General features: G+C 71.7%; 107 protein-coding genes, 4 tRNA genes and 1 other RNA gene (1 of these 112 only partly in view). 53 read left to right on the top strand and 59 right to left on the bottom strand.

Annotated elements, in window-relative coordinates; genetic code table 11:
• The first annotated feature begins 13 nt into the window (after nt 1-13).
• The 3 genes from H576_RS0104235 to H576_RS17260 all read left to right on the top strand — a co-directional run bounded on the left by H576_RS0104235 (nt 14) and on the right by H576_RS17260 (nt 2,792).
• Nucleotides 14-796, top strand: a complete 783-nt coding sequence (locus H576_RS0104235; protein ID WP_029149906.1) for an SGNH/GDSL hydrolase family protein — start codon at nt 14-16, stop codon at nt 794-796.
• Nucleotides 793-1,818, top strand: coding sequence for an LLM class flavin-dependent oxidoreductase (locus H576_RS0104230; protein WP_029149905.1), 1,026 nt, complete (start codon nt 793-795; stop codon nt 1,816-1,818). Before H576_RS0104235 ends, H576_RS0104230 begins: the two co-directional genes overlap by 4 nt.
• A gap of 224 nt (nt 1,819-2,042) precedes the next feature.
• A complete protein-coding gene (locus tag H576_RS17260) occupies nt 2,043-2,792 on the top strand; it encodes a LysM peptidoglycan-binding domain-containing protein (protein WP_281167302.1) in 750 nt (249 codons plus the stop codon).
• A 374-nt stretch (nt 2,793-3,166) separates the two neighbouring features.
• Here H576_RS17260 and H576_RS0104215 read toward each other — a convergent pair whose 3' ends face one another.
• From H576_RS0104215 to hrpB, 4 genes are all read right to left on the bottom strand, one after another.
• The gene (locus tag H576_RS0104215; RefSeq protein WP_029149904.1) at nt 3,167-4,660 is read right to left on the bottom strand and encodes a deoxyguanosinetriphosphate triphosphohydrolase family protein; all 1,494 of its coding nucleotides are present in this window, start codon (nt 4,658-4,660) and stop codon (nt 3,167-3,169) included.
• A 649-nt stretch (nt 4,661-5,309) separates the two neighbouring features.
• Complete coding sequence (locus H576_RS0104210; RefSeq protein ID WP_169564294.1) at nt 5,310-5,984, bottom strand: HAD family hydrolase; 675 nt, start codon at nt 5,982-5,984, stop codon at nt 5,310-5,312.
• The gene (locus tag H576_RS0104205; RefSeq protein WP_036319143.1) at nt 5,981-7,162 is read right to left on the bottom strand and encodes an MFS transporter; all 1,182 of its coding nucleotides are present in this window, start codon (nt 7,160-7,162) and stop codon (nt 5,981-5,983) included. Before H576_RS0104205 ends, H576_RS0104210 begins: the two co-directional genes overlap by 4 nt.
• Nucleotides 7,163-7,172: 10 nt before the next feature.
• On the bottom strand, nt 7,173-9,647 hold the full coding sequence (hrpB, locus tag H576_RS14255; protein ID WP_036319140.1) for an ATP-dependent helicase HrpB: 2,475 nt from the start codon (nt 9,645-9,647) through the stop codon (nt 7,173-7,175).
• 52 nt (nt 9,648-9,699) lie between these two features.
• Here hrpB and H576_RS0104195 point away from each other — a divergent pair, with 52 nt between their 5' ends.
• Both H576_RS0104195 and H576_RS0104190 read left to right on the top strand, forming a co-directional pair.
• Complete coding sequence (locus H576_RS0104195) at nt 9,700-10,197, top strand: GNAT family N-acetyltransferase (RefSeq protein WP_029149901.1); 498 nt, start codon at nt 9,700-9,702, stop codon at nt 10,195-10,197.
• A gap of 26 nt (nt 10,198-10,223) precedes the next feature.
• Nucleotides 10,224-10,727, top strand: coding sequence for a GNAT family N-acetyltransferase (locus tag H576_RS0104190; RefSeq protein WP_029149900.1), 504 nt, complete (start codon nt 10,224-10,226; stop codon nt 10,725-10,727).
• A 3-nt stretch (nt 10,728-10,730) separates the two neighbouring features.
• Here H576_RS0104190 and H576_RS0104185 read toward each other — a convergent pair whose 3' ends face one another.
• The 3 genes from H576_RS0104185 to H576_RS0104175 form a co-directional block, all read right to left on the bottom strand.
• Complete coding sequence (locus H576_RS0104185) at nt 10,731-11,105, bottom strand: hypothetical protein (protein WP_029149899.1); 375 nt, start codon at nt 11,103-11,105, stop codon at nt 10,731-10,733.
• Nucleotides 11,106-11,218: 113 nt separating this feature from the next.
• The gene (locus tag H576_RS0104180; protein ID WP_029149898.1) at nt 11,219-11,635 is read right to left on the bottom strand and encodes an arsenate reductase ArsC; all 417 of its coding nucleotides are present in this window, start codon (nt 11,633-11,635) and stop codon (nt 11,219-11,221) included.
• A gap of 97 nt (nt 11,636-11,732) precedes the next feature.
• Nucleotides 11,733-12,257, bottom strand: coding sequence for a GNAT family N-acetyltransferase (locus H576_RS0104175; RefSeq protein ID WP_029149897.1), 525 nt, complete (start codon nt 12,255-12,257; stop codon nt 11,733-11,735).
• 236 nt (nt 12,258-12,493) lie between these two features.
• On the opposite strand from H576_RS0104175, the gene trpS reads away from it, so the two are divergent.
• The 4 genes from trpS to H576_RS0104155 all read left to right on the top strand — a co-directional run bounded on the left by trpS (nt 12,494) and on the right by H576_RS0104155 (nt 17,476).
• Nucleotides 12,494-13,543, top strand: a complete 1,050-nt coding sequence (trpS, locus tag H576_RS0104170) for a tryptophan--tRNA ligase (protein ID WP_029149896.1) — start codon at nt 12,494-12,496, stop codon at nt 13,541-13,543.
• Nucleotides 13,544-13,790: 247 nt separating this feature from the next.
• A complete protein-coding gene (locus tag H576_RS0104165) occupies nt 13,791-15,107 on the top strand; it encodes a M20/M25/M40 family metallo-hydrolase (protein WP_029149895.1) in 1,317 nt (438 codons plus the stop codon).
• Complete coding sequence (locus H576_RS0104160; protein ID WP_029149894.1) at nt 15,104-16,519, top strand: MFS transporter; 1,416 nt, start codon at nt 15,104-15,106, stop codon at nt 16,517-16,519. Before H576_RS0104165 ends, H576_RS0104160 begins: the two co-directional genes overlap by 4 nt.
• Before the next feature lie 39 nt (nt 16,520-16,558).
• Nucleotides 16,559-17,476: an AEC family transporter gene (locus H576_RS0104155; protein ID WP_029149893.1), complete on the top strand. Its 918-nt coding sequence runs from the start codon at nt 16,559-16,561 to the stop codon at nt 17,474-17,476.
• On the opposite strand, the gene H576_RS14250 is transcribed toward H576_RS0104155, so the two are convergent.
• The 5 genes from H576_RS14250 to H576_RS0104130 all read right to left on the bottom strand — a co-directional run bounded on the left by H576_RS14250 (nt 17,421) and on the right by H576_RS0104130 (nt 22,204).
• Entirely contained in the window at nt 17,421-18,071 is a 651-nt protein-coding gene (locus tag H576_RS14250) for a DedA family protein (RefSeq protein WP_036319137.1), read from the bottom strand. The genes H576_RS0104155 and H576_RS14250 overlap by 56 nt on opposite strands.
• The gene (locus H576_RS14245; RefSeq protein ID WP_051172139.1) at nt 18,059-19,420 is read right to left on the bottom strand and encodes an acyltransferase family protein; all 1,362 of its coding nucleotides are present in this window, start codon (nt 19,418-19,420) and stop codon (nt 18,059-18,061) included. The genes H576_RS14250 and H576_RS14245 overlap by 13 nt, the downstream gene beginning before the upstream one ends.
• A gap of 94 nt (nt 19,421-19,514) precedes the next feature.
• Nucleotides 19,515-20,198: a response regulator gene (locus H576_RS0104140; protein WP_029149892.1), complete on the bottom strand. Its 684-nt coding sequence runs from the start codon at nt 20,196-20,198 to the stop codon at nt 19,515-19,517.
• Nucleotides 20,195-21,376, bottom strand: a complete 1,182-nt coding sequence (locus tag H576_RS14240; RefSeq protein ID WP_051172136.1) for a sensor histidine kinase — start codon at nt 21,374-21,376, stop codon at nt 20,195-20,197. The genes H576_RS0104140 and H576_RS14240 overlap by 4 nt, the downstream gene beginning before the upstream one ends.
• A gap of 57 nt (nt 21,377-21,433) precedes the next feature.
• Nucleotides 21,434-22,204, bottom strand: coding sequence for an SDR family oxidoreductase (locus tag H576_RS0104130; RefSeq protein ID WP_029149891.1), 771 nt, complete (start codon nt 22,202-22,204; stop codon nt 21,434-21,436).
• Between the two features lie 99 nt (nt 22,205-22,303).
• Here H576_RS0104130 and H576_RS0104125 point away from each other — a divergent pair, with 99 nt between their 5' ends.
• From H576_RS0104125 to ppgK, 3 genes are all read left to right on the top strand, one after another.
• A complete protein-coding gene (locus H576_RS0104125) occupies nt 22,304-23,074 on the top strand; it encodes a glycerophosphodiester phosphodiesterase family protein (RefSeq protein ID WP_029149890.1) in 771 nt (256 codons plus the stop codon).
• 196 nt (nt 23,075-23,270) lie between these two features.
• A complete protein-coding gene (locus H576_RS0104120; RefSeq protein WP_029149889.1) occupies nt 23,271-23,663 on the top strand; it encodes an RNA polymerase-binding protein RbpA in 393 nt (130 codons plus the stop codon).
• 113 nt (nt 23,664-23,776) lie between these two features.
• Nucleotides 23,777-24,532, top strand: a complete 756-nt coding sequence (gene ppgK, locus H576_RS0104115; RefSeq protein WP_029149888.1) for a polyphosphate--glucose phosphotransferase — start codon at nt 23,777-23,779, stop codon at nt 24,530-24,532.
• A 54-nt stretch (nt 24,533-24,586) separates the two neighbouring features.
• Here the strand turns inward: ppgK and rnpB are convergent.
• From rnpB to H576_RS0104100, 4 genes are all read right to left on the bottom strand, one after another.
• Nucleotides 24,587-24,944: RNase P RNA component class A (gene rnpB, locus H576_RS16075), an RNA gene on the bottom strand.
• A gap of 40 nt (nt 24,945-24,984) precedes the next feature.
• A complete protein-coding gene (locus H576_RS0104110; RefSeq protein WP_051172134.1) occupies nt 24,985-26,715 on the bottom strand; it encodes a bifunctional 3'-5' exonuclease/DNA polymerase in 1,731 nt (576 codons plus the stop codon).
• A 9-nt stretch (nt 26,716-26,724) separates the two neighbouring features.
• Entirely contained in the window at nt 26,725-27,456 is a 732-nt protein-coding gene (locus H576_RS0104105; RefSeq protein WP_029149886.1) for a zinc ribbon domain-containing protein, read from the bottom strand.
• Between the two features lies 1 nt (nt 27,457).
• Nucleotides 27,458-27,530: transfer RNA gene (locus H576_RS0104100), tRNA-Val, on the bottom strand.
• A 150-nt stretch (nt 27,531-27,680) separates the two neighbouring features.
• On the opposite strand from H576_RS0104100, the gene aceE reads away from it, so the two are divergent.
• The 6 genes from aceE to H576_RS0104070 all read left to right on the top strand — a co-directional run bounded on the left by aceE (nt 27,681) and on the right by H576_RS0104070 (nt 35,414).
• Nucleotides 27,681-30,416: a pyruvate dehydrogenase (acetyl-transferring), homodimeric type gene (aceE, locus tag H576_RS0104095; RefSeq protein ID WP_029149885.1), complete on the top strand. Its 2,736-nt coding sequence runs from the start codon at nt 27,681-27,683 to the stop codon at nt 30,414-30,416.
• Between the two features lie 61 nt (nt 30,417-30,477).
• A complete protein-coding gene (locus H576_RS0104090) occupies nt 30,478-31,731 on the top strand; it encodes a PucR family transcriptional regulator (protein WP_051172132.1) in 1,254 nt (417 codons plus the stop codon).
• 84 nt (nt 31,732-31,815) lie between these two features.
• Nucleotides 31,816-32,739 (top strand): ACP S-malonyltransferase, encoded by a 924-nt coding sequence (locus H576_RS0104085; protein ID WP_029149883.1) that lies wholly within the window; start codon nt 31,816-31,818, stop codon nt 32,737-32,739.
• Nucleotides 32,740-32,764: 25 nt separating this feature from the next.
• Nucleotides 32,765-33,766: a beta-ketoacyl-ACP synthase III gene (locus tag H576_RS0104080; RefSeq protein ID WP_029149882.1), complete on the top strand. Its 1,002-nt coding sequence runs from the start codon at nt 32,765-32,767 to the stop codon at nt 33,764-33,766.
• Between the two features lie 79 nt (nt 33,767-33,845).
• The gene (locus H576_RS0104075) at nt 33,846-34,091 is read left to right on the top strand and encodes an acyl carrier protein (protein ID WP_029149881.1); all 246 of its coding nucleotides are present in this window, start codon (nt 33,846-33,848) and stop codon (nt 34,089-34,091) included.
• Nucleotides 34,092-34,172: 81 nt separating this feature from the next.
• Nucleotides 34,173-35,414, top strand: a complete 1,242-nt coding sequence (locus tag H576_RS0104070) for a beta-ketoacyl-[acyl-carrier-protein] synthase family protein (RefSeq protein WP_029149880.1) — start codon at nt 34,173-34,175, stop codon at nt 35,412-35,414.
• A gap of 49 nt (nt 35,415-35,463) precedes the next feature.
• Here the strand turns inward: H576_RS0104070 and H576_RS0104065 are convergent, their stop codons facing one another.
• The 4 genes from H576_RS0104065 to H576_RS14235 form a co-directional block, all read right to left on the bottom strand.
• Entirely contained in the window at nt 35,464-36,615 is a 1,152-nt protein-coding gene (locus H576_RS0104065; RefSeq protein ID WP_029149879.1) for a MalY/PatB family protein, read from the bottom strand.
• Between the two features lie 84 nt (nt 36,616-36,699).
• Nucleotides 36,700-37,206 (bottom strand): DUF3145 family protein, encoded by a 507-nt coding sequence (locus H576_RS0104060; RefSeq protein ID WP_029149878.1) that lies wholly within the window; start codon nt 37,204-37,206, stop codon nt 36,700-36,702.
• 152 nt (nt 37,207-37,358) lie between these two features.
• A tRNA-Ile gene (locus H576_RS0104055) sits at nt 37,359-37,433 on the bottom strand.
• Between the two features lie 17 nt (nt 37,434-37,450).
• A complete protein-coding gene (locus H576_RS14235) occupies nt 37,451-38,455 on the bottom strand; it encodes a DMT family transporter (protein WP_245559108.1) in 1,005 nt (334 codons plus the stop codon).
• A gap of 72 nt (nt 38,456-38,527) precedes the next feature.
• On the opposite strand from H576_RS14235, the gene def reads away from it, so the two are divergent.
• Nucleotides 38,528-39,094 carry a peptide deformylase gene (gene def, locus H576_RS0104045; protein WP_029149877.1) on the top strand — a complete coding sequence of 189 codons (567 nt, stop codon included), beginning with the start codon at nt 38,528-38,530 and terminating at the stop codon, nt 39,092-39,094.
• Nucleotides 39,095-39,200: 106 nt separating this feature from the next.
• A complete protein-coding gene (locus H576_RS0104040; RefSeq protein WP_051172130.1) occupies nt 39,201-39,755 on the top strand; it encodes a septum formation family protein in 555 nt (184 codons plus the stop codon).
• A gap of 6 nt (nt 39,756-39,761) precedes the next feature.
• Here the strand turns inward: H576_RS0104040 and H576_RS14230 are convergent, their stop codons facing one another.
• From H576_RS14230 to dusB, 7 genes are all read right to left on the bottom strand, one after another.
• A complete protein-coding gene (locus tag H576_RS14230) occupies nt 39,762-40,823 on the bottom strand; it encodes a hypothetical protein (RefSeq protein WP_036319133.1) in 1,062 nt (353 codons plus the stop codon).
• A gap of 136 nt (nt 40,824-40,959) precedes the next feature.
• Complete coding sequence (locus H576_RS0104030; RefSeq protein WP_029149875.1) at nt 40,960-41,508, bottom strand: ribonuclease H family protein; 549 nt, start codon at nt 41,506-41,508, stop codon at nt 40,960-40,962.
• Nucleotides 41,509-41,586: 78 nt separating this feature from the next.
• A tRNA-Asn gene (locus H576_RS0104025) sits at nt 41,587-41,659 on the bottom strand.
• A gap of 62 nt (nt 41,660-41,721) precedes the next feature.
• Nucleotides 41,722-42,528, bottom strand: a complete 807-nt coding sequence (locus tag H576_RS14225) for an ATP-binding cassette domain-containing protein (protein ID WP_051172128.1) — start codon at nt 42,526-42,528, stop codon at nt 41,722-41,724.
• A gap of 31 nt (nt 42,529-42,559) precedes the next feature.
• Complete coding sequence (gene dnaG / locus H576_RS0104015) at nt 42,560-44,404, bottom strand: DNA primase (RefSeq protein ID WP_029149874.1); 1,845 nt, start codon at nt 44,402-44,404, stop codon at nt 42,560-42,562.
• Complete coding sequence (locus H576_RS14220; protein ID WP_036319130.1) at nt 44,404-45,732, bottom strand: deoxyguanosinetriphosphate triphosphohydrolase; 1,329 nt, start codon at nt 45,730-45,732, stop codon at nt 44,404-44,406. Before H576_RS14220 ends, dnaG begins: the two co-directional genes overlap by 1 nt.
• Nucleotides 45,722-46,894 (bottom strand): tRNA dihydrouridine synthase DusB, encoded by a 1,173-nt coding sequence (gene dusB, locus H576_RS0104005; RefSeq protein WP_036319127.1) that lies wholly within the window; start codon nt 46,892-46,894, stop codon nt 45,722-45,724. Before dusB ends, H576_RS14220 begins: the two co-directional genes overlap by 11 nt.
• 57 nt (nt 46,895-46,951) lie before the next feature.
• Between dusB and H576_RS0104000 the strand changes: the two genes are divergently transcribed.
• Nucleotides 46,952-47,449, top strand: a complete 498-nt coding sequence (locus H576_RS0104000; protein WP_029149872.1) for a glutathione peroxidase — start codon at nt 46,952-46,954, stop codon at nt 47,447-47,449.
• A gap of 3 nt (nt 47,450-47,452) precedes the next feature.
• Here the strand turns inward: H576_RS0104000 and H576_RS0103995 are convergent, their stop codons facing one another.
• Both H576_RS0103995 and recO read right to left on the bottom strand, forming a co-directional pair.
• On the bottom strand, nt 47,453-48,253 hold the full coding sequence (locus tag H576_RS0103995) for an isoprenyl transferase (RefSeq protein WP_029149871.1): 801 nt from the start codon (nt 48,251-48,253) through the stop codon (nt 47,453-47,455).
• On the bottom strand, nt 48,250-48,981 hold the full coding sequence (gene recO, locus H576_RS0103990) for a DNA repair protein RecO (protein ID WP_029149870.1): 732 nt from the start codon (nt 48,979-48,981) through the stop codon (nt 48,250-48,252). Before recO ends, H576_RS0103995 begins: the two co-directional genes overlap by 4 nt.
• Before the next feature lie 101 nt (nt 48,982-49,082).
• Between recO and H576_RS16070 the strand changes: the two genes are divergently transcribed.
• The 4 genes from H576_RS16070 to leuA all read left to right on the top strand — a co-directional run bounded on the left by H576_RS16070 (nt 49,083) and on the right by leuA (nt 53,369).
• A complete protein-coding gene (locus tag H576_RS16070; protein ID WP_051172126.1) occupies nt 49,083-49,595 on the top strand; it encodes a hypothetical protein in 513 nt (170 codons plus the stop codon).
• Nucleotides 49,596-49,597: 2 nt separating this feature from the next.
• Complete coding sequence (locus tag H576_RS16065) at nt 49,598-50,773, top strand: sensor histidine kinase (RefSeq protein WP_051172123.1); 1,176 nt, start codon at nt 49,598-49,600, stop codon at nt 50,771-50,773.
• Nucleotides 50,763-51,413: a response regulator transcription factor gene (locus tag H576_RS0103975; protein ID WP_029149869.1), complete on the top strand. Its 651-nt coding sequence runs from the start codon at nt 50,763-50,765 to the stop codon at nt 51,411-51,413. The genes H576_RS16065 and H576_RS0103975 overlap by 11 nt, the downstream gene beginning before the upstream one ends.
• Nucleotides 51,414-51,620: 207 nt before the next feature.
• Nucleotides 51,621-53,369, top strand: a complete 1,749-nt coding sequence (leuA, locus tag H576_RS0103970; protein WP_029149868.1) for a 2-isopropylmalate synthase — start codon at nt 51,621-51,623, stop codon at nt 53,367-53,369.
• A 40-nt stretch (nt 53,370-53,409) separates the two neighbouring features.
• Here leuA and era read toward each other — a convergent pair whose 3' ends face one another.
• The 11 genes from era to lepA all read right to left on the bottom strand — a co-directional run bounded on the left by era (nt 53,410) and on the right by lepA (nt 64,316).
• A complete protein-coding gene (gene era / locus H576_RS0103965; RefSeq protein ID WP_029149867.1) occupies nt 53,410-54,309 on the bottom strand; it encodes a GTPase Era in 900 nt (299 codons plus the stop codon).
• Nucleotides 54,302-55,690, bottom strand: coding sequence for a hemolysin family protein (locus H576_RS14205; RefSeq protein WP_084502422.1), 1,389 nt, complete (start codon nt 55,688-55,690; stop codon nt 54,302-54,304). Before H576_RS14205 ends, era begins: the two co-directional genes overlap by 8 nt.
• Nucleotides 55,687-56,154, bottom strand: coding sequence for an rRNA maturation RNase YbeY (gene ybeY / locus H576_RS0103955; protein WP_029149866.1), 468 nt, complete (start codon nt 56,152-56,154; stop codon nt 55,687-55,689). Before ybeY ends, H576_RS14205 begins: the two co-directional genes overlap by 4 nt.
• Complete coding sequence (locus H576_RS0103950) at nt 56,151-57,170, bottom strand: PhoH family protein (protein ID WP_084502421.1); 1,020 nt, start codon at nt 57,168-57,170, stop codon at nt 56,151-56,153. The genes ybeY and H576_RS0103950 overlap by 4 nt, the downstream gene beginning before the upstream one ends.
• Before the next feature lie 40 nt (nt 57,171-57,210).
• A complete protein-coding gene (locus tag H576_RS0103945) occupies nt 57,211-57,573 on the bottom strand; it encodes an HIT domain-containing protein (protein WP_029149864.1) in 363 nt (120 codons plus the stop codon).
• A 28-nt stretch (nt 57,574-57,601) separates the two neighbouring features.
• Nucleotides 57,602-58,324, bottom strand: coding sequence for a 16S rRNA (uracil(1498)-N(3))-methyltransferase (locus tag H576_RS0103940; RefSeq protein WP_029149863.1), 723 nt, complete (start codon nt 58,322-58,324; stop codon nt 57,602-57,604).
• 2 nt (nt 58,325-58,326) lie between these two features.
• Entirely contained in the window at nt 58,327-59,442 is a 1,116-nt protein-coding gene (gene dnaJ / locus H576_RS0103935) for a molecular chaperone DnaJ (protein WP_029149862.1), read from the bottom strand.
• A 54-nt stretch (nt 59,443-59,496) separates the two neighbouring features.
• Nucleotides 59,497-60,534: a heat-inducible transcriptional repressor HrcA gene (gene hrcA, locus H576_RS0103930; protein WP_029149861.1), complete on the bottom strand. Its 1,038-nt coding sequence runs from the start codon at nt 60,532-60,534 to the stop codon at nt 59,497-59,499.
• A 62-nt stretch (nt 60,535-60,596) separates the two neighbouring features.
• Entirely contained in the window at nt 60,597-61,817 is a 1,221-nt protein-coding gene (hemW, locus tag H576_RS0103925; protein WP_029149860.1) for a radical SAM family heme chaperone HemW, read from the bottom strand.
• Nucleotides 61,817-62,458, bottom strand: a complete 642-nt coding sequence (locus tag H576_RS0103920) for a DUF1990 domain-containing protein (protein WP_029149859.1) — start codon at nt 62,456-62,458, stop codon at nt 61,817-61,819. The genes hemW and H576_RS0103920 overlap by 1 nt, the downstream gene beginning before the upstream one ends.
• Before the next feature lie 10 nt (nt 62,459-62,468).
• Nucleotides 62,469-64,316, bottom strand: coding sequence for a translation elongation factor 4 (gene lepA, locus H576_RS0103915; RefSeq protein ID WP_029149858.1), 1,848 nt, complete (start codon nt 64,314-64,316; stop codon nt 62,469-62,471).
• A 197-nt stretch (nt 64,317-64,513) separates the two neighbouring features.
• Between lepA and H576_RS0103910 the strand changes: the two genes are divergently transcribed.
• From H576_RS0103910 to rpsT, 6 genes are all read left to right on the top strand, one after another.
• Nucleotides 64,514-65,497, top strand: a complete 984-nt coding sequence (locus H576_RS0103910; RefSeq protein ID WP_029149857.1) for an ABC transporter permease — start codon at nt 64,514-64,516, stop codon at nt 65,495-65,497.
• 1 nt (nt 65,498) lies between these two features.
• Nucleotides 65,499-66,431 carry an ABC transporter permease gene (locus tag H576_RS0103905; protein ID WP_029149856.1) on the top strand — a complete coding sequence of 311 codons (933 nt, stop codon included), beginning with the start codon at nt 65,499-65,501 and terminating at the stop codon, nt 66,429-66,431.
• Entirely contained in the window at nt 66,428-68,473 is a 2,046-nt protein-coding gene (locus tag H576_RS0103900; RefSeq protein WP_029149855.1) for an ABC transporter ATP-binding protein, read from the top strand. The genes H576_RS0103905 and H576_RS0103900 overlap by 4 nt, the downstream gene beginning before the upstream one ends.
• A 62-nt stretch (nt 68,474-68,535) precedes the next feature.
• A complete protein-coding gene (locus H576_RS0103895; protein WP_029149854.1) occupies nt 68,536-70,236 on the top strand; it encodes an ABC transporter family substrate-binding protein in 1,701 nt (566 codons plus the stop codon).
• 78 nt (nt 70,237-70,314) lie between these two features.
• Entirely contained in the window at nt 70,315-71,055 is a 741-nt protein-coding gene (locus H576_RS0103890) for an alpha/beta fold hydrolase (RefSeq protein WP_029149853.1), read from the top strand.
• A gap of 108 nt (nt 71,056-71,163) precedes the next feature.
• Nucleotides 71,164-71,424: a 30S ribosomal protein S20 gene (gene rpsT, locus H576_RS0103885; RefSeq protein WP_029149852.1), complete on the top strand. Its 261-nt coding sequence runs from the start codon at nt 71,164-71,166 to the stop codon at nt 71,422-71,424.
• A gap of 66 nt (nt 71,425-71,490) precedes the next feature.
• Here the strand turns inward: rpsT and holA are convergent, their stop codons facing one another.
• A complete protein-coding gene (gene holA / locus H576_RS0103880) occupies nt 71,491-72,525 on the bottom strand; it encodes a DNA polymerase III subunit delta (RefSeq protein WP_029149851.1) in 1,035 nt (344 codons plus the stop codon).
• A 153-nt stretch (nt 72,526-72,678) separates the two neighbouring features.
• Between holA and H576_RS0103875 the strand changes: the two genes are divergently transcribed.
• Nucleotides 72,679-73,296, top strand: coding sequence for a ComEA family DNA-binding protein (locus tag H576_RS0103875; RefSeq protein WP_029149850.1), 618 nt, complete (start codon nt 72,679-72,681; stop codon nt 73,294-73,296).
• A complete protein-coding gene (locus H576_RS0103870; protein WP_029149849.1) occupies nt 73,293-75,536 on the top strand; it encodes a ComEC/Rec2 family competence protein in 2,244 nt (747 codons plus the stop codon). Before H576_RS0103875 ends, H576_RS0103870 begins: the two co-directional genes overlap by 4 nt.
• A 17-nt stretch (nt 75,537-75,553) precedes the next feature.
• On the opposite strand, the gene leuS is transcribed toward H576_RS0103870, so the two are convergent.
• Complete coding sequence (gene leuS, locus H576_RS0103865) at nt 75,554-78,121, bottom strand: leucine--tRNA ligase (RefSeq protein ID WP_029149848.1); 2,568 nt, start codon at nt 78,119-78,121, stop codon at nt 75,554-75,556.
• Nucleotides 78,122-78,222: 101 nt separating this feature from the next.
• Here leuS and H576_RS0103860 point away from each other — a divergent pair, with 101 nt between their 5' ends.
• Together H576_RS0103860 and H576_RS0103855 are read left to right on the top strand one after the other, a co-directional pair.
• Complete coding sequence (locus H576_RS0103860) at nt 78,223-78,861, top strand: DedA family protein (RefSeq protein ID WP_029149847.1); 639 nt, start codon at nt 78,223-78,225, stop codon at nt 78,859-78,861.
• Between the two features lie 5 nt (nt 78,862-78,866).
• Nucleotides 78,867-79,892 (top strand): App1 family protein phosphatidate phosphatase, encoded by a 1,026-nt coding sequence (locus H576_RS0103855; protein ID WP_029149846.1) that lies wholly within the window; start codon nt 78,867-78,869, stop codon nt 79,890-79,892.
• Between the two features lie 73 nt (nt 79,893-79,965).
• Here the strand turns inward: H576_RS0103855 and H576_RS16860 are convergent, their stop codons facing one another.
• Nucleotides 79,966-80,367 (bottom strand): endonuclease domain-containing protein, encoded by a 402-nt coding sequence (locus tag H576_RS16860; protein ID WP_029149845.1) that lies wholly within the window; start codon nt 80,365-80,367, stop codon nt 79,966-79,968.
• Nucleotides 80,368-80,767: 400 nt separating this feature from the next.
• Here H576_RS16860 and H576_RS14200 point away from each other — a divergent pair, with 400 nt between their 5' ends.
• Genes H576_RS14200 through H576_RS0103835 form a run of 3 tightly spaced genes read left to right on the top strand, consistent with a single transcriptional unit; the run spans nt 80,768 to nt 86,420 of the window.
• Nucleotides 80,768-81,466, top strand: a complete 699-nt coding sequence (locus H576_RS14200) for a hypothetical protein (RefSeq protein ID WP_036319118.1) — start codon at nt 80,768-80,770, stop codon at nt 81,464-81,466.
• The gene (locus H576_RS0103840) at nt 81,463-82,995 is read left to right on the top strand and encodes a DNA polymerase Y family protein (protein ID WP_029149844.1); all 1,533 of its coding nucleotides are present in this window, start codon (nt 81,463-81,465) and stop codon (nt 82,993-82,995) included. The genes H576_RS14200 and H576_RS0103840 overlap by 4 nt, the downstream gene beginning before the upstream one ends.
• The gene (locus H576_RS0103835) at nt 82,995-86,420 is read left to right on the top strand and encodes an error-prone DNA polymerase (RefSeq protein WP_029149843.1); all 3,426 of its coding nucleotides are present in this window, start codon (nt 82,995-82,997) and stop codon (nt 86,418-86,420) included. The genes H576_RS0103840 and H576_RS0103835 overlap by 1 nt, the downstream gene beginning before the upstream one ends.
• A 1-nt stretch (nt 86,421) precedes the next feature.
• On the opposite strand, the gene H576_RS14195 is transcribed toward H576_RS0103835, so the two are convergent.
• The gene (locus H576_RS14195) at nt 86,422-86,907 is read right to left on the bottom strand and encodes a signal peptidase I (RefSeq protein WP_051172121.1); all 486 of its coding nucleotides are present in this window, start codon (nt 86,905-86,907) and stop codon (nt 86,422-86,424) included.
• Between the two features lie 101 nt (nt 86,908-87,008).
• Between H576_RS14195 and H576_RS0103825 the strand changes: the two genes are divergently transcribed.
• The 9 genes from H576_RS0103825 (at nt 87,009) to H576_RS0103785 (ending at nt 97,124) form a co-directional block, all read left to right on the top strand.
• Nucleotides 87,009-87,704 carry an SOS response-associated peptidase gene (locus tag H576_RS0103825; RefSeq protein WP_029149842.1) on the top strand — a complete coding sequence of 232 codons (696 nt, stop codon included), beginning with the start codon at nt 87,009-87,011 and terminating at the stop codon, nt 87,702-87,704.
• A 62-nt stretch (nt 87,705-87,766) separates the two neighbouring features.
• Entirely contained in the window at nt 87,767-88,183 is a 417-nt protein-coding gene (locus tag H576_RS0103820) for a hypothetical protein (protein WP_156888118.1), read from the top strand.
• A 40-nt stretch (nt 88,184-88,223) separates the two neighbouring features.
• Complete coding sequence (locus H576_RS16940) at nt 88,224-89,534, top strand: acetate and sugar kinases/Hsc70/actin family protein (RefSeq protein ID WP_029149840.1); 1,311 nt, start codon at nt 88,224-88,226, stop codon at nt 89,532-89,534.
• On the top strand, nt 89,531-90,814 hold the full coding sequence (locus H576_RS16935; RefSeq protein WP_029149839.1) for a M18 family aminopeptidase: 1,284 nt from the start codon (nt 89,531-89,533) through the stop codon (nt 90,812-90,814). The genes H576_RS16940 and H576_RS16935 overlap by 4 nt, the downstream gene beginning before the upstream one ends.
• A gap of 7 nt (nt 90,815-90,821) precedes the next feature.
• A complete protein-coding gene (locus H576_RS0103805; protein WP_425411266.1) occupies nt 90,822-91,685 on the top strand; it encodes a 3-methyladenine DNA glycosylase in 864 nt (287 codons plus the stop codon).
• Between the two features lie 153 nt (nt 91,686-91,838).
• Nucleotides 91,839-93,452, top strand: a complete 1,614-nt coding sequence (locus H576_RS0103800; protein WP_029149837.1) for an ABC transporter substrate-binding protein — start codon at nt 91,839-91,841, stop codon at nt 93,450-93,452.
• Between the two features lie 3 nt (nt 93,453-93,455).
• A complete protein-coding gene (locus tag H576_RS0103795; protein WP_425411265.1) occupies nt 93,456-94,547 on the top strand; it encodes an ABC transporter permease in 1,092 nt (363 codons plus the stop codon).
• Between the two features lies 1 nt (nt 94,548).
• The gene (locus tag H576_RS14190) at nt 94,549-95,493 is read left to right on the top strand and encodes an ABC transporter permease (protein WP_051172118.1); all 945 of its coding nucleotides are present in this window, start codon (nt 94,549-94,551) and stop codon (nt 95,491-95,493) included.
• On the top strand, nt 95,490-97,124 hold the full coding sequence (locus H576_RS0103785; protein WP_029149835.1) for a dipeptide ABC transporter ATP-binding protein: 1,635 nt from the start codon (nt 95,490-95,492) through the stop codon (nt 97,122-97,124). The genes H576_RS14190 and H576_RS0103785 overlap by 4 nt, the downstream gene beginning before the upstream one ends.
• A gap of 39 nt (nt 97,125-97,163) precedes the next feature.
• Here H576_RS0103785 and H576_RS0103780 read toward each other — a convergent pair whose 3' ends face one another.
• Genes H576_RS0103780 through H576_RS0103765 form a run of 4 tightly spaced genes read right to left on the bottom strand, consistent with a single transcriptional unit; the run spans nt 97,164 to nt 101,036 of the window.
• Nucleotides 97,164-97,991 carry a Cof-type HAD-IIB family hydrolase gene (locus H576_RS0103780; RefSeq protein ID WP_051172117.1) on the bottom strand — a complete coding sequence of 276 codons (828 nt, stop codon included), beginning with the start codon at nt 97,989-97,991 and terminating at the stop codon, nt 97,164-97,166.
• Nucleotides 97,988-99,247: a DUF6716 putative glycosyltransferase gene (locus tag H576_RS14185; RefSeq protein ID WP_036319115.1), complete on the bottom strand. Its 1,260-nt coding sequence runs from the start codon at nt 99,245-99,247 to the stop codon at nt 97,988-97,990. The genes H576_RS0103780 and H576_RS14185 overlap by 4 nt, the downstream gene beginning before the upstream one ends.
• Nucleotides 99,244-100,116, bottom strand: coding sequence for an N-acetylneuraminate synthase family protein (locus H576_RS0103770; RefSeq protein ID WP_029149833.1), 873 nt, complete (start codon nt 100,114-100,116; stop codon nt 99,244-99,246). The genes H576_RS14185 and H576_RS0103770 overlap by 4 nt, the downstream gene beginning before the upstream one ends.
• Nucleotides 100,113-101,036, bottom strand: a complete 924-nt coding sequence (locus H576_RS0103765; protein ID WP_029149832.1) for a hypothetical protein — start codon at nt 101,034-101,036, stop codon at nt 100,113-100,115. The genes H576_RS0103770 and H576_RS0103765 overlap by 4 nt, the downstream gene beginning before the upstream one ends.
• Nucleotides 101,037-101,300: 264 nt before the next feature.
• On the opposite strand from H576_RS0103765, the gene H576_RS0103760 reads away from it, so the two are divergent.
• Nucleotides 101,301-101,627 (top strand): hypothetical protein, encoded by a 327-nt coding sequence (locus H576_RS0103760; RefSeq protein ID WP_029149831.1) that lies wholly within the window; start codon nt 101,301-101,303, stop codon nt 101,625-101,627.
• Here the strand turns inward: H576_RS0103760 and H576_RS0103755 are convergent.
• From H576_RS0103755 to H576_RS0103740, 4 genes are read right to left on the bottom strand one after another with little or no spacing between them, the layout of a single operon-like run.
• Nucleotides 101,616-101,915: an Rdx family protein gene (locus H576_RS0103755; RefSeq protein WP_029149830.1), complete on the bottom strand. Its 300-nt coding sequence runs from the start codon at nt 101,913-101,915 to the stop codon at nt 101,616-101,618. The genes H576_RS0103760 and H576_RS0103755 overlap by 12 nt on opposite strands.
• Nucleotides 101,912-102,898 (bottom strand): DUF1731 domain-containing protein, encoded by a 987-nt coding sequence (locus H576_RS0103750; protein WP_029149829.1) that lies wholly within the window; start codon nt 102,896-102,898, stop codon nt 101,912-101,914. The genes H576_RS0103755 and H576_RS0103750 overlap by 4 nt, the downstream gene beginning before the upstream one ends.
• Entirely contained in the window at nt 102,895-103,929 is a 1,035-nt protein-coding gene (locus tag H576_RS0103745) for a DUF1648 domain-containing protein (protein ID WP_029149828.1), read from the bottom strand. The genes H576_RS0103750 and H576_RS0103745 overlap by 4 nt, the downstream gene beginning before the upstream one ends.
• Complete coding sequence (locus H576_RS0103740) at nt 103,926-104,297, bottom strand: GntR family transcriptional regulator (RefSeq protein WP_029149827.1); 372 nt, start codon at nt 104,295-104,297, stop codon at nt 103,926-103,928. The genes H576_RS0103745 and H576_RS0103740 overlap by 4 nt, the downstream gene beginning before the upstream one ends.
• Nucleotides 104,298-104,357: 60 nt before the next feature.
• Here H576_RS0103740 and H576_RS0103735 point away from each other — a divergent pair, with 60 nt between their 5' ends.
• The gene (locus H576_RS0103735; RefSeq protein WP_029149826.1) at nt 104,358-105,233 is read left to right on the top strand and encodes a serine hydrolase domain-containing protein; all 876 of its coding nucleotides are present in this window, start codon (nt 104,358-104,360) and stop codon (nt 105,231-105,233) included.
• Here H576_RS0103735 and H576_RS0103730 read toward each other — a convergent pair.
• The 4 genes from H576_RS0103730 to melA are packed head-to-tail and all read right to left on the bottom strand — an operon-like array spanning nt 105,226 to nt 109,692.
• Complete coding sequence (locus H576_RS0103730) at nt 105,226-106,116, bottom strand: carbohydrate ABC transporter permease (RefSeq protein WP_245559106.1); 891 nt, start codon at nt 106,114-106,116, stop codon at nt 105,226-105,228. The genes H576_RS0103735 and H576_RS0103730 overlap by 8 nt on opposite strands.
• Nucleotides 106,113-106,985 carry a carbohydrate ABC transporter permease gene (locus H576_RS0103725; RefSeq protein ID WP_029149824.1) on the bottom strand — a complete coding sequence of 291 codons (873 nt, stop codon included), beginning with the start codon at nt 106,983-106,985 and terminating at the stop codon, nt 106,113-106,115. Before H576_RS0103725 ends, H576_RS0103730 begins: the two co-directional genes overlap by 4 nt.
• Nucleotides 106,972-108,273 (bottom strand): ABC transporter substrate-binding protein, encoded by a 1,302-nt coding sequence (locus H576_RS0103720; protein ID WP_245559105.1) that lies wholly within the window; start codon nt 108,271-108,273, stop codon nt 106,972-106,974. Before H576_RS0103720 ends, H576_RS0103725 begins: the two co-directional genes overlap by 14 nt.
• 36 nt (nt 108,274-108,309) lie before the next feature.
• The gene (gene melA / locus H576_RS0103715) at nt 108,310-109,692 is read right to left on the bottom strand and encodes an alpha-galactosidase (RefSeq protein ID WP_029149822.1); all 1,383 of its coding nucleotides are present in this window, start codon (nt 109,690-109,692) and stop codon (nt 108,310-108,312) included.
• A gap of 98 nt (nt 109,693-109,790) precedes the next feature.
• Here melA and H576_RS0103710 point away from each other — a divergent pair, with 98 nt between their 5' ends.
• The 4 genes from H576_RS0103710 (at nt 109,791) to H576_RS0103695 (ending at nt 112,111) form a co-directional block, all read left to right on the top strand.
• Nucleotides 109,791-110,633 carry a helix-turn-helix domain-containing protein gene (locus H576_RS0103710; protein WP_051172115.1) on the top strand — a complete coding sequence of 281 codons (843 nt, stop codon included), beginning with the start codon at nt 109,791-109,793 and terminating at the stop codon, nt 110,631-110,633.
• Nucleotides 110,634-110,680: 47 nt separating this feature from the next.
• Nucleotides 110,681-111,073 (top strand): DUF1304 domain-containing protein, encoded by a 393-nt coding sequence (locus H576_RS0103705; protein ID WP_029149820.1) that lies wholly within the window; start codon nt 110,681-110,683, stop codon nt 111,071-111,073.
• Between the two features lie 302 nt (nt 111,074-111,375).
• Nucleotides 111,376-111,693, top strand: a complete 318-nt coding sequence (locus H576_RS0103700; RefSeq protein WP_029149819.1) for a carboxymuconolactone decarboxylase family protein — start codon at nt 111,376-111,378, stop codon at nt 111,691-111,693.
• Nucleotides 111,683-112,111, top strand: a complete 429-nt coding sequence (locus H576_RS0103695) for a (R)-mandelonitrile lyase (protein ID WP_245559104.1) — start codon at nt 111,683-111,685, stop codon at nt 112,109-112,111. The genes H576_RS0103700 and H576_RS0103695 overlap by 11 nt, the downstream gene beginning before the upstream one ends.
• 262 nt (nt 112,112-112,373) lie before the next feature.
• Here H576_RS0103695 and H576_RS0103690 read toward each other — a convergent pair.
• The 3 genes from H576_RS0103690 to H576_RS0103680 all read right to left on the bottom strand — a co-directional run.
• Nucleotides 112,374-112,446: transfer RNA gene (locus H576_RS0103690), tRNA-Ala, on the bottom strand.
• A gap of 57 nt (nt 112,447-112,503) precedes the next feature.
• Entirely contained in the window at nt 112,504-112,866 is a 363-nt protein-coding gene (gene rsfS / locus H576_RS0103685; protein ID WP_029149817.1) for a ribosome silencing factor, read from the bottom strand.
• 17 nt (nt 112,867-112,883) lie between these two features.
• On the bottom strand, nt 112,884-113,072 hold the final stretch of the coding sequence (locus tag H576_RS0103680; protein WP_156888117.1) for a hypothetical protein. Its footprint extends 864 nt past the window's final position; the window shows 189 of its 1,053 coding nt (coding positions 865-1,053); its start codon lies off the right edge, out of view; it ends in the stop codon at nt 112,884-112,886.

Genomic DNA, 113,072 nt, shown 5'->3' with positions numbered 1-113,072 from the left:
TACACTCGGCATCGTGAGTGACGTGCGGTTCGTGGCCATCGGCGACTCCTTCACCGAGGGGGTCGGCGACGAGCGGCCCGACGGCACGCCGCGCGGCTGGGCCGACCTCGCCGCCGAGGGGTGGGCGGCCCAGACGGGCGCCTCGATCTCGTATGCCAACCTGGCGATCCGCGGCCGGCTCGCGTGGCCCATCGTCGAGGAGCAGCTCGAGCCGGCGCTCGCGCTGCGGCCCACCCACCTCGCCTTCAACGCGGGAGGCAACGACATCCTGCGGCCGGGAGATTCCATCTCGCGCGTCGTCGACGCCTTCGCGAAGGTGGTCCGCCGATGCGACGAGCAGGGCGTCACCCCGATCCTGCTCGCCGGGGCGGATCCGTCGGGCGGCATGCCGCTGCGGAACGTGATCCGCCGCCGAGGCAACGCGCTGTGCGATGCGGTCGTGGCGCGATTCCGCCGACGAGACGACCTCGTGTGGGCGATCAACTGGACCGACGAACGCCTGCGCGATCCGTCGTTCTGGTCGCCCGACCGCCTCCACATGAACCACAGGGGGCACCACCGCGTCGCGGCGCGGGTCCTCCACGCCGTGGGCGTCGGCGCCCCCGAGGGCTGGTGGGATCCTCCGGGCGAGGGCGCGGCGCACCTCTCGACGCGCGACTACTACCGCCAGCACGTCGGGCCGTGGGTCAGGCGCCGCCTGATGGGCCGGTCGTCGGGTGACGGCCGCGTGCCGAAGTACGGGGATTGGGTCACGGTCGCCCCCCCGCCTGATCCATCCGTCAGAATGGATTCATGAAGAAGATCGGGTTTCTCTCTTTCGGGCACTGGACGGATCATCCGCAGTCCGGCACGCGCTCGGCGAGCGACGTCCTCCACCAGTCGATCGACCTCGCTCAGGCGGCCGAGGATCTGGGCGCCGACGGCGCCTACTTCCGGGTGCACCACTTCGCGCAGCAGCTCGCGAGCCCCTTCCCGCTCCTCGCCGCGGCGGGCGCCAAGACGTCGCGGATCGAGCTCGGCACCGGCGTGATCGACATGCGCTACGAGAACCCGATGTACATGGTCGAGGACGCGGGCGCGGCCGACCTCATCTCGGACCGCCGGCTGCAGCTCGGCATCTCGCGTGGGTCACCCGAGCAGGTCATCGACGGCTGGAAGTACTTCGGCTTCTCCTCGGCCGAGGACGACCCGACGGGTGCCGAGGCCGCGAGACAGAAGACCGAGCTGCTCCTGCAGCTGCTCGGGGGTGAGGGCTTCGCCGAGCCCAACCCGCGTCCGATGTTCCCGAACCCGCCGGGGCTCCTGCGCATCGAGCCGCACAGCCCGGGCCTGCGCGAGCGGATCTGGTGGGGTGCGGGATCCGACCGCACCGCACGGTGGGCGGCCGAGATGGGCATGAACCTCATGAGCTCGACGCTCAAGGATCACGAGTCCGACGAGCCGTTCCACGTGCAGCAGGCGAAGCAGCTCCGCGTGTTCAAGGACGCGTGGGACTCCGAGAAGTGGGGCTTCGAGCCGCGCACGTCGGTGTCGCGCTCGATCTTCGCGATCACGAACGACATGGATCGGCGCTACTTCCTCGCGAGCGGCGACGGAGAAGACCAGATCGGACGCATCGAGGGTGCGTCGACCGCGATCTTCGGCCGCTCCTACGCGGCGGAGCCCGACGAGCTGATCGAACAGCTGCGCAACGAGGAGGCGATCGCCGAGGCCGACACGCTGCTGCTGACGATCCCGAACCAGCTCGGCGTCGACTACAACGCCCATGTCATCGAGTCGATCCTCACGCACGTCGCGCCCGCGCTGGGCTGGCGCTGACCAGGGGTTTTCACGTGCCCACAGGAGGCGCCGAACTTAGGGCTCAGCTGACAAGGTCCTGGATGGATTTGTTATCGAACCGTGATGTAGGCGTAGTGTCTCGATCTTGAACCGCGAGGGACCGCCACCGAGTCCGCCCCCAGAGTCCCTCGCTCCATGATCCTGATATCGAACGGTCGGGCGGTCGGTGCGAGAAGCGCCGAGGCGGGGCCACGGAGTTCATCTTGATCCCGAAGACCTCTACCCCGACCGTCTCCGCTCCCTCGCGCGGCAAGCGCCTGATGAAGCGCGGCGGTCTCCTCGCGGCGGGCGTGCTCGCCGTGAGCGCGGCGGCCACGCTCGTGCCGACCGCGGCGAACGCCGCCGACGGCTCGACCTGGGACGCCCTCGCCCAGTGCGAGTCCGGCGGCAACTGGGCGATCAACACGGGCAACGGCTACTACGGCGGCCTGCAGTTCTCGCTCTCGACCTGGCAGGCGAACGGCGGCTCGGGCAACCCGGCCGACGCGTCGCGCGAGGAGCAGATCCGCGTGGCCGAGAACGTCCTCGCCTCGCAGGGCTGGGGCGCATGGCCCACGTGCTCGGCTCAGATCGGCGCGTCCGGATCGGCCGAGCCCAGCTCGACGTCGGCCGACACCACAACGACCGAGGCCGCCCCGGCCGAGACGGCGGCCGCGACCCCCGCCGAGACCACGACGACGGAGGCGGCCCCCGCCGAGACGACGACCACCGAGGCCGCCCCGGCGGAGGCATCGACCCAGGCTGAGGCCCCCGCGGCCCCGACCTACGATCTGCCCGACGTCGAGGCCTCGGACGAGACCTACACAGTCGAGGCGGGCGACACGCTCTACCAGATCGCCCTCGACCAGGGCCTCGACAGCGGCTGGCTCGGCGTCTACGCCGTCAACCAGGACGCGATCAGCGACCCCAACTACATCGAGGTCGGCGAGGAGCTCGTGCTCCCCACGGAGTGATCCGTTCGATCGTCCCCACGCGTGCGCGCGGCCTCCGGGTCGCGCGCACGAGTGCTATCGGTCGCAGGTTTCGACGAGGCTACGAGATCGCTCGTCGCTGAGCAGATCGAAACGCGCGCTTCATCCCGGCGTCACGGCCCGCTCCGTGCGCGGTCGATAACGTCGGCGTACCGCAGCACACAGGCCGCGGGCCCGGGGCGAAGGCCGCGGGGCGTATACGGAACGAATGGAGCGACACATGATCTCTGGACCTCTCGGCGACCTGCTCGGAAGCGTGGGTGGACTGCTCACCGACCTCCTCGAGCTTCTCGGCCTCTGACCGAACGCTTCGCGGCCCCGGCTCCCACGATGGGATCCGGGGCCGTTTCGCGTCGTCAGAGCCCCTGGCCCGCGTCCCAGAGTCGCTCGGTCTGTCCGCTGATCATCGCGTCGTGATCGCGCGCCTGCGCGTCGGTGAGCGACGAGACGTAATCGATGATCCCGCGCCCGCGCGCGCGGCGCCGCAGCTCGACGGAGTCGGCGGTGTCGAGGCGATCGGGATCCTCCCGCGCGAGGCGCATGTAGTCGTCGGAGGCGAGGTCGACGAGGTCGAGCAGGCGGCGCGGCGCGCGGCGGACGTCGTAGGAGTCGTCGAGCCAGGCGGTGAAGGCGTCGACGAGCCGCTCAACGACCGACGCCTGGCCCCGCTGATACACGGCGAGGTCGGGGCGGTCGAGGATGAAGCGCTCGTGCAGGAACTTGAGCACCGCGACCTCGTGCCACGCCGTGACGTCGAGGCTCACGTGACCGGAGCGGCGGTTGGGAGAGCGGTGGACCGTGACCGACGACTGCAGGTGCGAGATCCACTCGCTCGTGAACTGCGCGAGCGCACGATCCGCGGCTAGCGAGTTGTCGAAGGGCACGGCGAGGAGCCCGTCGACGACCTCCTCGCGCACGCGCGCGACGGCGGCGGTGAACGCGTCGGCGTCGGCGATCCACGGATCCTTCCGCTCGAGGCGGCGCCAGAGCAGCTCGAGCGAGTGGCCGGGGGAGCGGTCGGCGTAGCGGAGCGCCGGCTCGTCGAGTCCGCGGAGCTCGCCGAGGTCGCGCTGCCACGCGCGGAACTCGGCCGATATCGTCGCCTGGTTGAGCAGCCCGGCTCGGTAGAAGTCGTCGAGATCGTGCAGCGAGTACGCGATGTCGTCGGCGATGTCCATCACGGAGCATTCGACGGTCTGCTGCCCGGCCTCGATGTCGGGGTAGGCGCTCAGAGCGTCGCGCATCTCGTCGACGTCGAGCGAATAGGCCGAGAACTTGTGCGACGAACCCTTGCGGTCGCCGCCCTCGCCGCGAACCCACGGGTACTTCAGAACCCCGGCGCGGGTTGCCGCCGTGAGGTTGAGGCCGACGCCCGGCTGATCGTGCTCGTCGAGGCGTGTGAGGATCCGGAATGTCTGCGCGTTGCCCTCGAAGCCCTCGGCGAGGCCGAAGCGCCGCTTCGCGAGCCGATCGAGCGTGTGCTCGCCGAGGTGGCCGAACGGCGGGTGCCCGACGTCGTGGGCGCTGGCCGCCGCCTGTACGACGACCGGGTGGCAGCCGCCGAGTTCGGCGATGATCCGGCCCTTCTCGCCCGGGTCGGTCGAGAGGTGCACGGCGATCGCGCGCGCGACGGCCGCGACCTTCACCGAGTGCGTGAGCCGGTTGTGCACCGCGAGGCCCGCGCCCGACTGCGCGATGACCTGTGTCACGGCCGAGAGCCGCGAGAAGAACGGCGAGAACCGGATCCGCTCGACGTCGACCCGGAAGTCGGGATTGCGCTCGGCGCGCTGGAAGTCGTCGAGCTCCTCGGGCACCCGGCGGGCGGTGCGCGGGTCGGTGTCGTGCGTCATCCCCACAGTCTCGCAGGTAGGTAATGACGCGCCCATCCGTGCGTGGTCCCCTACGCGGCGTGTCACCCAAGGTGCCGCGCCCGGCAGGCGGCCGGCGCACGCGTGACGTCCGGGGGCGATGAGGATCCCGAGTGCGTGAGCGAGGCGGCGTCGCATGCGTTCGCGCACGGCGCGGCCACGCCGGCGCGCTTCGGCGAGCCATGAGGCCGCGCGGGAGGCACACCTCCGGCAGCCGATCGCCCTTGGCGCGGGTGTTTGGCTGGGGAATGGCCGCGCGGGGGCATTGCTCCGCGTGGGGGCTGACCTTCGCGCGGGGATCCCGCCCTCGCGCGGATCGAGCCCTCGCGGAGCGCACCACCGGCGGTATGCCGCGTGAAGGGATCCGCTCGCGCGGCCGGTCACCTCTCGCGCGGATTTTTGGCTGGGGAATGGCCGCGCGGGGGCATCCCCCCGCGCCAAGGGCGATCCTCGCGCGGGGATCCCCTCATCAGCCGCTGAGTCCCGAGTGCCCGGAGGGCGACGCCCTGCGCGGTATGCCGCGCGAAGGGATCCGCTCCCGCGGCCATTCACCCTTCCCGCGGATGCCCGGCCGGAGAACGGCCGCGCGGGTGCATCCCCCCGCGCAAGGGCCGCCCCTGGAGCGGCGAAATCAGAACCGGATCTCGCCGAGCGCGGCGACGCGCGGGTACGGGAGGTCGGGGTAGAGGCCGCACGGATCCATGACGACGGCGGCGAGGCCCGCGTTCATGCCGCCCTCGGCGTCGTTCTCGACGTCATCGCCGACCATGAGCGCCCGGTCGGCCGGCACCCCGAGGAGAGACAGCACGGCCTCGAACGCGCGCCGGTCCGGCTTGCCCGCCGGCAGCTCGGACGAGGCGACGACGGCGTCGAACAGCGGTTCGAAGCCGAACCGGCGCACCTTCGCGAGCTGCCTGTCACGCTCGCCGTTGGTCAGGAGGCCGACCCTCAGCCCGGCGGCCCGAGCCCTGTCGAGGCAGTCGCGCGCGTCGTCGAACGCCGCGAGCTCCTCGTCGAACAGGCGGTTGTATCCCGAGAACATCGCGTCCGCCGCCGCGTCGTCGAGGACGAGGCCGAAGATCTCCCGCGTGCGGTCGCGGCGCTGCCCCTCGAAGTCGGTCTCTCCCGCCATGTAGCGGCGGTAGTGCCGGTTCGACAGCCTCTCCCAGGCGCGCGGATCCACGGGCCGGCGCCCGAGCTCCTCGGCCCACGCGGCGACGGCGCGGTCGGAAGCGGTCGTTTGGTCGATCAGGGTGTCGTCGAGGTCGAAGACCACGGCGCCGAACGACGACGCGTCGAAGATCACGCCCGAGCCTTCCGGCGCAGCGCCCACGAGCAGAGGATCGCGACGAGCCCGGCGAGGGGGATCCCGAGGAGCCCGACGCGCAGCGACCACGTGTCGGCGACGAGGCCGACGAGCGGGGGAGCGCCGAGGAACCCGAGCCGCAGGAGCCAGGACACGATCGTCAGGCCGGTTCCGGCGCGCAGCCCGGGGATCGAATCCGCGGTCTCCATGGCGGCGGGGATCAGCGTCGCGACGCCGAACCCGGCCGCGGCGAAGCCCGCGAGGGTGCCGGGGACGCTCGGGAACGCGAGCGCGAGCGACATGCCGACGAGCGTGATGGCGGCCCCGCCGACCGCCGTCGCTCGGGATCCGAAGCGATCGGTGAGGGGATCCCCGATGATGCGCCCGATGAACTGCCCGCCGACGACCGCGATGAGGCCGAAGGCCGCGACCGACGCGGGCGCGCCGAGCGAGCCCGAGAGGTACAGCGCAGCCCACGAGTTGCCGGCCTCCTCCACGAGCGCGCCCGAGATCCCGATGAGGGCGAGCGCCGCCATGATCACGGCGACGCGGATGGGGTGACTGACAGTCCCGGCGACGACGGGCACGCTCCCCGTGTCGGTCGGCTCAATGTCGTGCCCGGGCAGGCAGAAGCGCAGCGCGAAGAGGGCGACGCCGATGAAGATCGCCGACGAGATCCCGATGTGGAGCGGCCGCCCCATCGACAGAGCGAGGGCGCCGGCCGCCATGAGGCCGCCGAGGACGGCGCCGAGCGACCACACGGCGTGGAAGCTGTTGAGGATCGTCTTCCCGTAGCGCCTCTGCACCCGGAGTCCGTGCGCGTTCTGCGCCACGTCGGTCACGGCGTCGGAGCTCCCCTGGAGGAAGAGCGCCGCGACGAACAGCCAATGCGCCTGTGAGACGGCGGCCGCGAAGACGAAGCCCGCCGAGAGGAAGGTTCCGAACACCGCGACGCGCGCCGAGCCGAAGCGCTGGATGAACAGCCCCGCCGCGAGCCCCGCGATGAGGGATCCAATCGGCATCGCCGCGATCGTGAGGCCGTACGCCGCGTTCGAGAGCCCGAGCTCGGCCTTGATCTCGGGCAGGCGCGGCACGAGGTTGGCGTAGATCGCGCCGTTCGTGAGGAACAGCGCCATGACGGCCCACCGGGCCCGGCGCACATCGGCGGGAATGGTCACCCGGTCGACGCTACCGGCTGTCGCGGGTCATGCCTCGCGTCGTGCGCGCCGTGGCGGGCGCGGTCCACGGATCCTCGGGCCATGGATGCTTCGGATAGCGGCCGTGCATCTCCTTGCGCACGTCGGCGTACGGCCCGTTCCAGAACGACGCGAGGTCGGACGTCACGGCGAGCGGCCGCCGGGCCGGGGAAAGGAGATGGAAGAGGATCGGCGCGCGCCCTCCCGCGAGACGCGGCGTGTCGGCGAGGCCGAACAGCTCCTGGAGCTTGACCGCGACGATCGGTCGGCCGTCGGGATCCGACGCGTAGTCGATGCGCACCGAGGATCCCGACGGCACCGCGAGGCGTTCGGGCGCGAGCTCGTCGAGACGGGCTGCCTCGGGCCAGGGGAGCAGCGCGCGGAGGGCCGCCGTGACGTCGAGGCGCGCGAGCCCGCCCACGGGGATCCACTCGTCGGCGCGCGCGAGCAGCGCGTCGTCGGAGACGTCGGGCCACGGGGCGCCGATCGCGCGGTGGAGCAGTGCGAGGCGAGCGCGCAGTTCGGTCGCTCGCTCGGTCCAGGGGAGAGCCGCGATGCCGCGTGCGCGGATCTCGTCGGCCGCCGCGCGCGCCCGGTCGGCGTCCGTCGCCGCGACCGGCGTCGACGAGAGCGCGATGGCGCCGAGGTGCCGCTCGAGCCGGACGCGCACGGATCCGTCGGCCGTGCTCGCCGCGCGGGTCTCCGCGACGAGGGGAGCCCCGATCCGCAGGGCGTCGTCGGGGTCGAGAGCGGCGGCGAGGCGGATGACGGCGCCCGTTCGGTCGCCCGCACGCCCCGCAGTGAGGGCGACCTCGCCGACGGCGAGCCACTCCGATCCGGCGAGGGCGCTGCCCTCGGGCAGGGCCGCGCGGGTTCCGCTCGCGAGCAGATAGGTGCGGTCTGCGACGCGGCGCGCGATCCACTCGGGTCGAGCGAGCGCCGTGACGATCGCGGTCGCGTCGGCGGATCCGTCGCCGTCGGCGAAGCGGGCGAGGCGCCGGGCCTCGGCTCGCCACCGCGCGGCGCCCGGCAGGCGTTCGCTCCGCAGGCCGCGGAGGAGGGATCCGAGGTCCGCACCCGTCGCACGATGACCGCCCGCGAGCGCCGCGACGACCTCGCCCGCCGGCGCGGCCGACACGCCCTGGGCGCCCGCCGCCAGCAGGGCACGCGCCTCCCGCGCGCCGACCGGCATCGCGGCGACGCGCGAACCCGACGCGGTGATGCGGCCGTCCCCGTCGACGAGGTCGAGTGCGTGCAGCGCGTCGGTCGCCTGGCGCATCGCGTCGGCAGGCGGGCGGGTGAGGAGCGGCAGCCCCTCGCCGCCCGGCGCGCCCCACGCCGCGAGCGTCAGCGCCGCGTCGGTGAGGTCGGCGGTCTGGATCTCGGGCGCGGCCGCCGCGGGCATCGCGGCGAACTCGGCGTCGGAGAACGCGCGGACCGCGAGGCCCGGCCCCTGCCGCCCCGCGCGCCCCATGCGCTGGCGGGCGCTCGCCTTCGACTCGCTCACCGTGACGAGGCCCGTCATACCGCGGGCGACGTCGCGCCGGGGTTCGCGAGACAGACCGGCGTCGACGACGATCCGGACACCGGGGACCGTGAGCGAGCTCTCCGCGAGCGCCGTCGACACGACGATGCGGAGCGGATCGACGTCGCTCGTGCGCCCCGACGTCGCGCGGTCCTGCTGCGCCGCGGGCAGCTGACCGTGGAGGGCGAGGACCTCGGATCGGGTGAGCGGGGCGATGAGCCGCACGACCTCGTCGACCTCCCGCGCGCCCGGGACGAAGACGAGCGCGTCGTGGGGGAGCCGAGCCTGCGCGTTGACCGCGAGCCGGGCGACGTGCGCGAGGAAGTCGCGTTCGACGCCGCGCGGCCCGAGGCGCGGCCCGGGCGCGGGGGAGTGCTCGATCTCGACCGGATGCAGCGCCGAGGGCACGTCCACGACGGGCGCGCCGCCCAGCAGATCCGCGATCGCCGCGGAATCGACGGTCGCCGACATCGCGACGAGGGCGAGGTCGTCGCGCAGCTCGCGCACCTCGGCGAGCATCCCGAGAAGCAGATCGCCGTCGATCGAGCGCTCGTGGACCTCGTCGAGCACGACGGCCGCGACCCCGTCGAGCGCGGCGTCACGCAGCAGGCGGCGCAGCAGGACCCCGGGGGTCACGAACTCGACCCGCGTGCGATCCGAGACCTTCCGCTCGCCGCGCACCGTGAAGCCCACGGATCTCCCGAGCGGCTCCCCGGCGAGGTGCGCGAGCCGGCGCGCGGCCGCCCGCACGGCGACGCGACGCGGCTGCGTGACGACGACCCGTCCGTCTGCCGATTCCGCGACGAGGGGCGGCACGAAGGTCGTCTTTCCGGTGCCCGGGGGAGCTGTGATGACAGCCGCGCCCCACGCGAAGGCGCTCTCGAGCTCGGCGCGGGCAGCCGCGACCGGGAGTCCCGAACCGATGCGGGCGAGGTCGAACATGCCTCCAGTCTCGCGGGTCGACCCGAGAACGACGTCTGGCTAGCATCGGGGCATGCCCGTCGAGATCAGATCCGTGACGCCCGACGACTGGGAGCGGATCCGCGAGATCCGGATCCGGATGATCGAGGACACCCCCATCGCGTACGTCGAGACGGCCGAGGCCGCCCGGGCGCACGGCGAGGGGGAGTGGCGCTCGCGCGGCGAGCGCGGGATCGCGCCGCACAGCCTGTCGATCGCGGCGGTCGACGAGTCGGGCGCGTGGGTGGGCGCCATGGGCGGGTTCGTCGATGCGGCGCACGGACCGCTCCTCGTGGGCGTCTTCGTCGCGCCCGAGGTGCGGGGTCGCGCCCACGGCGTCGCCGACGCCCTGCTCGATCGCGTCGAGGAGTGGGCGCGGGGCGAGGGGGACACCCTCACCCTCGCGGTGCACGAGGACAACGCCAGGGCCCGCGCGTTCTACGAGCGTCGCGGTTTCGTCGCGACGGGTGAGACCGAGGAGTATCCACTCCCGCCGCACGGCACCGAGGTCTTCATGCGCAAGGCGCTGTGATCCCCGGCGACGCCTAGGCTTGCCGTGTGATCGACGCCCTGACGCTTCCCGCGCCCCTGCCCGAAGCCGGCCTCGAGATCCGCCGTGCGCACCTCGCCGACCTCGAGGCCCTCATCCGCCTCATGTCGGACGACCCGATCAGCGCGGCCCGCGGTGACGTCTCGGATCCGGCCGACGAGCCGCTCTACCGCGCCGCCCTCGAGGCCGTCGTCGCGGATCCGTCGAACGAGCTCGTCGTCGCCGTGGATCCCGACGGGGTGGTCGTCGGCACGCTGCAGCTCACGCGGATTCCGGGGCTCGCGCGGCGGGGGAGCACCCGGCTCCTCGTCGAGGCGGTGCGGGTCGCGAGCGATCGTCGCTCGGCGGGCATCGGATCGGCGCTCATGCGGTGGGTCATGGAGGTCGTGGCGCCGTCGACCGACGCGCAGATCGTGCAGCTGACCTCCGACGCGAAGCGCGAGGCGGCGCACCGGTTCTACGAGCGCCTCGGATTCGACCGCTCGCACCTCGGCTTCAAATACCTCGTCTGACCGTCAGCCGCCCAGAGGCTTCGCCCGCACGGCCGACCACGTGTCGTCGACGGACACGTTGGAGACGAGCCGCCACGCCGCCTCCGCGACGCGGCGCCACACGATGTCGCGGTTGACGTCCGAGCGCCCGCCCTTCGGATAGACGATCCAGACGGCCCGCACGCCTCCGAGAACCGCGATGGGCCACTCGACGAGGCGCTCCAGCGCGGCGCGGTCGTCGATGAAGACGACCGCGACATCGGCGTCGTCCGGCGCGTCTGTTCCCGTCGCCCCGTCGGGCAGCGGCGCGATCAGGTCGCGCCGTTCGTCGATCGAGTCGCCCCAGAACACCCGGGATCCCGGTTTGATCTGCAGCTTCTCCGCGACCGTCTTCGGCATCGTGGTCCTTTCGTCTCGTGACCATCGTGGCGGATCCGGGCGGTGCTGTCACCACGTGCGTGCGGAGCGGGGGTCTCGCCAGGGGAGCGGTGCGCGCCACCTGACGCGCGGGTTCAGGCGGAGCGCGCCTCGGGGAGCAGCTCGTGGATGAGCGCCTCGACCCGAACTCGGATCTCGTCGCGGATGGGCCGGACGGCGTCGATGCCCTGCCCGGCTGGATCGTCCAGCTCCCAGTCCTCGTAGCGCTTCCCGGGGAAGACCGGGCAGGCGTCGCCGCAGCCCATCGTGATGACGACATCCGACTCGCGGACCGCGTCGACTGTGAGCAGCTTCGGGGTGTTCGAGGCGATGTCGATGCCCTCCTCGGCCATCGTGGCCACCGCGACCGGGTTGATCTCGTCCTTCGGCGCGGATCCCGCGGAGAGCACCTCGATCCGGTCACCGGCGAGGGCCTGCAGGTAGCCCGCGGCCATCTGCGACCGGCCCGCGTTGTGAACGCAGACGAACAGCACGGTGGGGACGTCGTTCATTGCCGGGCCCTCTCGGGGTATCGCGGGTGATCAGCTCCAGTCTGCCAACCACTTTCGCAGGTCGGTCGCGCCGATCCGCGCGGGGGGAGGGCGAGCGTCACCCGTGTCTCGACGGGCGCGCGTCGAGGAGCATGCCCAGAACCGTGCGGACGGGGATGTCGCCGCCGTGGTCGTCTGCGGCGCGTCGCATCCCGATCTTCTCCGCGACGCGTTCGGACGCTCGGTTGTCGGGGTGGATGATCGCCACGAGCTCCGCGACGTCCAGGTGGTCGCGGGCGAAGTCTCGGCAGGCCGCGGCCGCCTCGGTCGCGAGGCCGCGCCCCTGCCACCGGGTGCCCACGTGATACCCGACTTCGAGTCTGGAGACGCCGTTGACTTCCTGCCAGGTCAGGCCGCAGTCGCCGACGAAGTCTCCGGCGAGGGTCTCGATCACCCAGAGGCCGTAACCGTGCCGGGCGTAGTTCCGCTGGTTCCAGGCGATCCATTCGGCGGCCTCTGCGCGAGTCTTCGGCGCGGGATAGAACGCCATGACCTCGGGATCGCCGAGCAGCTCGGCCATCGAGTCCAGATCGCGTGACGTCATCTCTCTGAAGCGAAGGCGCGGGGTATCGAGGGGGAGCACCCGACAACGCTAGCCGGGAGCGCCGGGGGATCCGCAGACCGCCGCTGCCGATTCGATTGAGCGGCGCCAGGTGATCCGCGGCTGGTGAGCCGGTAGTGTCGGGTCATGCGTTCGCTTCGTTCTTCGTGGTGGTGGCTGCCCTAGCAGCCTTTGACGCATGTCTCGTGGGTTGCATGGCAGCCCACGAACCTGTGGCGTGGTGACTGTCGCGCACCCCCTCGATGTGGAGGGTGATGATGGATTCTCTTGCGACGACGTCGCTCCGAATGCCGGAGCTGGAGGCCAGGGTCGCTGCTGAACCGGGACGGTTCCGTGTTCTGACCGGGGAGCGGCCGACGGGCCGGCTGCATCTGGGGCACTACTTCGGGACTGTGCGTGAGCGTGTCCGATTGCAGAGCCTTGGTGTTGAAACCGTGCTGGTCTTGGCCGACTACCAGGTGATCACGGACCGAGACACCGCCGACAACGTGACCACGAACGTGCGGGACGCGATCCTGGACTACCTCGCTGCCGGCATGGACCCAGCGTCGACGACGATCTTCACGCACTCGTCAGTGCCGGCGTTGAACCAGCTGCTGCTGCCGTTCTTGAGTCTCGTGACGGAGTCGGAACTGCATCGCAACCCGACCGTGAAAGCAGAGCTCGCGGCATCAGGACGGAGCCTCAGCGGCCTGATGCTGACCTATCCCGTACATCAAGCTGCGGACATCCTTTTCTGCAAGGGCAACCTGGTGCCTGTCGGGAAGGACAACCTGCCGCACGTAGAACTGACCCGGACCATTGCCCGACGGTTCAACGCGCGATTCGGCCCCGTGTTCCCTGAGCCGGAGCCGCTGATCACCGCGACGCCGGAGGTGCCGGGCCTTGACGGTCGGAAGATGTCGAAGAGCTATGGGAACGCGATCGCGCTGTCCATGACGGCGGACGAGACTGCGGCGGTCATCAAGAAGTCGCAAACCGACAGCGACCGGATGATCACGTTCGATCCGGTAAACCGACCCGGCGTGTCCGCGCTGCTCACAACAGCGGCACTGTGCAGCGACATCGAGCCAGAGGCAATCGCAGAGCACATTGGCGCAGCGGGGAGCGGGGCGCTGAAGGACTATACGATCGACGCGGTGAACACTCGCTTCGCCGAACACCGTCAACGTCGAAACGAGCTCGCAGCCGATCCTGCGCTGGTCACGGAACTGCTCCTTGCCGGGAACAGTCGTGCGAATGAGATTGCCGAGGCGACGTTTGACGAGGTGCGCGCGGCCATGGGGATGCTCTATCGAGTGCTGTAAGCGATGGAACGGGGCTGTGCTCGTCAGGTCGAGACGGACGCTTTCTCTTCCCGGTCTGTCGGGAAGTTCGTGGGAGAGGGGTTCGGCATGATCGGTGCGGCGGTGGCCGCGCGGGATTCTGCGTCTGGCGCGAACGTGTCAGCTTCGAGTTGACATAATGTGCATTATCGGCAATACCGTTGAGACCGCGTCATCGACGTCACGCACGCGTCATCTGCGCGTGCGGATGCGCCGCTACGCTCAGCTCATGGACGAACCCGACGCCCTCGCGATCGCCGCGCGGCTGTCACAGCTGATCCGCATCCCAACCCTCAGCGGCGACCAGGAGGCGTTCGACCGATTCGTCGACGCGCTGCGCGAGCTGTTCCCGCTGGTGCACGCGAACCTCGAGTCCGAACGCATCGGCGAACGCGCCCAGCTGTACCGATGGCGCGGCACGAGCGACCGGGATCCGCTCATCCTCATGGCGCACATCGACGTCGTGCCCGCGTCGACCGACGAGGGGTGGTCGCGAGACCCGTTCTCTGGCGCGATCGTCGACGGATGGGTGCACGGGCGCGGCGCGCTCGACGACAAGGGCCCGCTCGTGGTGATCCTCGAGGCGGTCGAGAAGCTGCTGTCCGAGGGCTTCCGGCCGGCGCGCGACGTGTATCTCTCGTTCGGCGGCGACGAGGAGGCGCTCGGGGGCGAGGCCGAGAACACAGCCCGCGTCATCGCCGAGCGCGGGATCACGCCTTTTCTCGTGCTCGACGAGGGCGGCGCCGTCGTCGACGCGCCTCTCCCCTTCGTCTCGGGACGGGCCGCGATGATCGGCGTCGGCGAGAAGGGTGTCGTGACGATGCGCCTCGAGGCGGTAGGCGACGGAGGCCACGCGTCAGCGCCGAACGGGCCGAGCGCGATCGACCGCATCGTGCGGGCCCTGCGCCGCCTCTCCCCTGCGACGTTCCCGCCCCGCACGCCGCGCACGATCACGCGGATGCTCGAGATCCTGCGCCCCCGCGCGGGCCGCGCCGGAGGCCTCGCGCTCGGGGCGATGGCGCGCCTGCCGTGGCTCACGGGGCGGATCCTCGGCGCGCTCGGCGGCGAGCCCGCGGCGCTCGTTCGCACGACGATCGCTGCGACCCGCACGGCCGGAGGATCGGCCGACAACGTCCTGCCGCCGAGCGCGTCCGCCACGCTCAACCTGCGCCTCATCCCGGGAGACACCGTCGCGTCGGTGCGCCGCCGGGTCGAGCGCCGCATCGCCGACGCCCGCGTGACGGTGACGGTCAGCGAGGGGGCGGATCCGTCGCCCGAGTCTCCCATCGACGGTCCCGAGTTCGCCGCCGTGACCGCGGCGGTGCGCGAGGCCTACCCCGACGCCCTCCCGACCCCGTACCTCATGATGCAGGCGTCCGACGCGCGCTTCTTCCACCGCCGGTTCCCCGCCGTGTACCGCTTCGCGCCCCTCGAGATGTCGCGCGAGCAGCGCTCGTCGGTGCACGGCCCCGACGAGCGGGTCGAGGCGTCGTCGCTCGAGCGCGGTCGCGCATTCCACACCGCGCTGATCCGGGGCCTCGCATGAGCCGCAGGGCGGGCGCGCTCACCGCGATCGTCGGCCTCCTCGCGTTCGTCGAGTTCACGAGCGGCGTGATCCAGGGGTACTACACCCCGCTCCTCACCGACATCGCGCGCCACCTCGGAGTCCACGACGCCGACGTCAACTGGCTCGAGGGGTCGCAGCTCATGCTCTCGGCGCTCATCGTGCCGGCGTTCGCGAAGCTCGGCGACATGGTCGGCCACCGCCGCATGCTGCTGTGGTCGACGGCCATCACGGCGTTCGCTTCGCTCGCGCTCCCGTTCGCGCCGAATTTCGGGATCTTCCTCGTCGCCTGGGCGCTTCAGGGGGCGTACGTCGTCTGGCTCCCTCTCGAGGTCGCGCTCATCTGGTCGCGCGCCCGTTCCCGCGGTGCGCCGGCGAGCGCCACCGCGAAGGCGGCCGGCGTCCTCGTCGCGGCGCTCGAGGGCGGCGCGATCCTCGGCGCCCTGGCCGGCGGGGCGCTCGTCGACGTCCTCCCCCTCACGGTCGTGCTCCTCGTCCCGGCGGTCGTGGTCGTCGCATGCTTCTTCGTCGTGCTGTTGGGCGTCGCCGAGACGCCCGAGACGACGGGCGGCCGGCTCGACACCGTCGGCGTCGCGCTGCTCTCGCTCGCGCTCCTCGCCTTCACGGGAGGCCTCGCGCTCCTCCGGCTCGACCCCGCGTCGCCCCTCCCCTGGGCCGTCGCGGCGATCGGCCTCCTCCTCGTCGTTCCGTTCGCGCTGTGGGAGCGGCGGCAGGCGGATCCCCTCATCGACGTCGCGATGTTCCGCGCGCCGTCGCTCTGGCCCGTGTTCCTCACGGCCGGTCTCTTCGGCGTCAGCGTCCTCGGCGCGCAGGCGCCGCTCTCGACCTTCGCTCGCACGGATCCCGCGGTCCACGGCTACGGTCTCGGGACGGCGGGGTTCGCGACCTCGCTCATCATCGGCCTTTACCTCATCGGCATGATCGCGGGCGCCCTCCTCTCGCCGCAGCTCGCGCGGGCGACGTCGCCGCGCACGTCGCTCGTCGTCGCCGCGATTCTCGTCGCCCTCGGCTACCTGCTCTTCGTCCCGCTGCACGACTCGTACGTCCAGGTCGTCGTCAACATGGTGATCGCGGGTCTGGGATCCGGTGCGCTCGTGGGCGCGCTGCCCGCGGCCGCGGCGGCGGCCGCTCCCCCGACGCAGGCGGGTGTCGCCACGGGCCTCACGAACTCCGTCAAAACGGTCGGCGGCGCGATCGCGTCGTGCGCCTTCGGGATCGCTCTCGCGTCGGGCGCGACGGGGACGGCGGGCTCCTTCGCGGGCTACCTCACGGTCTGGATCGTCTGCGGCGCGACGGCGCTCGCCGCCGCCGTGTGCCTGCTCCTCGTCCCCGCGGGCGCGTTCCGCGACGGAGAGGCGCGCGTCGACCGGTAGATTCGAGGCGATGACGACGCGCGACGAATCCCCGATCCGATGATCAGCGTCCTGACGGGCTTCGCCGTCGTCGCCTTCGCGGTGATCGTGGGGTACGTCGTCGGCCGCACCGGCATCCTCGGCGAGGACGGCCAGGCGGTCCTCGGGCGGCTCGCGTTCTTCGTGCTCAACCCGATCCTCATGTTCGTCGTCCTGAGCGAGGCCGATATCGGCACGCTGTTCTCGTCGCTCCTGCCGGTCTCGGCGCTCGCGGCGCTCGCGGTCTTCCTCATCTACGCGTTCGTCGCCCGGGTCTTCTGGAAGCGCAGCGTCGGCGACGTGTGGATGGGCGCGCTGTCGGCCGGGCAGGTCAACGGCAACAACATGGGCATCCCGATCTCGACCTACGTGCTCGGGAGCGCGGCGTACGCGGCGCCGATCATCCTCATGCAGCAGATCCTCTTCACGCCCATCTCGCTCGCCGTGCTCGACGGCGTCTCGACGGGCGAGAAGCGGTGGTGGCGGGCCCTCGGCCGCGCCGTGCGCAACCCGATGATCATCGGCTCGACCGTCGGCGTGATCGTCGCGCTCACGCGACTCCCGGTCCCCGAGATCGTCATGGAGCCGCTCGACTTCGTGTCGCACGCGGCGGTTCCGGTGATCCTCATCAGCTTCGGCATGTCCCTCAACGGGCAGCGCGCCCTCGCCACGCGCGGCACGCGGCGCGACGTGCTGCTCGCGACCGCGCTCAAGCTCGTGATCATGCCGCTTCTGGCATATGCGATCGGGCTCGCGTTCGGCCTCGAGGGGCACGCCCTGCTCGTCGTCGTCGTCCTCGCGACGCTCCCGACCGCGCAGAACATCTTCAACTTCGCGCAGCGCTACGGGGTCGGGTACGTCATCGCCCGCGACACCGTGTTCCTCACGACGCTCGGTGCGCTTCCGCTGATCTTCCTCGCGGCTCTGATCCTCGGCTGACGTCGCGTCGGCGCAGCTTCGACGAGATCCGGTCGATCGCGAGGCCCATCGCCGTCGCGATGAGGACGCCGAACACGGCGCCCAGGATCGGGTTGCTGTGGAACCACTGTCCCGCGAGCGCGCCGATCGCGACCGAGTACGCGGCCCAGGCCACGGCCGCGAGGCCCGACATGATCACGAACTTGCGCCGTGGGAACCCCGTCGCCCCCGCGCTGAGGTTGACCGCGATGCGGCCGATCGGGATGTAGCGCGACACGAGGATCATGACCCCGCCGCGGCGCTCGAGCACGCCCGACGCCCAGCCGACGGCGCGCTGGAACCTCGCGCCGCGCATCCAGCGATAACGGTCCGTGCCGACGGCCCGGCCGATCACGTAGGTGAGGTTGTCGCCGATGAAGGCGCCGACCGCCATCGCGAGGCCGAGCAGCCAGATGTTCGGGGTGCCGCTCGCGGCGCCGATCGCGGCGAGGGCGACGACGAGCGTCTCACTCGGAAGCGGCGGGAAGAACGCGTCGAGGGCTGTGCTCGCAAGCGCGATGAGGTAGATCCAGGGCGATGCCGCCAGGGCGAGGATCGCTGCCGTCAGAACCGCCATGGGATCCTCCGCTCGCTGTCGATTGTCACGATTCCATCCTGTTCTGTGGGGTTCTTGTGCGCCATGCGGTCGCCCCGCAGACGTGGGCGGGGGCTATCCCCTGCCAGCGCGACGGCCGCGGCCGCGAGCCCCGCGCTGAGGGCAGCCGTCAGCCAGCCGAGCCCCGCGACGAGCGGGAGAGCCACGGCGATGACGCCCGCGGCGACGGCGGCCGCCGCTCGGCCCGAACGGATCCCGGGGGACGCCGCGCCTCCGCGGTCGAAGCGCGCGGCGCGAGACGCGACGATGAGGGTCGCGACGAGCGCGAGGGCGAGCCAGGCGGGCCTCCCGAGCCACCACGCGGCCGAGTGGATCTCGGGGAGATCGACGGCGCCGGCGAGGCCGAGCGCGAGACCGGCGCCCGCGAGTGCGATGACGACCGGCATGTGCCAGAGGTAGATCGTCATCGACAGGGTGCCGAGGCGATCGACGATCCCACGGAGGGCCGGGAGGTCGGCCCAGCGCCGCATCGCCGGCTGCCCGACCGAGAAGACGAGCGCCTGCGCGACGCCCAGCACGACGAGCGCGAGCGTCGGCGGGTTGAGGCCGACGTACATGTCGGCCGGGTACGGGCCGAGTCCCGTCATGACTCCCAGAGCGAGGAGCAGCGCGCCGGCTGCGACGAGCCGCGCCCGCGGGGTGATCCGGTCGAACGCCCCGTCGGCGAGCCAGAAGCCCGCCTGCTGGACGGCGAGCCACACCGCCGCGAGGCCGAGCATTCCGACGGCGTCCGCCCCGGTCACATACCGCGTCGCGTCGATTGCCGCGACGGCGACGACCAGCGCCACGGCGCTCGCGGCCGGTTCCCGGTCGTGCGCGCGGGCGGCGAGGGGCACGAGGGCCTGCACGAGGACGAACACCCCGAGGAACCACATCGGCTGCGAGATGCGGAAGCCGGCCTCGGCGACGAGATCCGCGGGCACGCCCGCGATCGACAGGACCGCGAGCGCGGCGCCGATCGCGGCGAACGCGGCGACGGCGGGCCGGATGAGGCGCACGACGCGGGATGCCGCGAAGGCCGCGGCGCGCTCGCCGCGTGCGGCGGCGCGCCGCCAGGCCCCGAGTCCCGTGACGCCGCCGGCGAGGAAGAAGAGGGGCATGATCTGGAGGACCCAGCTCACGGGAGCGAACCAGGGTTCGTCGAGCGCGTTCCGGATCACGGGCGCGCCGTCCGCGACGGCGATGCCGGCCATCGTCGCGTGCAGCAGCACGACCACGACGATGCACGCCGCGCGCAGGAGGTCGATGCTCCGATCGCGCCGCGCGGGAGGCGCGGGAGCGACGGAGAGGGGTGTTCGCAGCAGTGTCATGCCGGCTCCTCGTCTCGGGTTCCGGTGAACCGTACGGACGAGGTGAGGGGCGGCGGATCCCTCCGCGGTCGGGAATCCGGGTCCCTCTCCGGAGCTACCCCGCCGGCTCGACGAGGCCCGCGTCGTACGCCGTGATGACGAGCTGCACGCGGTCGCGCGCCGGCAGCTTCTGCAGCAGGCGGCCGACGTGGGTCTTGACCGTCTGCTCTCCGATGAACAGCTCGGCCGCGATCTCGGCGTTGGAGAGCCCTCGGCCGATCTCGACCAGCACCTCGCGCTCGCGGTCGGTGAGGGCGGCCAGCGCCAGGGCCGCGCGCGAGGGCCCCGCGGGCCGGGCCGCCGCGAAGCGAGCGAGCAGGCGCCGCGTCACGCTCGGGGCGAGGAGGGCGTCGCCGGCCGCGATCACCCGGACGGCGTGGGCGAGCTCGTCGGGCAGCGCGTCCTTCAGGAGGAATCCGCTCGCACCGGCGCGCAGCGCGTCGTGCACGTACTCGTCGATGTCGAACGTCGTGAGCATGAGCACGCGCGGGACGTGCGGCAGGGGCCGGTCCGGGGAGAGGATCCGGCGGGTCGCCTCGAGGCCGTCGAGGACGGGCATGCGCACGTCCATCAGCACCACGTCGGGCTTGAGCTCGCGTACGACGCGCACGCCGTCCTCGCCGTCGCTCGCCTGGCCGACGACCCGGATGTCGGGCTGGGCGTCGAGCAGCGCCGCGAAGCCCGCCCGCACCATGGCCTGGTCGTCGACGATCACGACCCGGATCCGTTCCGTCGTCATGCGTCTGATCCTTCCGGATCGAGCGGCAGCTCGGCGCGCACGCGGAAGCCTCCGTCCGCCGTCGGCGCCGCGATGAGCGAGCCGCCGAGGATCGCGGTGCGCTCCCGCATCCCCACGAGGCCGTGCCCGGCGCCCCCGCTGTCGCCCCGCGCGCGGGTCGCGGGACCGTTGACGACCTCGACGACGAGGGGTCCGCCGGCCGTCGCCGAGACGGCGATCTGCGCGCCCGGCGCGTGGCGGATCGCGTTGCTCACCGCCTCCTGCACGATGCGGTAGGCGGCGACGCTCGTCGCGTCCGGCACAGCCGAGAGATCACCGAGCTCGTCGGTGATGAGGACCCCCGCGCGCCGCGTCTCATCCGCGAGCCGGGCGATGTCCGCGAGCGTCGGCTGCGGCGCCGTCTCGGGCTCGTCGTCTCCTCGGAGCGCACCGAGAAGGCGCCGCATCTCGGCGAGCGACGAGCGCGCGGCACGCGCGATGTCGTCGAACTCGGCCGCCGCGGGGCCGGGAAGATCGGGGATCCGGTAGCGGGCGGACGTCGCCTGGACCTGGATCACTGACAGCCCGTGGGCGACGACGTCGTGGAGCTCGCGGGCGATCCGCTGGCGTTCCTCGACGACGAGCCGGCGCTCCGTCTCGGCCGCGCTCACCTCGCGCTCGGCCGCGAGCTCGCCGCGCACGCGGACGCGCTCGTGCAGCAGCGCCCCGAAGATCGCGGCTGCCGCGCCGATCGACATCGCCACGATGACGGTGGCGGGCGTGACGTCGTCGCGGTGCACCGAGATGGGCAGCCAGAGCGCGACGACGGGCGCGAGGTACGCGACGATGCCGCCGCGCACTCCGCGCGTCGTCCACGCGGCGCATACGAGCAGAGCGAACCCGATGATCATCGTGACCGACCAGGGCCAGGCGACGTCGGCCGCGGGCCGCCACATCCGGAGCGCGACCGACGCCAGGGCGAACGCCGCCCCGGCGATCTGCGGCCGAGCGGGCGCGATGAGCAGGGCGCCGTACTGCACGAGGGTGAGGAACAGCGCGCCGACGACCGGCACGCCGTACAGCTGCGCCTCCAGCGGCACCGCGACCGAGTACAGCGCGATCGCGACGACCGACGCCGGGATGCCCCACGCGTACGCGGGATGCGCGGCCGCCCAGCGGGCGATGCGGGATCGTGTCATCGCGTCATCGTCGCACCGCGCGCGGAGATCGCGCGTCCCTCCGCGGAGGGATCCGCGTCAGTCGGTGCCGTTGAAGCTCGACACGTCGCCGAGGACGAACTCGTGCGTGTCCGGGATCTCAGCGGTGATGGCCTTCGTGATCTCGGCGGCGAAGCCCGCGACGTCGAGGAGCGAGCCCGCGTCCTCGCGCCGCTGCGCGATCGCGCCGGGGTTCGCGCGCTCGAGGAGCGTCGCCGTGATCGTGCCCTCGATCATGTCGCCCGACACGACGACGAACTCGATGCCCTTCTCGGCGAGCTCGGGGATCCGCGCCCGCAGGGCGTCCTCGCCGGCCCGCTTCGAGAGCGCGACGGGCTCGTACTGCGGCATCGTCGGCGTCGTGCGGATGAAGTGCGCCTGGTGGCTCGTGACGAAGACGACGCGGGACCCGGCGCGGAGGATCGGGAGCGCGGCGTCGAGCGCGGCGAGCTGCGCGTCGCGGTTGAGGCGCATCGCGTAGTTCTCGCCGAGGTCGGCTTCCATGCCGCCCGAGGCGTTGAGCACGAGCACGTCGAGGCCGCCGAACACGTCCTCGACGGCGCCCATCATCGATGCGAGCGAGTCGGGGTCGGTCAGGTCGGCGCCGACCACGAGGGTCTGCGTGCCGTATTCCTCGTTCAGCTGGCGCGCGAGCTTCTCGGCGCGCGGGGCCTTGTTGCGGAAGTTGATGACGACGTTCGCGCCCGCGGCGGCCGCGAACTTCGCGGTGTCGGCTCCGACTCCGCGCGACGATCCGGTGACGAGGACGGTCCTGCCGTCGAGGGATCCGGCGGGGAGGGGCTGCGACACGGGTGACTCCAGGTGTTGTGCTGCGGGGTTACCCGACGACACTACCCTGGGGGTGTTCCGCGCCGCAGGGGGCGCACCGCCGGTGAAGGGATCCGCCGCATGCACGCCTACCTCCGCGGAACCGACGCACCCCGCGTCTTCGCTCACCGCGGCCTCGTCACCGACGAGATGCGCGCCGACGGGATCCTCGACAACAGCGTCGCGGCCATCGCGGCCGCGGAGGCGGCCGGCGCCGTCTACGTCGAGTCCGACTGCCACCTCACGGCCGACGGCGAGGTCGTGCTGTTCCACGACTCCGACCTCGCGCGCGTCGCCGACGACCCGCGCCGCATCGCCGACGTGCGGCTCGACGAGCTCGAGGAGATCATGAGCGGAATCGGCGGGCTCCCGACCCTCGCGGGCGCGCTCGACGACTTCCCCGGGGTGCGCTTCAACATCGACGTCAAGGCGGAGGGCGCCGCGGAGCCCGCCGGCCGGATCATCGCCCCGCACGCCGACCGGGTGCTCGTCACGAGCTTCAGCGACGACCGGCGGCTCGAGGCCCTCGCCGCGGCGCGGCGCGCGGGCGGATCCCCGGCCACATCCGGCGGGACGGGCGTCGTCGCGCGGGCGCTCCTCGCGGCGCAGCTCGGCGCGCGCCGCAGGGCCGTGCGGCTCCTCCGCGAGGTCGACGCCCTGCAGATCCCCGAGCGCCAGAAGGGGGTGCCCGTCGTGACCGATCGGCTCATCGCCGCGGCGCACGAGGCGGAGTGCGAGATCCACGTCTGGACGGTCGACGAGGAGGCCGACATGCGTCGTCTCGTCGGGCGCGGCGTCGACGGCATCGTGACCGACAGGGCCGACCTCGCGCTCGCCGTCCTCGGCGCCTGAGAGGCGCTTCGGCGGGACCCGTTGACCGGCCGCGCGGGGACCGCTAGCGTCCGCCGTACAGGGTGCCTCTCCCCCGCCGGCGGAGGCACGGTCCGAGGACTGGGGATCTGCTGGGAAACCCTGCGTGACGGCCGCTGTTCGGATGATCCGCCCAGCCCTGAACGTTAGACCTACTAGCCGACGAGAGGACCACACAATGGCAGATCGCAGCCTGCGCGGAATCCGACTCGGCGCCCAGAGCCTTCAGAGCGAAGAGGGCGTCGTGTTCATGGAGCGCAAGGAGCACACCTACCTCTGCACCGAGTGCGGTCGCGAAACCACCCTGATGTTCGCGGCCGACGCCGAAGCACCCGCCGCCTGGGAGTGCCGCACCTGCGGCGCCGAGGCCATCCTGCAGACCGACAAGGGCGCGGCCGAGGTCGACCACTCGGGCGACAAGGTCGCGCGCACCCACTGGGACATGCTGCTCGAGCGACGCTCGATCCCCGAGCTCGAGGAGCTGCTCGCCGAGCGGCTCGAGTTCATCCGCGAGCGCCGCGGTGAGGGCCAGGACCCCACCAAGGAGCGCCGCTCGCAGAAGACGGCGTAAACCCGCAGATCCGCGCCGGGGCCGGGCCTTCCTTCACGGAGGGGCCCGGCCTCGGCGCTTTTCGCCTGCCTTCGGTCACTTTCCGCTCGCTCCGTGCCGATAACCTGGTGCTCATGACGAACGCTCCCACGCATGCGATTGGAATCGACATCGGCGGAACCGGCATGAAGGCCGGCATCGTCGATCTCCAGGCTGGAACGCTGTCCAGCGAACGCGTGCGCATCCCGACCCCCGAGGGCGCCGAGCCGCCCGCCGTCCTCCAGACGGCGAAGGAGCTCATCGAGATGCTCGGCGACGACGCGAAGGACCTGCCGATCGGCGTGTGCTTCCCCGCGATCGTCAAGGGCGGCAGGACCCTCTCGGCGGCCAACGTCTCGCACGAGTGGATCGGCCTCGAGGCTGAGAACCTCTTCGCCGACGCCCTCGGCCGCGACATCCACTTCGTGAACGACGCCGACGCCGGCGGGCTCGCCGAACTGCGCTTCGGCGCCGCGAAGGGCCAGGAGGGCCTCACGATCCTCACGACGCTCGGCACGGGCATCGGCTCGGCCTTCCTGTTCGACGGCCAGCTCGTGCCGAACACCGAGCTCGGCCACCTGCAGTGGAAGGGCGACAGCATCGAGCGCTACGCCGCGCCGACGGCGCGCGAGCGCGAGGACCTGTCGTGGAAGAAGTGGGCGGGGCGCCTGCAGAAGTTCTACGACCACGTCGAGTTCCTCTTCTCCCCCGACCTGATCCTCGTGGGCGGCGGCGTGTCGAAGAACCCCGAGAAGTTCCTCCCCATGCTCGAGACGCGCGCGCCGATTCGCATCGCGGAGCACCGCAACAACGCGGGCATCATCGGCGCCGCGAGCCTCGCGATGGCCTGACGCGCGACAGCGCAGACGCGACGAGCCCCCGGATCTCCGGGGGCTCGTTCTGCGCGAATGGGCCGGCCTGTACGCCGGGTTCTGTTCCGGGGACGGATCCCCTTCGACGGCCATCTCTCTCGGCGACACGTTGCCGTGCCGCTCCAGCAACCTACCCGGGGACTCGGCGGGCCGCGTCATCATCCCCTGTTGGTCTTGCTCCGGGCGAGGTTTACCCAGCGGGCCGCGTCGCCACGGCCCCTGGTGGTCTCTTACACCACCGTTTCACCCTTACCGGCTCGCGCCGGCGGTCTGCTCTCTGTTGCACTGTCTCGCGGATCACTCCGGGTGGGTGTTACCCACCGCCCTGCCCTGCGGAGCCCGGACGTTCCTCGGCGCGCACGAGGCGCGACGCGGCCGTCCGGCCGACCCATTCGCACCCTCAGCTTACGGTCGCGGCCTGGGAGCCCGGTTCACTTCGCCGCGTCGTCGCGGATCGCGAGGTCGAGTCGGAAGTCGAGCGGGAAGGATCCGAAGAGCAGCCGCCCGGCCGAAGCCGAGGCGTCGCGGATCGCCTGCGCCGCCTCGTCCGCCCGGTCGGCGGGGGCGTGGACGATGACCTCGTCGTGCAGGAAGTAGGCGATGTGCGCCCGGCGCGCGAACGCGGGGCCCGACGCCGCGGCCGCGGGTCCCTCGGTCGGCGGAAGCGCCGCGAGGCGGAGCCGGAGGTCGGCGAGCCAGGCGAGGGCCCACTCGGCGGCGGTCCCCTGCACGATGAAGTTCCGGGTGAACCGGCCGCGGTCGCGCCGCGCCGCTCGGACGCGTCGTTCGGCTTCCGCGCTCGCCCCCGCGGAGCGCGCGGCGGCCGCCCACCCCGGGTCCACGCCCGGAGAGGTTCTGCCGAGCCAGGTCGAGACGACTCCTCCGGCCTCCCCCGTCGCGGCGGCGCCGTCGACGGCGGCCATGGCCGCGGGGAACGCCCGCCGCAGCCGCGGCACGAGGCGTCCCGCATCGCCCGTCGTCGCGCCGTACATCGCGCCGAGCATCGCGACCTTCGCCTCGGATCGGTGCGCGACGGCGCCGGTCGCGACGATCCCCTCGTACAGATCGCGCCCGCGCGCCGCGTCGGCCATCCGCGTGTCGCGCGCCATCGCGGCGAGGACGCGCGGCTCGAGCTGCGCGACGTCGGCGCTCACGATCCTCCACCCGTCGTCGGCCCGGAGGGCCTCGCGGAGACGCCGCGGAAGCTGCAGGGCGCCGCCGCCGGAGGTCGCCCAGCGCCCCGTCACGACGCCGCCCGGGAGGTAGAGGGGGCGGAACCGGCCGTCGTGCACCCACTCATCGAGCCACGCCCAGCCGTTCGCCGTCAGGAGGCGCGCGAGCTTCTTGTACGCGAGGAGGGGCGCGATCGCGGGATGGTCGACGTCGCGCAGCTCCCAGCGGCTCGTCGACGTCACGCGGATCCCGGCGCGGCGCAGCGCCGCGAGGAGGCGCGCGGGCGAGTCGATCGCGAGCGACGGATCCCCGAGCCGGACCCGGACCTCTGCCGCGAGCTCGGCCATGCGCTCGGGCGTGCCGTCTCCGCGGCGGCGGCCCAGCGTCTCCTCGAGGATCCGAGCGTGGCGCTCGGCGCTCCAGGGCACACCCGCGGCGCGCATCTCGGCGGCGACGAGGGATCCGGCCGACTCCGCCGCGAGCAGCAGCCGCATCCGCGCGGGGTCGACGGCGCGCGCGGCGGCGTCGTCCTGGCGGGCGATCTCCGCCAGGACGCCGTCGAGGTCATCGCGATGCGCGGCGGGCCCGGGATCGAGGTCGAAGAGCGCGCCGGGCGAGGACCCCTCCTCGGCGTCGGGGGCATCCCACGCGGTCGCCGCGACGAGCGCCGTCGCGGCGGGTACGGCGTCGCGCAGGATCGCGTGGCACAGCCGCAGGTCGTGCGCCTTCGTGACGCGCACGCCCGCGTCGAGGAGGCGCGGATACCACGCCGCCGTGCTGGGCCACACCCAGCGCACGCCGCGTGGACCCGCCTCGTGCTCGCGCTGTGCGACCCATGCGGGGAACTCGGCCGCCGTCAGCGGCCTGCGGGCGACCTCAGATCCGTGGTCCAGCCCGATGACGACGATGTCGCCGCCGGCCGACCGGCCGACCGCGATGCGCTCGACGTCGGACCAGGGCGACGCCGGAGCGTCAGCGCCGGGCGGCACCGGCCCGCGTCACAGCCCGGACTCCTCGGTGCGGATGAGGATCGCGCCGCACTCGGGGCAGGTGACGACGTCGTCGGACGCGGCCTCGCGGATCCGGGCGATGTCGCTCGGAGAGAGCATGACGCGGCACGCCCCGCAGGTCGCCTGCTGGAGGAGGCCGGCCGCCGTGGTGCGCGCGCCGATCCGCTCGTATTCGGCGAGGAGCCCCGCCGACACGCGCTCGGCGACGGCCGCGCGGTCGCGCTGCGCGGAGTCGAGCTCGGCGGTCGCCCGGGCGACGGCGTCCTTGCCCTCGGCGCTCAGCCGCTGCCCCTCGTCCGATGTGCGGGCGACGAGCTGCTGCTGCTCGGCGACGGCCTCCTCCGCGTCCTGCAGGCGCTCCATGAGCTCGAGCTGCGTGGTCTCGAGCCCGTCGACGCGGACCGCGAGCGCTTCGATCTCCTGCTCGAGCGCGCGCGCGTCTCGCGCCACGGCCGTCTGCGAGAGCCGGTCGGCGTCGCGGGCGCTGCGCTTGCGCGCGATGTCGATGTCGCTCTCGACGCGTGCGAGCTCGGCCTTCACGTCGTCGCGCGCGTTCGAGCGGGCGAGGAGCTCCCTGCCCTGCGTGTCGCGCTGGGCGACGAGCTCGCGGACGCGCGCGATCTGCGGCGGGTTGCGGCGGGCGGCATCGGCGCGCGCTGTGCGCACGTCGAGCTCGGCGAGGTCGAGAAGCAGGCGCTGATCGGCGGGAGTGGCTTTCACGTGGGCCCTGCCGGGATCGAACCGACGACCTACTGGGTGTAAACCAGTCGCTCTGCCAGCTGAGCTAAAGGCCCGTTCTCCCGAGTCTACGCGGCGCGTGTCCCCGCCCGAGTGTCGGTAGGGTGGGGAGCGGACGCGCGCGGCCCAGGAACGACCCGAGGCTCCGTCACGCGCCCCCTCGCACGAGCCGGGCACGATCTGCCCGCACGACGAAAGGTCACCTGGTGGCAGTTCACGATCAGGATCCGTACTCGCAGGGCGCCGTCGACAGCGACCCCGCAGAGACCGCGGAATGGCAGGAGTCGCTCGATCAGCTGATCGACGCGAAGGGCACGCAGCGCAGCCGCGAGGTGATGCTGAGCCTGCTGAAGCGCTCGAAGGAGCGCCGTCTGAACGTTCCGATGGTTCCGACCACCGACTACGTCAACACGATCTCGGCGGAGGACGAGCCGAGCTTCCCCGGCGACGAGGAGCTCGAGCGCCGCTACCGCCACTGGATCCGGTGGAACGCCGCGATCACGGTGCACCGCGCGCAGCGCCCCGGCATCGGCGTCGGCGGCCACATCTCGACCTACGCCTCGGCGGCGTCGCTGTACGAGGTCGGCCACAACCACTTCTTCCGCGGACAGGACGACGCCTCGGGCGGCGACCAGATCTTCTACCAGGGCCACGCCTCCCCCGGCATGTACGCCCGCGCGTACCTCGAGGGGCGCCTGACCGAGCAGCAGCTCGACGCGTTCCGCCAGGAGAAGTCGGGCGCGCCGCACGGCCTCCCCTCGTACCCGCACCCCCGCATGCTGCCCGACTTCTGGCAGTTCCCGACCGTGTCGATGGGCCTCGGCCCGATCAACGCGATCTATCAGGCGATGTCGAACAAGTACCTCGAGGCGCGCGGCATCAAGCCGGTCGCCGACTCGCACGTCTGGGCCTTCCTGGGCGACGGCGAGATGGACGAGATCGAGTCGCGCGGCCAGCTCCAGGTCGCGGCCAACGAGGGCCTCGACAACCTGACCTTCGTGATCAACTGCAACCTGCAGCGCCTCGACGGGCCGGTCCGCGGCAACGGCAAGATCATCCAGGAGCTCGAGAGCTACTTCCGCGGTGCCGGATGGAACGTCATCAAGCTCATCTGGGGCCGCGGCTGGGACGACCTGCTCGCTCGCGACACCGAGGGCGCGCTGCTCGACCTCATGAACACGACGCCCGACGGCGACTTCCAGACGTTCAAGACCGAGGACGGCGCCTTCGTCCGCGAGAACTTCTTCGGCCGCGACCCGCGCGCCCTCGAGCTCGTCAAGGACTACACCGACGACCAGGTCTGGGCTCTGCAGCGCGGCGGCCACGACTACCGCAAGGTCTACGCGGCGTACAAGGCGGCGACGGAGCACAAGGGGCAGCCCACCGTGATCCTCGCGCACACGATCAAGGGATACGGCCTCGGGCCGCACTTCGAGGGCCGCAACGCGACCCACCAGATGAAGAAGATGACCCTCGACGACCTCAAGCTGTTCCGCGACACCATGGACATCCCGGTGACCGACGCGCAGCTCGAGGAGAACCCGTACCAGCCGCCGTACTACCACCCCGGCGAGCAGGACGAGACGATCCAGTACATGCTCGAGCGCCGCCGCGCCCTGGGCGGATTCCTGCCCGAGCGCCGCACCACGAACGTCGGCGCCGAGCTCACCCTGCCCGACGCGAAGGCCTACGCGCTGCCGAAGAAGGGGTCGGGCAACCAGGAGGTCGCCACGACGATGGCCTTCGTGCGCATGCTGAAGGACATCATGCGCGTCAAGGGCTTCGGAGAGCGGATCGTCCCGATCATCCCGGACGAGGCCCGCACCTTCGGCATGGACTCGTACTTCCCGTCGGCGAAGATCTACAACCCCAACGGCCAGAACTATCTCTCGGTCGACCGCGACCTGCTCCTCGCCTACAAGGAGAGCCCCGCGGGCCAGATCATCCACGTCGGCATCAACGAGGCCGGAGCGGCCGCGGCCTTCACCGCGGCGGGCACCTCGTACGCGACGCACGGTCAGACGCTGATCCCGGTCTACATCTTCTACTCGATGTTCGGGTACCAGCGCACGGGCGACGCGTTCTGGGCCGCCGGCGACCAGATGGCCAAGGGCTTCATCATCGGCGCCACGGCCGGCCGCACGACGCTCACGGGCGAGGGCACGCAGCACATGGACGGCCACTCGCCGATCCTGTCGTCGACCAACCCCGCGACGGTCACCTACGACCCCGCGTTCGGCTATGAGGTCGCGCACATCGTCGAGTCGGGCATCGAGCGCATGTACGGCGGATCGCACCCCGACCCCGACGTCATGTACTACCTCACGGTCTACAACGAGCCGATGAAGCAGCCGGCCGAGCCCGAGGGCGTCGACGTCGAGGGCATCGTCAAGGGCATCCACCGCGTCTCCGAGGGATCGGGCGACGGCCACCGCGTGCAGCTGCTCGCGTCTGGCGTCGGCGTGCCGTGGGCGCTCGAGGCCCAGGAGCTGCTGAAGAGCGACTGGGGCGTCGTCGCCGACGTCTGGTCGGTCACGAGCTGGAACGAGCTGCGCCGCGACGGCCTCGCCGCCGACGAGCACAACTTCCTGCACCCCGCCGACGAGCCCCGCACGGCTTATGTGACCGAGAAGCTCCGCCACGCCGAGGGCCAGCCCTTCGTCGCGACGAGCGACTACATGGAGGCCGTCCAGGACCAGATCCGCGCCTGGGTCCCCGGGCCCTACGGCACGCTCGGCGCCGACGGGTTCGGCTTCAGCGACACGCGCGCAGCGGCTCGCCGCTTCTTCCACATCGACGGCCCGTCGATGGTCGTGAAGGCGCTGCAGATGCTCGCCGATCAGGGCAAGGTCGACCGCCAGGTCGTCGGGCAGGCGATCGAGAAGTACCGCCTGCACGACGTCAACGCCGGAACCTCCGGCAACGCGGGCGGCGACGCCTGACCCATCGCTCAGGGCGGGATCCCCACGGGGATCCCGCCCTCTTGCGCACCTCCACGAGAACATGACACCTGACTCCTCCCCCGCCCCCGGCGCGCGCTCGGCGCTCGACAAGCAGTCGACCCTCGCGTGGCTGCGCCGCATCTCAGGCGACATCGCGACCGCGACCCTGCACCGTCTCGAGGAGACGCTCCCCTGGTACGCCGAGATGCCTCCCGCGCGGCGCTCGGCCGTCGGGCTCGTCGCCCAGTCGGGCATCAGCTCGTTCATCGACTGGTACGAGCACCCCGAGGCCCCGCCGACCATCGCCGCCGACATCTTCGCCGCGGCGCCCCGCGAGCTGCTGCGCAGCGTGAGCCTGCAGCAGACCCTGCAGCTCGTCCGCGTCACGGTCGAGGTCACCGAGGAGAAGGTCCGCGACCGCGGCGAGCACCTGCGCGAGGCGATCCTCCTCTACTCGCGCGACGTCGCCTTCACGGCCGCCGACGTCTACGCCCGCGCCGCCGAATCGCGCGGTCTCTGGGACGCGCGGCTCGAGGCGCTCGTCGTCGACACCATCCTCACGGGCGAGACCGACGACGAGCTTCCGAGCCGCATCGCGGCCCTCGGCTGGCACGGCCACGGCGAGGTCAGCGTACTCGTCGGCACGACGCCCCCGGCGTTCGACGTCGACCAGGTGCGGCGCCGCGCGCGCAAGCTCGGCGTCGACGTCCTCATCGGCGTGCAGGGATCGCGGCTCGTCCTCGTGATCGGCCGCGCCGTCGCCGCCGACGATCAGCGCGGCGCCGAGCCCGCCGAGTCCCTGACCTTCCGCGAGATCGCGCAGGCGCTCGAGCCCCACTTCGGCGACGGGCACCTCGTCCTCGGCCCGACGGTCCCCGCGCTCGTCGACGCGAGCGTCAGCGCGCGTGCGGCCCTCGCGGGCTTCGCCGTCGCGGCGGCGTGGCGCGCGGCACCGCGCCCCGTCGAGGCCGACGACCTCCTGCCCGAGCGGGCTCTCGCGGGCGACGCCTTCGCGAAGCGCACCCTCGTCGAGCGCATCTACCGCCCGCTCGAGGGACATTCGACCGACCTCATCACGACGCTGTGGAGCTACCTCGACAACGGCCGCTCCCTCGAGGCGACGGCGCGCGACCTGTTCGTGCATCCCAACACCGTCCGCTACCGCCTGAAGCGCGTCAGCGACGTCATCGGCTGGGACGCCACGGGGCCGCGCGAGGCGCTGATCCTCCAGACGGCGCTGATCCTCGGATCCATCGGCACGAACGAGGTCTCACGGCGACGCGGCGTCGCGCGACGCGCCGATCGGGGGCGGTGATTGGCGGGATCCGACAACCGATCCCGGCAATCTTGTGAGCACGGTGCCAGCCCGGTCGCGCGAACGGTGGGAAGAATGGATCGAGTGATCGTCGCCGCATTCCCCGGGCAGGGTTCTCAGACCCCCGGATTCCTCGCACCCTGGCTCGAGACCGACGGGGCCCGCGACCGCCTCGAGCGCTACGCCGACGCCGCTGAAGTCGATCTGGTCGCCGCCGGCACGACATGGGACGCCGACGCGATCCGCGACACCCGGGTCGCCCAGCCCCTCATCGTCGCCGCGAGCCTCGTGTCGTGGTTCGCGCTGAGCGACGACGAGCGCGCGCTGTTCGGCGGCGCGGCGGGCCACTCGGTCGGCGAGGTCGCGGCGCTCGTCGCGGCGGGCGTCATCTCGGACATCGACGGCATGCGCCTCGTCGGAGCGCGCGGACGCGCGATGGCCGACGCGGCGGCCGTCACCCCGACGGGCATGAGCGCCGTCGTGGGCGGCGTCGAGGAGCAGGTCCTCGACGCGATCGCCGCCGCGGGCCTCGAGCCCGCGAACTTCAACTCGAAGGGCCAGATCGTCGCCGCGGGCGCGACCGACGCGCTCGCGGCCCTCGGCGAGAACGCCCCGCGCGGCGCGCGGGTCATCCCGCTGCAGGTCGCCGGCGCGTTCCACACGAGCTACATGGCACCGGCCGTCGGCGCGCTGCAGGCCGCCGTCGACGCGATCGCCGACGTCGGCGACCCGCGGATCGCCCTCTGGTCGAACAGCGACGGTCAGACGGTCGCGACGGGCGCCCTCGCCCTCGAGCTCATCGTCCGCCAGGTGCAGAACCCCGTGCGCTGGGACCTGTCGATGGAGTCGTTCGCCGGCGCCGGCGCCGCGGGCCTCGTCGAGTTCCTGCCGGGAGGCACCCTCGCGGGCCTCGCCAAGCGCGGCATGCGCGGCACGCCGGCCGTCGCCCTCAAGACCCCCGACGACCTGGCCGCTGCTCGCGACCTCCTCGCCGGTTCCCAGAACTGACATCGGAACGCCGCAGGAGAGAAGAATGACCGCTGCTCTGAGAGAAGCTCCCACCGTCGCACACACGCGCATCCTCGCGATGGGCGCCGCGCGCGGCGAGAACGTCGTCCCGAACGACGACATCGTCGGCCCCATCGACTCGAGCGACGAGTGGATCCGCCAGCGCACGGGCATGATCACCCGCGTCCGCGCGAACAAGGAGACCACCGCGATCACGCTCGCGACCGAGGCTGCGCGCGAGGCCGTCGCGAAGGCGGGCATCGACCCGGCCGAGATCGGCGCGGTCCTGATCGCGACCATCAGCAACCCGAAGCAGACGCCGTCGGCCGCCGCGATCGTCGCCGACGCGATCGGCGCGACGCCCGCCGCGGCGTACGACCTCAACGCCGCGTGCGCGGGCTACTGCTACGGCATCGCCCAGGCCGACGCGCTCATCCGCGCGGGAGCCGCGAAGTACGCGGTCGTCGTCGGCGCCGAGAAGCTCAGCGACATCATCGACCCGACCGATCGCTCGATCTCGTTCCTCCTCGCCGACGGCGCGGGCGCCGCGGTCGTGGGTCCGAGCGACGTCCCCGGCGTGTCGGCGACCCAGTGGGGATCCGACGGGTCGAAGGCCGCCCTCGTCGGCATGAACGCGACCCTCACGGAGTTCCGCGACGGCGAGCACGAGTGGCCGACGCTGCGCCAGGAGGGCCCGAGCGTGTACCGCTGGGCCGTGACCGACATGGTCAAGGTCGCGCGGAAGACCCTCGAGGAGGCGGGTATCGAGCCCGCAGACCTCGCCGCTTTCGTCCCTCACCAGGCCAACGGCCGCATCATCGACGAGTTCGCGAAGCAGCTCGGCCTCCCCGAGTCCGTCGTGATCGCGCGCGACATCGAGACGACAGGCAACACGTCGGCGGGCTCGATCCCGCTCGCGACGCACCGCCTGCTCGAGGAGCACCCCGAGCTGTCGGGCGGCCTCTCGCTGCAGATCGGATTCGGCGCAGGCCTCGTCTACGCCGCGCAGGTCGTCGTCCTGCCGTGATTCCGGGGGCTTCGCCCCTAGACTGAGGGACGGTTTCCCGACCTCCCGAACCCCCACGCCACTACAAGGAGAAGATTCCATGGCACTCAACACCGATGAGGTCCTCGCGGGCCTGGCCGAGCTCATCACCGACGAGACCGGCATCGACGCGGGCGAGGTCGCCCTCGAGAAGTCCTTCACGGACGACCTCGACATCGACTCGATCTCGATGATGACGATCGTCGTCAACGCCGAGGAGAAGTTCGGCGTCACGATCCCCGACGACGAGGTCAAGAACCTCAAGACGGTGAAGGACGCCGTCGACTTCATCACGTCGAACTCCTGATCGTCGCGTGGGCGCCGCAGCCTCACGGCGCGGCGCCCACGACGCTCTCCACACATCATCACGGGAACAGGGAAACCACGCATGACCACACGCATCGTCGTGACAGGTATGGGCGCGACTTCCGCATTGGGCGGAAACGTCGCCGACAACTGGACGAACCTCATGGCAGGCGTCTCGGGCATCCGCCCGCTCGAGCACGAGTGGGTCGAGGAGCTCGCGCTCCCCGTGACCTTCGCCGGAGAGGCGATCGTCCGCCCCGACACGATCCTCGACCGCCCGACGGCGAAGCGGCTCGACATCTCGACCCAGTTCGCGCTCGTCGCGGCCATGGAGGCGTGGGAGGACGCCGGCTCGCCCGACGTGGACCCCGAGCGCCTCGGCGTCGACTTCGCGACGGGCATCGGCGGCGTCTGGACGCTGCTCGACGCCTGGGACACCCTCCGAGCGAAGGGGCCCCGGCGCGTCATGCCGATGACGGTTCCGATGCTCATGCCGAACTCGGCCGCTGGCTTCCTGTCGCTGCACTTCCACGCCCGGGCCTTCGCCCGCACCGTCGCCTCGGCCTGCGCCTCGAGCGTCGAGTCGCTCGCGAGCGCGTACGAGCACCTGCAGAAGGGCGAGGCCGACATCGTCATCGCCGGCGGCACCGAGTCGGCGATCCACCCGATCACCGTCGCGTCCTTCGCCTCGATGCACGCCCTGTCGCGCCGCAACGACGACCCCGCATCCGCCTCGCGGCCGTGGGACGTCGACCGCGACGGCTTCGTCATGGGCGAGGGCGCCGCCGTGCTCGTCCTCGAGACCGAGGAGCACGCCAAGGCGCGCGGCGCGAAGATCTACGCCGAGTTCGTCGGCGCCGGCGTCACGGCCGACGCGCACCACATCACGGCCAACGACCCGACGGGTCAGGGCGCCGCCCGCGCGGTGCGCCAGGCGCTCGACCAGGCGGGCCGCACGCCCGACGAGGTCACCCACATCAACGCCCACGCGACGTCGACCCCCGTCGGCGACCCCGCCGAGTTCACGGCTCTGGAGGCCGTCTTCGGCGACCGCGTGCGCGAGATCCCGGCCAGCGCGACGAAGTCGGCGACGGGCCACCTGCTCGGCGGCACCGGCGCGCTCGAGTCGGTGTTCACGATCCTCGCGATGCGCGACCGCCAGGCGCCGCCGACGCTCAACCTCGACAACCAGGACCCGGAGACCCCGTTCCTCGCGTCGAAGCAGCCGCAGGCGCTGCCCGAGGGGCCGCAGCTCGCGATCAGCAACTCGTTCGGCTTCGGAGGCCACAACGCCGTCGCGGCGTTCGCCACCTACGAGGACTGATCGAGTCAGAGGGGGCCGGGGAGCATCGCTCCCCGGCCCCCTCTGCGTGTCACGCCATCGCGCGCGCCATGCGGTCCACCATCTCGCGCAGCACCGGGCGGGGCGTCGCGAAGATGAGTCGCACGAAGCCGCTTCCCGCGGCCCCGCACGCGGCACCGTCGGTGAGTCCGACGCCCGCGTTCTCGCGGAAGAACGCCGCGGGATCCTCGATCCCCGTGCCGCGGAAGTCGAGCCAGCCGACGTAGGTGCCCTGGGGAGCCGTGAACCGCACGCCGGGCAGCCGGTCGGCGACGAGCGCCGCGAGCTCGGTCCTGCTGCCGTCGAGGTAGGCGCGCACGTCGGCGAGCCACGCACCGCCCTCGCGGTACGCGACGGCGTTCGCGATGGCGCCGAGGTTCGCGGTGCCGTGGCCGGCCAGTCCGCCCTTCTCGTCCATCACGGCGCGGTCGTGGAGGTTCGAGACGACCAGCTGGGCGCACTTCAGGCCGGGCAGGTTCCAGGCCTTCGAGGCCGAGAGCGCCGTCACGGTGTGCGACGCCGCGGCATCCGACACCGTCGCGTACGACACCATCTCGCCCTCGAAGACGAGCGGCGCCCAGATCTCGTCGGCGAAGACCCGACCGTCGTTCCTCGCGACGACCTCGCTGATCGCGACGAGCTCGTCGCGGGTGAAGACGCGGCCCACGGGGTTGAAGGGGTTGCAGAGCACGAGGACCTGTCCCCCGGCGTCGAACGCCGCCTGGATCGCGTCGAGGTCGAGGCGGGCGACGCCCGCGTCGTCGACGAGCGGGACCTCGATCACCTCGCGTCCCAGTTCGGGCGGGACGAACAGGAACGGCATGTACGACGGCGTCGGGACGATGACCTTCGAACCCGGACGGGAGAAGAGCTCGATCGCGAGCTCGAACGCCGTGATCACGTCGGGCATCGGGAAGACGTCCTCGGGCTGTGCTCCCCAGCCGCGCGCGTTCAGGTGCTCGGCCGTCGCCTCGCGCAGCTCGCGGTCGATGTGCGGCGGCATGTAGCCGTGTACGGGCGCGTCGACCGCCTCGTGCAGCGCCGCCCGGATCTCGGGGGCGATCCCGAAGTCCATCTCGGCCACGAACGCCCCGATCGGGACGTCGGGGTCGTTCCACTTGGTGGCGCGGGTCGCGCGCAGGTCGTCGAGGGTGATCGCGTCGAGTTCGTCGGGGCGGGGCATGGATCCATCCTCTCGCGGAGGACGTCACCGCGCCCTCCCGGAGTCTTCTCCGAGAGGGCGCGGTCGTCTGTGTGCGCGGCGGCGTCAGCCGGCGCGGTGCTGCAGCCACACGACCGGAGAGGCGATCGCGTCGCCCGCCGTGCGGAAGATCTCGAGCTCGTCGTCCCAGGCCGTGCCGAGGGCGACGTCGAGCTCACGGCGCATCTCGAACGGGTCGGCGAGGGCGATCGCGGCGCGGACGCGCTCCTCGCCGACGACGATGCTGCCCGCCGCGTCGATCTGCGAGAAGTGGATCCCGAGGTCGGGCGTGTGCATCCAGCGACCGCCCGTGCTGCCGGGCGTCGGATCCTCCGTGACCTCGAAGCGCAGGTGCTCCCAGCCGCGGATGGCGGTCGCGATCGCGGCGCCCGTGCCGGCGGGGCCGTCCCACGAGAACTCGGCGCGGCGCGCTCCCGGGAGCGCGGGCTGGTTCTGCCAGTCGAAGTTGACGGCACGCCCGATCGAGCGCCCGACTGCCCACTCGAGGTGGGGGCACAATGCTTTCGGCGCCGAGTGGATGAAGACCACTCCGCGCGCGCTGGGTGTCGCCATGATCTCTCCGTTTCGTCAGGTGCGGCTTCCCCTCCGCGCCTGAACGGGTGATCTGCTGGCGGCAGAACTATTCGGCTTTCACGCTCAGTCTGTCGCAGACACGCCCGAATCACAAGCGTGTTCTTCGCGCGATGCGGCGTGTCGCGTCGTCGTAGGGCGGGCGGGACTCGAACCCGCGGATCGTCGAGTTATGAGCTCGCTGCCTTGACCAGCTTGGCTACCGCCCCATACGTACCGGTCGAGCCTATCGCGGCTCGTCGGCCGGGCCCGAGTCGGGCCCCGAGCCGCCCCGCGTGATGGGCAGCTCCTGGCTCTCGTGGATCACCTGCGGGTGGCTGCGTGCGAGCCACACGACGCCCACGGCGGCCACCGCGCCGACGAGGATCCACACGACGATCGCCCAGGCCGGCGCCGACGCCGCCTCGTCGAGAAGCAGGGCGCCGATGAGGACGGCGACGATCGGGTCGATGACCGTGAGCCCCGCGATCACGAGGTCCGGCGGCCCCGAGGAGTACGCGGTCTGCACGAAGTAGGCCCCCGCCGCCGCCGCCGCGAGCAGCGCGATGCCGGACGCGATCGTGAGGGCGCCGAAGTCGCCCTGCTGGATCCGCTTGATCACGACCTTCGCGAGCGTCGCGACGAAGCCGTACAGGATCCCGGCGGACGAGATGTAGAAGAGCGCGCCGGCGCGTGCGCGCACGAAGAGCCAGACGGCGCCCATGACGAGGAGCACCACGAGGAGGATCACGAGGAGGGTGAGGATCTGCACCTGATCGAGGGGCTTCTCGATCGCGACGAACGCCGCGACGATCACGAAGACGAAGATCCCGCCGACGCACATGCCGATGGCCGTGACGGACTGCCGCGTCGGGGTGTGTCCCGTCGCCTGCGCGTTGAGCAGCGTCGTGATCACGAGGGAGATCGCGCCGAGCGGCTGCACGACGATGAGCGGAGCGATCGCGAGCGCCGAGAGCTGGCACACGATCGCGGCGCCCATGAGCAGGGTCCCGAGGATCCAGGACGGGCGGCGCAGCAGGCGCACCAGGTGCGACACCCCGAGCCCGCCGGCGCCCGAGCCGCCCGCGAGCCGCTCGACCTTGCGGACCCCGCGGCTCTGGTACTGCGCCCCGAGCGACATGAACACGGCGCCCGCGACGGCCAGGGGGATGCCGAGGAGCAGCCCCGGGTTGTCGAAGACGTTCGTGCTCTCGACCGCCGCGGAGGCGACGGCGTGCAGGCCCCAGGTCACCCGACAAGCCTATGACACGGCCCTCCGCGCGGCGGGTGGGAGCGGCCGGGCCGCGTTCAGTAGCCTTGCGGAATGGCCATTCTTCCGATCCGCGTCTGGGGGGATCCGGTCCTCCACGCGCACGCCGCTCCGGTCGACGAGATCACCGACGAGATCCGCACGCTCGTCGCCGACATGTACGAGACCATGGACGCCGCTCCCGGCGTGGGGCTCGCGGCCCCGCAGGTGGGCGTCGGCCTGCGGATCTACACCTACACGTACGAGGACGACGAGGGGAATCCCTGGCGGGGCGAGATCATCAACCCCGAGCTGTGGATGACTCCCCCCGAGCCCGGTGCCCCCGACGAGGACGAAGAGGCAGAGGGCTGCCTCTCGTTCCCCGGCGAGCGGTTCGCGCTGCGCCGCAGCGACCGCGTCATCGTGACGGGGATCGACCTGCGGGGTGAGCCCGTGCGCATCGAGGTCGACGGGTGGCGCGCGCGGATCATGCAGCACGAATTCGACCACCTCGACGGGATCGTGTACATCGATCGGATCTCCGACGGCGACTGGAAGACGGCGCAGAAGATCTCGAAGAAGCGCGGGTGGGGCAAGCCCGGCGTGAGCTGGATGCCCGGCGTCGACGACCTCGAGGGCTGACGGCCCGGTACCGGGAGGGCACCCCGTTCCCCTAATGTCTTGAGCGGGGAGATGCGATGCGCGCGTCCCCCTGCCTGATCCACATCGCCAGAACGGACTGTCACTCATGATCACCCTCACTCGCTCCCGCGCCGCTCGCGCCACCGCCGTGGTCGCCGGAGCCCTCCTCATCGGCGGCTCGCTGGCGGGCTGCGCCTCGATCCAGTCCCTCATCGGCGGCGCCGAGCGCGACGAGGACTCGGGCGAGGTCACCGAGTCGGGCACCGAGTCGGTGTTCGACATCCAGGTCGGCGACTGCCTCCAGGAGCCCGACGCGGCCGGCGCCGACGGCACCGAGGTCAGCGACATCGAGGTCGTCCCCTGCTCCGACGAGCACGACTACGAGTACTACTACGAGTACGACCTTGACCTCGGCGACGACTTCCCCGGCCAGACGGCGATCCAGGAGGACGCCGACCCGAAGTGCCAGGCCGCGTTCGCCGACTTCGCCGGCATCGACTTCAACGAGTCGGCGTCGCTCTGGTACACGTACTACTCCCCCACCGAGCAGACCTGGTCGACGGGCGACCGCCAGATCCAGTGCCTGATCTACGAGGCCTCGGACGACATGGGCCAGACGGTCGTCCCCGTCACCGGCTCGCTCGCCGGCGCCGCGCGCTGACCCCGGTCACCTGCGCGCAGCGCGGCGGATGACGTCGCGCAGCCCCGGACGCCGCGCTCGCTGCTCCGCCTCCCGCACGACGGAGGCGAGGGCGTCGAGCGCGGCGTTCAGCTGCGGGTCGGGTCCAGGGCGGTCGGGGTCGGCGACCTGCGGCGCGCGCACGGGGCGCAGATCCTCGACGTCGCCCACGACGTCGATGTCGCGCTCGCGGATCCAGGCGGCCCACGCCGCGAAGCGCTCGTCGGCCCAGTCGAGCATCTCCTCCGACGGCACGATCGGGTCGCCCGCACCCGCGAGGGTCTCCTCGGCGATGAGGACCCGCACGAGCCCGTCGTAGGTCCCCGGCCGGTCGGAGCGCTCCAGGCGGCGGTTGAGGCGCCGCATCATCGTCGTCTGCGCGGCCCCCATCGACGGGTTCGATCCGCCGGCTTCGCGCGGCGCGCGGTCAGGATCGACGCGCAGGGCATGGCACATCCGCAGCCACAACTCGTCCGCGGTGCGCTCCCGCGGCACCGTCACGAGGTGGATGCGGTCGGGGGCGATGCCGTAGCCCCAGGTGCCGAGCACACGCGGGAGGTCGAACGGCACCGCGAAGAAGCCGAGGCCCGCCCTCAGCCGCGCCGAGTACTCCGCGAACGACCACTCCTTGCCCTGCTTGACCTCCTCCTGCCACCCGGCGGCGATCTGTCGGCCCATGTCGCGCGCCGAGTAGACGATGTGCAGGTCGGCTCCGTGGGCCGTCAGGTCGCGTCGAGCCCGCGCAGCCTGATCGGACGTCGCCGAGGCGAAGATCTCGTGGCTGATGATCGCCGTGCCGCGCGTGCTGTGCACCTGCTCGACGAGGCGCCGCCACGCGCCGTCGACGCCCGACCCCGGCCCCGCCCAGTCGGCGCCCACGAGGTCGAGGCACGCGTGGAACTGCCCGAGCGGTGCGGGATCGCGTCGCCCGGCGCCCGGCACCGAGATGCCGGCACGGCTGAGCGACGCGGCGTTGCGCGCGAGCCGCTCCTGGAACGCCGTCGTGCCCGTCTTGGGGGCGCCGACGTGCAGGAAGACGGTGTGTGCCACGGGAGGAGCCCTTCGGTCGAATCGCTGCCGAACCGGTACTCTCCCGCGTTCCCGCCGCGCCGCCAAGCCGTACACGCGGGACTTCGGATCCGCAGATCCGCGTCATCGGAACCTCGCAGGCGCGAGGCCGCTCCCATCAGCGTCGGCGGGGCCTGTCCTCGCCGGCCGAGGGCGCGGCCGTCGTGACGTCGACGGGTTCCTGGCCGGCGTCGGTCGACCACTCGTGCGCGAGGCCCTTCGCGGCGTGCGTCGCGGCGCGGACGCAACGCTCGTCGGCCCATCCGTTGAGCAGATGGCCGTTGTGTCCGCGCACCCATTCGAGCTCGACATCGGGCAGCCCGGCCTCCCGGCGGGCGTCGCGTGCCTCGATGAGCTTCTCGAGCAGGTCCCGGTTCTTCGTGGGCTGCTTGGACGCCGTCTTCCAACCGCGGCGCCGGTGCGCGTCCATCCAGGACGAGTACGTGTCGATCGCGTACTTCGAGTCGGCCTGCACGCGGAGGTGCGCGACGTCGGCGTGATCCGTGATCGCGCGCAGGAGCGCCGTGAGCTCGCCGATGTTGTTCGTGCCCTGCACGATGGATCCGGCCGCCCAGCGGCCGTCCTCCCCGACCCACGCCCAGCCCGTCGGGCCCGGGTTCCCCTGGCACGCCCCGTCGGTCGCCACGGTGTAGGTGTCGTCGCTCATTCGGGGCCTCCTGATCGGGGAACGTCGCGCTCCGGAATCGACGAAGGCCCCCACGCTGGTGGAGGCCTTCGATTCGTGCTCCCCCGATTGGACTCGAACCAATAACCTGCCGGTTAACAGCCGGCTGCTCTGCCAATTGAGCTACAGGGGAATGATCTCGCTGCGCGGTGCGCAACCCGAACAGCTTAGCAAACCGTCGGGCCGGCGAGAAAATCAGGCGACGTTCGGGCGCGTCGCCTCCTCGGCGAGGAAGGCGAGAGCCTCCTCCTCGCCGGGCGTCGCCCACACGTCGCCCTCGGCCGTGGCCCGCGCCACGGCGGCGCCCTCGCGGAGCACGATCCGGTCGGCGCCGATCTCGTGAGCGAAGACGACGTCGTTCGTGGCGACGAGAGCCGCCATGTCCCACTCGTCGCGACGGCGCAGGATCGCGTCGCGCACGACGTGCCGCACCTCGACGTCGATCCCCGCGAGGGGCTCGTCGGCGATGAGCAGCTTCGGGTCCATGACGAGGGCCCGCGCGAGCGCGACGCGCTGACGCATTCCGGCGCTGAGCTCGTGCGGGAAGCGGTTCGCGACGCCGAGCGGCAGGTGCACCTCGTCGAGCAGGTTCGACACGCGCACCTCGAGCCGTCGCCCGTCGATCTCGGCCCCGCGCGAAACGAGAGGGAGCGCGATGATCTCGCCGATCGTCAGGTCGCGGTCGAACGAGACGCCCGCCTGCTGCGAGAGGTAGCCCACGCGGTAGGTCAGGACGCTGCACGCGCGGCCCGGCGTGCGCGCGTCGACGCCGCACACGCGCGCGGATCCGCCCACGATGCGGGCGTCGGTCTTCTCGCCCGACAGCGCGGCGAGGAGCGAGGACCGGCCCGAGCCCGTGGGGCCCGCGATGCAGAGCGCCCCGGAGTACGGGACCTCGGCCGTGACGCCGTCGACGGCCCGGACGGATCGGGATCCCTTCCCCCGGGTCACGCTCACGTCGTCGAGGCGGAGGGCCCATTCGGTCAGCTCGGGAACGCGCATGGGTTCCATCCTGCCCCGAGCCGCGCCGAAATCACTCCTCCGTGAGGCGGCGTCGCTCGATCTCGAGGTCGCGGCGCCGCACGCTCGCGGCGCGCCACTCGTCGGAGCCGGGAGCGAAGCGCTGGATCGCGCCGTCGAGCTCGCGCTGCTCGTCCTGGAGCGAGCGGGCGACGATGCGACGGCACAGCGCGTTCGCCGACACCGCGGCGTGCTCCTCGTCGCGGGCGGGGAAGTCGCGCATGAGCACCTCTCCCCCGAGCTGCCGGAGCGCCTGCGGGAGCGCGTCGACCGAGGCCTGACCCCAGCCCTGCTTCGTGCGGTCGACGCCCGCGACCGCCTGGCGCACCTGGTCGAGCGCCGGCGTGCGAAAGGTCGACGAGAGCGCGCGCTGGAGCAGCGCGGGGTCGACGCGGTGGCCGTACTGCAGGATCCCCGTCAGCGCGTCGCGCTCGACCGCGACGTCGGTCGTGCGGGGCAGGGTCGCGAGGGTCGTCGCGGGCGCGGCGACCGACTCGGGCGCGCCCTCGCGGCGGCGATCGGCGCGCGATCCGCCGCGGGCGGCCTGCTCGACCTCGCGATGCACGTCGGTCGGGTCCATCCCGAGACGCTGCGCGAGGACGCGCTCGTACCCGGGCCGCAGGAGCCGGTCGCGGATCTCGGCGACGATCGGCGCGGCGGCGCGCAGGGCCCCCACGCGCCCCTCGACGCTCGAGAGCGGGAAACCGGCGAGCTTGCGATCGATGACGAACTCGAACATCGGACGCTTGTGGTCGAGGAGCCCCCGCACGGCCGCATCGCCCCGCTGCAGCCGGAGGTCGCAGGGGTCGAGCCCGTCGGGCGCGACGGCCACGAAGGTCTGCGCCGAGAAGCGGTCGGCCTCGCTGAAGGCGCGCAGGGCGGCTTTCTGACCCGCCTCGTCGCCGTCGAAGGTGAAGACGACCTCGCCCTGGGCGTCGTCGTCGCCCATGACGCGGCGCAGGAGCGTGATGTGCTCGGACCCGAACGCCGTGCCGCACGTCGCGACGGCCGTCGTGACGCCCGCGAGGTGCGCCGCCATGACGTCGGTGTAGCCCTCGACCACCACGACGCGCTTGGGATCGCCGCGCGCGATGTCGCGCTTCGCGAGGTCGAGCCCGTAGAGCACCTGGTTCTTCTTGTAGATCGGCGTCTCGGGGGTGTTGAGGTACTTGGGACCCTGATCGTCGTCGTAGAGCTTGCGCGCGCCGAAGCCGATCGTCTGCCCCGTGACGTCGCGGATCGGCCAGACGACCCGCCCGCGGAAGCGGTCGTACGCGCCGCCGCGCTGGTTGGTCGACAGGAGGCCCGCCGTGACGAGCTCGTCGCGCTGGAAGCCCTGCGCCGTGAGGTGCTTGAGGAGGCCGTCCCATCCCTGGGGCGCGTAGCCGACCCCGAAGTGCGCGGCGGCGCCCGGGTCGAAGCCGCGCCCGCCGAGGAACGCGCGCGCGGGCGCGGCTTCGGGGGTCAGCAGCTGCTGGCGGAAGAACTCGGCCGCGGCGGTGTTGGCGGCGAACAGGCGCGTGCGCCCGCTCGTCTCGGGGGCCGGGCCGCCGCCCTCCTCGTAGGTGAGCTGGAAGCCGATGCGGGCCGCGACCTTCTCGACCGCCTCGACGAAGGTCAGGTGGTCCATCTCGCGGAGGAAGGTGAAGACGTCGCCCGACTCGCCGCACCCGAAGCAGTGATAGAACCCCTGGCCGGGGCGCACGTTGAAGCTCGGGCTCTTCTCGTCGTGGAACGGGCACAGCCCCTTGAGGGATCCGATGCCCGCCGACTTGAGGGCGACGCGCTCGCCGATAATGTCGGCGATGTTGATGCGGGTCTTGACCTCTTCGATGTCGGCCTGGCGGATGCGCGGCATTACGACGCCACCGGCTGGGCGGCGCGCAGCCAGATGCCGACCGACGCGGGATCGATGTCTCCGACGAGGCGGGCGTGCCACGCGACCGCCGTCTGATCCGTGAGGCTCGCGACCTGGTCGACGATGACGCGCTTGCGATCCGCCTCGGTGCGCGCCGCGACGAAGTCGGCGGCGAACGCCGGGTCGAGCTGATCCGCGCCGGAGGACCAGAGCGTGTCGGCCGTCCAGAGGGCGTCGGCGATGCGGGTGAGCACGGCGCGCTGCTCGACGTACACCGAGCGGCGCGTGTCGAGCGTCACGATCGTCGCGCCCATGATGCCCTTGAGGACCGCGATCTCGACCTCGATCTCGCGCGGCACGACGACGTGGGCGCCGTACCGCGCCATCGACGTCGCGGGATACGCCGCGCGGGTCGCCTCGACGGCCCGGCTGGCGAAGCGCCCGATGAGGTCGCTCGTGAGGTTCTTGAGGCGCGCGAGGTCGCGGCGCGAGCGGTCGAACGTCGTGAGCCACATGGGCTGGCGCGTGAGCCGGTACAGCGCGTCGGCGAGCTCGTCGCGCGCGTAGTCGTAGCCGACCCACGCCTGGATCTTGCCGACGAGCGGGTGGTGCTGGACGGGGTCGGCGAGCTCCGCCACGTCGACGTAGCCGTTCACGACGGCGTCCTCGAAGTCGTGCACCGAGTAGGCGATGTCGTCGGAGAGATCCATGATCTCGGCCTCGATGCTGCGCACGCGGTCGGGGGCGCCCTCGCGCATCCAGGCGAAGACGTCCTCGTCGTCGGGGTAGACGCCGAACTTCAGGCGCCCGCCCGGGTCGGGCACGGGATCGGCTGCCGTCCACGGGTACTTGGCCGTCGCGTCGAGCGTCGCACGGGTGAGGTTCAGGCCCACCGACGTGCCGTCGCCCGCGAGGACCTTGGCCTCGAGGCGGGTGAGGATCCGGAGCGACTGGGCGTTGCCCTCGAAGCCGCCGATGTCGGACGCCCACTCGTTGAGCGCGCGCTCGCCGTTGTGCCCGAAGGGAGGATGCCCGAGGTCGTGGCTCAGGCAGGCCGTGTCGACGATGTCCTCGTCGACGCCGAGGGCCGTCGCGATCTCGCGGCCGATCTGGGCCACCTCGAGCGAGTGCGTCAGGCGGTTGCGCGCGAAGTCGGCGTCGCTCGCCGGGCTCAGGACCTGGGTCTTCGCGGCGAGGCGGCGCAGCGCGGCCGAGTGCAGCACGCGGGCGCGGTCGCGCGCGAAGTCGCCCCGCACGGAGCGGTGCCGCTCGACGACGAAGCGCTGACGGTCGAACGCCGTGTAGGCGCTCTCCTGCTCAGCCCCCACTGGTGTCCAGCTCCGCTTCCTGCAGGTCGGCCGTCTGCGCGTCGTCGAGCGCGCGCGACGCGAGCCATCCCTGCGGCAGCACGGGACGCCGCGGGTGGCCCGCGCGCCCCCGCGGCCCGCCGACGGCGTCGCCGGGGAACGGCTCGTCGAGGTCGAGCTGCGCGATGAGGTCGTCGATCTCGGCGAGCGAATCGACCTTCGCGAACGCGCCGCGCATCTCGCCGCCGACGGGGTACCCCTTGAAGTACCACGCGGCGTGCTTGCGGATGTCGCGGCAGCCGCGGCCCTCGTCGTCGTAGAACTCGACGAGCAGCTCGGCGTGGCGCCGGAACGCGTCGGCGACGAAGGCGAGCGTCGCGTCGACCTCGGGGGCCTCGCCGCCGAAGGCACGCGCCAGCTCGCCGAAGAGCCACGGGCGCCCGAGGCAGCCGCGGCCCACGACGACGCCGTCGGCGCCCGTCTCGGTCATCATGCGCACGGCGTCGTCCGCGCTCCAGATGTCGCCGTTGCCGAGCACGGGGATCGACGTCACGTGCTCCTTGAGGGCGGCGATCGCCGACCAGTCGGCGACGCCCGAGTACGACTCCTGCAGCGTGCGCGCGTGGAGCGTCACGGCGGCTGCGCCGACCTCCTCGGCGATGCGGCCCGCGTCGAGGTAGGTGAGGTGGTCGTCGTCGATGCCCTTGCGCATCTTGACCGTGACGGGCACATCGCCCGCCGCGTCGACGGCGCCCCCCACGATGTCGCGAAAGAGGTCGAGCTTCCAGGGCAGGGCGGATCCCCCGCCCTTGCGGGTGACCTTGGGGACGGGGCAGCCGAAGTTCAGGTCGATGTGGTCGGCATGGCCCTCGCCCGCGATGATGCGGGCCGCCTCGGCCGTGTAGTGCGGGTCGACGCCGTAGAGCTGGATCGAGCGCGGCGTCTCGGACGGGTGGTGCTCGATGAGCTTCATCGTCACGGCGTTGCGCTCGACGAGCGCTCGCGTCGTGATCATCTCGGTCACGTAGAGGCCGGCCCCGTACTCGCGGCACAGGCGGCGGAACGCCATGTTGGTGACGCCGGCCATGGGGGCGAGGATCACGGGGACGTCGACCTCGATGCCTCCGATGCGCAGGGGCGCGGGGCGCAGCTGCGTCGGGTTCTCGGGAGGGGCGATCGTCACCCGCCCATTCTTCCAGATCCGAGCCGGGCGGTCGCCGCGCGGCCCTACCCTGTGGATATGAGCGCTGACGCCGACATCCGATCCATCCCCTTCGCCGCGGCCGACGGGGCCGAGAAGACCCTCGCCGAGTTCGGCGACGGCGTCGTGCTCGTCGTGAACGTGGCCTCGAAGTGCGGGCTCACCCCGCAGTACGAGCAGCTCGAGGAGCTGCAGCGCACCTACGGCGATCGCGGCCTCACGGTCGTCGGGTTCCCGTGCAACCAGTTCATGGGCCAGGAGCCGGGGTCGATGGACGAGATCCTCGAGTACTGCTCGACGACGTGGGGCGTGAGCTTCCCGATCCAGGACAAGATCCGCGTGAACGGCGCGCACGCCGCCCCGCTCTACAAGGCGCTCAAGAAGTCGAAGGACCAGATGGGGCTCGCGGGTCCCGTCGCGTGGAACTTCGAGAAGTTCCTCGTCCTCCCGACGGGCGAGGTCCAGCGCTTCCGCCCCACGACGAAGCCCGATGACGCGGCGATCGTCGGCGCGATCGAGGCGAACCTCCCCCGCTGAGCGTCAGGCGGTCGGCTTGTCGACCGCCCCGCCGTAGCGGCGGTCGCGCGCGTGGAACAGCTGGATCGCGCGCCAGAGGTTCTCGCGCGTGAACTCGGGCCACAGGGCGTCGTCGAACACCATCTCCGCGTACGCCGACTCCCACAGCATGAAGTTGCTCGTGCGCTGCTCCCCGCCCGATCGGATGAAGAGATCGACGTCCGGCAGGTTCGGCACGTAGAGGTGCCTGGCGATCGTCTTCTCGCTGATCGCCGACGGCCGGAGCCGACCGGCCGCGACCTCCTCGGCCATCTCGCGCATCGCATCGACGACCTCCCAGCGCCCGCCGTAGTTGATGCACATCTGCAGCGTCATCGTCGTGTTCTCGCGCGTCAGCCGCTCAGCCGCCTCGAGGTCCTTGATGACGGATCCCCAGAGCTTCGGGCGTCGCCCAGCCCAGCGCACGCGCACCCCCCACTCGTTGAGCTGATCGCGGTGCCGATGGAGGACCTCGCGGTTGAACCCCATGAGGAAGCGCACCTCGGCGGGCGAACGCTTCCAGTTCTCCGTCGAGAACGCGTAGACCGAGAGGTGCTTGACGCCCGCCTGCACGGCCCCGGCGATCACGTCGAGCATCGCGTCGACGCCGACCCGGTGCCCCTCGGTGCGCGGCAGGCCCTGCTTGTTGGCCCAGCGGCCATTGCCGTCCATCACGACCGCGACGTGGTTCGGGACGGGCCCGGCGAAGCGCGGCGGCTCGAGCCCCGTCCAGTCGAGCGGCTTGAACGGCACGGCGTCGGGGTGCGTGTAGGGCTTGGGGCTCATGGTCGCCTTCCGTTCGAGCCGAGCGAGCGGAACGTGCGCTCGAGGTGGAACTGCGCGTAGGCGGCGACGAGCGCGCCCGCGCGGTCGAGGTCCTGATCCGTCGCCGCGTCGACGACCGCCCACTCGCCCGCGAGCAGGGATCCGACGAGCTCGATCGTGTCGGCCGAGACACGCGGCGTGCCCGCAGGCGCGCAGTGCGCGCACACGACGCCGCCGAGCTGCGCCGAGAACCGCTCGTGCGGACCCGCCTCGCCGCACCGCGCGCAGGCGTCGAGCTGCAGCGACCAGCCGGCGATCGCGAGCGCGCGGAGGAGGTACGAGTCGCGGGTCGCCTGCGGCGCGTGCTCTCCGCGGGCGAGCGAGCGCAGCGCCCCGACGAGCAGGAAGAACTGCTGCGGCTGCGCGTCGCCCTCGCCCACGATCCTCTCGGCCGCCTCGGCCATCGCGCTCGCCGCCGAGTAGGCCGCGTAGTCGCGCACGATGTCGGCGCCGTACGTGCCGACCTGGTCGACCTGCTGGACGATGTCGAGCGATCGGCCGATGTAGAACTGGGCGTCGACGGCCATGAACGGCTCGACGCGCGCGCCGAACCTGCTCGAGGTGCGGCGCACGCCCTTCGCCACGGCCCGGACGGATCCGTGCTGGCGGGTCAGCAGCGTGAGGATCCGGTCGGCCTCGCCCAGCTTCTGCGTGCGCAGCACAACGGCGTCGTCGCGATAGGTGGGCACCTCCCCAGATTAGGCCGCGTTCCTGCGCGTCGGCGGATCTCCACCCCGTCTCCACCCGCGGGTGGTGGGCCCGCGGGCCGGCGCTCCGAAGACTGGGAGACATGAACGCACAGACCCTCATCTCCGTCGCCATCAGCGTCGTCGCCATCCTCGTCATCTCCTTCCGACAGCTCGCCTGGCGGCGCTTCGTCCCCCGCAAGCTCGTGATCCTCCCGCTCTTCCTCCTCGTGTGCGGCGTGTGCCTCGGCGCGGCGGCCGGCGCCGGGGCCCTCGTGTCGACGGCCGGCGCGCTCGACGTCGTCCTCATCGTGGTGCAGCTCGCGCTCGCGGTCGGCGCGGGGCTCTGGATGGGGCGCTGCGTCGAGATCGCCCCGCACGACGGCGCGCTCGCGACCCGGCTGCGCCCCGCTGGCCTCGGGATCTGGTTCGGGATGATCGCGATCCGGCTGGGCCTCGACGGCGTCGCGCACCTCATCGGAGCGCACCTCGCCGGATCGATCGCGCTGATCCTCCTCATGCTCGGCGTCGCGAAGGGCACGCAGGGCGTCGTCATCGCGCTCCGCGTCCGCCGCGCCGTGCCCGAGCCCGAGCCCGCCGCGCAGTACGCTCGCTGACCGTGGAGACGAACGCGCACCGCGACCCGCGCCGGTCATCCGCCGCGCGGGTCGCGGTGCGCGTCGTGACCGTGCTCGTCGTCGCATCCGTGCTCAGCGACCGCATCGCGTCGAGCGGGCCGCTCGTCCCGACGCTCGCCGCGCTGGGCTCCGCCGCGCTCCTCGCGGACGGCTTCGCCGACCCCGTCAGGCGCCCCCGCCTCCACGTCGGGCTCCTCGTCGCCGCGGGCCTCTGCGGAGCGGCGCTCAACCACCTCACGCCATCGGCCGGCTGGGCGCTCGTCGGCACGTCGATCGCGATCCTCGTCGCGAGCCCCGGGATCCGCCTCCGGACCGCCGCGCTCGCGGTCGCGGCTCCCGCCGCCGTCGCGATCGCGGCGCCGTGGGGATCCGAGCCCGTCGCGCTCGGCGCCCTGTACAGCGCGCTCGTCCTGGCCGGGATCGCGACCGCTGCCTACGCGGGCCGCACGCGGCGGAGCCAGCGCGAGGCGGATCGCGCGCTCGTCGCGCGCACCCGGGAGCTCGTCGAGGAGACCGCGCGCAGCTCCGCTCTCGAGGAGCGCGCCCGGATCGCCCGCGACATGCACGACGTCCTCGCCCATTCGCTCGGGGGCCTCGTCGTGCAGCTCGACGCAGCCCAGGCCGAGATCGAGGGCGCGGCGCCGCGGGACGACGTCGCGCGGCGCATCGCGGGGGCGCGAGCTCTCGCCGCGGACGGCCTCGCGGAGGCGCGGGCGGCGGTCCGCGAGCTCCGCGCCGACGGCTCCTCGACCGACGCCGCGACGGCGGTCGGGGCCGTCATGCGCGGGACCGTCGCGGCGGAGGCGGGCATCGACTTCGACGTCGCGGGCGCGGTCCGCGCCGTTCCCGCCCCCGTCGCGGGGGCGCTCGCCGCCGTCGCGCGCGAGGCCGTCACGAACATCGCCAAGCACGCCGCGGGCGCACGGTGCGCGGCCACGCTCGCGTACGAACCGGGGCGGGTCCGCCTCGAGGTGATCAGCGCGGCGGCGCGCTCGGCGCCCGGGATCGCGGCGTCGGGATCCGGCTTCGGCGCACAGGGCATGGCCGCCCGCATGGCGGAGGTCGGCGGCTCCCTCGCGTTCGGGCCCGACAACGCCGGGCGCTGGGTCGTCTCGGCTGCCTGGCCAGCGGGGCAGGATGGTGTCCATGGATCCTGAGGAGCGGCCGATCCGGGTCGTGGTCGCCGACGACCAGGAGATCGTGCGCGACGGCCTCGTGACGGTCCTCGGCCGGATGCCCGGCGTCGCTGTCGTCGGGTCGGCGCGCGACGGGCGCGAGGCCGCATCGCTCGCCGTGCGCGAGCGCCCCGACGTCGTGCTCATGGACCTGCGCATGCCGGTCCTCGACGGCGCGGGTGCGACGGCCGAGATCGCCCGCGACGCGCCCGACGTCGCGGTCCTCGTCCTCACCACGTTCGACGACGACGCCTCGATCGCCGTGGCCCTGCGGGCCGGGGCCCGCGGCTACCTCACGAAGGACGCGTCGCGCGAGGACATCGCCGCGGCGATCCGATCGGTCTCGCGCGGACAGGCGACGTTCGCCCCGACGGTCGCCCGGCGCGTCATCGGAGGCCTCGCGCCGGCCTCGCCGCCGGACGGGCGCCTCGGCTCGCTCACGCCGCGCGAGGCCGAGGTCCTCCGCCTCATCGGCGAGGGACTCAACAACGGCGAGATCGCCGAGCGCCTCTTCGTCAGCGTCGCGACGGTCAAGACCCACATCAACAACCTCTTCGCGAAGCTCGACCTGCGCGACCGGGCCCAGGCCGTGCGCCTCGCGAACGACCACGCATCCGGATGAGGAAAGCTCCGCCTCGCTGAGCAGAGTGCGCAACCCCTGCCGCACCCGGGCGTCTCGGACCGTGCATCCTGCGTGATAGCCTGGCTACGTGCGCCGCTGGAGCCTTCTTCTCCTTATCTGCCGCGACGAGACCTCGTAATCTCAGGGCCTTCTCGTCGCGGAGCTTCGCGTGGCCCTCCCCCACGACACCGGAGACGAGAAGAAGCGATGAAGAACACCCAGCAGCCGAGCGGCATGCCGATCCACAAGTACGTGCCGTTCCACGAGCAGATCGCCGTCGACCTGCCCGACCGTACCTGGCCGACGAAGCGCATCACCGAGGCGCCCCGCTGGTGCGCCGTCGACCTGCGCGACGGCAACCAGGCGCTCATCGACCCGATGACGCCCGACCGCAAGCGCGTCATGTTCGAGCTCCTCGTGAAGATGGGCTACAAGGAGATCGAGGTCGGCTTCCCGTCGGCGAGCCAGACCGACTTCGACTTCGTGCGCCAGCTCATCGACGAGGGACTGATCCCCGACGACGTCACGATCCAGGTGCTGACGCAGGCGCGCGAGCACCTCATCGCCCGCACCTACGAGGCCATCGCAGGTGCGAAGCAGGCGATCGTGCACCTCTACAACTCGACGAGCATCCTGCAGCGGGAGGTCGTGTTCCGCACCGACAAGCAGGGCATCATCGACATCGCCCTCGAGGGCGCGCGCCTGTGCCGGAAGTACGAGGCGACGATCCCCGAGACGACCGTCTACTACGAGTACTCCCCCGAGTCGTACACCGGCACGGAGCTCGAGTTCGCGGCCGAGATCTGCAACCAGGTGATGACGGTGCTCGAGCCGACGCCCGAGAAGAAGATCATCCTCAACCTGCCCGCGACGGTCGAGATGGCGACGCCCAACGTGTACGCCGACTCGATCGAGTGGATGAACCGCCACCTCGACAACCGCGAGAACGTCATCCTGTCGCTGCACCCGCACAACGACCGCGGCACCGGCATCGCCGCGGCCGAGCTCGGCTACATGGCGGGCGCCGACCGCATCGAGGGATGCCTCTTCGGCAACGGCGAGCGCACGGGCAACGTCGACCTCGTCGCCCTGGGCGTCAACATGTTCACGCAGGGCGTGGATCCCATGATCGACTTCAGCGACATCGACCAGGTCAAGCGCACCGTCGAGTACTGCAACCAGCTGCCCGTGCACGAGCGCACCCCGTGGGGCGGCGATCTCGTCTTCACGGCGTTCAGCGGATCGCACCAGGACGCGATCAAGAAGGGCTTCGAGTCGATGGAGGCCCGCGCCCGCGCCGCCGGGGTCACGGTCGACGAGATCACCTGGGGCGTCCCGTACCTGCCCGTCGACCCCAAGGACCTGGGCCGCTCCTACGAGGCGGTCATCCGCGTCAACTCGCAGTCGGGCAAGGGAGGCGTCGCCTACCTGCTGAAGGCCGACCACGCCCTCGACCTGCCGCGCAAGCTGCAGATCGAGTTCTCGAACGTCGTGCAGTCGAAGACCGACAGCGAGGGCGGCGAGGTCACGAGCGAGCAGATCTGGAACGTGTTCCAGGACGAGTACCTGCCCTCGGGCGCACCCGAGGAGACCTGGGGACGGTTCGAGCTCGTGAGCACGATCTCGCACAACCGCACCGACGGCGACGGATCGCTCGACGTCGTCCTGCGCGACGGATCCTCGGAGGTCGCGGCCTCGGGCTCGGGCAACGGCCCGATCGCGGCGTTCATCGAGGTCCTGCGCGAGCGGGGCGTGGACGTGACCCTCTACGACTACAGCGAGCACACGCTCAGCGCCTCGGGCGACGCCGAGGCCGCCGCGTACGTGGAGGTCCAGGTCGACGGTCAGCGCCTGTGGGGCGTCGGCATCGACGGCGACATCTCGACGGCGTCGCTCAAGGCGATCGTCTCGGCGGTCAACCGCGCGATCCGCACGCGCGAGCCGGCCGCGGCCTGACGCCTCGGGGCCCGGACACGCGCCCGGGCCCCGAGGCCGCTCAGAAGCCGAGCCGGCCGAGCTGCTTCGGGTCGCGCTGCCACTCCTTGGCGACGCGCACGTGCAGCGACAGGAAGACGCGGGTGCCGACGAGCGGCTCGATCTCGAGCCGCGCGCGCTTCCCGACGTCGGCGAGGCGCGATCCCTTGCGGCCGATGATGATCGCCTTCTGGCTGTCGCGCTCCACGACGATGTCGGCGTAGACGTCGGTCAGCTCGGGGTCCTCCTCGCGGGCCGCGACGTCCTGCACCTGGACGGCGATCGAGTGGGGCAGCTCGTCGCGCACGCCCTCGAGGGCGGCCTCGCGGATCGCCTCGGCGATCCGGTCCTCGAGCGACTCGTCGGTGACGATCCCCTCGGGGTAGAGCGCGGGACCCTCGGGCATGAGCTCGAGCAGCTCGTGCGCGAGCACGTCGAGCTGCTCCCCCGTCTCGCTCGAGAGCGGGATGACGGCCGCCCAGTCGTCGCGCAGGCTGTCGACCTCCATGAGGCGCTCCATGACCTCGTCGCGGCTCGCGGCGTCGGTCTTGGTCACGAGGGCCACCTTCTTCGCGCGGGCGTACCCGTCGAGCGACGCGGCGATGCGGCGGTCGCCCGGGCCGACCTTCTCGTCGGCCGGCGCGCAGAAGGCGATGACGTCGACGTCGCCGAGGACCGTCTCGACGAGGTCGTTGAGGCGCTGGCCGAGGAGCGTGCGCGGGCGGTGCACGCCCGGCGTGTCGACGACGATGAGCTGCCCCTCGGGGCGGTTGAGGATGCCGCGGATCGCCTTGCGCGTCGTCTGCGGCTTCTCGCTCGTGATCGCGACCTTCTCGCCGACCAGCGCGTTCATGAGGGTCGACTTGCCGACGTTGGGGCGGCCGACGAAGGTCACGAATCCGCTGCGGGTGGTGTCAGTCATCGGCTCGGGGCTTCCTCTTCTTTTTCTTCTTCTTCGCCGCGCCGGGATCCGGGACGGCGTCGACGCGGGGCGCGGTCGACAGGGAGCCCGTCGCGGGGCGCTCGTGCTCCACCTCGGCGACGGCGCGCATCGCGGCGCCGCGATCGACGAACACCGTCGCGATCCCGCGTCCGCGGCCGCGCGACGTGCCGCCCGTGAGGACGAGGCCCTCGGCCTCGACCTTCTCGCCGGGCTGCGGGACGTGGCCCAGCAACTTCGCGAGCAGGCCGCCGATCGAGTCGACGTCCTCGTCCTCGATGTCGATGCCGAAGAGATCGCCGACTTCGTCGAGCGCGAGGCCCGCGCTGACGCGGTAGCTGCCGTCGGCGAGCTCGACGATCTCAGTCGAACGCGGGTCGTACTCGTCGGCGATCTCGCCCACGAGCTCCTCGAGCAGATCCTCCATCGTGACGAGGCCCGCGATGCCGCCGTACTCGTCGACGACGAGGCACACGTGCACCTGGTCGGCCTTCATCTGCTGCAGCAGGGTCTCGGCGCGCATCTGCTCGGGGACGAAGACCGCGGGCCGCGCGTAGGCGCGGACGGGGGCGTCGCGCCACCCGGGCGACTCGCGGAACGTGTGCTGAACGATGTCCTTCAGGTAGAGCACGCCGACGACGTCGTCGACGTCTCCGTCGATCACGGGGACGCGCGAGAGCCCGCTCGAGAGCAGCTCCTCGAGCGCGTCGGGGAGCGTCGCCGTCGCCTCGACCGTCACCATCTCGGTGCGCGGCACCATGACGCCGCGGACCACCTGGTCGGTGAAGTCGAACACCGAGTGGATGAGCTCGCGGTCGTCGTCCTCGATGAGGTCGTTCGACGCGGCCTCGTCGACGATCGACAGCAGCTGATCCTCCGACTCGAAACCGCGCCTGCGGGCGCCGGGGATCACGACGGATCCGATCCGCGTGAGCCCGCCCGCGACGGGGCCGAGGACGACCCGCGCCGCGTGCACGGAGGGCGCTGCGGCGGCGAGGAGGCCCTCGGCGTGCCGGCGGCCGACCGCGAGCGTCGCGGAGGCGACGACGGTGTAGACGACGAGCGCCATGACGGCGATCGCGATGATCGCGCCCCACAGGCGGCTGTCGGTCAGGAGCACGAAGGCGACCGCCGCGAACACCGTCGCGGCGACCTCGCACATCACCCGGAGCAGCGTCGTGGCGTTGTCGTGCGCGTCGCGGTCGTCGGCGATCTGCGCGAGCGCCCGCGCGCTGCGCCCCTCCGACGCGAGGTCGATGAGCTCCGCCGTCGAGGTCACGGCGAGCGCCGCGTCGATCGCCGAGAGGAGCCCGGCCGCGACGATGAGGAGCAGGGCCGCGACGAGGAGGAAGGCCTCGATCATGCGCGTCGGCGCCGGCGCTCCGCCGTCGCGAAGCCGCTCAGCAGCTCGCGCTGCAGGCCGAACATCTGGCGCTCCTCCTCGGGAAGCGCGTGGTCGTATCCGAGCACGTGGAGCAGGCCGTGCGTCGTCAGGAGGAACATCTCGTCCATGAGGCCGTGACCGGCCGTCTCGGCCTGGCGCTCGGCGACCTGCGGGCACACGACGATGTCGCCGAGGAGGCCCGCGGGGGTCGGAGCCTCGGCGGATCCGGGCCGCAGCTCGTCCATCGGGAAGCTCAGGACGTCGGTCGGGCCCGGCTCGTCCATCCACTGCACGTGCAGCTCGCTCATCGCAGCCTCGTCGACGAGAAGGACCGCGAGGTCGGCGTCGGGCGAGACGTGCAGCTCGGCGAGGTCGTGCTGCACGAGGCGCAGGATCGCGGCCTCGTCGACGTCGACGCCGGATTCGTTGTTGATGTCGATCACGAGCGGGCTCCTCGCTTGGGTTGGCGGTCGCGCGGCGTCATGCCGCGTCGTCGTTCTGCGCGGTTCGCGAACTCGTGCGCCTCGTCGAGCTCGGCGCGGCGGGCGGTGCGCTGCTCGTCGTACTCGCTGTACGCGTCGACGATGCGGCCCACGAGGGTGTGGCGCACCACGTCGTCGCTCGTCAGCTGCGCGAAGTGGATGTCGTCGACGTTCTGGAGGATGCGGCTCACGACCCGCAGGCCGCTCGTGCCGCCCGGCAGGTCGACCTGTGTGATGTCGCCCGTCACGACCATGCGCGTGCCGAAGCCCAGGCGCGTGAGGAACATCTTCATCTGCTCGGGCGTCGTGTTCTGCGCCTCGTCGAGCACGACGAACGAGTCGTTGAGCGTGCGCCCGCGCATGTACGCGAGCGGGGCGACCTCGATCGTCCCCGACGCCATGAGCTTCGGGACGAGCTCGGGATCCATCATCTCGTTCAGCGCGTCGTAGAGGGGGCGCAGATAGGGATCGATCTTGTCGGTCAGCGTTCCGGGCAGGAAGCCGAGCCGCTCCCCCGCTTCCACGGCGGGGCGCGTCAGGATGATCCGGTTGACCTCGCGGCGCTGCAGCGCCTGCACGGCCTTCGCCATCGCGAGGTAGGTCTTGCCGGTTCCGGCGGGACCGATGCCGAACACGATCGTGTTGAGGTCGATCGCGTCGACGTAGTCGCGCTGCCCGAGCGTCTTCGCGCGGATGACCTTGCCGCGGCTCTGGAGGATGGGCTCGCCGAACGCCGCGCTCGGGCGCTCGTTCGAGGTCTGGAGGACGCGATCGGACTGCGCCACGTCGGCTTCGCCGAGCTCGACGCCGTTGCGCGTCATCTCGAGCAGCTCGTCGACGAGCGCCTTGGCGGCGCCGAGCGCCGGCTCGTCGCCCGTCAGGGTGATCTCGTTGCCGCGCACGAGCACGTCGACGTCGGGGTGCTGGCGCTCCACCATGCGCAGCAGGCGGTCCTGCGGCCCGAGGAGGCGCACCATGGCGACCCCGTCGGCGTGGACGGTGAGGGAACTCTGGGCTTCAGCCAATGAGGCTCTTCTCCTCGAGGGATCCCGCGAGCACGTGGGCGTGCACGTGGAAGACGGTCTGGCCCGCGGACGGGCCGGTGTTGAAGATGAGGCGGAACTCACCGGGGGTCGCGCCCTCGGGAGCCCGCTCGGCGGCGACACGCTGCGCGAGGCCGATCACCTCGGCGAGCAGCGCAGGGTCGCCCGCGGCGAGCTGCGCGACGTTCTCGTACTCCTCGGTCTTCGGGATCACGAGGACGTGCAGCGGGGCCTGCGGGCTGATGTCGGCGATCGCGAAGACGCGGTCGGTCTGCGCGACGATCTCGCCCGGGATCTCGCCGGACAGGATGCGCGTGAAGACGGAGGGCTCGCTCATGCGGTCCAGTCTATGTTCGCGAGGCCCGTCACCAGCGGCCGAGCGCGCGGTTGACGAGCGCGAGCGCGGCGGGGCCCGCCGTCGAGGTGCGCAGCACGCTGTCGCCGAGGCGTACGCGCTCGGCGCCCGCCGCCTCGAGCGCCGCGAGCTCCTCCGGCGCGATGCCGCCCTCGGGGCCGACCACGAGCAGGACGTCGCGTTCGTCGGGTGCGATCGCGCTCAGCGGGGAGTCGGTCCACGGGTCGAGCAGGAGGATCCGTTCGGCACGACCAGCGAGCTGAGCCGTCGTGTGCACCTGCTCGACCTCCGGGATCCACGCGCGCAGCGCCTGCTTCGCGGCCTCGCGGACGATCGAGGCCCAGCGCTCGCGGCCCTTCTCGGCCTTGGGTCCCTGCCAGCGCGAGACGCTCCGCGCGGCCTGCCACGGCACGACGCCGTCGACACCCAGCTCGGTCGCGGCCTGGACCGCGAGCTCGTCGCGATCGCCCTTCGCGAGAGCCTGCGCGAGGAGGACCCGCGGAGCCGCGGCGGCCCGCTCCTCGCGCGACGAGACGCGGATATCGACCCGCGACTTCTCGGCGGCCTCGATGGACCCCGCGAGCCACGCCCCGCGGCCGTCGGTCAGGGTGACCTCCTCGCCGACGCGCACGCGCCGGACCGCGGCGGCGTGATGCGCCTCGGATCCCGTGAGGACGACGACGTCGCCCGGCTGGGCCGGGCCCGCCGAGGCGTCGACGAAATGGAGCGCCACGATCAGCCGAAGAAGCGGTCGCGGAGCTTCGAGAACATGCCCTGGTGGTGCTCGGCGAGGCGCGGCTCGGGAGCCTTGGTGCGCTTCGCGAGCTCCTCGACGAGCTGCCGGGTCCGCTGGTCGACCTTCGTCGGCGTCACGACCTGCACGCCGACGCGGAGGTCGCCGCGCTTCGACGAGCGCAGGCCCGTGATGCCGCGGCCGTCGATCTTCAGGACGTCGCCCGACTGCACGCCGGGGCGCACCTCGAGGTCGACGGCGCCGTCGAGGCCGTCGATCGACGTCGACGTGCCGAGGATCGCGTCGGTCATCGACACCTCGAGCGTCGCGAGCAGGTCGTCGCCCTCGCGGCTGAAGACCGCGTGCGGCTCGACCGACACCTCGACGTAGAGGTCGCCGTTGGGGCCGCCCGCGGGACCGACCTCGCCCGAACCGGGCAGCTGGAGGCGCAGGCCGTTCTCGACGCCAGCGGGGATGTCGAGGCCGACGGTGCGACGCGAGCGCACGCGCCCCTGGCCGTTGCACGCGGCGCAGGGGTTGGGGATCGTCGTCCCGTAGCCCTGGCACGCGCCGCACGGCTGCTGCGTGACGACGTTGCCGAGGAGGCTGCGCACCTGGCGCTGCACGTGGCCGGACCCGCCGCAGATGTCGCAGGTGACGGGCTGGGTCCCGGGCGCGCAGCAGGATCCGCCGCACGTCTCGCACAGCACGGCGGTGTCGATCTCGACGTCGCGGTGGGTGCCGAACACGACGTCGCCGAGCTCGAGCGTCAGGCGCACGAGGGCGTCCTGCCCGCGCTCTCGGCGCGACCGCGGCCGGCCGCCGCGCGATCCGCCGCCTCCCGACCCGGCGCCGAAGAACGCCTCGAACACGTCGCCGAATCCGCCGAACCCGCCGAAGCCCGCGCCCTGTTCGTCGCCGCCCATGTCGTAGCGCCGGCGCTGCTCGGCATCGCTCAGCACCTCGTACGCGTGCGTCACGTCCTTGAACTTCTCGGCCGCCTCGGGGCTCGGGTTCACGTCGGGGTGCAGCTGGCGCGCGAGCTTGCGGTACGCCTTCTTGATCTCGTCGGCGCTCGCCTCGCGCGAGACGCCCAGAACGTCGTAGTGGTCAGCCACGTTCGCCTTCCCGCAGGTGTTCTGCGTGTTCTCCTCCGCCGGCCCCGGTTCGGGTCAGCGGTTCTCGTCTTCGTCGAGCATCCTCGTGAGGTAGCGGGCCACGGCCCGCGCCGCCGAGAGGTTGCGCGCGTAGTCCATGCGCGTGGGGCCCATGAGGCCCATGCGCGCCGTTCCGACGGCGGCGTCGTACTCGCTCGCGACGAACGAGGCCTCGCTGAGGCCGAAGGCCGCGTTCTCCCGGCCGATGCTCGTCGCGAGACGGTTGTCGTCGGCCGCCATCTCGCTCATCAGCTGCAGCAGCGTGACCTGCTCCTCGATCGCCTCGAGGAGCGGGTGGATGCTGCCGCGGAAGTCGTCCTCGCGTCGCGCGAGCGTCGCGGTCCCCGCCATGACGAGGCGGTTCTGCCGGAACTCCTCGAGCTCCTCGGCGATCGCTCCCGCGATCTCCCGCGTCGCCCGCTCCGTCGCAGTCAGCGGATCCGCCGCCGCCGCGCCGGCCGCCGCGAGGAGCTCTGCCGCCCCGCCGACCGGCTTGCCGATGAGGAGCGGAAGAAGCCTCAGGCGCACGGCCTCGAGATCGGTCTCGTCGATCGGCTCGGGCACCGCCGTGATCCGCTGCGAGACGCGCCCCGTATCGGTCACGATGATCGCGAGGACGCGCCGTGCGTCGAGGGGCACGAACTGGACGTGCGTGATCACGGCTCGCGCGAACGACGGGTACTGGACGAGCGCGACCTGGCCCGTCAGCTGCGTCAGGAGCCGCACCGTGCGGCCGAGCAGGTCGTCGAGGTCGGCCGGATCGGCGAGGAACGTCGCGATCGCCGAGCGCTGCGCCCCCGAGAGCGGGCGCAGGTCGGCGAGGTGGTCGACGAAGGCGCGGTACCCCTTGTCGGTCGGCACGCGGCCCGACGAGGTGTGCGGCTGGGCGATCAGCTCCTCGTCCTCGAGGAGCGCCATGTCGTTGCGGATCGTGGCCGCCGAGACGCCGAAGGAGTGGCGGTCGACGATCGCCTTGCTGCCGACGGGCTCGTGCGTGTCGACGTAGTCCTGGACGATCGCCTGCAGGACCCGCAGACCGCGTTCCGTGACCATGTGCGCACCTCCCGACTGGCACTCCGTATCCGTGAGTGCCAATTCTACCCGGGCCCGGCCGATCAGGCCGTGAGGGCGCGCACGACGGCGTCGGCGAGCAGCCGGCCCGTGCGCGTCAGCACGACGCGACCGCGGATCGCGGCGGGGCCCTCGATGAGGCCGCCGGCGACGAGGCCCGCGACCGCCGTGCGGGCGCCGGCCGTCGGGAGGTCGGCGATCGCCATGCCCTCGCGGATCCGCGTCTCGAGCAGCACGCGCTCGAGGTCGCGCGCCTCCCGGTCGGGCGACTCCCGGCCCGCCGCCGGCGACTGGCCGAGCGAGAGGCGCTGGGCGTAGGCCGCCGGGTGCTTCACGTTCCACCAGCGCAGACCGTTCACGTGGCTGTGCGCCCCGGGACCGTAGCCCCACCAGTCGTACCCGCGCCAGTACGACAGGTTGTGCCGCGAGCGGTGCTCGTCGCCGCGCGCCCAGTTCGACACCTCATACCAGTCGTACCCCCCAGCCGCGAGAAGATCGTCGGCGAGCTCGTACATGTCGGCCTCGAGGTCGTCGTCGGGCTCGGGGTACTCGCCGCTGCGGATCTGCCGCGCGAGCTTCGTGCCCCCCTCGACGATGAGCGCGTACGCCGAGATGTGGTCGGGCTCGTATGCGAGCGCCTGCTCAAGCGAGGCCCGCCAGTTCTCGAGCGTCTCCCCCGGCGCGCCGTAGATCAGGTCGACCGACACGTCGAGGCCCGCGCGCTTGGCCGCGGCAACCGCCGTGCCGACGTTCGCGGGCGTGTGCGTGCGGTCGAGGGTCGCGAGGACGCTCGGCACCGCCGACTGCATGCCGATCGACAGGCGCGTGACGCCCGCCGCGGCGAGTTCGTCGACGACGGCATCGGTCACGGTGTCGGGGTTCGCCTCGACCGTGACCTCGGCCCCCGGCGCGAGGCCGAACGCGTCGCGGACGCCGCCGAGCATGCGCGCGAGGTCGCCCGCCGGGAGGAGGGTCGGGGTGCCGCCGCCGAAGAAGACGGTCTGCGCCGGGCGCAGCGGCCCCGCCTCCGACAGGACCTCGCGTGACAGCGCGATCTCGCCGAGCAGGGTGTCGGCGTACTGATCCTGGCGCGCCCCGCGCAGCTCGGTCGCGGTGTAGGTGTTGAAGTCGCAGTACCCGCAGCGCACGCGGCAGAACGGCACGTGCAGGTAGACGCTGAAGTCGGTGTCTGCGACGGGGCTGCTGACGCTCGGCAGGCGGCCGTCGGCGGGGGCGGGATCTCCGAGGGGAAGGGCGCCCGCCATCAGCGGAACAGCGGCGAGATCGACCGCAGATACGCCGCGTTCAGCGCGCGGCGACGGCGACGGACCCGGCTGCGCAGCAGGCGGTAGCCGGGCGAGATCGGGATGTCGAACGCGCGGACCTCGAACCACACCTCGTCGTCGTCGCGCCAGGTGACGTCGAAGAGCACCTCGCCGCTCACGCGGGTCGCCCCGACGGTGCCGAGGGCGAACGCCACGCGCCGCTTCTCCTCGGCGACGAAGATCACCCGGAAGTCGCCGTCGGTCGACGCGCCGGGGATCCGGCCGTGCACGTGAGCCGTGGATCCGGGGCTCACGAAGGCGATCCCGTCCTCGGTGAAGCGCTGGTCGTCGTCGCTGCGTGAGGGCGCGACCGCGTTGCCCTCGCCGTCGAAGCTCACGCCCGTGTAGCTGGGGCCCGCGGACGGCCGCACGTCGCTCACCTCGAGGCCCGCCCCGCGCAGAACCTGCCACGTCAGGAGGGTCTCGGCGGCCGTCGAGAAGCGCTCCTCGCCGCTGCCGATGCGCCACGCATCGACGGCGGGGATGCTCTTCTCGGGCGGGTACTGCAGCAGGTCGGCGGCCTGTGAGGCGCCGACCGCCGCGTAGTCGACCGTCTGGTCTCGGAAGGTCGCCCTGCGCATGCCCTCGACCCTACTTGCCCTTGGTCTCGACGTCGCCTGACAGGGCCGCGATGAACGCATTCTGGGGGACCTCGACGCGGCCGACCATCTTCATGCGCTTCTTGCCCTCCTTCTGCTTCTCGAGCAGCTTGCGCTTGCGGCTGATGTCGCCGCCGTAGCACTTCGCGAGCACGTCCTTGCGGATCGCCCGGATCGTCTCGCGCGCGATCACGCGGGCGCCGATGGCGGCCTGGATCGGCACCTCGAACTGCTGGCGCGGGATGAGCTTGCGCAGGCGCTCGGCCATCTTCGTCCCGTAGCCGTAGGCGGCATCGCGGTGCACGATCGCGCTGAACGCGTCGACCCTCTCGCCCTGCAGCAGGATGTCGACCTTCACGAGGTCGGCCTCCTGCACGCCGGCGGGCTCGTAGTCGAGGCTCGCGTAGCCCTGCGTGCGGCTCTTGAGCTGGTCGAAGAAATCGAACACGATCTCGCCGAGCGGCATCGTGTACTTGAGCTCGACCCGCTCCTCCGAGAGGTAGTCCATGCCGAGGAGCGACCCGCGCCGCGTCTGGCAGAGATCCATGACGGTTCCGACGTAGTCCTTGGGCGCGAGGATCGACGCCTTGACGACCGGCTCGGACACCGCGGCGATCTTTCCGTCGGGGTACTCGCTGGGGTTCGTGACGACGATCTCGTCTCCGGTCTCGCTCGTCACGGTGTAGATCACGCTCGGCGCGGTCGTGATGAGGTCGAGCCCGAACTCGCGCTCGAGGCGCTCGGTGATGATCTCGAGGTGCAGGAGCCCGAGGAATCCGCAGCGGAAGCCGAAGCCGAGCGCGACCGACGTCTCGGGCTCGTACGCGAGGGCCGCGTCCGAGAGCTTGAGCTTGTCGAGCGCGTCGCGCAGATCCGGGTAGTCGCTCGCATCGATCGGGTAGAGGCCCGAGAACACCATGGGCTTGGGATCGACGTAGCCCGGAAGCGCCTCGCTCGCGGGCCTGCGATGGTCGGTCACGGTGTCGCCGACCTTCGACTGGCGCACATCCTTGACGCCCGTGATGAGGTAGCCGACCTCGCCGACGCCGAGGCCCTGCGATGGCTGAGGCTCGGGGTTCGAGACGCCGATCTCGAGCAGCTCGTGCTGCGCCCGCGTCGACATCATCTGGACGCGCTGGCGCGGCTCGAGCTTGCCGTCGATCATGCGCACGTACGTCACGACGCCGCGGTAGGCGTCGTACACCGAGTCGAAGATCATCGCGCGGGCGGGGGCGTCGGCCTCGCCGACGGGCGCGGGGATGTCGGCGACGATCCTGTCGAGCAGCTCCTCGACGCCCTCGCCCGTCTTGCCCGACACGCGCAGGACGTCCTCGGGCGACCCGCCGATGAGGTCGGCGAGCTCCTTCGCGAAGCGCTCGGGGTCGGCGGCGGGGAGGTCGATCTTGTTGAGGACCGGGATGATCGCGAGGTCGTTCTCGAGCGCCAGGTACAGGTTCGCGAGCGTCTGCGCCTCGATGCCCTGGGCGGCGTCGACGAGCAGGATCGCGCCCTCGCACGCGGCGAGCGACCGCGACACCTCGTACGAGAAGTCGACGTGGCCCGGCGTGTCGATCATGTTGAGCGCGAAGGTGTCGCCGCCGGCCTGCCACGGGATCCGCACGGCCTGGCTCTTCACCGTGATGCCGCGCTCGCGCTCGATGTCCATGCGGTCGAGGTACTGCGCGCGCATGTCGCGGTCGGAGACCACGCCCGTGAGCTGCAGCATGCGGTCGGCCAGGGTGGACTTGCCGTGGTCGATGTGGGCGATGATGCAGAAGTTGCGGATGCGCTCGGGGGGCGTTGCGGCGGGCGCGAGCGGCGAGGAGGCACGGGGCGACATATCCGGGCCATTCTACGGGAGCCGTGAGATTTCACATCGCCGCAACATGGGGCCCGAGATCCGCGGATCTGCTGGGTTCGGACGCCCGTCGCTGATCACTCGGGCGTCCAATCGACACGCCATTGACGGACGAAGCGTCCAGGAAGGGTTAGGTTTTCTCACAACCTTTCCCCATCCAAGAAAGACGCAACGCCTCCGTGTTCCGCTATCTCACGCGACGAGTCCTCTCCTGGGTCGTCATCATCGTGGTGGCGACCAACCTCGTGTACTTCCTCGCGTGGAACTTCCTCGATCCGCGCAGCAACTACGTCGGTCGGCGCCCTCCTCTCACGCACGACGAGATCTCCGCGATCCTGCTCCCCCGCAACCTCAGCGACACCGTGCCTCTCGCGGAGCGGTGGTGGACCTGGATCACGGACATCGTCCTGCACTGGAACTGGGGCGTGAGCCCCGAGGGACAGAGCGTCAACGGCCAGATGGCGTTCCGCGCCCTCGTGTCGGCCGAGTTCGTCACGGGCGCGACGATCATCTCGGCGGTCCTCGGGATCGCGCTCGGCGTGTACACCGCGAACCGGCAGTACCGCACGGGCGACCGCATCGGCCAGTTCACCTCGATCATCACGATGAACATCCCGCCGATCGTCGCCGCCCTCGGCTTCGTCCTCATCGCGGTGCAGATCAACCGCGGCACGGGCATCGACATCTTCTACGTCACGGGCCCGTCCGGGATCGGGATCTCGGGCGCCTGGGAGACGACGGTCGACGTCCTGCACCGACTCGTGCTGCCGACGCTCGCGATGACCCTCGTGGGCTACGCGTCGACGCACTTCGTGCAGCGCTCGCTCCTCCTCGACAACATCAAGGCCGACTACGTGCGCACCGCGCGGGCCAAGGGCCTCACGAAGCGCCAGGCGATCCGCCGGCACGCCCTGCGCACCTCTCTGATCCCCGTCGCGACGCAGATCGCTTTCACGATCCCGTCGGTCTTCCTCGGCGCGATCCTCAGCGAGCTGATCTTCAACTGGCACGGCCTCGGCGAGTACTTCCAGCAGACGCTGACGCACAACGACATCCACGGCACCGTCGCGATCGCCGCGTTCGGCGCCTTCCTCACGGCCATCGGCGCGATCCTCGCCGACATCGCGGTGGTCGTCCTCGATCCCAGGGTGCGGGTGAGCTGACATGACGGACATCTCCTCGGATCTCACCGATCCCCTCGAGCAGGGCGCGACGGCGCCGCCGATGCCCGAGCGCTCCCGCCCGCTGTCGAAGATGCGCCTCTACGGCCGCCGCTTCTTCCGCAACATCCCGGCCAGCGTCGGCCTCGGGATCTTCGCGCTCCTCGTCCTGTTCGCGATCTTCGGGTCGCTCTTCGGCAAGTGGGACCACATCGAGCTCGACTTCCTCGCGCTCAACGACCCGCCGAGCGCGGATCACTGGTTCGGCACGACGACGTCGGGCAACGACCTGTACGCGATGACGGTCGTCGGCCTCCGCCGCTCGCTCCTCATCGCAGTGACGGTCGCCGTCGGCACGACGATCATCTCGGCCGTGCTCGGAGCGTCCGCCGCGTACTTCGGCGGCGCCTGGCAGCGGATCGTCCTCGGCGTCATCCACTTCATGATGGCGATCCCGGGCTTCCTCATCGTCGCCATGATCTCGAACGGCTCGGGCGGCAGCTGGGTCGTCCTCGCCGCCATGCTGATCCTCATCGGCTGGATGCTCCTCGCCCGCACGGTGTGGACGCTCTCGCTGTCGATCCGCGAGCGCGAGTACATCCAGGCGGCGCGCTACATGGGCGTCCCCGGGCACCGGATCGTGCTGCGCCACATCCTGCCCAACATGGGGTCGCTGCTCGTCATCAACTTCACCCTCGGCGTCGTCGGCGCCGTGCAGTCCGAGACGAGCCTCTCGTTCATCGGCTTCGGCGTGAAGCTGCCCGACGTGTCGCTCGGCTCCCTGATCTCGACGGGCGCGGCGCAGGTGACGAGCGCGCCGTGGGTGTTCCTCTTCCCCGGCCTCGCGCTGACGCTGCTCACGGTGTCGATGGCGTTCATCGCCGACGGCCTGCGCGACGCCCTCGATCCGAACTCGGCGGCTGGAGGCCGCGCATGACCGAACCGATCCTCTCCGTCCGCGACCTCACGGTCTCCTTCCCGAGCGAGGCCGGCCGCGTCGACGCGGTGCGCGGCGTCAGCTTCGATCTCCAGCCCGGGCGATCGCTCGGCATCGTCGGCGAGTCGGGCTCCGGCAAGTCGGTCACCTCGCTCGCGATCATGGGCCTCCTCGACGACTACGCGCGCGTCGGCGGATCCATCGTCTTCGACGGCGAGGAGCTGATCGGCAAGAGCGACAAGCAGATGTCGCAGATCCGCGGCAACGGGCTGTCGATGATCTTCCAGGACCCGCTGACCTCCCTCACGCCGGTGTTCACGATCGGCGACCAGATCGTCGAGGCGATCCGGCAGCACCGCCGCGTCACGAAGCAGAAGGCGTGGGAACGCGGCATCGAGCTGCTGAAGACCGTCGGGATCCCGAACGCCGAAGCGCGCATGCGGGCCTTCCCGCACGAGTTCTCGGGCGGCATGCGCCAGCGCGTCGTCATCGCGATGGCGATCGCCAACGAGCCGAAGCTCATCATCGCCGACGAGCCGACGACGGCCCTCGACGTGACGATCCAGGCGCAGATCCTCGACGTGATCCGCCGCGGCCAGCGCGATACCGGCGCCGCCGTCGTCATGATCACCCACGACATGGGCGTGGTCGCGAACATCGCCGACGACGTCCTCGTGATGTACGCGGGCCGCCCCGTCGAGCAGGCGCCCGTCGAGCAGCTCTTCGACGACACGCGCATGCCGTACTCGATCGGCCTCCTCGGGGCGATCCCTCGCGTCGACAAGAAGGAGAAGCAGCCGCTCGTCCCGATCGCGGGCAACCCGCCGATGCTCATCGGCCTGCCCGACGCGTGCGCGTTCGCGGATCGCTGCCCGCTCGCGAGCGAGGCCTGCCGCGTGCGGGAGCCCGAGCTCGTCGAGGTCGCGCCCGACCACAGCGCGGCGTGCATCCACGCCGACGCGATCGCGGACCGCTCCTTCCGCGGCGCCCCGGTGTTCGCGCCGCCCGAGATCCCGGAGTCGCGCATCGTCGAGGTGCCGCGCTCCGAGCGGAAGCCGACGCTCGAGGTCGAGAACCTCCGCAAGTCCTTCCCCCTCATGAAGGGCGCGCTCGTGAAGCGCCGCGTCGGCACCGTGCACGCCGTCAAGGGCCTGAGCTTCGACATCCGCGAGGGCGAGGCGATGGCGATCGTCGGCGAGTCGGGATCGGGCAAGACGACGACGCTTCTCGAGATCATGGATCTCGCGGCCCACGACGACGGGCGGATCACCATCGGCGGCACCGACGTCGCGGACGTCCGCACGGGCGCCCAGGAGCGCGCGCTGCGCCGCGACATCCAGATCGTGTTCCAGGATCCGATGGGCGCGCTCGACCCGCGCATGACGGTGTTCGACATCATCGCCGAGCCCCTCCAGACGATCGGGACCTCGCGCGACGCGACGCACGCGCGCGTCGACGAGCTCATGGGCCTCGTCGGCCTCGACCCCGCGCACAGCGACCGGTTCCCGCAGGCGTTCTCGGGCGGGCAGCGCCAGCGCATCGGGATCGCCCGCGCGCTCGCGACCAACCCCAAGCTGCTCGTGCTCGACGAGCCGGTCTCGGCGCTCGACGTGTCGATCCAGGCCGGCGTCATCAACCTGCTCGACGAGCTCAAGGCGACCCTCGGCCTCTCCTATCTCGTCGTGGCGCACGACCTCTCGGTCGTGAGGCACCTCGCCGACCGGGTCGCCGTCATGTACCTCGGCGAGTTCGTCGAGATCGGCGACACCGACGACGTGTTCGACGACCCGCAGCATCCCTACACGCAGGCGCTGCTGTCGGCGATCCCGATCCCGGATCCGCGCATCGAGCGCTCGCGCGAGCGGATCCTCCTCACGGGTGACCTGCCGAGCCCGACCGACGAGATCACGGGCTGCGCCTTCGTGAGCCGCTGCCCGCTCTTCCAGACCCTCACCGCCGAGAAGCAGGCGATCTGCACGGAGCAGGCGCCCCGGCTCGGCGGGGAGAACGGTGCGCACGAGAACGCGTGCCACCACCGCTGAACGCTCCCCCTCACAGCACCCCTCACCCAGATGCGCATCCGCGCGAAAGGAGTCCCACTCACATGCTGAAGAAGACACGCTGGATCGGAGCCGCGGCACTCGTTGCCAGCGCGGCGATGATCCTCTCCGCCTGCGCAGGCGGAGGCAGCTCCGACGAGGCCGGAGAGGCGCAGACCGTCACGGGCGCCGACTACAACCCGCAGGACCGCGACGCACTCCAGCAGGGCGGCGACGTCGTGTGGCCGCTCACCGACTTCCCCGCCCAGGAGAACCCGATGCAGGGCGACGGCGCCGCCAACGGGGCGAAGATCTGGGCCTGGTACAACCCGACCCTCGTCTACATGACGCCCGAGGGCGAGGCGTACAAGAACGACGACTACCTCGACGAGTGGTCGAACGAGGTCGTCGACGGAAAGCGCGTCCTCACCTTCACCTTCACCGACGACGCGATCTGGAACGACGGGTCCCCGATCACGTGGGAGTCGATCCGCACGACGTGGGAGGCCCTGCGCGGCGAAGGCGACTACATCCCGTCGTCGACCGACGGCTACGAGAAGATCGAGTCGGTCGAGATGGGCGACACCGAGAAGACGGCGATCGTCACCTTCGAGGACGAGTACCCGTGGGTCGAGGGCCTCTTCTGGAACATCCTCAACCCCGCTGTCTCCGACGCGGACACGTTCAACAACGCGTATGTCTCGCAGCTGCACCCCGAGTGGGGCTCGGGGCCCTACACGGTCGAGACCGCCGACTTCGACAAGGGCGTGATCACCTTCGTCCCGAACGAGAACTGGTGGGGCGACGAGCCCCTGCTCGACTCCATGACGTTCCGACAGATGGACGACGTCGCGGCCATGAACGCCTTCCTGAACGGCGAGGTCGACGCGGTCCGGACTTCCTCCGCCGACCGTCTCGCGCAGGTCGCCGACATGGACGACGTCACGACCTACCGCTCGCAGCGCGCCGCGAACAACCTGTTCGAGATCAACGCCGAGCGTCCGCAGCTCTCGGACCTCGATGTCCGCGAGGCCATGATGATGGGCATCGATCGCGAGCAGATCACCGAGGTGATGTGGGACGGGCTCAACTACACGGAGGAGCCCGCGGGCTCGTTCAACCTGTACCCGTTCCAGGACGGTTACGTCGACGCGCTCTCGGCCTCGGGCTGGAAGTACGACCCGGACGCCGCGAACGAGCTGCTCGATGGCGCCGGATGGACCCTGAACGAAGACAGCGGCATCCGTGAGAAGGACGGCGAGGCGCTCTCGGTCCGCATGCCGATCTTCGGCGACGACCCCATCGTCGAGGCGCGCGCCCGCGTGATCCAGCAGCAGATGAAGGCGATCGGCGTCGACCTCGAGATCGACGCCCGCGCGTCGGCCGACTTCGCGACCGTCCTCAGCACCAAGGACTGGGACGTCGTGATGCTGGCGTTCACGTCGGGTGACCCCTACGGCGTGGCCTACATGAACCAGATCTACGGCAGCGACTCGAGCCTCAACCTCTCGAGCACCGGTACCGCGGAGATCGACGACAAGATCAGCGAGGTCGCCGCCCTTCCCACGGAGGACGAGCAGACCGCCGCGGGCATGGAGCTCGAGTCCGAGATCATGTCGGAGACCTGGGGCATCCTCCCGCTCTACGCGGGCCCCGAGATCTGGACCGTCAAGACGGGCCTGGCGAACCTCTCGCCCGAGGTCTATACGGGCCTCGACATGTTCGGTGTGCACCCCGTCGAGGACTTCGGCTGGATGGCCGAGTGACGTCTCACTGACGCCTCTCCGAAGCGGTCGGTCCCCTCACGGGGCCGGCCGCTTCGCCGTGCGCGGTACGCTCGCGGCATGGATCCCCAGGTCGTCCTCGTGCACGGGATCCGCACGTCGGCGACGATGTGGCGGCCGCAGGTCGAGCACCTGCAGGACGCGGGGGTCGCGGTGCACGCGATCGACCTGCCGGGGCACGGATCCCGCATCGACGAGGAGTGGGCGCTCGACGAGGCGCTCGCCTCGATCGACCGGGCCGTCGCGTCGGCGGCCTCCGCGGGGCCTGTCGTCCTCGTCGGGCACTCGATGGGCGGCCTCCTCACGACCGCCTACGTGGGGAGGGCCGGATGTGCTCCCCCCGTCGCGGCGTTCGTCGCGTTCTCGTGTACGGCGTTCCCCCGCGGGCCGGGGCTCGCCGCCTACCGGATCCTCTCCCGCGGCGTGCAGCGCCTCCCCGGGCAGGGCATGGGGGTCGTGCGCCTCGCTCTCGCCGCCCAGCTGCCCGTCGAGTCGCGCGACGTCTTCGCCGCGGGCGGGTATGCGCTCGCCGCCGAGGACCAGGCGCTCGCGAGCCTCGCGGGCCTCGACCTCGTGCGGCCGCTCGCCCGGATCCAGAAGCGCGCGATGCCCGTGTGGTTCGCGAACGGCGAGTTCGACCAGCTGCGCCTCAACGAGCGCGCCTTCACGCGCCTGGTGCCGCGCGCAGAGCTCGTCGTCGTGCCCCGCGCGACGCACCTCGTGACGGCGATGCGGCCCCGCGTCGCGAACGCCGTGATCGACCTGGCCGTCGCTACGGTTCGCGCGGGGGCGACCTGGTAGCATTGGTCCTTGGCTTGCGTGCGGCCCACACCGCACACCGTCGAGCGACAGCCCCTCTACTGTGCGCCGACAACATCCGAAGCACACCTGAACGAAAGTCTCACCGACGTGGCAAACATCAAGTCGCAGATCAAGCGCATCAAGACCAACGAGAAGGCTCGCGAGCGCAACCGCGTTGTCAAGAGCGAGCTGAAGACGCTCGTCCGCAAGACGCGCGAGGCCATCGCGACGGCCGACAAGGCCGCCGCCGAGACCGCCTTCGCCAAGGCCGCGAAGAAGCTCGACAAGGCCGCCGGCAAGGGCGTCATCCACAAGAACCAGGCCGCGAACCGCAAGTCGGCGCTGGCCGCGAAGATCGCCGCTCTCTGATCGGCTGATCTCCTGCTCGAAGGCCCCGCACCTCACGGTGCGGGGCCTTCGTCGTATGCGCCGGCGCTACGCCCCGAAGGGCGCGCGCGTCGCGATGACCGAGACCATGCGCTCGAGTGCGAAGACGGGGTCGCGCGACGCGCCCTTGACCTCGCCGTCGGCCCGCGCGACGGCCTGGATCGCGAGGCCGAGCGAGCGCTCGGTCCAACCGTTCTGCAGATCGCGGCGCGCTCGCTCGACCTGCCAGTCGGGCATCTTCAGCTCCTGCGCCACCTGCCGCGTGCCGCCGCGCCTGCTGCCCACGCGCGCCATCGTGCGGAGCTTCATCGCGAACGCGGCGACGAGCGGAACCGGGTCGGCGCCCGAGTCGAGCGCGTGGCGCAACGAGACGAGCGCCCGCCCGTAGTCGCCGGCGATCGCCGTGTCGGCGACCTCGAACGCCGTCGTCTCGACGCGGCCCCCGTAGTAGCGCTCGACGATCTTCTCGGTGATCTCGCCCTCGACGTCCTGCAGCAGCTGCTGGCAGGCGGAGGCGAGCTCGGTGACGTCGCCCGAGAACGCCTGCACGAGCGCCCGCAGCGCCCCGGGATCGATGCGGCGATCGGCCTGGCGGAACTCGGCCGCCGCGAAGTCGGCCTTGTCGCGGTCGTTCTTGATCGCGGGACAGGCGATCTCGACGCCGCCGCCTGAGCCGGAGCGGATCGCGTCGAGCAGCTTCTTGCCCCGCACCGTCGCGCCCGTGTGCCGCAGCACGAGGGTCGCGCCGTCCTGCGGCGCCTCGAGGTAGGCGATGGCCTCCTGCAGGAAGGCGTCGGAGCACTTCTCGACCGCCTCGACGCGGACGAGCCGCGGCTCGCCGAAGAGAGACGGAGACGTCACGGCCAGGAGGGTGCCCGGCGCATAGTCGTCTGCACGCAGGTCGGTGATCTCGACCGTCGGATCGGCCGCCTTGAGCTGCTCGCGCACCGAGGCACCCGCCCGCTCGGCGCACACCTCCTCGGGCCCCGAGATCAGGACGATCGGCGCGGGCTGCGGCGATCGCCACGACAGCTGCGGGATCGCCGACGCGGGCGCGCTCTTCGTGCGACGGGGAGAGGCCATGTCTCCAGGGTAGTGAGCGCCACTGACACGGGCCGCGGTCGGGCGTGTCGGCGCCGGGGTCAGCGCGTCCACAGGCCCCGATTCCGCCCGGTTGTCCGATGATCGCGCGCCGCCGCGGGGCGGTCGACGACCGGACGGCCGTAGCGTCGCGCCATGGCCGAGCTCGAGGAGTACGAACGCCGGTCGCCGCGGTTCCGCCTCGGCGTCGGAGCGGCGATCGCGCTCGGCCTCCTCGCGCTCGCGATCACGGTCGCGATCGGCATCTGGCGCGGCGCGACGGCGCCCGTCGAGGTCATCGCGGGGGCGGACTCCCCCGCGGCCTCCGCCCCCGCCGCCGACCTCGCGGGTGAGCTCTACGTCCACGTGTCGGGAGCCGTCGCGTCTCCCGGGCTCTACGTGCTGGGCACGGGGGCTCGTGTCGTCGACGCGGTTTCGGCGGCGGGAGGGCTCGCCGACGACGCCGCGACCGACACGGTCAACCTCGCCCGTCTCGTGACCGACGGCGAGCAGCTCGTCGTGCCGGCCGAGGGCGAGGCGCCCGCCGCGCCCGCCGCCTCGGGCGGGGATCCCGCGCCGGCCGCGCCCGTCAGCATCAACACCGCCGACGCCGCGGCGCTCGAGGAGCTCCCCGGGATCGGCCCCGCCCTTGCGCAGAGGATCATCGACCAGCGCACCACGGCCGGCCCCTTCGCGACGGTCGACGACCTCCTGTCGGTCTCGGGCATCGGGCCCAAGGTGCTCGAGTCCCTGCGCCCGCTCGTGACGGTATGACCTCCCGCGATCTGCGCCTCCTGCCCGTCGCGCTCGCGGTGTGGGCGGCGGCGCTCGCCGCGGTCCTCCTCCCCCACGCCGCCGGCGGCATCTCCGCGGGGCTGTGGGCGGCGGCCGTCTCGTGCCTCGCGGCCGCTCGACGCGCGCCCGTCGCGGCCCTCGTCCTCGTCGCCTGCGCCGGGGCCGCGCTCGTCACGGGGCACGTCGCGATCCTGCAGCCCGCGCGAGACGCCGCGGCCGACGAGCTCGACGGCGTCGCCGCGGGCCTCGTCGTCGACGTCACGACGAAGGTCGAACCAGGGTCCGGACAGCTGCGCTTCACCGGCACCGCCGTCGCCACGGGAGCGACGGTCACGGTGCTCTGGCCTGCCGACGGCCCCGTCGCGGGGCTCGACCTCGGGGCGCGGGTCGAGGTCGACGGCGGCGCGCGCCCCACGGGGCCCGGCGACGCGTCGGTCGCGATCGTCTTCGCCGACGACGTGCGCGTGCGCGACCCGCCGCCTCACGTGTACGGCGCCGCGAGCACCCTCCGACGCGGCTTCGTCGGCGACGTCGTGCGCGGGCTCCCCGCCCCGGGTGCGGGTCTGCTCCCCGGCCTCTCGGTCGGCGAGACGAGCGGGGTGGGGCTCGACCTCGACGCCGCGATGAAGGCGTCGTCGCTCTCGCACCTGACGGCGGTCTCCGGAGCGAACTGCGCGCTCGTCGTCGGCATCGCGTTCGGGGCCTGCGCCGCGTGCGGCGCGCGCCGCAGCGTGCGGCTCGGCGTCTCGCTCGCCGCTCTCGCCGGATTCGTCGTACTCGTGACCCCCGAGGCGAGCGTCATCCGGGCCGGCGCGATGGCGGCGGTCGCGATGCTCGCCGTGCTCCTCGGCCGCCAGGGCGCGGGGGTCGCGGTGCTGAGCCTCGCCGTCGCGTCGCTCGTCGTCGCCGATCCCTGGCTCGCGACCGACTACGGCTTCCTGCTGTCGGCCGCCGCGACGGGTGCGCTCCTGCTGCTCGCCCAGCCGCTCGCGGATGGGCTCGGGCGGTGGATGCCGCGCGCCGTCGCGCTCGGGATCGCGGTGCCGCTCGCGGCCCAGGTCGTGTGCGCGCCCATCATCGTCCTCTTCGCGCCGCAGGTCGCTCTCTACGGCGTCGTCGCCAACATGATCGCGGGTCCCGCGGCCCCGGCCGCCACAGTCCTCGGCCTCGTCGCCTGCCTCGCTCAGCCCTTCCCGCCCCTCGCACTCGGGGCGGCGGCGCTCGCCTGGCTGCCGTCGGCATGGGTCGCGCAGACCGCCCAGGTCTTCGCGGGCCTGCCGGCGGCGGACCTCGGGTGGGCGGGCGGCGCACTCGGCTTCCTCGCGCTCGCCGCGCTCGGGGTCTGCGCCGTCGCCCTGATCGTGCGCGTCCCGCCGTCTTCCGCCGGCCGCGCCGTGCGCCGGGCCTCGGCGGCGGTCCTCGCGCTCGTCCTCGGCGTCGCCGCGGGATCCGTCGCCGTCACGAGCGTCGCGGGGCCCCTCACCGCGCCGCGCGACTGGTCCATCGCGCTGTGCGATGTCGGCCAGGGCGACGCCGTCCTGCTGCGCTCAGCGGGTGCGACCGCCCTCGTCGACACGGGGCCGGAGCCCGCAGCGCTCGCCGCCTGCCTCGACCGGCTCGGCGTCTCGCACGTCGACATCGCCTTCGTGACCCACTTCGACGCCGATCACGTCGGCGGGGCCGAGGCGCTCGCGGGCCGTGTCGGCACCGTGATCCACGGCCCGGCGGACCCCGACGACGACCCCGAGGTGCTCGAGGGGCTCGGCGCCGACCGCGTCGTCGAGGGATCGGCGGGAATGTCGGGCGCGCTCGGAACGGCCGCGTGGCGCCTGCTGTGGCCGCGAGCCGGATCCCGGGCCTTCGAACCCGGGAACGACACGAGCCTCGTGCTCGACGTCGCGGGCGGAGGGATCCCGCGCACCCTGCTGCTCGGCGATCTGTCCGAGGCGTCGCAGAGCTTTCTCGAGCCCGAGCTCGGCGGCGCCTACGACGTCGTGAAGGTCTCGCACCACGGCAGCCGCGACCAGCTTCCGCGGCTGTACCTCGAGGTGGCGCCCGAGGTCGCCCTCATCGGGGTCGGCGAGAACGACTACGGGCACCCGAACCCCGACACCCTCGCCGTGCTCGCCCAGGCGGGCGCGTCGGTCGCCCGCTCAGACGAAGACGGGCTCGTGCTGATCAGCACGAGCCCGGACCTCACGATCTGGCGCGAACGATGACCCGCGCCGCCGCCGCGTCACTTCACGACGAGGCTCACGACCTTGGGCGCACGGACGATCGCCTTGACGATCTCCTTGTCGCCGACGGCGCGCAGCACCTTCTCGTCGGCGCGCGCGAGGCGCTCGAGCTCGTCGGCCCCGATCTTCGCCGAGACCTGCAGCTGCGCGCGCACCTTGCCGTTGACCTGCACGACGGCCGTGACCTCCTCCTCGACCAGCAGGGTCGGGTCGGCCTCGCGCCACGCGACCTGGCTGATAGACGGCTCGTACCCGAGCGCCGCCCACATCTCCTCGGCAGTGTGCGGCGCGAAGAGGTCGAGGACCATCGCCGCGACCTCGAGCGCCTCGCGCACGGCCGGGTCGCCCGCACCGGGACCCTGGTCGATCGTCTTGCGGACCGCGTTGACGAGCTCCATGAGGCGCGCGACCACGACGTTGAACTTCGTCTGCTCGACGAGGCCGGGGGCGTCGGCGATGAGGCGGTGCGTCACGCGGCGCAGGGCTGTGTCGCCGTCGGCCCACTTGACGCCCGTCTCGCTCGTGACCTCGCCGGCCGCACGCAGGGCGCGGGCGAGGAACTTCGTCGCGCCCGCGGTCGAGACGTCCTTCCAGTCCTTGTCGTCCTCGACGGGGCCCGCGAACGCGAGGGCGACGCGAACCGCATCGGATCCGTGCGCCGCGATCTCGTCGGTGACCTGCACGAGGTTTCCCTTCGACTTCGACATCTTCGAGCCGTCGAGCAGGACCATGCCCTGGTTGATGAGGCTCGAGAAGGGCTCGGTGAAGTCGACGAGGCCCATGTCGAAGAGGACCTTCGTGATGAAGCGCGCGTAGAGCAGGTGCAGGATCGCGTGCTCGACGCCGCCGATGTAGGTGTCGACCGGAGCCCAGCGCTGCGCGTCCTTCGGGTCGAAGGGCGCGTCGGTGCTCCCCGGCGACAGGAAGCGCATGTAGTACCAGGACGAGTCGACGAACGTGTCCATCGTGTCGGGGTCGCGCAGCGCCTTCTCGCCCGTCACGGGATCGGTCGTCTCGACCCATCCGGCGGCGGCGCCGAGGGGCGACTTGCCCTTCGGCTTGAGGTCGAGGTCCTTCGCCTGCGGCAGCGTCACGGGGAGCTGGTCGGCGGGGACCTTCTCGATCCGGCCGTCCTCCGTGTGGATCATGGGGATCGGGGTGCCCCAGAAGCGCTGTCGCGAGATCAGCCAGTCGCGCAGGCGGTACTGCTTCGCTCGGCGCCCGGTGCCCGAGGCCTCGAGGATCTCGATCATGCGCGAGATCGCGTTGCGCTTCGACATGCCGTTGAGCTCGCCCGAGTTCACGAGACGGCCCTCGCCCGTGAGCGCCTCGCCCGTCTCGACGGGGGCGGGCAGCGGGGTGGGGTCGATCGGGTCGCCGGCCTCGTCGAACTCGATCACGGGGATCGCTCCCGTGATGGGCGCCGTCGTGTCGACGACGATCTTGACGGGGAGGTCGAACTTCAGCGCGAAGTCGAGGTCGCGCTGGTCGTGGGCGGGCACGGCCATGACGGCGCCGTGGCCGTAGCCGGCGAGCACGTAGTCGGCGGCCCAGATCGGCAGCCGCTCGCCGTTGACGGGGTTGATCGCGAAGCGGCCGAGCGGGACGCCGGTCTTCTCGCGGTCGGCCGACTGGCGCTCGATGTCGGTCTGCTTCTGCGTCTTCTCCAGGTAGTCCTGGAAGCGCATGCGCGTCTCGGCGTCGGATCCCACTGCCAGCTCGGCGGCGAGGTCGCTGTCGGGAGCGACGACCATGAAGGTCGCGCCGTGCAGCGTGTCGGGGCGCGTCGAGAAGACCGTGACCTTCTCTTCGCGGCCCTCGACCGCGAAGTCGATGTCGGCGCCGACCGAGCGGCCGATCCAGTTGCGCTGCATCTGCAGCACCTTCGTGGGCCACTCGCCCTCGAGCTGGTTGAGGTCGTCGAGGAGGCGGTCGGCGTACTCGGTGATCTTGAAGAACCACTGCGTGAGCTTCTTCTTCTCGACGACGGCGCCGCAGCGCTCGCACAGCCCGTCGACGACCTGCTCGTTGGCGAGCACCGTCAGGTCGTTGGGGCACCAGTTGACGGGGCTCTCCTTGCGGTACGCGAGGCCCCTGTCGTACATCTGCTGGAACAGCCACTGGTTCCAGCCGTAGTAGTCGGGGTCGGACGTGTGCAGGACGCGCGACCAGTCGAACGAGACGCCGTAGTTGTGAAGGCTCGCCTTCTGCTGGTCGATGTTCGCGTAGGTCCACTCGCGGGGGTCGGCACCGCGCTGGATCGCCGCGTTCTCGGCGGGCAGGCCGAAGGAGTCCCACCCGACGGGGTGCAGGACGTTATAGCCGCGGTGGCGCCAGAACCGCGCGACGATGTCGCTGTAGAGGTAGTTCTCGGCGTGACCCATGTGCATGTCGCCCGACGGGTACGGGAACATCGCGAGGACGTACTTGCGCGGGCGCGTGTCGTTCTCGCCGCCGGCGACGAAGGTGTCGTTCTCGGCCCAGTAGGACTGCCACTTCGCCTGGATGGCGTGCACGTCGATGGCGGCGTCGTTCGCGGGGGTCTCGGGGGCGATGTTCTGTGTCACGTCGATGGGTGCCTATCGATTCAGCGGTGCGCGCGCACGACGAAGCGCCTGCGCGGAAGATCGGGAGATCCCAGATTACCGCCGCGTAGGCTGACGCGATGATCAACGATGTTCTGACCACGATCCTCGACGTGGTGCAGAGCGTGGATCCGTGGCTGCGCGATCTCATCGCGGGGGTCGCGATCCTCCTGGAGACCAGCGTTCTCATCGGCCTCGTCGTTCCGGGGGACACGATCGTCATCGTGAGCGCGATGGGCGTCACGGGGCTCGCCGACGGCATCGTCCTCGGAGCGTGCGTCGTCGTCGGCGCGATGACCGGCGAGACCCTCGGATACCTCCTCGGCCGATGGGCGGGCCCGCACCTGCGCACCTCCTGGCTCGGCCGGCGCATCGGGGCGCGCAACTGGGATCGCGCCGAGACCTATCTCCGCAGGCGCGGCGGGATCGCGATCTTCCTCTCGCGCTTCCTCCCCGTCATGCACTCGATCGTCCCGCTCACGGTCGGGATGTCGGGGTACTCGCTCAAGCGGTTCCTCGCCTGGACGGCGCCCGCATGCGTCCTCTGGTCGGGCATCTACATCGCGATCGCGGCGGGCGCCGCCCAGAGCTACCGCGAGCTCGCCGACAGCGCGCACTACGCGGGATACGTCTTCATCGCGATCATCGCGATCGGCCTCCTGGCGATCTTCCTCGGAAAGAAGGTCATCGAGTGGCGCGAGAAGCGCCACATGAAAGACTGAGCGCGATGCCTTCCCGTTCCGTCCGCAGCGACGAGTCCCCGAGGATCCACTGGGTCGCCCGTATCGAGCGTCGCTTCCACGCGTGGCGCGAGCGCCGCGCCCGTCGCCGGGGCCTCGTGCCGCAGATCGTGCCGTTCCCGGCCTACGGCGGCGACGGGTGGATCCGCGTCCTCGGGCGCGTGCTGATCCTGCCGAAGGCGAAGGAGAAGCGCGCGGGCGTGCGCGGCTTCCGGGCGTTCCTCGGGATCCCCGTCGCCTACACGACCGTGACGGTGACGGTCTCGGGGCAGACGCACGACGTCGTGGCCGACCGCGGCGGCGTCGTCGACGTCGTGCTGCCCGCCGCGCTCGAGCCGGGCTGGCAGACCTACGAGGTCTCGACCTCGGGATCCGAGCCCGTCGAGGCGCGCGTCTTCGTCGTGGATCCCGCCGTGCGCTTCGGCGTCGTGTGCGACGTCGACGACACCGTCATGGTCACGGCGCTCCCGCGCCCGCTGCTCGCGGCGTGGAACTCGTTCGTCGTGACCGAGCACGCGCGCCAGCCCGTCCCCGGCATGGCCGTCCTGCTCGAGCGACTCATGCGGCAGAACCCCGGCGCGCCGATGGTCTATCTCTCGACCGGCGCGTGGAACGTCGCGCCGACGCTCAACCGCTTCCTGCACCGCAACCTGTTCCCCCGTGGATCGATGCTGCTGACCGACTGGGGCCCGACGCACGACAGGTGGTTCCGCAGCGGGCGGGAGCACAAGGAGAGCAACCTCCGCCGCCTCGCCGAGGAGTTCCCGCACGTCGAGTGGCTGCTGATCGGCGACGACGGCCAGCACGACGACGAGATCTACACCGAGTTCACACGCGACCATCCCTCCTCCGTCGCGGGCGTCGCGATCCGCCGCCTGACGCCGGCCGAGGCGGTTCTCGCGGGCGGCCGCACGTCGGTCGACGACCACTCGGCCGCGGGCGTGCCGTGGGTCACGGACGACGACGGTGCGGGCATCGCGAAGCGCCTCGAGAACGTGGGCCTGCTGGACTGATCCCGGCTTCGCGAGTGCGCTTCCGCCTCGCGAGTGCACTCGCGAGGCGGAACGGCACTCGCGAACGGACGGGTCACCGCCCGACCGTCTCCCAGACGCGCCGCAGCACCTCACGCCGGTCGTGGAAGACGAGGCGCGCCGTCAGCCGGACCTCGCGCCAGCCGAGCGCCTGCAGCCGTGCATAGCGGTCGATGTCGCGCTCGAACTGCGCCCGCTCCCTGTGCCCCTCGCCCTCGTACTCGATGAGGACCCGGCGCTCGGGGTAGGCGAGGTCGGCGCAGGCGACGAAGCGGCCGCTCTCGTCGACGATGTCGTAGTCGATCTCGGGCTCGGGGAGCCCGTCGTCGACGAGCATGAGGCGCGTCCACGTCTCGGGGCGAGACGAGGATCCGGTCCTGGCACGCGACAGCGAGCGGCGGAGGTTCGCCCACGTGAGCGCGGGATCGGACGTGCGCAGACCCGCGACCTCGGCCACGTGCCCGTCCACCGAGACGCGAGGCCCGCGGATCCCGGATCTGCGCGGCGGCGTGCGCGGGAACCGGAGCGCGACGTCGAGCTCGGCATGGAGCCCCCCGGGAGGGGCGCCCCTCCGATCAGGGCGGCCGTCGCACCGACGAAGAACGCATCGGGCGGCATGAGGGGCGCATACGCGCGGATCCGCACCCACGCGTCGGCCCTCTCCGCCTCGGGGCCGCCGTCGGAAGTTCTCCACAGGCCCCGGTTCGCGAGTGCCTTCCCGCCTCGCGAGTGCACTCGCGAAGCGGTTTCGCACTCGCGAACGGGCGATCGGCGGGGCGACGCTTCGCATGTCGGAGGTTCGAAAGATGATCGATCTGCCACTTGGCATCATCGAACATACTTTCTAGACTGGGGGCATGGGGATGGCGGCTCTTCGCGAGAGCGCGCTGCGGGCCGATCAGGTCGCGCAGCTCACCCGCCTGCGCACGCAGATCGGCCAGATGCAGCGTCGCACGGCGACGCCCGACCGACTCGCGGTCCCGAGCGCGCTGGCGCCGCTCTTCCCCGGCGGCGGGCTCCGGCCGGGCGCGGCGTACGCGCTCCCCGACTCGGCGAGCCTCGTCCTCGCGCTCCTCGGCGAGACGTCCCGGCGGGGGTCGTGGTGCGCGGCTGTGGGCCTGCCTGACCTGTCGGCCGAGGCCGGCGCGGGGCACGGCGTGGATCCGCAGCGGATCGCGCTGATCCCGCGGCCGGGCGACCGGTGGATCTCGGCGACGGCGTCGGCGGCCGAGGTCTTCCCCCTCGTCGCCGTGCGCCCGCCGCGCCGCGCCTCGTCCGGCGAGGTGCAGCGGCTCGACGCGCGGCTGCGCGACCGCGGCAGCGCGCTCCTCGTCGTGGGCCCCTGGCCGGGCGCCGAGGCATCGCTCGCGATGAACACGCCCGAGTGGAGCGGCCTCGGCCGCGGGCGCGGGCTCCTCACCTCGCGCTCCGTGACGATCGCGGCGCGCGGGCGGCAGATGCCGCACCCCCGCACGGTGCGCGTCCTGCTCCCCGGCCCCTCCGGATCCGTCGAGGCCGTGCCCGAGCGGCGGCGCCTGCAGGCGGTGGCGTCATGAGCGCTCCCGAGCGCGTCATCGTGCTGTGGCTGCCCGACTGGCCCGTCACGGCGCACCTGCGCACGCGCGCCCGTGAGATCGGGGCCGAGCGCCCCGACCCCGACGCCCCGATCGCCGTGATGCACGCGAACCGCGTCGTCGCGTGCAGCGCCGCGGCGCGAGCCGAGGGCGTGCGGCGCGGCCAGCGGCGGCGCGACGCGCAGGCGGCCTGCGCGCGGCTCGTCATCGTGCGCGCCGACGACGAGCGCGACGCCCGCGCGTTCCATCGCGTCCTCGCCGCCCTCGAAGAGCTCGCGCCCGGCATCGAGCCGCTGCGCCCCGGCCTCGCCGCCCTGCGCGCCCGCGGCCCCTCCCGCTTCTACCGGGGAGAGGAGCCCGCGGCGCGAGCCCTCGTCGACGCCCTCGAGGCCGAGGGCGTCACGGGCGCGCGGGCGGGCGTCGCCGACGGAGTGTTCACGGCCGAGCAGGCGGCGCGCGCGGCCTCCGCGCCGGTCAGCGTCGTCCCTCCGGGAGAGGCCGGGCGCTTCCTCGCGCCCCTGCCCGTCCAGGCGCTCGGCGACGACGACGTCGCGGCGCTCTTCGTTCGGCTCGGCGTGCGCACGCTCGGCGACGTCGCGCGCCTCGATCCCGAGCGCGTGCGCGAGCGCCTCGGCTTCCGCGGGCTGCGCCTGCAGCGGCTCGCGGCGGGCCTCGACTCGCGCCCCGTCGTGCCGCGCATCCCTCCTCCCGAGCTCGCGCGCGAGATCGCGTTCGAGCCGGCCCTCGAGATCGCCGACCAGGTGGCGTTCGCCGTGCGGCAGACGGCCGACGCGTTCGTCGACGGCGTCGCGGCCGAGGGCCTCGTGATCACGGCCGTGCGCGTCACGATCGAGGGAGACCTCGGCGGGCGCAGCGAGCGGGTCTGGCAGCATCCCGCGACCTTCGACGCTGCGAGCGTCGTCGACCGTGTGCGGTGGCAGCTCGAGCGCGACGAGAGCGACGGCGGGGTCGCGCTCGTGCGGCTCGAGCCCGAGGCGGTCGACGACGGATCCGCGCACCAGCCCGCGCTCGTCGGCCAGGGCCCAGACGACCGCGCCCATCACGCGATGACGCGCGTGCAGGCGGCGCTCGGCCACCGGGGCGTCGTGACGCCCGTGCTCGGGGGCGGCCGGTGGCTCGCCGAGCGCGAGACCGACGTGCCGTGGGGCGACGCGCGCACGGCCGAGCGGCGCCGCGACGAGCCGTGGCCCGGATCCCTCCCCGATCCGCTGCCCGCCGAGGTCTTCCGCCCGCCGCGCCCCGCGCGCGTCACGGGAGAGGGAGGCGCCGAGGTCGCGATCGACGACCGCGGCTTCGTCACGGCCGAGCCGGCCGCGATCGGATCCCGCGCCGTCACGGCGTGGGCGGGCCCGTGGCCCGTCGTCGAGCGCGGGTGGGACGCCGCGCACGCACGCCGCGCGTGGCGCTTCCAGCTCGTCGACGACGCGGGATCCGCGTGGCTCGCGGTGCGCGAGGGCGACGGCTGGTGGCTCGAAGGGAGGTACGCCTGATGGGGTTCCGCAACCCGCCGATCTCCTGGAACGAGCTCGAACGCGCTCTGAGCGGCAGGCACCCCGACAGCCGTCCCGCCGCGGCCGACGGCGGCGACAGCCCCGCGTGGAGCCGCAAGCGCGGCGCCTACGAGCCTCCCGCGATCGAGCGAGGGAGGTCGGCGACCCGCTACGCCGAGCTGCACGCCCACTCGACGTATTCGTTCCTCGACGGCGCTTCCTCCCCCGAGGAGCTCGTCGAGGAGGCCGAGCGCCTGGGCCTCGAGGGCCTCGCCCTCACCGACCACGACGGCTTCTACGGCGCCGTGCGCCTCGCCGAGGCCGCCGAGCACACGCGCCTCAGGACGGTGTTCGGCAGCGAGCTCTCGCTCGACCTCCCCGCTCCGCAGAAGGGCGAGGCCGATCCCGTCGGCGAGCACCTCGTCGTGCTCGCGCGCGGAGAGGAGGGCTATCACCGCCTCTCCCGCGCCATCACCTCGGCGCAGCTGCGCGGCCGCGACAAGGGGCGCCCGCTCTACGACCGCGACGAGCTCGCGAGTCTCGCGGGCGGGCACTGGCAGATCCTCACGGGCTGCCGCAAGGGAGCCGTGGGGCGCGCGCTCCGCTCGGGCGGCCCGCGGGAGGCGCGCCTCAGCGCGGCGGAGCGGGCGCTCGGCGATCTCGTCGGACGCTTCGGCCGCGACAGCGTCACCGTCGAGCTCACGCACCACGGCGATCCGCGCGACGACGACCGGAACGACGCGCTCGCCCTTCTCGCGAGGCGCGCGGGGCTCGAGACCGTCGCGACGAACAGCGTGCACTACGCGGCGCCGTCGCGCGCCCGCATGGCGCAGACGGTCGCGGCGATCCACGCGACGCGCAGCCTCGACGACCTCGACGGCTGGCTGCCGGCGCACGAGCAGGCGCACCTGCGCGCGGGCGACGAGATGGCGCGCCTGTTCGCGCGCTTCCCCGGAGCCGTCGAGCGCTCCGCCGACCTCGCGGTCGATCTCTCGTTCCCCCTCCGCGCGGCCCGCCCCGCGCTCCCGAAGCAGAGCGTGCCCGCGGGGCACACCCCCATGTCGTACCTGCGCGACCTCGTCTGGCGCGCCGTCCCCGAGCGCTACCCACGCCTGGCCGAAGACGACAGGCGGCGCATCGCCCACGAGCTCGACGTCATCGAACGGAAGGACTTCCCGGGCTACTTCCTCATCGTCCACGGCATCGTCACAGAGGCGCGCCGTCGCGGGATCCTCTGCCAGGGCCGGGGCTCCGCCGCGAACAGCGCCGTCTGCTACCTGCTCGGCATCACGGCGGTCGACGCGATCTACTACCGGCTGCCCTTCGAGCGCTTCCTCTCGGCCATGCGCGACGAGGAACCCGACATCGACGTCGACTTCGACAGCGACCGCCGCGAGGAGATCATCCAGTGGGTCTACGAGACGTACGGCCGCGAGAACGCGGCGCAGGTCGCGAACGTCATCCAGTACCGCCCGAAGAACGCGATCCGCGACGTCGCGCGCGCCCTCGGCTACTCGCCCGGACAGCAGGACGCCTGGTCGCGGCAGGTCGAGCGATGGGGCGCGACACTCGAGTCGGGCCCCGACCACGACATCCCGCCCGAGGTCATCGAGCAGGCCGCCGAGCTGCTCACGACGCCGCGGCACCTGGGGATCCACTCGGGCGGCATGGTGCTCACCGACCGCCCCGTGGGCGAGGTCGTGCCGATCGAGCACGCCCGCATGCCCGGCCGCACCGTGATCCAGTGGGACAAGGACGACGCGGCCTGGATGGGCCTCGTGAAGTTCGACCTCCTGGGCCTCGGCATGCTCGCGGCGCTGCAGCACTGCTTCGACCTCATCGCGGCGTCGACGGGAGAGCGCTTCGGCCTGCGCGACCTGCCGCGCGAGGAGCCCGCCGTGTACGACATGCTGTGCCGCGCCGACGCCGTGGGGGTGTTCCAGGTCGAGTCACGCGCGCAGATGGGGCTGCTCCCCCGCCTGCAGCCGCGCCGCTTCTACGACCTCGTGATCCAGATCGCGCTCATCCGCCCCGGCCCCATCCAGGGCGGCGCCGTGCACCCGTTCGTCCGCCGCAAGCTCGGCCAGGAGCCCGTCACGTACGCGCACCCGAAGCTCGAGCCCGTGCTCGCGCGCACCCTGGGGATCCCCGTCTTCCAGGAGCAGCTCATGCAGATGGCGATGGCGGTCGGCGACTGCACGGGAGAGGACGCCGACCTCCTGCGCCGCGCGATGGGATCCAAGCGCGGGCAACAGCGGATCGACAGCCTCCGCGAGAAGCTCTTCGCCGGCATGGAGCGCAACGGGATCCCGCGCGACGTCGCCGACGGGATCTACGCCCAGATCCAGGCGTTCGCGAACTTCGGCTTCGCCGAGTCGCACTCGCTGTCGTTCGCGCTGCTCGTCTACGCCTCGTCGTGGATCAAGCTGCACTACCCGGCGGCGTTCCTCGCGGGGCTCCTGCGCTCGCAGCCCATGGGCTTCTACTCGCCCGCGACGCTCACGGCCGACGCGCGCCGCCACGGCGTGCGGGTGCTGCGCCCCGACGTCAACCGCTCGGGCGCCGAGGAGGAGCTCGAGCCGATCGATCCGGGCCGCACGGCGCCGACGGGCCGCGACGCGTGCCTCCGCGACCACGCTCCCGTCGACTCCTCGGCCGTCCCTCCCCCGTTCGACCGCTCCCTTCCCGACGATTCGGCCGCGCACCGCCGCGACGGCGGCTTCGCGGTGCGGCTGGGGCTCGCGAGCGTCACCGGCGTCGGCGCGCGCATGGCGCGGCGCATCGCCGACGAGCGCGCGGCGAACGGGCCCTACGCGTCGCTCAACGACCTCGTGCGCCGCACGGGCGCGACCGAGGCGCACCTCGAGGCGCTCGCGACGGCCGGTGCGTTCGCGTCACTCGGACACGAGACCCGCGAGGCCCTGTGGCTCGCGGGCGCGGCGGCCGACGACCGGCCCGAGTACCTCGCGGGAACGGCCCAGTCGGTGCAGCCGCCCCTGTTCGCCGATCCGTCGGCCTACGAGCGCCTCGCGGGCGACCTCTGGGCCACGGGCATCTCGACCGACGACCATCCGCTCACGCACTTCCGCGGCCCGCTCGACGCGCGCGGCGTGCTCACCTCGCGCGATCTCCTGACCCACGAGGTGGGCAGGCGCGTCGAGATCGCTGGCCTCGTGACGCACCGGCAGCGCCCCGCGACGGCGTCCGGCGTGACCTTCCTGAACCTCGAGGACGAGCACGGGCTCATGAACGTCATCTGCTCCGAGGGCGTGTGGAAGCGGTTCCGCCACGTCGTCCGCGACAGCCCCGCCCTCATCGCGCGCGGCATGCTCGAGCGTTCGGAGGAGGGCGTGATCAACCTGCTGGCCGACGGGTTCGAGGATCTGCGCGTCGGCACCCCGCACCGCTCGCGCGACTTCCAGTGACTCAGGCCGTCAGCGGATCGATGTCGAGCACGTTCTCGACCCACAGCTGCGGCAGACCGATGTACGGGATCGCGAGCCGCGTGACGCCGACCTCGCTCACGGTGTAGGTCTCTCGATCGGGCGTGTCGTTGTTGTCGCCCTTGAGCGTGAGGATCGTCTGTCCGTCTTCGCTCTGCTCGATGCGGATCACGCGATGCGTCACGGTGCCCGGGCCGTTGAACCGGTCGGTCGTGACCACGTCACCGACCTCGACGGTCGAGGCGTCGACCTCCTGCGAGTACACGATCGTGCCGATGGGGTACCCGGGCTCCATGGAGCCCGAGATGATCACGAGCGGCGAGACGTGGAGCGCCGAGAGCACGATCGCCGAGCCGAGGCCCAGCGCCGCCGCACCGCCGACGATGGCTCCCGCGACCCGCCGTCCGATGCGGCGCGACTTCCGGATCACCTGGGTCGACGCCGTGCGGGCGTAGTCCAGAGCTGTCATGTGTTTCCTCCCGGGTATCCATCCGATGCGAATGAATGCACTTCTCAGCCGGATCGCAGGGCACGGTGAGCCGGCGCCATCGGGGTTCTAAGGTGAATCCCATGTGCGGACGATTCGTCGTGGCCAATGTGGGAGGCGAGCTCGTGGGCGAGCTGCGCGCCGATCTCATCGCCGACGACCTCCCGGAGCCGAGCTTCAACATCGCGCCGACCCAGCAGGCCGCGATCGTCCTCGACTCGTCGAAGACGGATCCCCCGACCCGCCGCGTGGAGGCCGCGCGCTGGGGGCTCGTGCCGAGCTGGGCGAAGGACCTCTCGATCGGCCAGCGCGCCTTCAACGCCCGATCCGACGAGCTGCCGCGGAAGCGCATGTTCGCCCCGGCCCTCGCGAAGCGCCGCGCCGTGATCCCCGCGACGGGCTACTACGAGTGGAAGACCGATGAGAACGGCAAGGTGCCGATGTTCATCCACCCGGCGTCGGGGGATCCGATGTTCTTCGCCGGCCTGTACGAGTGGTGGCGGTCGCCCGAGGAGGAGTGGATCCTGAGCTTCACGATCCTCACCCGCTCGTCGGTCGGCGACCTGGGGTCGATCCACGATCGCATGCCGGTGTTCCTCGACGCCGATCACGCCGACACCTGGCTCGACACCGACGTCGACGAGCCGCTCGACATCCTGGGCACCGCGATCGACGACGCTCCGCGCGTCGCGGAGTCGTTCGCGTGGCATCCCGTGGACCGCGCCGTGGGCAATGTGCGCAACAACGGGAGTCGTCTGATCGAACCCCTCACGGCGTGATGTAGCTTGGCACTGTGCGCCACGGCGAGCCGTCGCGCCCCCTGGATCGAAGGAGCGAACACGTGGCCAACCCGGCGCCCCCACGCAAGGTGCAGCTCACCGTGCCGCCCGCCGACACGACCGTCTCCGAATGGCTCGATGCGCAGTACTCGTCGTCCGAGTCGATCCGCCGCCTGATCCGCGAATCCGTCGCCCGCGAGGGCTTCGTCGACGTCGCCAACAGGCCCGTGACCCCGCCGAAGAACCCCGTCCGCATCGCCGAGACGTTCCCCGGCGACCCCGACGAGCCGTTCGACGTCGTCGACCCCGATCCTGCCCCCGAGGTCGAGGCCCGTCTCGAGCCCGACCTCGCGTTCGATCTCGAGCCGGAGACGGCGCCGGCGGCCCCGCCGAAGAAGAGCGCCGCTCCGAAGGGCTCTCAGTCGCGCGCCGACGCCCGCGCCGCGGCCGCCGCGATCGACGACATCCTCGGCCTCTGACCCCTCCCTCCCCCTCCCCTCGGAAAGAAGGACCTCCCCCATGACCTCCTCGGACACCATCCACCTCACCGGCGGCATCGATGTCGGCAACGGCTACGTCAAGGGCATGATCCTCAACACCGACACCGAGACGCGCGATCGCATCGATCTGCCGAGCGCCATCGTGGCGACGCCGCGCCAGTCGCCCAAGGTGCCGATCGACGACAGCGAAGCCGTGCAGGTGATGGAGGACGCCGAGCAGGACTTCTACAACCGGCTCGACGCGTCGCTCTCGTCGCCGCTCGTGTCCGACAGCGACCGCCGCATCTTCGGCCGCGCGGCGCTCAGCGTGCGCGGATCGGTGTTCGACGAGTTCGAGGTGCACGACGGCCACGCGAGCAAGGCCGACCAGCAGCTCAGCAAGATCCTCGTGCTCGGCGTCTTCGCCGCGAAGGCGCTGCGCGACTACGTCCGCCAGAACGGCGCGCTCCCCGACCACGAGCTGCGCGTCGAGGTCCGCGCGGGCCTCGCGCTCCCGATCAGCGAGTTCGTCACGCGCCGCTACGGCTACGCGAGCGAGTTCGTCGGGTCGCAGGGCACCGCCGTGCACCTCGTCACGATCAAGAACTTCAACACCCCGGTCAGCGTGCGCCTCGAGTTCGTCGACGTGCAGGTCGAGGCCGAGGGCGCCTCGGCGCAGTTCGCCATCACCGAGAAGGGCGAGCCCCTCGCGAAGGCGCTGCTCACCGACCTCCGCTCGCGCGAGCTCAACTTCCTGCCCGACATCACGGGCGCCGACCTCGTCGCCGCGCAGAACACGATCGGCATCGACGTGGGCGAGGGAACCGTGAACTTCCCCGTCTTCACGGCCGGCCGCTTCAACGCCGAGGCCGCGTCGACGCTCGACATGGGCTACGGCTCGATCCTCGAGAACGCGCTCGACCGCCAGGACGAGGCCGACCTGCGCTTCACGAGCCGCAAGCAGCTCGCCGACTTCCTCCAGACGATCCCGACGGCTCTGCAGCGCGGCCGCCACCAGCGCGCGCAGCGCCTCGTGGAGCCCGACGTCAAGCACCTCGTCGAGCAGATCCGCCGCGCCTTCGACGAGACGCTCAGCCAGTCGGGCGAGTCGACCGAGGTCGTCTACGTCTACGGCGGCGGCTCGGGCCCCATCAAGGACGAGCTCTACCCCGAGCTCATCAAGACCGCGGGAGACGTGCCGGTCCTCTACCTCGACGCCCGCTACTCGCGTCACCTCAACCGCGAGGGCCTCTTCCTCGCGGCGAAGGCCGCGCAGGAGGCCGCCGACCAGGCGGCGAGCGGCGACAAGACGAGCCGTGCGTCGCGCAAGCGCACCACGGCGGCTTCGTGACGGCCGTTCCCGAGGCCGCACGCGCCCACATCGCCGACCTGGGCGCCTTCGTCCAGGCGTCGCCCTCGTCGTACCACGCGGCTCGCGTCGCGGACGACCGCCTCGTCGCCGCCGGCTTCGCCGAGCTCGACGAACGCGCGGCCTGGGATCTCGCGCCCGGTTCGAAGAACGTCGTCGTCCGCGACGGTTCGGTGATCGCGTTCGTCCTCCCCGCAGAGGTCGGCGCCACGACGCCGTTCGCGATCGTGGGCGCGCACACCGACTCGCCGAGCTTCAAGCTCAAGCCGAAGCCCACGACCATGGGCCCCGGCGGCTGGCGTCAGCTCGGCTGGGAGGTCTACGGCGGCCCGCTGCTGAACTCCTGGCTCGATCGCGAGCTGCGGCTCGCGGGCCGGCTCGTGACGCGCGACGGATCCGAGCACCTCGTCTCGACGGGCGCCATCGCGCGGATCCCGCAGCTCGCGGTGCACCTCGACCGCTCCGTCAACGACGGGCTGACCCTCGACAGGCAGCGGCACACGGCCCCGGTATGGGGGCTCGGCGACGCCGAGTCGGCCGACATCCTCGCCGTGCTCGCGGCCGAGGCGGGGGTCTCCCCCGACGAGATCGGCGGCTTCGACATCGTCGCGGCCGACGCACAGGAGCCCCGCACCTTCGGGGCGGGCGACGAGCTCTTCGCGAGCGGCCGCCTCGACAACCTCCTCTCGACGCACGCGGGCCTCACCGCGATCGAGCACGCGGCCCCCGCGTCGTCGATCGCGATGTTCGCGGCCTTCGACCACGAGGAGATCGGGTCGTCGAGCCGGTCCGGCGCCGCCGGGCCGTTCCATGAGGAGGTCCTCACCCGGATCCTCGGATCCTTCGGGGCGAGCGCCGAGGACCGCGCGCGGTCGTTCGCCGCGTCGCTGCACGTGTCGAGCGACGTCGGCCACGCCGTGCACCCCAACTATCCCGAGCGCCACGACCCCGCGAACCAGCCGGTCGCGGGCGGCGGGCCGATCCTCAAGATCAACGCCTCCCAGCGCTACGCGACCGACGCCCACGGGGCGGCGGCCTGGGCTTCCGCCTGCGCCGACGCCGGGGTGCCGAGCCAGGAGTTCGTCTCGAACAACCAGGTGCCGTGCGGATCGACCATCGGTCCGATCTCGGCGACGCGGCTGGGGATCCGCACCGTCGACGTCGGAGTGCCGATCCTGTCGATGCACTCGGCACGCGAGCTGACCGCGGTCGTCGATCCGTGGTACCTCTCCCGCGCCATGAGCGCGGTCCTCGCCCGCTGAGGTCCCCGTGATCGTCCTGTCGCGCGCCGAGTGGCGCGAGCGCGAGCTCGCCCACGAGGCGCGCGCCGACGCGCTCACGGCGGCGCACCGCGAGAGGGCGCGGCGCGGCGAGAAGCACCCCGTGTGGGACTTCCTCTTCACCTACTACGGGTACAAGCCGGCCGTGCTCCGCCGCTGGCATCCCGGCGCGGGCGTCGTGCTCGAAGACGCGGCGGCCGAGCCGCGCGCGGCGTGGCGCTGGTACCGGGCGTCGGACGCCCCCGGATCCCTCGAGGTCGACGCCGCGGCGTTCGAGGCCGAGAAGGCGCCCCTCGCCCGACTCATCGAGATCATGCTGCGCCGGGTCGCGGATCGCCCCGGCGGCTTCGACTGCTTCGGCCTCCACGAGTGGGCGATGGTCTACCGGCAGGGTGAGCACCGCCATCCGCAGCCGCTGCGGCTCGGACAGGCGGGCACCGACGCCGTCGTCGACGCGCACGACCTCCGCTGCACGCACATCGACGCCTACCGGTTCTTCACCGACGAGGCGATGCCGCTCAACCGTCTCGCGCCGACGCGCGAGACGCAGCCCGACCTGGATCAGCCCGGGTGCCTCCACGCGGGCATGGACGTGTACAAGTGGGCGATCAAACTCGGCCCGCTCGTCCCCGGCGAGCTGCTGCTCGACGCCTTCGAGCTCGCGCGCGACATCCGCCTGCTCGACATGGAGGCGGCGCCCTACGACCTCTCGGCCTACGGCGTGTCGCCCGTCGCGATCGAGACGGCCGAAGGGAAGGCCGAGTACGTGCGCCGGCAGCGCGCCTTCGCGAAGCGCGGAAACGCCCTGCGACGCGCGCTTCTCGACGCATGGAAGCAGCCCGTCGCCGCGTGAGCGATGTGCGCATTTCCGTGACGTAAAAAGTCCGCGGACTCATCACAATTCGACACCAGTCGCGCCATTCTGCGCGCGAGCTGTGTGAGCATGGGGCAAAACCTGAGAGCGGAACGACCCGCTCCCGATCGGTCTCTCCCGAAGGATTCACCCATGCCCCTCTCGTCCCGGGTGCGCAAGCGCGCCCTGTTCGTCGCCGTCCCGGCCGTCGCGGCCCTCGCCCTCGCCTCCTGCGCCTCGAGCGAGAGCTCGTCGTCCGGCGACGAGATCATCGTCGGCACGACCGACTCGGTGACGCACCTCGACCCGGCAGGCTCGTACGACAACGGGTCGCTCATGCTGCAGACGCAGGTGTTCCCGTATCTCGTCAACACGGCGCCCGAGTCGACCGACGTCGTCCCCGACCTCGCCGAGTCGGCCGAGTTCACGTCGCCGACCGAGTACACCGTCACGCTCCCCGAGGGCCTGACGTGGGCGAACGGCAACGACCTGACGTCGAGCGACGTGAAGTTCACGTTCGACCGCCAGCTCGCGATCGCGGATCCCAACGGCCCCTCGTCGCTGCTCTTCAACCTCGACTCGGTCGAGGCGCCCGACGACACGACCGTCGTGTTCCATCTCAAGAGCGAGAACGACCAGACCTTCCCGCTCGTCCTCACGAGCTTCCCCGGCGCGATCGTTGACGAGGAGAGCTTCTCGGCCGACTCGGTCACGAGCGACGACGACATCGTCGCGGCGAACGCGTTCGGCGGCCCGTACTCGATCTCCGATTACACGTTCAACGAGCTCGTCGAGCTCACGCCCAACGAGAACTACGTCGGTCTCGTCGACGCCGCGGCCAACGACGGCGTGCTCATCAACTACTACGCCGAGTCGTCGAACCTCAAGCTGGCCGTCCAGCAGGGCGAGGTCGACGTCGCGTACCGCAGCCTGTCGCCGAGCGACGTGACCGACCTGTCGTCCGACGACGGGCTCACGGTGCACGACGGGCCGGGCGGAGAGATCCGCTACATCGTCTTCAACTTCGACACGCAGCCCTTCGGCGCGTCGACCGACGACGCCGACTCCGACAAGGCGCTCGCGGTCCGGCAGGCGGTCGCCGACCTCATCGACCGCGATGCGCTGAGCGAGCAGGTCTACGACGGCACCTACACCCCGCTGTACTCGTACGTTCCCGACGGTTTCGCGGGGGCGACCGAGTCGCTCAAGGGCCTCTACGGCGACGGCGACGGCGGCCCCGACGCCGACGCCGCCGCGCAGGTCCTCTCCGACGCGGGCGTCGAGACGCCCGTCGCGCTCTCGCTGCAGTACAGCCCCGACCACTACGGCCCCAACTCGGCCGACGAGTACGCGCTCATCGAGCAGCAGCTCGAGTCGACGGGCCTGTTCGACGTGACGCTCGCCGGAACCGAGTGGGTGCAGTACTCCGACGACCGTGTGAACGACGTCTACCCGGCGTACCAGCTCGGCTGGTTCCCCGACTACTCCGACGCCGACAACTACCTCACGCCGTTCTTCCTGACGGAGAACTTCCTCGCGAACCACTACGAGAACCAGCAGGTCAACGACCTGATCCTGCAGCAGGCGGCCACGGTCGACCCCGACGAGCGCGAGGCGCTCATCGGCCAGATCCAGGACCTCGTCGCGCAGGACCTCTCGACGGTGCCGTACCTCCAGGGCGCGCAGGTCGCCGTGGCGGCGAGCGACATTCAGGGGCTCGTGCTCGACACGAAGTTCCAGCTGCGCATGGCCCCGCTCACCCGCTGATCCGTGGCCGACATCGCACAGGCGCCGCTGCCGGTGACCCCGGCGGCGGCGCCCGCGGCGCGGAAGGCGCGTGGGGGCACGACCCTCTGGCGCTACGTCCTCGTCCGCTTCCTCCTGATCTTCCCGACGATCTTCATCCTCGTCACGACCGTGTTCCTCATGATGCGGGTGACGGGTGATCCGATCACGGCGGCCCTCGGCGGCCAGCTCACCTCGGCCCAGCTGGCCGAGCGCATCGAAGCGGCCGGATACGACCGTCCGCTGATCGTCCAGTACCTCGAGTACCTCGGCCAGATCGTCCGCGGCGACTTCGGCACGACCCTCGACGGCCAGCCCGTCACCTCGGTGCTCCTGCGGTACGGAGGCGCGACCCTCGAGCTCGCGTTCTACGCCCTGATCGTCGCGTTCGTCGTCGGCATCCCGCTCGGCATGCTCGCGGCCGCGATCCGCGACCGCTGGGGCGACGCGGTCCTGCGCGTCTTCGCGATCCTCTGCTACGCGACGCCCGTGTTCTTCGCCGGCCTCATGCTCAAGCTCGTCTTCGGCTCGTGGCTCGGCGTCCTGCCGACATCGGGTCGCGCCTCGCCGCGCATGGAGCTGCTGCTCTCGCGCCTCGACGGCGCGACAGGGATCTACACGATCGACGCGATCCGCACGGGCAACGGCGCCCTGATCGGCGACGTCCTCGCCCACGCGGTCCTCCCGGGCCTCGCGCTCGGTCTCCTGACCGCGGGCGTGTTCCTGCGCCTCGTGCGCACCAACGTGATCGGGACCCTCGCGACGCCGTACGTCGACGCCGCCCGCTCGCGCGGCGTGAGCGAGTTCCGTCTCGTGCGGAAGCACGCGTACAAGCCCGCGCTCATCCCGATCATCACCGTCATCGGCCTGCAGATCGCGATGCTCCTCGGCGGCGCCGTGCTCACGGAGACGACGTTCGAGTGGATGGGCCTCGGCTACCAGCTGAGCGAGTTCCTGAAGGCGCGCGACTACGTCGCGGTTCAGGGCATCGTCGCCCTCCTCGCCGTCATCGTGGCGCTGACGAACTTCATCGTGGACATCATCGCGGCGTTCATCGACCCGAGGGTGAGGTACTGACATGGCACAGGAGTCCCTCTTCTCCCGCCTCCCCGTCGTGAAGCAGCTGCGCCAGGCCGTCGGCCTGCAGCGGGGCATGCTCGTCACGGGCCTCGTGATCTGCGCCGTGTTCCTCCTCGTCGCCCTCTTCGCGCCCCTCGTCGCCCCCTACGGCTATGCGCAGCTCGCGGGCGACGCCGGCAACTTCGCGCCGCGCCAGGCGCCGAGCGCCGAGCACCTCTGGGGCACGACGATCGCCGGCTACGACGTGCTCTCGCGCGTCGTCTGGGGCGCGCGGACCGCGGTCCTTGTGATCATCGTGTCGGTCGTGATGAGCCTGTTCCTCGGCATCCTCATCGGCGTCGTCTCCGGCTACCTCGGCGGATGGATCGACCGCGTGCTCGTCGTGATCTACGACGCGATCTACGCCTTCCCGTCGCTGCTGCTCGCGATCGTCGCCTCGATCATCATCACGGGGGGCCAATCGGATCTCTGGGGCGGGATCCTCGCGACCGCGATCTCGATCACGGTCGTGTTCATCCCCCAGTACTTCCGCGTCGTGCGCGCCGAGACGGTGCGGATCAAGGCCGAGGCCTACGTCGAGTCGGCGCGCGTCATCGGCGCCTCCACCTGGCGGATCATGCTCCGCCACGTGCTGCGCAACGCGACCCGCAGCCTCCCGCTGATCTTCACGCTCAACGCGTCGGAGGCGATCCTCACGATCGCGGGGCTCGGCTTCCTCGGCTTCGGCATCGAGCCGAGCGCCGCTGCCGAGTGGGGCTACGACCTCAACCGCGCGGTCGAGGACGTGACGGCCGGCCGCTGGTGGACCGCCGTCTTCCCCGGCCTCGCCATCGTCCTCGTCGTGCTCGGCATGACGCTCGTCGGCGAGAGCCTCAACGACCTCGCCGACCCGCGCCTGCGCACGCGCCGGCGCGCGGAGAAGAAGAAGGAGGTCGCGCGGTGAGCGCCGATCAGCTCGCGGTCGACATCCGATCGCTCGACGTCACGTTCGCGACCGACGGCGGCAACGTGCACGCGGTCCACGGCATCTCGCTCGACGTCCGCGACCGGGAGGTCCTCGCGATCGTCGGCGAGTCGGGGTCCGGGAAGACCGTCACGGCGCGGGCGCTCCTGGGCCTCCTCCCCGACACCGCGACCGAGCACGGGGCCGTTATCGTCAACGGCACCGACGTCGTGTCGCTCTCCCCCGCTCAGCTGCGCGGGGTGCGGGGCGCCGAGGCGGCGATGATCTTCCAGGAGCCGATGACGGCGCTCAACCCCGTGTATCCCATCGGGTGGCAGATCGCCGAGGGCCTCCGGGCGCACAGGAAGATCTCGAAGAAGCAGGCGCGCGCCGAGGCCATCGAGATCCTCGGCAAGGTCGGGATCCCCGAGCCCGCCGCGCGCGTCGACGACTACCCGCACCAGTTCTCCGGCGGGCAGAAGCAGCGCATCGTGATCGCCCAGGCGCTCGCGATGGGGCCGCGGGTTCTCGTCGCAGACGAGCCGACGACCGCGCTCGACGTCACGGTGCAGGCCGAGATCCTCGACCTGCTGCGCAGCGTCCGCGACGAGTTCGGCACCGCGATCGTCCTCATCACCCACAACATGGGCGTCGTCGCCGATCTCGCCGACCGCGTCACGGTCATGTACCGCGGCGACATCGTCGAGACCGCGCCGGTGGGCGAGCTCTTCGCGGCGCCGCGCGCTGAGTACACGCGCAAGCTGCTCGCGGCCGTCCCTCGGCTCGAGATCGCCGACCGCGCCTTCGACGGCGACACCGATGCGGCGCCCGTCGTCGCGGCGCGGGGCCTCGAGATCCGCTACCCCGGCCGGTTCGGCCGGGAGGGCTTCCTCGCGGTCGACGGGGTCGACTTCGAGATCCGGCCCGGGGAGGTCCTGGGGCTCGTCGGCGAGTCGGGCTCCGGGAAGTCGACGATCGGCCGTGCGATGGCGGGGCTCACTCCCGTCACCGGCGGATCGCTCGAGGTGCTGGGCGTCGAGATGAACGGGGCTCGCGAGCGAGACCTGCGCCCGCGCCGGCGCGACCTCGGCTTCGTGTTCCAGGATCCGGCGTCGAGCTTCAATCCGCTCATCACGATCGGCGCGGCGGTCGCCGAGCCGCTCATCGTGCACGGCGTCGCGCGCGACGTCGGGGGCGCGCGCGACCGGGTCGTCGAGCTCCTCGAGGCCGTCGAGCTGCCCGCCGACTTCGCTGATCGCTTCCCGCATGAGCTCTCGGGTGGGCAGCGCCAGCGCGCGTCCCTCGCCCGCGGTCTCGCGCTCGACCCGAAGCTCCTGATCGCCGACGAGCCCACGAGCGCGCTCGACGTGTCGGTGCAGGCGACGGTGCTCGATCTGTTCACCGAGCTCCAGAGCCGATTCGGTTTCGCCTGCCTGTTCATCACGCACGACCTCGCGGTCGTCGACATGCTCGCGCACCGCGTCGCGGTGCTGCACCGCGGGTCGATCGTCGAGCAGGGCCGCACGGCCGACGTGCTCGGCGACCCGCGCGACGACTACACGCGCAGGCTCATCGCCTCGCTCCCCGTCCCCGACCCCGTCGAACAGGCGAGGCGCCGCGGCCGACCCTGAGCGCAGGAGGCGCGCCGCCGCGTTCGGCGGCGGCGCGCCTCAGGCCCCGAGGTCGGCGCGGATGCGGGCGAGGTGCGCCGCCGTCAGGTCGTCCTCGGCGACACCTTCGTCGAAGCGCGGGACCTCGCGCAGGACCGCGTACGGCTCGTCGCGCGCGTCGCCCGTGGGCCGCACGTCGAGGTGCGTCGTCTCGAAGCCCAGCTCGTGGAGCTGCGTCGACATGTCGTAGTCCTGACCGGAGTCGCCCGCGGTGAACCAGCGACGCGGGGCCTCGAGGCCCCGGTCGGCGATGAGCCGCAGGGCGCGGCGCGCGCCGAGCGCCTTGCCGCTGTCGCGGTGCTCGACGTCGATCGAGATCACGGTCGGGTACACGTCGATCGTGCCGACGAGCCCCAGCCGCTCGATGTGAGCCTGGATCTCCGCGGCCATGTCGTCGCGGATCGCGAGGAAGTCCTCGTTCGCGACGTCGACGTGGTGCTCGATCGAGATCATCGTCCGCTTCGTCTCGTCGAAGAACATGACGTCGGAGTGGCGGCCGGCGATCGCCCGCACGGCGTCGAAGAGCTCCTGCGGCGGGCGCATGGCGTCGTCCTGGTGCACGTCGCCGCCGAGCTCGAACCAGGTCCCGCCCTTCTCGCCGACGCCCCACACGGGCGCGTCGGCGGGCAGGCCCGCGTCCACGAGCAGCGGGATCACGCGCTCCCCGAGGAAGTCGGCCGAGCGGCCCGTGTTGAAGATCACGGGGTTCCCGGCCCGCGCGATCGCGACGAGGTCGGGAACGATCGAAGGGACGCGGACGGTGCGGGTGCGGGTGCTCGCGATGGGTCCGTCGACGTCGAGCAGCAGGCCGATCTGAGGGGTGGTCACCCCTCCATCTTCGCGTATCGCAGCGACCGGATGCGCGTCGCGAGGCGGCGGTAGACGCGCACGACCTCGCGCAGCGGCACGCCGATCCGGTAGGCGACGCGGCCCGCGAGCGAGCGGTCGCGGTCGCCGAGCGCGAGCCGGCGCTCCCACACGTCCCGCAGCTCTCCGCCGAGGCGGAACGGCACGCGGCTCGGCGGGAGCTCGCCGAGCCGTCGCCGCGCGACGAGACGTTCGGCCGTCTGGATCCAGGTGTCGTCGGCGGGGTCGTGGAAGTAGTTGTCGCGGACCCAGGCGGGATCCGGCAGCCGGAAGGCGCGTCCGACGACCGCCTCGTCCCCCGCGAGGAGCCCGCTGCCCTCGAACACGACGTTGATGAGCTTGTCCGTCACCCCGAACGAGTCGAGCGCGATGACGGGGACGCCCTGGGCCGCCGCCTCGATCGCGGCCGTCGAGCTCACGGTCATGAGGCCCTCGGCGGTCGCGAGCGCCTCGCCCATCGGCGCGTACGACACGACGAGGTTCGCGGGCGCGCCGCCGATCTCGTCGATGAGCTTGGTGAACGGATCCTGTTCGAAGTGCGTCTGCGCCTCCCCCGGCCGGCCGCGCAGCTTCACGACGACGCGCTTCGCGGGCTCGGCCCGCGCGGCCTCGATGAGCAGCGCTGCGAGGCGCAGACGATCATCGCGGGCGCGCGGAACGAGGGCCTGCGCGGCGAACACGAGGTCGGTTCCGCGTGCCTCGATGCCTTCGGCCCGCTTCACGAACGGAAGCCTCGCGAGCGCGAAGCGCTGCGGGATCCCCCGCTCGGCCGCGAGCTCGCCGAAGGCCCGGATCTCGCGGTGCGAGTGCAGGACGAACATGTCGCACTGCCGCCGGAAGTGGAGCGCCTTCCACGTCGCGGGGATCGAGATCCCCGGCAGCCCCGTCGCGATGACGGGCCGCGGCGAGAGCTTCGCGGCCTCGCGGGCGACGACCCTCACGAGCGGGCCCGGGGCGGCCGCGAGCACGACGTCGGCCCCCGCGAGCCGCGCGGGCAGCTCGTCGAAGGCCGCCCGCCGCGCACGCGACGGATCGAGATCGGTGCCCGCGAGCGCCGCCTCGAGCTGGGCGTCCGTGACGACGAGCTCGGTGTCGACGACGACGAGCGATCCGTCGACCCGCGGGTCGGCGACGAGCGCCGCCGCCCACTTCACGTACGAGTCGGTGTCGGCGACCGCGACGACCCGGAGACGTCCGCCCTCGGGGGCAGGCGTCACGCGCCGACGCGGCGCAGCTTGGCCTTGGGCGCCTCTTCGCCGGGGAAGACCTTCTTGACGCCGTCGCCGCGCGCCTCCTCGATGATGCGGATGTCGCGCACGAGGGTCTTGAGGCCGCTCGGCTCGAGCGAGGCGGCGTGGTCGGATCCCCACATCGTGCGGTCGAGCGTGATGTGGCGCTCGACCGACTGCGCGCCCATCGCGACGGCGGCGAGCGAGATCTGCAGGCCGCGCTCGTGGCCCGAGTAGCCCACCGGAACTCCGGGGAAGCGGTCGCGCAGGACGGGGATCATGCGCAGGTTCGCCTCGTTCGGCTCCATCGGGTACGTCGAGGTCGCGTGCATGACGACGAGGTTCGACGTGCCGACCGTCTCGATCGCGCGGTCGATCTCGTCCATCGTCGACATGCCCGTCGAGAGGATGATCGGCTTGCCCGTGTCGCGCAGCGCCTCGAGCAGCTCGATGTCGGTGATGCTCGCCGACGCGACCTTGTGGGCCGCGACGTTCAGGTCCTCGAGGAACGCGACGGAGGGGACGTCCCACGGCGACGCGAACCACTCGAGGCCGCGCATCGTCGCGTAGTCGCCGATCTCGATGTACTGCTCGCGGTCGAACTCGACGCGGTAGCGGTACTCGAGGTACGTCATGGTGCCCCAGGGCGTCTCGCGGGGCGTGTCCTTCATGTGCTCGGGCGTCGAGATCTCGGGCGTGCGCTTCTGGAACTTGACCGCGTCGGCCCCCGCGTCGGTCGCGACGTCGATGAGCTGCTTGGCGATGTCGACCGAGCCGTTGTGGTTGAGGCCGATCTCGGCGATGACGAACGCCGGGGCGCCGCCGCCGACCTGGTGCGATCCGATGGTCACGCTCATGAGCGCTGTCCTTCTCTCTGTCCGAACGGGATCTCGCGCACGACGGCGCCGGATCCCTGCAGCACGCGCCGCAGCGTCACCGCGGCGCTCGACCCGAGGGTCACGATGTCCCGCGGGCGGTCGTCGCCCGCGAGGACCAGCTCGACCGGAAGGCCGAGCGAGACGATGTGCGCGCCGGGCAACGCGCGGACCGCAGCGAGGAGCTCGTCGCTCTCGCGGCGGTGCGGGAGGTAGTCGGCGCCGCCGCGCACGCGCTGCGCGACCCACGCGAGGTATCGGTCGCGGTCGACGAGGCCGTCCTCGACGTTCGCCGATCCGAGCACGATCCGGTCGTGGGCGAGCGCCCGCCGGACGTCGCGGCTGGGCGCCGAGGCGCGCAGCCACTCGAAGTCGTGGCGGCCGACGCTCACCCCGAGGTCGGCCAGCCTCCCCGCGCGCTCGTCCCCGAGGGGGAACGCCGTGAACACGTCGGCGGCCCCCGCCGCCGCGCGCAGGCGCATGTGATCGAGCGCGAAGGGCGCGACCCGGCGGCTGAGCCCCCGCTCTGCCACGCCGGGTCGCGAGTAGGGAAGGGATCCGGTGAGGGCGTCGGCGAACGCGATCGCCTGGAGCCCGTCGTCGAGGAAGGTGAGTCGCCGGGGCCTGAGCACCGCGACGGCGAGGCGGAACTGACCCGAGAACCCGTCGCCGACGAGCCAGTGGTCGTGCGCGGCGAGGGCGCGCCACGGGATGCCCCAGTAGCCGGCCTGCGCCGCGAAGCCCGCGCCGCGGCGCGTGAGTTCGGCGGCGGTCTCCTCGACCTGCACCGCGAGCCGGCCCGCCACGTCGACGCGGCTTCGGTGGGCGTGCGCCCACTCTGCGGCGCCGATCAGCTGCAGGGGCGACTCCACCCAGGCGACGGGAACGTCGGCCTTCGGCATGCACCCCTCCGCACGGTTCTCCGGATCCGAGCGCGAACGCGCCCGTCGGAGCAGGATCCGTCAGGAGGTTGAACCCCCGGCGTGCGGCGGGTGTCTCCCGGGTGAACGCGCGCTGAATCCCGCCGATGCGATTCCGATGCGCCAGCCGTGTCCGAAACGTGACCTCGAGACACGCCTGGCGCGCGATCCCAATAGCGGGGCCGATCTCGGGCGAGACCTACCATCGGAGCGTCCTCATCCGCGCCTTGCCGAAAGGTCACGCCGTTGCTGCTCGTCGGGCTCCTGCTCGTGTTCCTGGTCGCCATCGTCGGGGCGGCCGCGCTGCTCTTCGGAGCGGTGCTCGTCGTGCGCCTCGTGCACGACGCAGGGACGGGCCCCGGCAAGGCGTGGTTCCGTCGGTTCTTCGTCGACGGCGGCTGGCGCCGTGATCTTCCGCGGGCGGGCCGGGCGATCGCGGCGGGCGCCCGACGGGCGTGGGCAGCTGCGGCGCGACTCGTCGCGCGGATCCGCACCCGGATCGACGCGGCGGGCGAGAAGGCGCCCGAGCCGCGCGACCGCAGCGACGACACGGGCCCGCTCTCAGTCGGCTGACGCCGCTCCGGCCCGGTCGGTGTGGCCGAGCGGCTTCCCGGGCGCCACGATGTCGCGCACGCGCCGCTTGAGCTCGGCGATCTCGGGGAAGCCGCCGTCGCGCGACCGGTTCCACACCATCTCGTCGCCCACGTTGATCCGGAACACCCCGCCCGTCGTCGGTACGAGCGCGACCTCGCCGATCTCCTCGTGCGTGAACGACTGCATGAGCTCGCCCGCGTACCAGAGCGCGCGCAGGTTCCAGCGGCACTGCGTGCAGAACGCGATCTCGATGCGCGGCTCCCTCATCGCTTCGCCTTCCCGCGCGCGGCGACCTCGCGGAGCGCCTGTTCGAGGTCGGTGTGCTCGAACACGAACCCGGCGTCCGTGAGCTTCGTCGGCGTGACCCACCTGCTCTGGAACACGAGCTCCGACTCCGTCCGCATGACCCACATCGCGGGCTCGACCATGAAGCGCCACGACGGCAGCCCCACCGGCATCCCGACGGCGCGGCGCACGGCTGCCATGAACTCGCGGTTGTCGGGCGTCTCGGGCGTCGCGAGGACGATCGGGCCGTCGACGGCGTCGTGGTCGCGCACGAACTGCACCGCCCGGACGAGGTCGTCGATGTGGACCCAGCTGACGCGCTGGTGGCCGTTCGTGCGGAGGGTGTCGAAGCTGTCGCGCGACGGATGCGGGCCCGTGCCCCGGTAGCGGTCGTGGTGCGGCCACCAGCCGTCGTGCTGCGGGCCGCCGAGGCCGAGCCGCCCGAGCGTGAGGAAGAGCTTCGTCGCGGGCCCGTCGCCGATCGCGATCGAGATCCGGAAGGCCGCGCGGCGCGTGTGCGGCAGGTCCCCCGCGAAGAACGCGTCCTCCCATGCCCGGGCGACGTCGGCGGTGAAGCCCCACCCAATCTCGCCGGTCACGTCGTCCTGCGGGCCGTCCATCGCCGTGCGCAGGATGGCGGCGGTCGACGCGTTGATCCAGACACGCGGCGGGTTCTCGGAGTCGGCGACCGCGGCGTGCAGCTCGCGGGTCGTCTCGACGCGCGACCGGAGGATCTCGTCGCGGTTGCGGTCGGTGAACCGGCTGTCGATCGGCTTGCCGGCGAGGCCGACGAGGAGGTCGGCGCCGTCGACCGCGGCGCGGATCGCGTCGGCGTCGCCCCACCGGACCGGCCCGGAGCGCCCGATCGTGCGGATCTCGTACCCCTCGGTCTCGAGTGCCTTCCGGAGAGCGGTCCCGATGAACCCGCTCGCCCCCGCGATCGTCGCGATCCGCCCTGTCGTCATTCCTCGATCGTAGGGCTGACCGCGCGCAGGAGCGCCGCCCCCGTCGCGGCGTCGTCGACGGTCACCGTGAACGCCCTGCCGCTGCGGCGCCGGACGCGGATCGCCTCCCCCGCCCGCGTGACGATCCCCGTGCCCGCCGCTCCGTAGCGCCAGCCCCACCCGCCGTACTCGCCCATGGGGTTCACCTGGACGACCTCGACCGACGCGATGTCCTCGCGCGCGATGCGCGTGCGCGGGAAGCCCACGACGCTGCGGACCTCGAGGCCCGAACGGTCGATGCGCACCCGGAACGACGTGCACGCGACGACCGCGAGGAGCGCGACCCCGACGGCGGTCGCCGCGACGATCGACCCCGCGCTGACGGATCCATGCGCCGTCACGTCGAGCACGATCGCCCCGCCTCCGACGACGACCGCGAAGGCGAGCGCCGAGACCGTGACGATCAGGCCCGTCCGCGCGATCCGGGTGGTGCGGATCCAGACCGCCGTCTCGCTGGCGCCGAGCCGTAGCGCGTCCGGCTGCACCGGCTCCGCGTCGCCGCGGGGCGCGTCGATCGTGAGGAGGTACCCGCACACTCCGGCCGACGCGGCCCCCGCGATCGCAGCGAGGATCCACCACGCGGGCAGCTCGACCCCTCGGGCGTCGTCGGCCCCGACCTGGATCGCGGTCGTCACGACCGCGAGGACGCCGATCAGGGCGGTCTCGCCCCACACGACGGCGGCGAGCCACCGGTACGAGGTGGCGCCGCGGACCATTTCGGGCGGCATCCGCTCGGCGACGAGCGGGACCACGGCGACGATGAGCGTGACGATCATGCCGATCCCCGACATGATGAGCGGCAGCGTCCACCGCGGGCTGAACCCGTTGGGCGGCCCGGAGAACCCCCAGTGCGTCGCAACGGGGTCGGGAAGGAGCGGGAGCGCCGCGACCCCGGCGATCATCAGCAGCGCGTAGAAGACGAGCGGCACGACGACGGCGACGCGGAGGTATCGCCTCCGGGCTCTGCGAGCGCGCTGAACGGTGTCGGTCATCGTGTCGTTCCTCTCCGATCGTGCGTCGTCTCGGCGACCAGCGACGCGAGCGTGTCTCCGTCGATGCCGAGCGCCGCGGCGCGCTCGACGAGCCGGTCGATCTCGCCCTGCATCTCGGCGAGGGCGGCCCCGAGCTCGGCGACGACGGCCCCCCGCCCCGGCCGCATCGAGATCAGCCCCTCGTCGCGCAGCTCGCGGTATGCGTGCAGCACCGTGTGGAGATTGATGTCGAGCGCCTGGGCGACCTCCTTCGCCGCGGGCAGCCGCTCCCCCGCCCGCACGCGACCCGCCGCGATGTCGGCGCGCACGGATCCCGCGATCTGGGCGAAGACCGGCTCGGCGCGGGTCGGATCGATGCGGACGAGCATGTTCTTATTCTACTCGCGTTATAACAACTGAGCAATAGCGGGATCGGCGATAATCGGGGGATGTCCCGCGCCGAAGCCCTCCGCGACCGCATCATCGACGGGGTCGCCGAGATCGGCTTCGCGGGGCACGGTCTCCACGTGCGCGTCGGCTCCGACACTGCGCGGCACCGTTGGACGCCCGAGGTCCGCGAAGACGTCCAGTCGGCGGCGAAGGGCGTCGCCGTCATCGCGATGGGCATCGCCGAGCGGGAGGGGATCCTCTCTGCCGACGAGCCCGTCGCGCCGGCGTTCCCCGGCGCGGCGCTCGGAGACGGCACCGACGGCGTGACGCTGCGCCACCTCCTCACCATGACGAGCGGCGTCGACTTCCCCTGGTCGCCCACGACCTTCCAGGATCACGACGACGTCGCGTTCGAATTCCTCTCGCGTCCGACGCCGGGGCGGCGATTCCAGTACGCGAGCGCGAGCACGTACGTCGCGATGCGCGCGCTGGCGGCGCGGGTCGGCGACGTCGTCGCGTGGCTCCAGCCGCGCCTCTTCGATCCCCTCGGCATCGCCGACGCCCGGTGGGAGCGCTGCCCCCGGGGGTTCGTCCTCGCGGGCGAGGGCCTCCTCCTCACGACCGACGAGCTCGCGCGCGTCGGTGCGCTGATCGCCGACCGCGGGACGGTCGACGGCGAGCGGATCGTCGACGCGGCGTGGATCGACGGCATGCACGGCGACTGGGATCCCGCGTACGGCGAACCCGCCTACGACGGGTACGCGATGGGCGGATGGAAGGGTCCGGGCGACGCCTGGCGGCTGCACGGATCGGGCGGCCAGCTCGTGATCTTCGCGGGCGACGCCGTCGTGACGCTCACGGCCGACGACCACTTCCGCGCCGACCGCACCGCACGGATGATCGTGGACGCGGCCGGCGCGGAGCAGGTCATTTGATACCCGAGCTCGCGATGCCCTGCACGAACTGACGCTGGAACACGAGGAAGACCAGAAGGAGCGGCAGCACCGTCACGGTCGCGATCGCCATCACGGCGCCCCACGGCGAGCTGAACGCCGGGTTGTTCGTGAGCGTCGACAGCGCGACGGGGATCGTGAGGGCGTCGGTGCCCTGCAGCGCGACGAGCGGCCAGAGGAAGTCGTTCCACCTGTTCATGAACCCGAGGATCACGAGGACGCCGACGAGCGGCCCCGTCGTCGGCAGGACGACGCTGAAGAACACGCGGAACTCGCTCGCTCCGTCGAGACGAGCCGCTTCGAGCAGCGCATCGGGGACGCTCAGCATGAACTGACGGGCGATGAAGATGCCGACGACGTCGAACAGCGTCGGCAGGATCACCGCCCACGGGGTGTCGACGAGGCCGAGTCGCGCGACGATGAGGAACGACGGCACGAGCGTGACCTGGATCGGGATCATGATCGTCACGAGGAAGCCGGCGTAGATCGCCCCACGGCCCCGGAATCGGAACTTCGCGAGGCCGTATCCCGCGAGCAGCGACACGACCACGCTCAGAGCGGTGCCGATGGTCGAGATGAAGATCGAGTTCCCGAGCCATCGCCACACCGGCTGCGACGCGAACACCTCGGTGAAGTTGTCGAACGTCGGGCTCGACGGGAAGAGATAGAACTCGCTGCTCTGCGACTGGCCTCCCGGTGTGAGCGCTGAGACGAACATCCAGTACACGGGGAAGACCATGAGGATCGCGGTCGCCGTGAGGATCGCGAACAGCACCCAGGTGCGGCGCCCGTAGTTCGCGCGGTCGACCCGCCGGCGCGACCGGCGATCGCCGGGGACGACGAGATTCGCGGTGTGCGTTGTCACAGGACTTCCTCCGCCCGTTTCGTGGCTCGCTGCCGCAGCAGCGTGAAGATCAGCAGGATCGCGACGAGCACGAGCCCGAGGGCGGCCGCGTAGCCCATGCGCGCGTCGACGAAAGCGGCGCGGAACACGTACTGGATGAGGACCGTCGTCGAGAAGCCCGGCCCTCCGCCCGTCATCACGTAGATGACGTCGAACGCCTGGAGCGAGAACACGACGTTGAGGATCAGCAGGATCGACGTCGTCGGTCGCAGGAGCGGCCAGGTGACGTGCCAGAACCGCGACCACCGGCTCGCGCCGTCGAGTGACGCCGCCTCCTTCAGCTCGGGCGGAACCGACTGGAGCGCGCCCAGATAGATCACCATGCAGAACCCGATGCGGGTCCAGACGACGACGATCACGAGAGTGAACATCGCCCACCCCTGGGAGGTGAGCCACGGGATCCGGTCGAGCCCGAGCGCCGTGAGGAGGTTGTTCGCGACGCCGTAGTCGGCGTTGAAGATCCACGACATCACGACGCCGACCACGACCCCGGCCGCGACCATCGGCACGAAGAACAGCGCACGGAGCACCGATCGCCCCGGCATCGGGCGATTGAGGGCGACCGCCAGCGCGAGGCCGACGATCATGGCGGTCGGCACGGTGCCGATCGTGAACACGACAGTGTTCCGCAGCGAGGTGAAGAACAGCGGGTCCGTCGCGAGACGCGCGAAGTTCGCCCCTCCGACCCACCGCCCGTCCCCGAGCGTCGCGGTCTCCTGGAAGCTCAGGAGGAGCGCCGTCACGATCGGGACGAGCGAGAAGCCGAGGAACAGCAGCGTCGCGGGCGCGACGAACAGGTATGCGGCCCGGGATCCCCTACGACGCGACACTGGTCATCGCCTCCATCATCTGGGCTGAGGCCTCCGACGGGCTCAGCTGCCCGAGGAAGCACAGGTCGGCGTAGTCGGCGAACACCTGGTTCAGGGAGCTGAAGTACTCCCCGGACTCGGCACGGACGAGCTCGATGGGGATCCGCCCGCCCTGGTCGATGAAGCGCTGCATCGTGTCCTCGTTCGCGGCGTAGCCGATGTCGGCCGCGGTGAGCGACGAGCGGGCCGGCAGCCAGTTGCCGTCGTGGCAGAACTTGATGGCGCTCTCGCGGCTCGTCAGATAGGCGACGAGCTCCGCTGCGAGCTCGGGGTTCCGGCTGGACTTCGTGACGGCGAGCGCGTTGCCGCCGAGGTCGGAGGCCTCGCCGACGTTCCGGATCATGTACGTCGTTCCCCATTCGCCGGGCATCTCCTCGTCGAGCTGCGCGATCGACTCGGGGTTGTTGAGCATGAGGCCGATCTGCCCGGTGAGGAACATGTTGCGCGCGACGTCGCCGCCGCCCGACTTCGTCATGTTGCTCTGCGAGACGAGGCCGTCGGCGTACCACCGGCGCCCGAACTCCAGCGCGCCGATCGCCTCCTCCGAGTCCATGCTCGGCGTGAGCCCGTCGTCGCCGAGGAACGCCCCGCCGTTCTGGTAGACGATCGGCAGCCACCGGTAGGCCGTCTCCGCCCCGCCCCACCCGTATCCGAAGCCGTATCGGCCCGTGACCTTCTTCGCTTCCGTCGCGATCTCGAGGAACTCATCCCAGCGCCAGGCGCTGTCGATCGCGTCGGGCGGCGTCACGCCGATCTCCTCCATGACCCCGCGGTTGAAGTAGGCGATGAAGTTGTCGGTGTGCTGGAAGATGCCGTAGATCCCGTCGTCCCGTGCCCCGATCGCCCAGAACGCGTCGGAGTAGTCGCCGCGGTAGTCGGCCGGGATCGCCGAGCTCAGGTCGATCAGGCTGCCGTTGGCGGCGTAGCGGCCGATCTGCTGCGGCGTGATCCGGATGATGTCGGGCGCGAGGTCGGCGGCGAGCCGGCTGATGAACCACTGGTGGAATGCGCCGGTCGTCACCTCCACCGCGACGCTCGTCCCGGGATGATCGGCGACGAACCGGTCGGCCATCTCCTGATACGAGTCGAGGTCGAGCGGGATGTTCCAGGACGACAGCCTGAGATGCTTCGTCGTGGTGGGCTGGCCGGCGCAGGCCGCGAGCGCACCCGCGAGGGAGATCCCCGCGAGCGCGAGGAACCCGCGCCTCCGCATCTGCGCGCGGCTGATGGCATCGATCGGTCCGGTCATCGTCCGTCCTCTCCGTTGAGGTCCTGATGACGCCGCTCAGGCCTGCGCGAGCAGGCTCTCGGGCAGCAGGTCGCGATGCGCCTCGATGAGCTCGTCGGTCATCTTCGCGATGTCGTCGAGCGTCATCTTCGACGCCGTGAGCGGGTCGAGCGCCACGGCGTGGTGCACGTGCTGGCGGTCGCCCGTGAGCGCGGCTTGGACCGCGAGCGTCTGGACGCCGATGTTCGTCCTGTTGAGCGCTGCGAGCTGCGGCGGAAGTGCGCCGATCGCCGTGGGCTGCACGCCGCCGCGATCGACCACGCACGGCACCTCGACGCACGCGTCTGCCGGCAGGTTCGAGATGAGGCCCGTCGCGTTCGGCACGTTCCCGTAGATCACGCTCGGGGTGCCGGTGACGATCGAGTTGACGATGCTCGCCCCGTACTCGACCGATGGAGCGAGCTCCTCCTTGAGCCTCGCCAGCTGCTCGTCGATGTCGCCCTGCTCGTCGTGCGCTGCGCAGATCTCGTAGTAGTCCCATCGCTTGGGGATGTACGACTGCGTCGTCTGAGGATCCTTGCGGAAGTACGGCACGTACTCCGACGCATGGTGGCTCGACTCCGTCTCGAAGTAGCCGAAGGTGTTCATGAGCGCCGTGCGGACCTGCTCGTTTCCGCCCTCGTAGTCGCTCGCAGTCTCGGCCGCCTCGCTGTGGTCACCGTCGTCGACCACGAGTCCGTCCGCCCCGCGGCCGCGCACGTGGCGCTCTGCCATGACCGCACGCAGCCGGGGATACAGATCCTCGTCGCCGCGGCGGAAGCGCAGGATCCACGCCTGGTGGTTGATGCCGGCCGAGAGGAAGTCGACCTCGTCGTACGGGACGTCGAGGGTGCGCGCCAGCATGCGCGTCGTCCCCTGCACGCTGTGGCAGAGGCCCACGGCGCGCAGGCCCTTCGCGTTGAGGAAGGCCGTGGCCATCGCCATCGGGTTCGCGTAGTTGATGAACTGCGCGTCGGGGCACAGCTCCAGCGCGTCCTCGGCGATCGACGTGTACGCCCGCACCGACCGCAGGAAGCGGAACACGCCGCCGGGCCCGACGGTGTCGCCGACCGTCTGGTCGACGCCGTAGCGGCGCGGGATCTCGACGTCGTGGCGGTACGACTCGATGCCGCCCACCTGGAAGGTGATGATGACGACGTCGGATCCCGCGAGCGCCTCGCGCTGGTCCGTCGTCTCGACGACCTCCGCACCCAGGCCGTGATGGGCGATCAGCTCGCGCGTCGCGCTGGCCGTGCGGTTCAGGCGGTCGGCATCGAGATCCATGAGGCAGAGCTGCGCCGACTGCAGCGCCGGGAAGCTGAGGATGTCGCCGAGGAGGCGGAACGGGAAGACGAAGCCGCCGGCTCCGATGATGGTCACCTTGGGTGCGCGAGTTGTCATGTCCTCACGGTAGGAAGACGGATCCCGGCACCGCCTCCGGCTCGAGATCCGATTCTTCCGGGATCCTCCGATCGGCTCGTCGTCCCTAGAGTGGGGCCATGCCCAGCGTTGTGCATGACTCCCCCGCGCCCGCCCTCGACGTCGAGACGATGGCCCCCGAGCTGTGGATCCGCCACGGCACGCCGCCCGTGATGACCCGACCCCACCGGCACGACGACCTCGAGATCAACGTGGTGATCTCGGGGCACATCGAGTACCTCCACGGCGGCGAGCACATCCGCCTCGATGCCGGAGAGTTCTCGGTCTTCTGGGGTGCCGTGCCGCACCGGCTTCTCGACATCGACAGCCACCGCGAAAGCGAGGTGTGCTGGATCCACATCCCGCTGACGACGGTGCTCGGGTGGCGGCTGCCGGAGCACCAGCTCGGGGCGCTGCTCTCCCCCGCGCCGATCTCCGTCCCGACGTCGGCCGTCGGGCGGACGATCCTCTCGGCCTTCCGGATCTGGGCCGAGGAGATCGCCGACGAAGACACGAGAGTCATCGCGATGCTCGAGACGCAGGCGATCGTCCGCCGTGCGCTCGCCCACCACGCCCAGTCCGAGCCCACGGGAGGCGCCGAGACGGGAGGCGCCGTGTTCGCGATGGCGCGATTCGTGCTCGAGAACTTCCGAGATCCCCTGTCGATGGACGACATCGCCCGCTCCGTGAGCCTCACGACGCACTACGCCATGACGGCCTTCCGAGCCGCGGTCGGCATGACGCTCGGGGCGTACCTGATCCGGTGCCGCGTCGCCGAGGCGCAACGCCTCCTCATCACGACGGATCTCTCGATGACCGACGTCGCGGCCGCGGCGGGATTCGGATCCCAGAGCGCCTTCTACGAGCAGTTCACCCGGTCGTGCGGCCGGGCCCCGGGCGCATACCGCCGAGCCCTCCGCTGAGCGCGATGACGCTAGGCTGATATCCCCTCCCCGAAAGGCCCCGTCCCATGGTCATCGCAGGCATCGTCCTGGTCGGCATCGCCGCCCTGATCCACGTCTTCATCTTCTACCTCGAGTCGATCGCGTGGACGAGCGAGAGGGCGCGGAAGACCTTCGGTACGGGCACCGCCGAGGAGGCGGAGGGCACGAAGGAGCTCGCCTTCAACCAGGGCTTCTACAACCTGTTCCTCGCGGTTCTCGTCGCGCTCGGCATCGTCTTCTACTTCTCGGGCGGCGTCGCCGCGGGAGCCGCCCTGATGTTCGCGGGCGCGGGATCCATGGTCGCGGCCTCCCTCGTCCTCGCGATCTCGAGCCCCGACAAGGCGGGCGCCGCCGCGAAGCAGGGCGTCCTCCCGCTCCTCGGCGTCATCGCCCTGGCGATCGGCCTCGCGATCGCGTGAGCGGTGCGTGGCGGGCCTCGCGTTCCAGGCGAGGCCCGCCACGATCACGCCTTCTGGCGACGGGGGCCTCGAGCCGAGCGGGACCATGATCGCGAACCCCACGATGAACGGGGCACGACCGGCGGGCGCCGCTCGTTCGGCACGGCGATGACGCCCCCTCGCTGACGGATCCGGCCACGACCGTGGCCCGTCGAGCCGCCCTCATGGGTGTAACGACAGTTCCTCCCTGCTCGTATCGGGCGGTTCTAGCGTCGGTGCCACGGCACGCGCCCCGCGTTCCCGGGAGGTCCAGGAGGTAGGCCATGGCACAGAAGTCCCGCGCGCAGCAGTTGGCGGGCGACGTCGCGCCGAAGCTGGCGGAGCTGACCGACGAGGTGCTGTTCGGCGATGTGTGGAAGCGACCCGTGCTGTCTCCGCAGGAGCGGAGCCTGATCACGGTCGCGACGCTGGCGGCGCTGGGACGAGATGCGCAGCTCCGCTCGCATCTGAATCTCGCTCTGGACAATGGCGCGACCGAGGAGGAGCTGGCCGAGGTCGCGACGCACCTGGCGTTCTACGCCGGCCGTCCCGCGGGCATGGGCGCGGCCGCCCTCCTCAAGGACGTCCGCGATGCCCGGTGAGCAGGCCCGTCCGATGGTCGCGATCCCTGCCCCGTCAACGGCGAAGGCTCCCGCGGAGCGGTTCACCGGCGACGTGTGGGTCGACGGGATCACGGGCGGCACGGTCCCCGGCACGGCGACGCTCGCCGCGGTCCGGTTCTCACCCGGCGCGCGGACAGCGTGGCACGCGCACGAGAACGGTCAGACCCTGCGCGTGACCGAAGGGGTCGGCATCGTGCAGGCCCGCGGCGGACAGACGGTCGTGATGCGCCCGGGCGAGACCGTGGAGACGCCGCCAGGAGTCTGGCACTGGCACGGCGCGCTCCCGGATTCGTTCATGTCGCACCTCGCCCTGTCCGTCGAAGGCGGCGAAGTCGAGTGGGGCGATCGCGTCTCCGAGGACGCGTACCGCGCCGCCGCTCCGGCGCCTCGGTCGTGACCGCGGGCGGCATCGCCGCGGACGAGGCGCTGACGATCACGGCGGGAGGCGGATCTCACGGCGCGTCCCGGTGACGCGGTAGGCCGCTCGCGATTCGACGCTACGAGCCTGCGCCCGCGCGAGGGACGCTCTGATCGGACCCCTCATGCGGCGGGACGAGCGGCGGTCCCGCCGAGACGTCGTGGCGCAACGCAGAGAGGGAGCCCGGCCGATGGCCGGGCTCCCTCTCTGCTGTCGCCTCTGTCGCGACTCATCACATCTGTGGACCCAGGGGGACTCGAACCCCCGACCCCCTGCATGCCATGCAGGTGCGCTACCAGCTGCGCCATGGGCCCGTATTCTGTTGTGTTTCCCGTTCCGGGCAACTCGATAAGCCTACAACGGCGGGCGGTTCAGGCGAAATCGGCCTCGTCGCGCGGGCGTGTCGGGAGCTCGAACGGCACGGCGGGGCAGTCCTTCCACAGGCGCTCGATGCCGTAGAACTGGCGCTCCTCCTGGTGGAAGACGTGCACGACGATGTCGCCGAAGTCGCACAGGATCCAACGGCCGCCGGCCTTGCCCTCGCGGCGCAGCAGCTTGTGGCCCGCCTCGAGCAGCTTCTGCTCGACCTCGTCGGAGATCGCCGAGACGTTGCGCTCGGAGCGACCCGTGACGATGAGGAAGATGTCGGCGAGCGGCATCGGCTCGCTGACGTCGAGCGCGACGAGATCCTCGCCGCCCATCTTGTCGGCGGCCGCCGCGGCCACCTGAAGCATGTCGACAGACGACTGGTTCAACCGAAGACTCCCATGTAATACGCCGCGACGAGTCCGCCGACGACGACGATTCCGAGCGCCCCGGCGGTGATGCCGAGCGCCATGACGAGGCCGCGACCCTTCTCGGGTGCGGGGGGACGGATGCCCGCGTTGGGCAGCTTCTGCGTCGAGATCGCCGCCGACGCCGCGATGGGCGTAGGAGACGA

The sequence above is a fragment of the Microbacterium indicum DSM 19969 genome, assembly GCF_000422385.1.
Lineage (GTDB): Bacteria > Actinomycetota > Actinomycetes > Actinomycetales > Microbacteriaceae > Microbacterium > Microbacterium indicum.
The sequence above is the reverse complement of the archived record's forward strand: the minus strand, read 5'-3'. Positions and strand labels throughout refer to the sequence as shown.

Coding starts and splice junctions, on each gene's coding strand:
- H576_RS0104230 (WP_029149905.1), top strand. CDS start 793: ATGAAGAAGATCGGGTTTCTCTCTTTCGGGCACTGGACGGATCATCCG.
- H576_RS0104215 (WP_029149904.1), bottom strand. CDS start 4,660: ATGACGCACGACACCGACCCGCGCACCGCCCGCCGGGTGCCCGAGGAG.
- hrpB (WP_036319140.1), bottom strand. CDS start 9,647: ATGTTCGACCTCGCCCGCATCGGTTCGGGACTCCCGGTCGCGGCTGCC.
- H576_RS0104195 (WP_029149901.1), top strand. CDS start 9,700: ATGCCCGTCGAGATCAGATCCGTGACGCCCGACGACTGGGAGCGGATC.
- H576_RS0104185 (WP_029149899.1), bottom strand. CDS start 11,105: ATGCCGAAGACGGTCGCGGAGAAGCTGCAGATCAAACCGGGATCCCGG.
- H576_RS0104180 (WP_029149898.1), bottom strand. CDS start 11,635: ATGAACGACGTCCCCACCGTGCTGTTCGTCTGCGTTCACAACGCGGGC.
- trpS (WP_029149896.1), top strand. CDS start 12,494: ATGGATTCTCTTGCGACGACGTCGCTCCGAATGCCGGAGCTGGAGGCC.
- H576_RS0104165 (WP_029149895.1), top strand. CDS start 13,791: ATGGACGAACCCGACGCCCTCGCGATCGCCGCGCGGCTGTCACAGCTG.
- H576_RS0104160 (WP_029149894.1), top strand. CDS start 15,104: ATGAGCCGCAGGGCGGGCGCGCTCACCGCGATCGTCGGCCTCCTCGCG.
- H576_RS0104155 (WP_029149893.1), top strand. CDS start 16,559: ATGATCAGCGTCCTGACGGGCTTCGCCGTCGTCGCCTTCGCGGTGATC.
- H576_RS14250 (WP_036319137.1), bottom strand. CDS start 18,071: ATGGCGGTTCTGACGGCAGCGATCCTCGCCCTGGCGGCATCGCCCTGG.
- H576_RS14245 (WP_051172139.1), bottom strand. CDS start 19,420: ATGACACTGCTGCGAACACCCCTCTCCGTCGCTCCCGCGCCTCCCGCG.
- H576_RS0104140 (WP_029149892.1), bottom strand. CDS start 20,198: ATGACGACGGAACGGATCCGGGTCGTGATCGTCGACGACCAGGCCATG.
- H576_RS14240 (WP_051172136.1), bottom strand. CDS start 21,376: ATGACACGATCCCGCATCGCCCGCTGGGCGGCCGCGCATCCCGCGTAC.
- H576_RS0104125 (WP_029149890.1), top strand. CDS start 22,304: ATGCACGCCTACCTCCGCGGAACCGACGCACCCCGCGTCTTCGCTCAC.
- H576_RS0104120 (WP_029149889.1), top strand. CDS start 23,271: ATGGCAGATCGCAGCCTGCGCGGAATCCGACTCGGCGCCCAGAGCCTT.
- ppgK (WP_029149888.1), top strand. CDS start 23,777: ATGACGAACGCTCCCACGCATGCGATTGGAATCGACATCGGCGGAACC.
- H576_RS0104090 (WP_051172132.1), top strand. CDS start 30,478: ATGACACCTGACTCCTCCCCCGCCCCCGGCGCGCGCTCGGCGCTCGAC.
- H576_RS0104080 (WP_029149882.1), top strand. CDS start 32,765: ATGACCGCTGCTCTGAGAGAAGCTCCCACCGTCGCACACACGCGCATC.
- H576_RS0104075 (WP_029149881.1), top strand. CDS start 33,846: ATGGCACTCAACACCGATGAGGTCCTCGCGGGCCTGGCCGAGCTCATC.
- H576_RS0104070 (WP_029149880.1), top strand. CDS start 34,173: ATGACCACACGCATCGTCGTGACAGGTATGGGCGCGACTTCCGCATTG.
- H576_RS0104065 (WP_029149879.1), bottom strand. CDS start 36,615: ATGCCCCGCCCCGACGAACTCGACGCGATCACCCTCGACGACCTGCGC.
- H576_RS0104060 (WP_029149878.1), bottom strand. CDS start 37,206: ATGGCGACACCCAGCGCGCGCGGAGTGGTCTTCATCCACTCGGCGCCG.
- def (WP_029149877.1), top strand. CDS start 38,528: ATGGCCATTCTTCCGATCCGCGTCTGGGGGGATCCGGTCCTCCACGCG.
- H576_RS0104040 (WP_051172130.1), top strand. CDS start 39,201: ATGATCACCCTCACTCGCTCCCGCGCCGCTCGCGCCACCGCCGTGGTC.
- H576_RS0104030 (WP_029149875.1), bottom strand. CDS start 41,508: ATGAGCGACGACACCTACACCGTGGCGACCGACGGGGCGTGCCAGGGG.
- H576_RS14225 (WP_051172128.1), bottom strand. CDS start 42,528: ATGCGCGTTCCCGAGCTGACCGAATGGGCCCTCCGCCTCGACGACGTG.
- dnaG (WP_029149874.1), bottom strand. CDS start 44,404: ATGCCGCGCATCCGCCAGGCCGACATCGAAGAGGTCAAGACCCGCATC.
- H576_RS0104000 (WP_029149872.1), top strand. CDS start 46,952: ATGAGCGCTGACGCCGACATCCGATCCATCCCCTTCGCCGCGGCCGAC.
- H576_RS0103995 (WP_029149871.1), bottom strand. CDS start 48,253: ATGAGCCCCAAGCCCTACACGCACCCCGACGCCGTGCCGTTCAAGCCG.
- H576_RS16070 (WP_051172126.1), top strand. CDS start 49,083: ATGAACGCACAGACCCTCATCTCCGTCGCCATCAGCGTCGTCGCCATC.
- H576_RS0103975 (WP_029149869.1), top strand. CDS start 50,763: ATGGATCCTGAGGAGCGGCCGATCCGGGTCGTGGTCGCCGACGACCAG.
- leuA (WP_029149868.1), top strand. CDS start 51,621: ATGAAGAACACCCAGCAGCCGAGCGGCATGCCGATCCACAAGTACGTG.
- era (WP_029149867.1), bottom strand. CDS start 54,309: ATGACTGACACCACCCGCAGCGGATTCGTGACCTTCGTCGGCCGCCCC.
- H576_RS14205 (WP_084502422.1), bottom strand. CDS start 55,690: ATGATCGAGGCCTTCCTCCTCGTCGCGGCCCTGCTCCTCATCGTCGCG.
- H576_RS0103950 (WP_084502421.1), bottom strand. CDS start 57,170: ATGGTGCGCCTCCTCGGGCCGCAGGACCGCCTGCTGCGCATGGTGGAG.
- H576_RS0103945 (WP_029149864.1), bottom strand. CDS start 57,573: ATGAGCGAGCCCTCCGTCTTCACGCGCATCCTGTCCGGCGAGATCCCG.
- hrcA (WP_029149861.1), bottom strand. CDS start 60,534: ATGGTCACGGAACGCGGTCTGCGGGTCCTGCAGGCGATCGTCCAGGAC.
- hemW (WP_029149860.1), bottom strand. CDS start 61,817: ATGGCGGGCGCCCTTCCCCTCGGAGATCCCGCCCCCGCCGACGGCCGC.
- H576_RS0103920 (WP_029149859.1), bottom strand. CDS start 62,458: ATGCGCAGGGCGACCTTCCGAGACCAGACGGTCGACTACGCGGCGGTC.
- lepA (WP_029149858.1), bottom strand. CDS start 64,316: ATGTCGCCCCGTGCCTCCTCGCCGCTCGCGCCCGCCGCAACGCCCCCC.
- H576_RS0103905 (WP_029149856.1), top strand. CDS start 65,499: ATGACGGACATCTCCTCGGATCTCACCGATCCCCTCGAGCAGGGCGCG.
- H576_RS0103900 (WP_029149855.1), top strand. CDS start 66,428: ATGACCGAACCGATCCTCTCCGTCCGCGACCTCACGGTCTCCTTCCCG.
- H576_RS0103895 (WP_029149854.1), top strand. CDS start 68,536: ATGCTGAAGAAGACACGCTGGATCGGAGCCGCGGCACTCGTTGCCAGC.
- H576_RS0103890 (WP_029149853.1), top strand. CDS start 70,315: ATGGATCCCCAGGTCGTCCTCGTGCACGGGATCCGCACGTCGGCGACG.
- holA (WP_029149851.1), bottom strand. CDS start 72,525: ATGGCCTCTCCCCGTCGCACGAAGAGCGCGCCCGCGTCGGCGATCCCG.
- H576_RS0103875 (WP_029149850.1), top strand. CDS start 72,679: ATGGCCGAGCTCGAGGAGTACGAACGCCGGTCGCCGCGGTTCCGCCTC.
- H576_RS0103870 (WP_029149849.1), top strand. CDS start 73,293: ATGACCTCCCGCGATCTGCGCCTCCTGCCCGTCGCGCTCGCGGTGTGG.
- H576_RS0103855 (WP_029149846.1), top strand. CDS start 78,867: ATGCCTTCCCGTTCCGTCCGCAGCGACGAGTCCCCGAGGATCCACTGG.
- H576_RS14200 (WP_036319118.1), top strand. CDS start 80,768: ATGGGGATGGCGGCTCTTCGCGAGAGCGCGCTGCGGGCCGATCAGGTC.
- H576_RS0103840 (WP_029149844.1), top strand. CDS start 81,463: ATGAGCGCTCCCGAGCGCGTCATCGTGCTGTGGCTGCCCGACTGGCCC.
- H576_RS0103835 (WP_029149843.1), top strand. CDS start 82,995: ATGGGGTTCCGCAACCCGCCGATCTCCTGGAACGAGCTCGAACGCGCT.
- H576_RS14195 (WP_051172121.1), bottom strand. CDS start 86,907: ATGACAGCTCTGGACTACGCCCGCACGGCGTCGACCCAGGTGATCCGG.
- H576_RS0103825 (WP_029149842.1), top strand. CDS start 87,009: ATGTGCGGACGATTCGTCGTGGCCAATGTGGGAGGCGAGCTCGTGGGC.
- H576_RS16940 (WP_029149840.1), top strand. CDS start 88,224: ATGACCTCCTCGGACACCATCCACCTCACCGGCGGCATCGATGTCGGC.
- H576_RS0103800 (WP_029149837.1), top strand. CDS start 91,839: ATGCCCCTCTCGTCCCGGGTGCGCAAGCGCGCCCTGTTCGTCGCCGTC.
- H576_RS14190 (WP_051172118.1), top strand. CDS start 94,549: ATGGCACAGGAGTCCCTCTTCTCCCGCCTCCCCGTCGTGAAGCAGCTG.
- H576_RS0103770 (WP_029149833.1), bottom strand. CDS start 100,116: ATGAGCGTGACCATCGGATCGCACCAGGTCGGCGGCGGCGCCCCGGCG.
- H576_RS0103765 (WP_029149832.1), bottom strand. CDS start 101,036: ATGCCGAAGGCCGACGTTCCCGTCGCCTGGGTGGAGTCGCCCCTGCAG.
- H576_RS0103755 (WP_029149830.1), bottom strand. CDS start 101,915: ATGAGGGAGCCGCGCATCGAGATCGCGTTCTGCACGCAGTGCCGCTGG.
- H576_RS0103750 (WP_029149829.1), bottom strand. CDS start 102,898: ATGACGACAGGGCGGATCGCGACGATCGCGGGGGCGAGCGGGTTCATC.
- H576_RS0103745 (WP_029149828.1), bottom strand. CDS start 103,929: ATGACCGACACCGTTCAGCGCGCTCGCAGAGCCCGGAGGCGATACCTC.
- H576_RS0103740 (WP_029149827.1), bottom strand. CDS start 104,297: ATGCTCGTCCGCATCGATCCGACCCGCGCCGAGCCGGTCTTCGCCCAG.
- H576_RS0103735 (WP_029149826.1), top strand. CDS start 104,358: ATGTCCCGCGCCGAAGCCCTCCGCGACCGCATCATCGACGGGGTCGCC.
- H576_RS0103720 (WP_245559105.1), bottom strand. CDS start 108,273: ATGACCGGACCGATCGATGCCATCAGCCGCGCGCAGATGCGGAGGCGC.
- melA (WP_029149822.1), bottom strand. CDS start 109,692: ATGACAACTCGCGCACCCAAGGTGACCATCATCGGAGCCGGCGGCTTC.
- H576_RS0103710 (WP_051172115.1), top strand. CDS start 109,791: ATGCCCAGCGTTGTGCATGACTCCCCCGCGCCCGCCCTCGACGTCGAG.
- H576_RS0103705 (WP_029149820.1), top strand. CDS start 110,681: ATGGTCATCGCAGGCATCGTCCTGGTCGGCATCGCCGCCCTGATCCAC.
- H576_RS0103700 (WP_029149819.1), top strand. CDS start 111,376: ATGGCACAGAAGTCCCGCGCGCAGCAGTTGGCGGGCGACGTCGCGCCG.
- H576_RS0103695 (WP_245559104.1), top strand. CDS start 111,683: ATGCCCGGTGAGCAGGCCCGTCCGATGGTCGCGATCCCTGCCCCGTCA.
- rsfS (WP_029149817.1), bottom strand. CDS start 112,866: ATGCTTCAGGTGGCCGCGGCGGCCGCCGACAAGATGGGCGGCGAGGAT.